The 115,343-nt window shown below is 43.4% G+C and carries 110 protein-coding genes and 1 tRNA gene (2 of these 111 only partly in view); 57 read left to right on the forward strand and 54 right to left on the reverse strand.

Features of this window, described 5'->3' with window-relative positions:
* The 4 genes from GJV22_RS03475 to GJV22_RS03490 form a co-directional block, all read right to left on the reverse strand.
* Positions 1-1,926 carry the 5' portion of a TonB-dependent receptor gene (locus GJV22_RS03475; protein WP_163708742.1) on the reverse strand. The gene continues 1,434 nt to the left of window position 1, outside the view, so the window shows 1,926 of its 3,360 coding nt (coding positions 1-1,926); it begins with the start codon at positions 1,924-1,926; the stop codon falls past the left edge of the window.
* A 208-nt stretch (positions 1,927-2,134) separates the two neighbouring features.
* Positions 2,135-3,223 (reverse strand): FecR family protein, encoded by a 1,089-nt coding sequence (locus GJV22_RS03480; RefSeq protein ID WP_163708745.1) that lies wholly within the window; start codon positions 3,221-3,223, stop codon positions 2,135-2,137.
* 93 nt (positions 3,224-3,316) lie between these two features.
* Complete coding sequence (locus GJV22_RS03485) at positions 3,317-3,904, reverse strand: RNA polymerase sigma factor (RefSeq protein WP_163708748.1); 588 nt, start codon at positions 3,902-3,904, stop codon at positions 3,317-3,319.
* A 131-nt stretch (positions 3,905-4,035) separates the two neighbouring features.
* A complete protein-coding gene (locus GJV22_RS03490; RefSeq protein ID WP_163708750.1) occupies positions 4,036-5,622 on the reverse strand; it encodes a family 43 glycosylhydrolase in 1,587 nt (528 codons plus the stop codon).
* A 329-nt stretch (positions 5,623-5,951) separates the two neighbouring features.
* Between GJV22_RS03490 and GJV22_RS03495 the strand changes: the two genes are divergently transcribed.
* Entirely contained in the window at positions 5,952-7,766 is a 1,815-nt protein-coding gene (locus GJV22_RS03495; protein WP_163708753.1) for a glycoside hydrolase family 2 protein, read from the forward strand.
* A 75-nt stretch (positions 7,767-7,841) separates the two neighbouring features.
* Here the strand turns inward: GJV22_RS03495 and GJV22_RS03500 are convergent, their stop codons facing one another.
* Positions 7,842-10,658, reverse strand: coding sequence for a M16 family metallopeptidase (locus GJV22_RS03500; protein ID WP_163708756.1), 2,817 nt, complete (start codon positions 10,656-10,658; stop codon positions 7,842-7,844).
* A 366-nt stretch (positions 10,659-11,024) separates the two neighbouring features.
* Here GJV22_RS03500 and speA point away from each other — a divergent pair, with 366 nt between their 5' ends.
* The 7 genes from speA (at position 11,025) to GJV22_RS03535 (ending at position 18,241) form a co-directional block, all read left to right on the forward strand.
* Positions 11,025-12,917, forward strand: a complete 1,893-nt coding sequence (speA, locus tag GJV22_RS03505; RefSeq protein WP_163708759.1) for a biosynthetic arginine decarboxylase — start codon at positions 11,025-11,027, stop codon at positions 12,915-12,917.
* A gap of 169 nt (positions 12,918-13,086) precedes the next feature.
* Positions 13,087-14,247 carry a T9SS type A sorting domain-containing protein gene (locus GJV22_RS03510; protein ID WP_163708762.1) on the forward strand — a complete coding sequence of 387 codons (1,161 nt, stop codon included), beginning with the start codon at positions 13,087-13,089 and terminating at the stop codon, positions 14,245-14,247.
* 95 nt (positions 14,248-14,342) lie between these two features.
* On the forward strand, positions 14,343-15,875 hold the full coding sequence (locus tag GJV22_RS03515) for a carbon-nitrogen hydrolase family protein (RefSeq protein ID WP_163708765.1): 1,533 nt from the start codon (positions 14,343-14,345) through the stop codon (positions 15,873-15,875).
* Positions 15,876-15,928: 53 nt separating this feature from the next.
* Positions 15,929-16,357 (forward strand): VOC family protein, encoded by a 429-nt coding sequence (locus GJV22_RS03520; protein ID WP_163708768.1) that lies wholly within the window; start codon positions 15,929-15,931, stop codon positions 16,355-16,357.
* Between the two features lie 68 nt (positions 16,358-16,425).
* Positions 16,426-16,983, forward strand: a complete 558-nt coding sequence (locus tag GJV22_RS03525) for a dihydrofolate reductase family protein (RefSeq protein ID WP_163708771.1) — start codon at positions 16,426-16,428, stop codon at positions 16,981-16,983.
* Positions 16,984-16,997: 14 nt separating this feature from the next.
* On the forward strand, positions 16,998-17,531 hold the full coding sequence (locus tag GJV22_RS03530) for a GNAT family N-acetyltransferase (protein ID WP_163708774.1): 534 nt from the start codon (positions 16,998-17,000) through the stop codon (positions 17,529-17,531).
* A 185-nt stretch (positions 17,532-17,716) separates the two neighbouring features.
* A complete protein-coding gene (locus tag GJV22_RS03535; protein ID WP_163708778.1) occupies positions 17,717-18,241 on the forward strand; it encodes a hypothetical protein in 525 nt (174 codons plus the stop codon).
* A gap of 93 nt (positions 18,242-18,334) precedes the next feature.
* On the opposite strand, the gene GJV22_RS03540 is transcribed toward GJV22_RS03535, so the two are convergent.
* The gene (locus GJV22_RS03540) at positions 18,335-19,033 is read right to left on the reverse strand and encodes a protein-L-isoaspartate(D-aspartate) O-methyltransferase (protein ID WP_163708781.1); all 699 of its coding nucleotides are present in this window, start codon (positions 19,031-19,033) and stop codon (positions 18,335-18,337) included.
* A 191-nt stretch (positions 19,034-19,224) separates the two neighbouring features.
* On the opposite strand from GJV22_RS03540, the gene GJV22_RS03545 reads away from it, so the two are divergent.
* Positions 19,225-19,671: a hypothetical protein gene (locus tag GJV22_RS03545; RefSeq protein WP_163708784.1), complete on the forward strand. Its 447-nt coding sequence runs from the start codon at positions 19,225-19,227 to the stop codon at positions 19,669-19,671.
* Between the two features lie 89 nt (positions 19,672-19,760).
* Here the strand turns inward: GJV22_RS03545 and argB are convergent, their stop codons facing one another.
* The 10 genes from argB to GJV22_RS03595 form a co-directional block, all read right to left on the reverse strand.
* Positions 19,761-20,537, reverse strand: coding sequence for an acetylglutamate kinase (gene argB, locus GJV22_RS03550; RefSeq protein ID WP_163708787.1), 777 nt, complete (start codon positions 20,535-20,537; stop codon positions 19,761-19,763).
* An 87-nt stretch (positions 20,538-20,624) separates the two neighbouring features.
* A complete protein-coding gene (locus tag GJV22_RS03555) occupies positions 20,625-21,575 on the reverse strand; it encodes an N-acetylornithine carbamoyltransferase (protein ID WP_163708789.1) in 951 nt (316 codons plus the stop codon).
* A 90-nt stretch (positions 21,576-21,665) separates the two neighbouring features.
* Positions 21,666-22,919, reverse strand: coding sequence for a glutamate-5-semialdehyde dehydrogenase (locus GJV22_RS03560; RefSeq protein WP_317168651.1), 1,254 nt, complete (start codon positions 22,917-22,919; stop codon positions 21,666-21,668).
* A gap of 240 nt (positions 22,920-23,159) precedes the next feature.
* Positions 23,160-24,251, reverse strand: a complete 1,092-nt coding sequence (proB, locus tag GJV22_RS03565) for a glutamate 5-kinase (RefSeq protein WP_163708792.1) — start codon at positions 24,249-24,251, stop codon at positions 23,160-23,162.
* Between the two features lie 12 nt (positions 24,252-24,263).
* The gene (gene proC / locus GJV22_RS03570) at positions 24,264-25,055 is read right to left on the reverse strand and encodes a pyrroline-5-carboxylate reductase (RefSeq protein ID WP_163708795.1); all 792 of its coding nucleotides are present in this window, start codon (positions 25,053-25,055) and stop codon (positions 24,264-24,266) included.
* Positions 25,056-25,066: 11 nt separating this feature from the next.
* A complete protein-coding gene (locus GJV22_RS03575) occupies positions 25,067-26,218 on the reverse strand; it encodes an aspartate aminotransferase family protein (RefSeq protein WP_163708797.1) in 1,152 nt (383 codons plus the stop codon).
* Between the two features lie 71 nt (positions 26,219-26,289).
* A complete protein-coding gene (gene argC / locus GJV22_RS03580) occupies positions 26,290-27,264 on the reverse strand; it encodes an N-acetyl-gamma-glutamyl-phosphate reductase (protein ID WP_163708799.1) in 975 nt (324 codons plus the stop codon).
* 9 nt (positions 27,265-27,273) lie between these two features.
* Positions 27,274-28,467 (reverse strand): argininosuccinate synthase, encoded by a 1,194-nt coding sequence (locus tag GJV22_RS03585; protein ID WP_163708802.1) that lies wholly within the window; start codon positions 28,465-28,467, stop codon positions 27,274-27,276.
* Between the two features lie 157 nt (positions 28,468-28,624).
* A complete protein-coding gene (locus tag GJV22_RS03590) occupies positions 28,625-29,338 on the reverse strand; it encodes a GNAT family N-acetyltransferase (protein ID WP_238480271.1) in 714 nt (237 codons plus the stop codon).
* Positions 29,339-29,342: 4 nt separating this feature from the next.
* On the reverse strand, positions 29,343-29,867 hold the full coding sequence (locus tag GJV22_RS03595; RefSeq protein ID WP_238480272.1) for an arginine repressor: 525 nt from the start codon (positions 29,865-29,867) through the stop codon (positions 29,343-29,345).
* A 212-nt stretch (positions 29,868-30,079) separates the two neighbouring features.
* On the opposite strand from GJV22_RS03595, the gene carA reads away from it, so the two are divergent.
* Together carA and carB are read left to right on the forward strand one after the other, a co-directional pair.
* Positions 30,080-31,165 (forward strand): glutamine-hydrolyzing carbamoyl-phosphate synthase small subunit, encoded by a 1,086-nt coding sequence (carA, locus tag GJV22_RS03600; protein ID WP_163708805.1) that lies wholly within the window; start codon positions 30,080-30,082, stop codon positions 31,163-31,165.
* Positions 31,166-31,213: 48 nt separating this feature from the next.
* Positions 31,214-34,453, forward strand: a complete 3,240-nt coding sequence (carB, locus tag GJV22_RS03605) for a carbamoyl-phosphate synthase (glutamine-hydrolyzing) large subunit (RefSeq protein WP_163708808.1) — start codon at positions 31,214-31,216, stop codon at positions 34,451-34,453.
* Between the two features lie 68 nt (positions 34,454-34,521).
* On the opposite strand, the gene aqpZ is transcribed toward carB, so the two are convergent.
* Complete coding sequence (gene aqpZ / locus GJV22_RS03610; RefSeq protein ID WP_163708811.1) at positions 34,522-35,208, reverse strand: aquaporin Z; 687 nt, start codon at positions 35,206-35,208, stop codon at positions 34,522-34,524.
* Between the two features lie 252 nt (positions 35,209-35,460).
* Here aqpZ and GJV22_RS03615 point away from each other — a divergent pair, with 252 nt between their 5' ends.
* The 7 genes from GJV22_RS03615 to GJV22_RS03645 all read left to right on the forward strand — a co-directional run bounded on the left by GJV22_RS03615 (position 35,461) and on the right by GJV22_RS03645 (position 43,892).
* Positions 35,461-36,030, forward strand: coding sequence for a DUF502 domain-containing protein (locus tag GJV22_RS03615; RefSeq protein ID WP_163708814.1), 570 nt, complete (start codon positions 35,461-35,463; stop codon positions 36,028-36,030).
* 160 nt (positions 36,031-36,190) lie between these two features.
* The gene (locus GJV22_RS03620; protein ID WP_163708817.1) at positions 36,191-37,117 is read left to right on the forward strand and encodes an ABC transporter ATP-binding protein; all 927 of its coding nucleotides are present in this window, start codon (positions 36,191-36,193) and stop codon (positions 37,115-37,117) included.
* Between the two features lie 3 nt (positions 37,118-37,120).
* The gene (locus GJV22_RS03625; RefSeq protein ID WP_163708820.1) at positions 37,121-38,467 is read left to right on the forward strand and encodes an ABC transporter permease; all 1,347 of its coding nucleotides are present in this window, start codon (positions 37,121-37,123) and stop codon (positions 38,465-38,467) included.
* Positions 38,468-38,699: 232 nt separating this feature from the next.
* Complete coding sequence (cysK, locus tag GJV22_RS03630) at positions 38,700-39,611, forward strand: cysteine synthase A (RefSeq protein ID WP_163708823.1); 912 nt, start codon at positions 38,700-38,702, stop codon at positions 39,609-39,611.
* 251 nt (positions 39,612-39,862) lie between these two features.
* Positions 39,863-40,777: a Ppx/GppA phosphatase family protein gene (locus GJV22_RS03635; RefSeq protein ID WP_163708826.1), complete on the forward strand. Its 915-nt coding sequence runs from the start codon at positions 39,863-39,865 to the stop codon at positions 40,775-40,777.
* Positions 40,778-40,809: 32 nt separating this feature from the next.
* Complete coding sequence (locus GJV22_RS03640; protein WP_163708829.1) at positions 40,810-41,973, forward strand: sigma-54-dependent transcriptional regulator; 1,164 nt, start codon at positions 40,810-40,812, stop codon at positions 41,971-41,973.
* A gap of 344 nt (positions 41,974-42,317) precedes the next feature.
* Positions 42,318-43,892, forward strand: coding sequence for an ArnT family glycosyltransferase (locus tag GJV22_RS03645; RefSeq protein ID WP_163708832.1), 1,575 nt, complete (start codon positions 42,318-42,320; stop codon positions 43,890-43,892).
* Positions 43,893-43,947: 55 nt separating this feature from the next.
* Here the strand turns inward: GJV22_RS03645 and GJV22_RS03650 are convergent, their stop codons facing one another.
* Entirely contained in the window at positions 43,948-45,768 is a 1,821-nt protein-coding gene (locus tag GJV22_RS03650; RefSeq protein ID WP_163708835.1) for a hypothetical protein, read from the reverse strand.
* 268 nt (positions 45,769-46,036) lie between these two features.
* Between GJV22_RS03650 and coaD the strand changes: the two genes are divergently transcribed.
* Both coaD and GJV22_RS03660 read left to right on the forward strand, forming a co-directional pair.
* Positions 46,037-46,519, forward strand: a complete 483-nt coding sequence (gene coaD / locus GJV22_RS03655) for a pantetheine-phosphate adenylyltransferase (protein WP_163708838.1) — start codon at positions 46,037-46,039, stop codon at positions 46,517-46,519.
* Positions 46,512-47,909, forward strand: a complete 1,398-nt coding sequence (locus GJV22_RS03660) for a TlpA family protein disulfide reductase (protein WP_163708840.1) — start codon at positions 46,512-46,514, stop codon at positions 47,907-47,909. The genes coaD and GJV22_RS03660 overlap by 8 nt, the downstream gene beginning before the upstream one ends.
* 8 nt (positions 47,910-47,917) lie before the next feature.
* On the opposite strand, the gene GJV22_RS03665 is transcribed toward GJV22_RS03660, so the two are convergent.
* Positions 47,918-48,544, reverse strand: coding sequence for an NUDIX hydrolase (locus GJV22_RS03665; protein WP_163708842.1), 627 nt, complete (start codon positions 48,542-48,544; stop codon positions 47,918-47,920).
* A gap of 32 nt (positions 48,545-48,576) precedes the next feature.
* On the opposite strand from GJV22_RS03665, the gene pyrE reads away from it, so the two are divergent.
* The 7 genes from pyrE (at position 48,577) to GJV22_RS03700 (ending at position 53,820) form a co-directional block, all read left to right on the forward strand.
* Positions 48,577-49,212, forward strand: a complete 636-nt coding sequence (gene pyrE, locus GJV22_RS03670) for an orotate phosphoribosyltransferase (RefSeq protein WP_163708844.1) — start codon at positions 48,577-48,579, stop codon at positions 49,210-49,212.
* 130 nt (positions 49,213-49,342) lie between these two features.
* On the forward strand, positions 49,343-49,792 hold the full coding sequence (locus tag GJV22_RS03675) for an SRPBCC family protein (protein ID WP_163708846.1): 450 nt from the start codon (positions 49,343-49,345) through the stop codon (positions 49,790-49,792).
* Between the two features lie 63 nt (positions 49,793-49,855).
* Positions 49,856-50,887, forward strand: coding sequence for a tRNA 2-selenouridine(34) synthase MnmH (gene mnmH, locus GJV22_RS03680; protein WP_163708848.1), 1,032 nt, complete (start codon positions 49,856-49,858; stop codon positions 50,885-50,887).
* Positions 50,880-51,911 (forward strand): selenide, water dikinase SelD, encoded by a 1,032-nt coding sequence (selD, locus tag GJV22_RS03685; protein ID WP_163708850.1) that lies wholly within the window; start codon positions 50,880-50,882, stop codon positions 51,909-51,911. The genes mnmH and selD overlap by 8 nt, the downstream gene beginning before the upstream one ends.
* Positions 51,912-52,042: 131 nt before the next feature.
* Entirely contained in the window at positions 52,043-52,753 is a 711-nt protein-coding gene (locus GJV22_RS03690; protein ID WP_163708851.1) for a hemerythrin domain-containing protein, read from the forward strand.
* Positions 52,753-53,355 carry a response regulator transcription factor gene (locus GJV22_RS03695; protein WP_163708855.1) on the forward strand — a complete coding sequence of 201 codons (603 nt, stop codon included), beginning with the start codon at positions 52,753-52,755 and terminating at the stop codon, positions 53,353-53,355. The genes GJV22_RS03690 and GJV22_RS03695 overlap by 1 nt, the downstream gene beginning before the upstream one ends.
* 96 nt (positions 53,356-53,451) lie before the next feature.
* Positions 53,452-53,820, forward strand: a complete 369-nt coding sequence (locus GJV22_RS03700; protein ID WP_163708858.1) for a DUF6686 family protein — start codon at positions 53,452-53,454, stop codon at positions 53,818-53,820.
* Between the two features lie 3 nt (positions 53,821-53,823).
* On the opposite strand, the gene GJV22_RS03705 is transcribed toward GJV22_RS03700, so the two are convergent.
* The 3 genes from GJV22_RS03705 to GJV22_RS03715 all read right to left on the reverse strand — a co-directional run bounded on the left by GJV22_RS03705 (position 53,824) and on the right by GJV22_RS03715 (position 57,551).
* Complete coding sequence (locus GJV22_RS03705; protein WP_163708860.1) at positions 53,824-55,227, reverse strand: S41 family peptidase; 1,404 nt, start codon at positions 55,225-55,227, stop codon at positions 53,824-53,826.
* A gap of 187 nt (positions 55,228-55,414) precedes the next feature.
* On the reverse strand, positions 55,415-56,767 hold the full coding sequence (locus tag GJV22_RS03710; RefSeq protein WP_163708864.1) for a GntP family permease: 1,353 nt from the start codon (positions 56,765-56,767) through the stop codon (positions 55,415-55,417).
* 31 nt (positions 56,768-56,798) lie between these two features.
* Positions 56,799-57,551, reverse strand: a complete 753-nt coding sequence (locus tag GJV22_RS03715) for a biotin--[acetyl-CoA-carboxylase] ligase (protein ID WP_163708865.1) — start codon at positions 57,549-57,551, stop codon at positions 56,799-56,801.
* A 121-nt stretch (positions 57,552-57,672) separates the two neighbouring features.
* Here GJV22_RS03715 and rsfS point away from each other — a divergent pair, with 121 nt between their 5' ends.
* The 7 genes from rsfS (at position 57,673) to GJV22_RS03750 (ending at position 63,327) form a co-directional block, all read left to right on the forward strand.
* Positions 57,673-58,053 carry a ribosome silencing factor gene (gene rsfS, locus GJV22_RS03720; RefSeq protein WP_163708868.1) on the forward strand — a complete coding sequence of 127 codons (381 nt, stop codon included), beginning with the start codon at positions 57,673-57,675 and terminating at the stop codon, positions 58,051-58,053.
* Positions 58,054-58,056: 3 nt separating this feature from the next.
* Positions 58,057-60,093, forward strand: coding sequence for an ATP-dependent zinc metalloprotease FtsH (ftsH, locus tag GJV22_RS03725; protein ID WP_163708870.1), 2,037 nt, complete (start codon positions 58,057-58,059; stop codon positions 60,091-60,093).
* A 12-nt stretch (positions 60,094-60,105) separates the two neighbouring features.
* Positions 60,106-60,738 carry a LutC/YkgG family protein gene (locus GJV22_RS03730; protein WP_163708873.1) on the forward strand — a complete coding sequence of 211 codons (633 nt, stop codon included), beginning with the start codon at positions 60,106-60,108 and terminating at the stop codon, positions 60,736-60,738.
* A 9-nt stretch (positions 60,739-60,747) separates the two neighbouring features.
* Positions 60,748-60,954, forward strand: a complete 207-nt coding sequence (locus tag GJV22_RS03735) for a putative signal transducing protein (protein WP_163708876.1) — start codon at positions 60,748-60,750, stop codon at positions 60,952-60,954.
* Positions 60,951-61,766, forward strand: a complete 816-nt coding sequence (locus GJV22_RS03740) for a phosphatidate cytidylyltransferase (protein WP_163708878.1) — start codon at positions 60,951-60,953, stop codon at positions 61,764-61,766. Before GJV22_RS03735 ends, GJV22_RS03740 begins: the two co-directional genes overlap by 4 nt.
* Before the next feature lie 158 nt (positions 61,767-61,924).
* Positions 61,925-62,581: a phosphatidylserine decarboxylase family protein gene (locus GJV22_RS03745; RefSeq protein WP_163708881.1), complete on the forward strand. Its 657-nt coding sequence runs from the start codon at positions 61,925-61,927 to the stop codon at positions 62,579-62,581.
* Positions 62,581-63,327: a CDP-alcohol phosphatidyltransferase family protein gene (locus GJV22_RS03750; RefSeq protein ID WP_163708883.1), complete on the forward strand. Its 747-nt coding sequence runs from the start codon at positions 62,581-62,583 to the stop codon at positions 63,325-63,327. Before GJV22_RS03745 ends, GJV22_RS03750 begins: the two co-directional genes overlap by 1 nt.
* Before the next feature lie 370 nt (positions 63,328-63,697).
* Here GJV22_RS03750 and GJV22_RS03755 read toward each other — a convergent pair whose 3' ends face one another.
* Complete coding sequence (locus GJV22_RS03755; protein ID WP_163708886.1) at positions 63,698-64,081, reverse strand: HU family DNA-binding protein; 384 nt, start codon at positions 64,079-64,081, stop codon at positions 63,698-63,700.
* Positions 64,082-64,754: 673 nt separating this feature from the next.
* Between GJV22_RS03755 and GJV22_RS03760 the strand changes: the two genes are divergently transcribed.
* Positions 64,755-65,351, forward strand: a complete 597-nt coding sequence (locus tag GJV22_RS03760) for a porin family protein (RefSeq protein WP_163708890.1) — start codon at positions 64,755-64,757, stop codon at positions 65,349-65,351.
* A 57-nt stretch (positions 65,352-65,408) separates the two neighbouring features.
* On the opposite strand, the gene GJV22_RS22295 is transcribed toward GJV22_RS03760, so the two are convergent.
* The 4 genes from GJV22_RS22295 to GJV22_RS03775 are packed head-to-tail and all read right to left on the reverse strand — an operon-like array spanning position 65,409 to position 68,489.
* A complete protein-coding gene (locus GJV22_RS22295; RefSeq protein ID WP_262888205.1) occupies positions 65,409-65,540 on the reverse strand; it encodes a hypothetical protein in 132 nt (43 codons plus the stop codon).
* Positions 65,541-65,552: 12 nt separating this feature from the next.
* Positions 65,553-66,683, reverse strand: a complete 1,131-nt coding sequence (gene cydB / locus GJV22_RS03765; protein WP_163708893.1) for a cytochrome d ubiquinol oxidase subunit II — start codon at positions 66,681-66,683, stop codon at positions 65,553-65,555.
* A complete protein-coding gene (locus tag GJV22_RS03770) occupies positions 66,683-68,260 on the reverse strand; it encodes a cytochrome ubiquinol oxidase subunit I (protein ID WP_163708896.1) in 1,578 nt (525 codons plus the stop codon). Before GJV22_RS03770 ends, cydB begins: the two co-directional genes overlap by 1 nt.
* Positions 68,261-68,267: 7 nt before the next feature.
* Positions 68,268-68,489, reverse strand: coding sequence for a DUF4492 domain-containing protein (locus GJV22_RS03775; RefSeq protein ID WP_163708898.1), 222 nt, complete (start codon positions 68,487-68,489; stop codon positions 68,268-68,270).
* A gap of 408 nt (positions 68,490-68,897) precedes the next feature.
* On the opposite strand from GJV22_RS03775, the gene GJV22_RS03780 reads away from it, so the two are divergent.
* The 16 genes from GJV22_RS03780 to GJV22_RS03855 all read left to right on the forward strand — a co-directional run bounded on the left by GJV22_RS03780 (position 68,898) and on the right by GJV22_RS03855 (position 83,656).
* The gene (locus GJV22_RS03780; protein WP_163708901.1) at positions 68,898-71,309 is read left to right on the forward strand and encodes a heavy metal translocating P-type ATPase; all 2,412 of its coding nucleotides are present in this window, start codon (positions 68,898-68,900) and stop codon (positions 71,307-71,309) included.
* Between the two features lie 139 nt (positions 71,310-71,448).
* Positions 71,449-71,649, forward strand: a complete 201-nt coding sequence (gene ccoS / locus GJV22_RS03785; RefSeq protein ID WP_163708904.1) for a cbb3-type cytochrome oxidase assembly protein CcoS — start codon at positions 71,449-71,451, stop codon at positions 71,647-71,649.
* A gap of 14 nt (positions 71,650-71,663) precedes the next feature.
* Positions 71,664-73,808 carry a cytochrome-c oxidase, cbb3-type subunit I gene (ccoN, locus tag GJV22_RS03790; protein ID WP_163708907.1) on the forward strand — a complete coding sequence of 715 codons (2,145 nt, stop codon included), beginning with the start codon at positions 71,664-71,666 and terminating at the stop codon, positions 73,806-73,808.
* A 3-nt stretch (positions 73,809-73,811) separates the two neighbouring features.
* Positions 73,812-74,006 carry a hypothetical protein gene (locus GJV22_RS03795; protein WP_163708910.1) on the forward strand — a complete coding sequence of 65 codons (195 nt, stop codon included), beginning with the start codon at positions 73,812-73,814 and terminating at the stop codon, positions 74,004-74,006.
* Positions 74,003-74,605: a cbb3-type cytochrome c oxidase N-terminal domain-containing protein gene (locus GJV22_RS03800; RefSeq protein ID WP_163708914.1), complete on the forward strand. Its 603-nt coding sequence runs from the start codon at positions 74,003-74,005 to the stop codon at positions 74,603-74,605. Before GJV22_RS03795 ends, GJV22_RS03800 begins: the two co-directional genes overlap by 4 nt.
* Before the next feature lie 83 nt (positions 74,606-74,688).
* Positions 74,689-76,101: a cytochrome c oxidase accessory protein CcoG gene (gene ccoG, locus GJV22_RS03805; RefSeq protein WP_163708917.1), complete on the forward strand. Its 1,413-nt coding sequence runs from the start codon at positions 74,689-74,691 to the stop codon at positions 76,099-76,101.
* A 15-nt stretch (positions 76,102-76,116) separates the two neighbouring features.
* Positions 76,117-76,566: a FixH family protein gene (locus GJV22_RS03810; RefSeq protein WP_163708918.1), complete on the forward strand. Its 450-nt coding sequence runs from the start codon at positions 76,117-76,119 to the stop codon at positions 76,564-76,566.
* On the forward strand, positions 76,563-77,288 hold the full coding sequence (locus GJV22_RS03815) for a sulfite exporter TauE/SafE family protein (RefSeq protein ID WP_163708921.1): 726 nt from the start codon (positions 76,563-76,565) through the stop codon (positions 77,286-77,288). The genes GJV22_RS03810 and GJV22_RS03815 overlap by 4 nt, the downstream gene beginning before the upstream one ends.
* A 210-nt stretch (positions 77,289-77,498) precedes the next feature.
* Entirely contained in the window at positions 77,499-78,308 is an 810-nt protein-coding gene (locus GJV22_RS03820) for an SCO family protein (protein ID WP_163708924.1), read from the forward strand.
* A gap of 15 nt (positions 78,309-78,323) precedes the next feature.
* A complete protein-coding gene (locus GJV22_RS03825) occupies positions 78,324-79,937 on the forward strand; it encodes a cytochrome c oxidase subunit I (RefSeq protein ID WP_163708926.1) in 1,614 nt (537 codons plus the stop codon).
* Positions 79,938-79,948: 11 nt separating this feature from the next.
* Positions 79,949-80,566: a cytochrome c oxidase subunit 3 family protein gene (locus GJV22_RS03830; RefSeq protein ID WP_163708928.1), complete on the forward strand. Its 618-nt coding sequence runs from the start codon at positions 79,949-79,951 to the stop codon at positions 80,564-80,566.
* 16 nt (positions 80,567-80,582) lie between these two features.
* Positions 80,583-80,867: a cytochrome C oxidase subunit IV family protein gene (locus GJV22_RS03835; protein WP_163708931.1), complete on the forward strand. Its 285-nt coding sequence runs from the start codon at positions 80,583-80,585 to the stop codon at positions 80,865-80,867.
* Positions 80,868-80,872: 5 nt separating this feature from the next.
* Positions 80,873-81,817 (forward strand): cytochrome c oxidase subunit II, encoded by a 945-nt coding sequence (gene coxB / locus GJV22_RS03840; RefSeq protein WP_163708934.1) that lies wholly within the window; start codon positions 80,873-80,875, stop codon positions 81,815-81,817.
* Entirely contained in the window at positions 81,814-82,692 is an 879-nt protein-coding gene (locus GJV22_RS03845) for a protoheme IX farnesyltransferase (RefSeq protein WP_163708938.1), read from the forward strand. The genes coxB and GJV22_RS03845 overlap by 4 nt, the downstream gene beginning before the upstream one ends.
* 67 nt (positions 82,693-82,759) lie before the next feature.
* Positions 82,760-83,239, forward strand: a complete 480-nt coding sequence (locus tag GJV22_RS03850; RefSeq protein ID WP_205461735.1) for a DUF302 domain-containing protein — start codon at positions 82,760-82,762, stop codon at positions 83,237-83,239.
* 93 nt (positions 83,240-83,332) lie between these two features.
* A complete protein-coding gene (locus GJV22_RS03855; protein WP_163708943.1) occupies positions 83,333-83,656 on the forward strand; it encodes a heavy-metal-associated domain-containing protein in 324 nt (107 codons plus the stop codon).
* Positions 83,657-83,985: 329 nt separating this feature from the next.
* Here the strand turns inward: GJV22_RS03855 and GJV22_RS03860 are convergent, their stop codons facing one another.
* The 9 genes from GJV22_RS03860 to GJV22_RS03900 all read right to left on the reverse strand — a co-directional run bounded on the left by GJV22_RS03860 (position 83,986) and on the right by GJV22_RS03900 (position 95,110).
* Positions 83,986-84,708: a DUF6261 family protein gene (locus GJV22_RS03860; RefSeq protein WP_163708945.1), complete on the reverse strand. Its 723-nt coding sequence runs from the start codon at positions 84,706-84,708 to the stop codon at positions 83,986-83,988.
* Positions 84,709-84,867: 159 nt separating this feature from the next.
* The gene (locus tag GJV22_RS03865) at positions 84,868-85,092 is read right to left on the reverse strand and encodes a hypothetical protein (protein ID WP_163708948.1); all 225 of its coding nucleotides are present in this window, start codon (positions 85,090-85,092) and stop codon (positions 84,868-84,870) included.
* A 732-nt stretch (positions 85,093-85,824) separates the two neighbouring features.
* Positions 85,825-86,988 carry a quinol:cytochrome C oxidoreductase gene (locus GJV22_RS03870; protein WP_163708951.1) on the reverse strand — a complete coding sequence of 388 codons (1,164 nt, stop codon included), beginning with the start codon at positions 86,986-86,988 and terminating at the stop codon, positions 85,825-85,827.
* 24 nt (positions 86,989-87,012) lie between these two features.
* Complete coding sequence (locus tag GJV22_RS03875) at positions 87,013-87,579, reverse strand: c-type cytochrome (protein WP_163708955.1); 567 nt, start codon at positions 87,577-87,579, stop codon at positions 87,013-87,015.
* Positions 87,580-87,657: 78 nt separating this feature from the next.
* Positions 87,658-88,149: a DUF3341 domain-containing protein gene (locus GJV22_RS03880; protein ID WP_163708958.1), complete on the reverse strand. Its 492-nt coding sequence runs from the start codon at positions 88,147-88,149 to the stop codon at positions 87,658-87,660.
* A gap of 3 nt (positions 88,150-88,152) precedes the next feature.
* Positions 88,153-89,526 (reverse strand): NrfD/PsrC family molybdoenzyme membrane anchor subunit, encoded by a 1,374-nt coding sequence (gene nrfD, locus GJV22_RS03885; RefSeq protein ID WP_163708961.1) that lies wholly within the window; start codon positions 89,524-89,526, stop codon positions 88,153-88,155.
* Positions 89,527-89,550: 24 nt separating this feature from the next.
* The gene (locus tag GJV22_RS03890; RefSeq protein WP_205461736.1) at positions 89,551-92,676 is read right to left on the reverse strand and encodes a TAT-variant-translocated molybdopterin oxidoreductase; all 3,126 of its coding nucleotides are present in this window, start codon (positions 92,674-92,676) and stop codon (positions 89,551-89,553) included.
* Positions 92,594-93,487, reverse strand: coding sequence for a cytochrome c3 family protein (locus tag GJV22_RS03895; protein ID WP_205461737.1), 894 nt, complete (start codon positions 93,485-93,487; stop codon positions 92,594-92,596). The genes GJV22_RS03890 and GJV22_RS03895 overlap by 83 nt, the downstream gene beginning before the upstream one ends.
* A gap of 513 nt (positions 93,488-94,000) precedes the next feature.
* Entirely contained in the window at positions 94,001-95,110 is a 1,110-nt protein-coding gene (locus tag GJV22_RS03900; RefSeq protein ID WP_163708965.1) for an AI-2E family transporter, read from the reverse strand.
* Between the two features lie 217 nt (positions 95,111-95,327).
* Here GJV22_RS03900 and GJV22_RS03905 point away from each other — a divergent pair, with 217 nt between their 5' ends.
* On the forward strand, positions 95,328-96,080 hold the full coding sequence (locus tag GJV22_RS03905) for a LytR/AlgR family response regulator transcription factor (RefSeq protein ID WP_163708968.1): 753 nt from the start codon (positions 95,328-95,330) through the stop codon (positions 96,078-96,080).
* A 3-nt stretch (positions 96,081-96,083) separates the two neighbouring features.
* Entirely contained in the window at positions 96,084-96,848 is a 765-nt protein-coding gene (locus GJV22_RS03910) for a LytR/AlgR family response regulator transcription factor (protein ID WP_163708971.1), read from the forward strand.
* 64 nt (positions 96,849-96,912) lie between these two features.
* Here GJV22_RS03910 and lon read toward each other — a convergent pair whose 3' ends face one another.
* The 8 genes from lon to GJV22_RS03950 form a co-directional block, all read right to left on the reverse strand.
* The gene (gene lon / locus GJV22_RS03915; RefSeq protein ID WP_205461738.1) at positions 96,913-99,342 is read right to left on the reverse strand and encodes an endopeptidase La; all 2,430 of its coding nucleotides are present in this window, start codon (positions 99,340-99,342) and stop codon (positions 96,913-96,915) included.
* Positions 99,343-99,448: 106 nt separating this feature from the next.
* On the reverse strand, positions 99,449-100,633 hold the full coding sequence (locus GJV22_RS03920; RefSeq protein WP_163708974.1) for a GlmU family protein: 1,185 nt from the start codon (positions 100,631-100,633) through the stop codon (positions 99,449-99,451).
* An 82-nt stretch (positions 100,634-100,715) separates the two neighbouring features.
* The gene (locus tag GJV22_RS03925) at positions 100,716-100,979 is read right to left on the reverse strand and encodes a type B 50S ribosomal protein L31 (protein WP_163708977.1); all 264 of its coding nucleotides are present in this window, start codon (positions 100,977-100,979) and stop codon (positions 100,716-100,718) included.
* Between the two features lie 75 nt (positions 100,980-101,054).
* Positions 101,055-102,242 (reverse strand): GNAT family N-acetyltransferase, encoded by a 1,188-nt coding sequence (locus GJV22_RS03930; RefSeq protein WP_163708981.1) that lies wholly within the window; start codon positions 102,240-102,242, stop codon positions 101,055-101,057.
* Positions 102,243-102,307: 65 nt separating this feature from the next.
* Positions 102,308-103,474, reverse strand: a complete 1,167-nt coding sequence (locus tag GJV22_RS03935; RefSeq protein WP_163708984.1) for a GNAT family N-acetyltransferase — start codon at positions 103,472-103,474, stop codon at positions 102,308-102,310.
* 104 nt (positions 103,475-103,578) lie between these two features.
* Positions 103,579-104,355: a Bax inhibitor-1/YccA family protein gene (locus GJV22_RS03940; protein WP_163708987.1), complete on the reverse strand. Its 777-nt coding sequence runs from the start codon at positions 104,353-104,355 to the stop codon at positions 103,579-103,581.
* A 114-nt stretch (positions 104,356-104,469) separates the two neighbouring features.
* Positions 104,470-105,171, reverse strand: a complete 702-nt coding sequence (locus GJV22_RS03945) for a DNA alkylation repair protein (RefSeq protein WP_163708989.1) — start codon at positions 105,169-105,171, stop codon at positions 104,470-104,472.
* 1 nt (position 105,172) lies between these two features.
* Positions 105,173-106,474 carry an oligosaccharide flippase family protein gene (locus tag GJV22_RS03950; protein WP_163708991.1) on the reverse strand — a complete coding sequence of 434 codons (1,302 nt, stop codon included), beginning with the start codon at positions 106,472-106,474 and terminating at the stop codon, positions 105,173-105,175.
* A gap of 105 nt (positions 106,475-106,579) precedes the next feature.
* On the opposite strand from GJV22_RS03950, the gene GJV22_RS03955 reads away from it, so the two are divergent.
* Both GJV22_RS03955 and GJV22_RS03960 read left to right on the forward strand, forming a co-directional pair.
* On the forward strand, positions 106,580-106,732 hold the full coding sequence (locus GJV22_RS03955) for a hypothetical protein (RefSeq protein ID WP_163708995.1): 153 nt from the start codon (positions 106,580-106,582) through the stop codon (positions 106,730-106,732).
* A gap of 265 nt (positions 106,733-106,997) precedes the next feature.
* Positions 106,998-108,152 carry a BamA/TamA family outer membrane protein gene (locus GJV22_RS03960; protein WP_163708998.1) on the forward strand — a complete coding sequence of 385 codons (1,155 nt, stop codon included), beginning with the start codon at positions 106,998-107,000 and terminating at the stop codon, positions 108,150-108,152.
* A 115-nt stretch (positions 108,153-108,267) separates the two neighbouring features.
* On the opposite strand, the gene GJV22_RS03965 is transcribed toward GJV22_RS03960, so the two are convergent.
* From GJV22_RS03965 to GJV22_RS22120, 3 genes are all read right to left on the reverse strand, one after another.
* Positions 108,268-109,290 carry a DUF481 domain-containing protein gene (locus GJV22_RS03965; protein WP_163709001.1) on the reverse strand — a complete coding sequence of 341 codons (1,023 nt, stop codon included), beginning with the start codon at positions 109,288-109,290 and terminating at the stop codon, positions 108,268-108,270.
* Positions 109,291-109,574: 284 nt separating this feature from the next.
* Positions 109,575-109,775, reverse strand: a complete 201-nt coding sequence (locus GJV22_RS22365; protein ID WP_205461739.1) for a DMT family protein — start codon at positions 109,773-109,775, stop codon at positions 109,575-109,577.
* A complete protein-coding gene (locus tag GJV22_RS22120; protein ID WP_205461740.1) occupies positions 109,720-109,938 on the reverse strand; it encodes a DMT family protein in 219 nt (72 codons plus the stop codon). The genes GJV22_RS22365 and GJV22_RS22120 overlap by 56 nt, the downstream gene beginning before the upstream one ends.
* Positions 109,939-110,127: 189 nt before the next feature.
* Here GJV22_RS22120 and GJV22_RS03975 point away from each other — a divergent pair.
* Positions 110,128-110,199 (forward strand) — tRNA-Glu (locus tag GJV22_RS03975).
* Positions 110,200-110,300: 101 nt separating this feature from the next.
* On the opposite strand, the gene GJV22_RS03980 is transcribed toward GJV22_RS03975, so the two are convergent.
* Positions 110,301-110,690 carry a transposase gene (locus tag GJV22_RS03980; RefSeq protein WP_163709003.1) on the reverse strand — a complete coding sequence of 130 codons (390 nt, stop codon included), beginning with the start codon at positions 110,688-110,690 and terminating at the stop codon, positions 110,301-110,303.
* A 125-nt stretch (positions 110,691-110,815) separates the two neighbouring features.
* On the opposite strand from GJV22_RS03980, the gene GJV22_RS03985 reads away from it, so the two are divergent.
* Positions 110,816-111,283 (forward strand): DUF6428 family protein, encoded by a 468-nt coding sequence (locus GJV22_RS03985; RefSeq protein ID WP_163709006.1) that lies wholly within the window; start codon positions 110,816-110,818, stop codon positions 111,281-111,283.
* A gap of 141 nt (positions 111,284-111,424) precedes the next feature.
* Here GJV22_RS03985 and GJV22_RS03990 read toward each other — a convergent pair whose 3' ends face one another.
* The 6 genes from GJV22_RS03990 to GJV22_RS04015 all read right to left on the reverse strand — a co-directional run.
* Complete coding sequence (locus GJV22_RS03990; protein ID WP_163709009.1) at positions 111,425-112,063, reverse strand: rhodanese-like domain-containing protein; 639 nt, start codon at positions 112,061-112,063, stop codon at positions 111,425-111,427.
* Positions 112,064-112,091: 28 nt separating this feature from the next.
* On the reverse strand, positions 112,092-112,703 hold the full coding sequence (locus tag GJV22_RS03995) for a rhodanese-like domain-containing protein (protein ID WP_163709014.1): 612 nt from the start codon (positions 112,701-112,703) through the stop codon (positions 112,092-112,094).
* A gap of 3 nt (positions 112,704-112,706) precedes the next feature.
* Positions 112,707-113,309: a YeeE/YedE thiosulfate transporter family protein gene (locus tag GJV22_RS04000; protein ID WP_163709016.1), complete on the reverse strand. Its 603-nt coding sequence runs from the start codon at positions 113,307-113,309 to the stop codon at positions 112,707-112,709.
* A 43-nt stretch (positions 113,310-113,352) separates the two neighbouring features.
* Positions 113,353-113,889: a YeeE/YedE thiosulfate transporter family protein gene (locus tag GJV22_RS04005; RefSeq protein WP_163709021.1), complete on the reverse strand. Its 537-nt coding sequence runs from the start codon at positions 113,887-113,889 to the stop codon at positions 113,353-113,355.
* Between the two features lie 105 nt (positions 113,890-113,994).
* Positions 113,995-114,936, reverse strand: coding sequence for an NrfD/PsrC family molybdoenzyme membrane anchor subunit (gene nrfD, locus GJV22_RS04010; RefSeq protein ID WP_163709024.1), 942 nt, complete (start codon positions 114,934-114,936; stop codon positions 113,995-113,997).
* 20 nt (positions 114,937-114,956) lie between these two features.
* Positions 114,957-115,343, reverse strand: partial view of a 4Fe-4S dicluster domain-containing protein gene (locus tag GJV22_RS04015; RefSeq protein WP_163709028.1) — the 3' portion only. 147 nt of this gene lie beyond the right edge of the window; the window shows 387 of its 534 coding nt (coding positions 148-534); its start codon lies beyond the right edge, outside the window; it ends in the stop codon at positions 114,957-114,959.

The raw sequence follows: 115,343 nt of genomic DNA on the forward strand, positions 1-115,343 counted from the left end.
ATCCATATCGGCAAACTGCAGCAACGGTAAGGCATTTGTTTTTGGAACCGAATGGACCCAAACATCCAAATCACGTCTTTCGATGCGTTCATTCACAAAAGTTGCAGCAACACTGTGGTCTCCGAATGTTCTGGCATAGTTTGCCTGAAGTTGAATGACATTTTCCAGCACCTTATGCGTACCGCGTTCCCGCCAGGGGTTTAAGTTGGCGAAAGTAACTTTGTACTCATCGGTTTCAGGATAGTAGGTATAGGCATCATAGGTATATTCGTGGCCATTCATCAAACGGTCGGCATAGTAGTATGAATACATTCCTTTCAGGCTTAATCCCTTAATCGGTGTTTCGTATTCACCGGTAAAATTCAACTGCATTACACGCCAGTCTTCAGTCCAATAACCGGAATTTTCCTTCGTCAGCAAGCCCCAGTTTTCTGCCATGTGCCCGATGTTGTTAATGTAATCGGGATTATCATTGGCAAAAGGACGTTCGGTGGGACGGTTACGAAACAAAGCAAAACGAGGAGCCCAATAGTCATCGCCCCCGGGGACACCTGGGTTATCGCGGGTTTCAATGCGGCCATTGATAGAAACACCTACTTTCAATCGATCGGTAATTTGTGCATCAACATTGGATTGAATATTTGTACGACCGAACGTAAACTCGCGCCCCAACATGGAATTCTGATCCAAGCGGGTAAATGACAGGTAATAATTAATTTTTTCAGATCCACCGGTTGTACTAACGTTAATTGAAGATTGTGGTGAATTTGGTTTGATGATAAAATCGTACCAATCGAAACTTTGGTAACCCGGTTCGGTTCCTTCTTTCCATTTAGCCAGCTCTTCTGGAGTAATATTTGTACTACCGCTCAGGTTCATTTCGGCATCAGCTTTACCAACCATCCACTCGTAGGCCCCCACCGTTTCCGGGAAACGGGTCCAGTTTTGCCAGCCCATGTAAGCATCAACACTAATGCGGTTCTTGGTACCAAGCTTTCCTCTTTTCGTTGTTACCACGACAACACCATTGGCAGCCCGAACACCGTAGATCGCTGCCGAGGCATCCTTCAATACTGTAATACTTTCAATATCGTTTGGTGAGATATTGTTAAACTGGCCGGCATCTTTTTGGATCCCGTCGATAACATACAGGGGATCACCCATGTTACGAATCTGAATATTTGCGCTGGCACCAGGGCGGCCGTCAGGCATACGGAACGTTACACCTGCAATCTTTCCGGCAAGCGCACTACTTACAGTTGTTGCATGCACGCGTTCCAAATCGTCAGACGAAATACCGGAAATGGCACCGGTTAATGACTCTTTCTTTTGAACCCCATAACCAATTGCGACAACTTCTTCCAGTCCAATGGAACTTTCAACCATCGAAATATTGAAGTCAGTTTGCCCCTCGATCGGTACCTCCATTGTTTCCATACCAACAAAGGAAAAAATCAAGACCGTTGCATTCGGTTTTAGTTTTAAATGGAAATATCCATCTGCATCGGTAACAGTCCCAATTGTAGTTCCCTTTACAACCACCGTCACACCGGGCAACACATCACCATCTTTATCTGTAACTTTCCCGGAGACAGCATCCACCTGTTGGCTATAACTCGGGTTGTCGTTTGTTGTGAGAACAATCAGGTTGTTGTCTAAAATTTTATATTGAATGTCGCTCCCTTCGAATAAATGCTCAAGAATAACCTCAACATTGTCATCTTTCACAGAAAAATCGACTCTTTTGTCAATATCAATTAAATCGTCATTAAAAAAGAACCGATAGTGACTTTGGTTTTCAATCATCGTAAATACTTCCCGAATACTTTTGCCCCGGTAGTCACCGTTGAACTTGGTATTCTGTGAGTAAACCGATGCATTTACCTGAAAAAGCAAAGTCAGAATAAATACGGCAGTTAGTTTCATCACAAGTAAAGTTTTTTTAAGCTTTCCCCTTGCCGGGAAAACAAATCCATTTAGATTTTTTTTCATACATTTGGTTTGTTAAATGATACACAATTAATGCTTGCATTAGTCGTCACACCATGCTGCATTGATTAAATTTAACTCGAACATTTATCGATTGAAGGGAGCGGATCGGCCAAATCTGTTCCCTTTTTCTTTTAGCATTTTCTTAGTTTCTCAGTCTTTCAAAATCTTTGTTAATTATTACTTTTTTACCATTTATCTCATAAGTTATCGGTGAGGACATTCTAATAACCTCCATAACCTGTTCTATGCTTTCATCTTCGAGCGTACCGGTAAACCGATAGCTTTCAATCTCCTTATTTTCAAGTTGAAATGTCACATTATACTTTCGTCCAAGCATCAACATCAAATCTTTGAAAACAACACTTTTAAAAACAAACCTATCATCTTTCCAGCTGGTATACAGCAGCGGATCATTGTTCGGACTAATGACCAATCGCGGCTGTCCGTTCTCCATTGCTGTCTTCCTGCTTTTATAAAAAGTGGCTTTAAATTTTGGGTTCAGATAGGTCTCTTTTGCGATATTTACTGTTCGGTGCTCCAACTCAACTTTCCCTTCAACCAATAGGGTTTCAATCGTTTCTTCGTCAGCATAAGCCTTCACGTTAAATTCGGTACCAACAGCCCGGACCTGAAAGCCAAAAGCATCCACGGTGAATGGTAATTCCTTATTCTTTGCGACCTCGAAATAACCTTCACCTTCCAACGACAAATCACGGTTTGACACATTAAATTGGGTTGAATATTTGAGCTTACTTCCGGCATTCAGCCACACAACTGAACTGTCGGGAAGAGTTACCCGAGAGATTGAGCCCAGTGGAGATACCACTTCACAATACGAAGGTTTTGCTTCAGGAACAGATCCCCGGGAACTAATGAAGTAGATCGCTGTGCCTCCAAGAACAAACGACACGACCACGGCAGCAGCCATCTGAATCCAATTTAAAGCTAACTGTCGTGTCTTACCTTTTTTAGCTGTCTCAGCCAATCTACGTTGCTTTTCTTCAATGCGTCGGTTCACTGTCTCGAACAGCTGTCCGCCGTCGAACGAGCCTGCAACCGGATAATCACCTTGCTCAAGCTCACCGATCATCTTGTCTCGAATAACAGAAGAAAGCTCTTCTCGTTCGAAAAAAGACTGCAAGTCATACAGTTCTTCCAGTGAGCAGCTCTGATTCCGGAACCGTTCAAGCAGGTCGTTAAATCTCCTTTCTATGTTCTTACTATTCTTCATTCGATCCTAATACAATCTAATTTGACTCACTACTCACACAATCTTTAACTTTTTTCAATCAAGCGACAATTGCATCCGATTGCTGTTATCGCATTATAGCAAATGTGCCAATAGCAACAGGGCGAAGAGATATTCTCCTTTCAGTTGTTCCTTTAGGAATTTTCCCGCCCGATAGATCTGATTTTCCACTGTCCGGATTGAAAGCCCCAGTTTTTCTGAAATCTCACTATTCGACAGCCCTTCTTGTCGGCTTAAGCTAAAAATGTTACGTTGTTGTTCCGGTAGTTTATTCATCAAACCCTCAATTCGTTCACCAAGCTCCTTATAATGGACTTGGGCTTCGGGACTCTCTGAAAAATCGTGATTGAAATTGTTGAGGTATTTTTCGTATTTCTGTCTAACAACCTGATGCTTGAGGTGATTCAACACTTTATTGACAGTCATGGTATACAGGAAACTTTTGAATGATTTTTCAAGATCTATTTCCGCTCGTTTTTCCCAGATTCGCAAAAACACATCCTGAACAATCTCCTCTGCCTCGCCCGTATTTTTGAGATATGAACAGGTAAAATGAAACAGGGTTTCGCTGTAGAAAACAAATATTTTCTGAAAAGCGACCATGTCGCCCCCCTTTAGGCGCAATACCATTTGTTGGTCAATATGTTCCGTTTTATTCGTCAAGTCAAGTCTATTCGTCAGTTTAGTTTAGCAAGTGTCAGTTTCAGCTCAAATTACGAAACTTTCAAACGCACAAAAAGAACGCTATTTTAGAAATAGATTCTTTTCCTGGTTCTCCTATTTTACGGTTCTTTTCATTCCAATTTCGCTAGTTCTTTATGATGTAATTCAACCTTGGAAATATTTACATATTCGCCTTGTTTTCCATGTGATGTCAAGCCCCAGCGAAAACCCATTCCCCAAGGAACATAGGACGAAGCATTAATTGAATCCGCAATCACATTCCAACGTTCGCCATCGTAAAATGAAAACCGCACCATGCAGCCATGATTAACTTCCATTTTCAAACTCACCAAGCTATTACCAGGAGGCGTTTGAACAGCATCATAGATGTTATTTTCGTCATCCAGCATTTTCCAAACCTGGATCATATTGTGATCAACCGAGATGCCGACTCCAGCTATGGGAGCTCCCATACCATTATTGGACGCTCCAATCAACGCGATCCCTCCTCCGGCATTCAAACCGGTGTCATCTATATCAACATCAGCAATTATTTCATAGTTATTGGATGTTGAAAACTGAACAAGCAAATTTCCAATGTCGTTATTTTGATTCGATGCCGCCAGCATCAGACCATTTTCGCTGGTTGAATAAGCCAAATTTTGGGTCGCACGCCATTGCCAAACCGGATTAAGTGCTTCTGAAAAATCGTCTGAGAAATCCAGTTCCTCAACCGGGCGATTAATCTGTGTATTATTTTTTAACAGAGGCCATCCATCTTCGGTCCAGTCAACTTTTGCAAGAATTCCTTCACGCCCCAGAAAATCTCCCCCATTAGTTCGAAATGCATGATATAAAAAATAGTAATCTCCCTCGACTTCGATTACTGTTCCGGTACCGGGACACTTCCAAAATTCATTATTTGTCAAAATCGGGTTTGCATCGTACTTCTCCCATGGCCCCATCAGCTTTTTTGAACGAGCGACCCCAATTTTATAGTCACAATTCATTTCGCAACAATTACCAGCAGAATAAAACATGTAAAAATAGTCGCCTTTACGAAACAAAGCGGGCCCATCCAAAGCTACACGTTCCCAATCGCAATCATTTCGAATCAGTTCTTTTCGGGGACCGACCATTCTTGTCCGGTTTTCCGAAATTGGCTGTGCAAAGAACACTGTAGGGAGATTCTCCCTAAAAGCTTCCCGCCAAATCAGAAACAAATTTCCATTTTCATCGCGCATCTCGAAACCATCAACAGAGCCCCTTTCAGACAAGTCCAACGGTCCTAAATCGTTAAACGGACCTTCAGGCGTGTCAGCACTGGCAACAGCCATTGTCAACATACCGGATTCCTTTTCACTACAGGTATAATAAACAAACAGCTTATCTTGATTTTCATCATACACTAACTCAGGAGCCCAAAAATTATTCTCGGCCCATTCAGGAGCACCGCTTGGAAAAACATAGGAAATCAGTTCCCAATTCAATAAATCGGCCGACTTATAAATTGGGAATAAGGGCGACCACTCATTACTTGTAGCAGAGGCGTAATAATAGTTCCCGATTTGCACAACGGTTGGATTGGGACGATCGCCCGGCAACACAGGATTCATTATCGACGACTCCTGAATTTCAGACTTGCTCAAATTGCAACTGGCAAGACTCAATAAAATCGTCATCAGAAACAGCATATGATATAGACTGCGCATCTTCATGGGGTAATTTTTGCTCTTTCTATCGTTGTTTTATCTGTTATCATTTCATCAAACGCAAAAGACATTTTGCAAGCTAAACATTCTTACCCAAAAGTTCTACATGCTTTATGGTAGGTGCTTGCTTACTATTCTGCCTGCAGCGCTGAAGACTCTCTTGTCCATAAATACACCATGACGATCCAAATTACTCACAAACCTGGCAACTTTTTTAAACTATCAGTTTTTACACCCAACCAAATGAGTAATCTGACAGCAAAAATTGTATTAAACAGGCAGGAGGAAATGACCTGTGCAATGATTCTAATTGGTAACAAAAAAACAGATTAAACATGAAAAGATCAGCATTTGCTTTGTTTCTAAGTTTGATTTCAACAAGTAGTTTTGCCCAATGGCAACCTGCCGGTGAAAAGATCAAAACGAAATGGGCTGACGAGATTGATGTAAACAATGTATTGCCGGAATACCCGCGTCCTTTGATTGAGCGAGAAGCCTGGAAGAACCTGAACGGGTTATGGGATTATGCCATTTTACCGGTCGGCGAATTCGAACCGACAGCATTTGACGGCCAGATACTTGTTCCGTTCGCCGTTGAATCGAGTCTTTCGGGGGTACAAAAACGAATTGATGAAAACCAGGAATTGTGGTACAAACGCAGTTTCACCATTCCTTCAAACTGGAAAGGGGAAAACATCATCATACATTTTGGTGCTGTTGATTGGAAAACCGAAGTGTTTGTGAATGATATCAAAATCGGTTCGCACCAAGGTGGATTCACGCCATTTTCATTTGACGTGACCGCCTACCTAAATAAATCCGGTGAGCAAAAGTTGGTTGTCAAAGTTTGGGATCCGTCGGACAAAGGATACCAGCCACGTGGCAAACAAACCAGTAACCCGGAAGGTATTTGGTACACCCCGGTAAGCGGTATTTGGCAAACTGTTTGGATGGAACCGGTTTCTCAAAAATACATCACAGCGATTCGCCCCACTGCCGACATCGATCATGGCAGATTAACACTGGAACTGGGAACTTCGGGAACTTCACAAGGCGATTATTATAAAGTTGACGTTTATGACGGTGGAAAAACAGTCGCTTCGACAAAGGCCGCTGCTGACGAAAAAGCAACGATAGCGCTTAAAGATGCCAAACTTTGGAGCCCTGATTCTCCCTTCCTCTACGACCTGAAAGTTGCACTAATCAGCAATGGTAAAATTGTCGATGAAGTAAGCAGCTATGTTGCTATGCGGGAAGTATCAACTAAGCGCGATGAAAACGGCATTGTCCGCCTTCAACTAAACAACCACGATTTATTCCAGTTCGGCCCGCTAGACCAGGGTTGGTGGCCCGATGGATTGTATACCGCACCAACTGATGAAGCGTTGAAATATGACATTGAGAAAACCAAAGCATGGGGATTTAACATGATCCGAAAACACGTAAAGGTTGAACCGGCACGTTGGTACACACACTGCGACCAACTGGGAATTTTGGTTTGGCAGGACATGCCAAGCGGAGACCGTTCTCCTCAATGGCAACCACGGAACTATTTCAACGGCAATGAACGAATAAGAAGTGCTGAATCGGAAGCGAATTACAGAGCTGAATGGAAAGGAATTATGGACTACTTATACGCCAATCCGTCGGTGGTTTGCTGGGTTCCGTTTAACGAAGCCTGGGGGCAATTCAAAACGAAAGAAATCGTTGAATGGACAAAAAACTATGACCCAAGTCGGTTGGTCAATCCGGCCAGCGGCGGGAACCACTATCAAGTTGGCGACATGCTGGATTTACACCACTATCCAGGGCCCAACCTGTTTCTATACGACGCCCAACGAGCGACTGTTTTAGGCGAGTATGGTGGAATCGGCCTGGCGCTGGATAATCATCTTTGGACACCGGATCGTAACTGGGGCTATGTACAATTTAAGACCTCTGATGAAGTAACCAACCAATACGTAGAATATGGGGAAAAACTTCTTAAGTTGATTAAATCCGGCTTCTCCGCTGCCGTGTATACACAAACAACCGATGTTGAAGTTGAGGTAAACGGATTGATGACTTACGACCGCAAAGTCATCAAAATTGACGAGAAACGGGTTGCTGAAATCAACCGAAAAATCTGTAAGTCTCTGGATAAAAAATAAAGTCGCAGTTTATCCTATAAACAAAGAAGGATTCAAATTAAATTGAATCCTTCTTTTTATGTTGTAACTCGATTTTTAGTTCGATGCCGTATCAGCAGGACTCATCAAAACCTCAACGGTTGTTGGGTTATTCAGAACTTGTTTCGCAAGCTTTGAAACTTTCTCGGGCGTAACACTTTCGACTAACGCTTTATAAGCTTCTCCGCTGTATATTTTATCTCCTGTTTGCAGATAGTCCATAATATCGCGAAGCCAGAAGCGGTTTGTCTTTGCCCCTTGCTCACGCAGACTCAGTAGCGAAGCTTTCACTTCGTTAAATTCTTTCATGTCAATCTTACCTTCCTTCAAAGCTTCTATTTCCTGGAAAACAACTTCCATGATTCTATCTGACTTTTCCGGGTTTGTATCGAAGCTAATCGTAACTCCGAAACGTTCTTCCGGCAATGTTGAATAACCGGCACTGGCACTAACACCGTAACTTCCACCTTCTTGTTCTCGCACAGTTACCAGGTAACGTTTCGATAACAGTTGACCAATATAGTACATGGTCAACTTGGTATCTTCCTGTTTCGCCAATTCACCCGAAAGCTTCAGATATACGCTTGTTTTTGGCGTGTTCATTGGGCGAATTACATTTCGCTCGGTTTTGCCTTCTTTGGGATTTAATTGGTGGTCTACATAAGATTCCTGTTTCCCGGTACTTGGGATATTACCAATGTATGTTTGAATGGCCGGCAACATGCTTTCATCTACATTTCCAACAAAAACGAATGTAAAATCTGATCCATTCGAGAAACGCTCCTTGAAAATCTCACCCGCACGATTCATATCCAAAGCGTCGATGTATGACTGATTCATCAACAAAGTACGTGGATTGTAGTTTGAAGAAACCAGAGCGATCGTATCGCGCATCGCTTTACTGTTATCTGCAGCTGCATTTTTAAGGTATGCTTCGTATTGATTAATGATGTTGTTGTAGGCATTCTCATCAACACGAGGCTGGGTAAAATACAAATAGATCAGTTGTGTTAAGGTCTCAAAATCGTTCTGGTTGGTTGATCCGCTAAATCCCTCACTAAGTGAACTGATTGATGGTTGAATGCTTATTATTTTGCCCGACAATCTCTTGCTCAGATCAGTCGCTTTGAAATCTCCCAAACCAGACGATTCAACCAGGTCAACTGCCAGATCAGCAGAGGCCAAATCGGCCTGATCAACCAACGATGATCCTCCCCAGCTATAAGCAGACAACAAAATTTCATCTTTCGCCAAATCAGTTGGGTAAAGAACAACACGTGCACCGTTATTCAACACATATCCGGTAGCTCCTTCCAAGCCTTCAACAGCGAACGTCTCACTCACAGGAGCAGGTTTCAAATCTGCAGCCACCAATGGTTTCCCTGCATCCTCCTCCGCGTAAGGATCCAATTCCATCGCGTTTACTTCCGCCATCACTTTTTCAAAATCAGCAATACCCGGATATACATTTTCTTCTGTTTCAGGTCCGGTTACGGTAATCATCCTGTTCTTCCCTGCCTGAATTTCTTTGATTGCTGCATTGACATCTTCCAAAGTAATCCCCTCTAAAAGTGACTTTTGCATTTCAACCTCTGCTTCAGGAGCCATAAACGGATCCGCAGTCAAAAAGTAGCTATATAATTGACTAGCCCAACTGTTGTTCTCCACCTTATCGATGTTGGCGAGAAAGTTCTCGTACTGGCTTACTGTGTTTTGCTTGGCCCGGTCAAGCTCCGATTTAGTAAAACCAAACCGGTAAGCACGTTGCCATTCGGTATAAACCTCACGGAACCCGTTCATTTCCTGTCCCGGTTTTGGTGCTAGGAATAGCACAAAATTGCGTTGCAAACGAGTTGCATCCGTGTAAAGCGATTGTGCGCCTAAAACATCGGTTTGGTTGTTTTGAATGTATTCATTCAAGCGATTATTCACCATTGAAAACACCAGCGAATTCACTCGTTGATCTCTCAGATATTTTTCATCCTTTACCAAAGGCTTGTCTGAAGTTTCGTAGTACATAATTCGCACGTACTTCTCTTCTTTGTCGGTTGCCAGACAAAAGTAGGTATCATCGTGATCAGGGATACGTTCATAATCGCGTTCTGCACGGTCTTTTTTCAATGGTATTTCAGCGAAAATTGCTTTTACTTTTTTCTCCATCTCCAAGGGGTCTATATCACCAACGATAACAACCGCCTGTAAGTCGGGACGATACCACTTATTATAATAATCACGCAATTCCTGATATTGGAAGTTGTTTACAATATCGATGTCGCCTATTGGCATCCGATCGGCATACTTAGACCCTTTAAACGTTGTTTGAGACGTTTGCTCATAAATGCGGGTTGATGCATTTCTGCGTGTACGCCACTCTTCGCGAATGACACCACGTTCTGCATCAATCTCGTCATCTTCCAATGATAGTGCTCCCGACCAGTCATGCAACACATACAAACATGAGTCAAGCAACCATGGCTCTTCATTTGTCGGAACGTTACTCAGGTTGTAAACGGTTTCGTCGAATGCGGTATAAGCATTGATATCAGCACCAAAACGAACACCGTACTTTTGAAGCATATCCAAAAATCCTTTACCGGCAAAATGGGCTGTACCGTTAAATGCCATATGTTCCAGAAAGTGTGCCAACCCTTTCTGACTATCGTTTTCGAGTATCGATCCTACGTTTTGTGGGAAATAAAAACTTACCCGATCTTTCGGGAATTCATTATGCATGATGTAGTAATGCATTTTATTGGGCAAAACGCCACTAACGACCTTTTCATTCAACGGAATGGTTGTGCTCATTTGAGCAGACACACCTAAAGTGAATGAAAGTAATAATAGAAAAAGAAAGGTAAAACGAGTCAAATTCATTTTAAATAATTTATTTTCAACATACTTTAATTACCAAGCTGCGAAACATATTTGTTTCCTACCAAAGATAGGTCTTTCCGGTAAGGCAATCGTTACACCGGAATATGTAAATAAATCTTAATTCTTTCTTGTTATTCGGTTTCGCACCTGTTTCTCCACTGTTTTTATGGTTTTCCGATCCGGCAGGAGATCACCCTGAGAATTTAAAATTCTGCCAATGTTTTTTTAAATTGAACAGAATTCGAAAACTAGGATGATTTTGCTTAATTTCAGTTCCTTAAAACCGCAATCCTTTTCTAAAAAAATTATCTTTGGCACGCACAAAAAAATAACACGATTGACAAATTTTATTGACTAGTTAAAAGAATGAGAAAATGGCGAATTGAGGATACCGAAGAACTCTACAACATTAATGGTTGGGGGATCAATTATTTTTCGATCAACGAAAATGGTAATGTGGTAGTAACACCTCAAAAAGATGGATCTCAGGTTGATTTGAAAGAATTGATCGATGAATTGCAATTGCGCGATGTAGCGCTGCCGGTCTTAATCCGTTTTCCGGATATTTTGAACAGTCGCATCGAGAAGATGACCAACTGTTTCAAAATTGCCGCCAAAGAATACGACTACCAGGCCAACAGCTACCTGATTTACCCGATCAAGGTCAACCAGATGCGCCCGGTTGTTGAAGAAATTGTCAGTCATGGCCAAAAATTTAATATTGGTCTTGAGGCTGGATCTAAACCTGAACTTCATGCTGTTATTGCAATCAATACCGACAGCGATTCCTTGATCATTTGTAATGGATACAAAGATGAAGACTATGTTGAGCTGGCTTTGTTGGCTCAAAAAATGGGACGCCGCATTTACATCGTAATTGAGAAGTTAAACGAACTTAAACTGATTGCTAAAATTGCCAAGCGCTTAAAAATAAAGCCGAATCTTGGCATCCGTATTAAGCTGGCAAGCAGCGGTAGCGGCAAGTGGGAAAGCTCAGGTGGAGACGGCAGTAAGTTCGGGCTAACTTCGAGCGAGATTCTGGAAGCGTTGGATTTCCTGGAAACCAACAACTTGAAAGATTGCCTAAAATTGGTTCATTTTCATATTGGCAGCCAAGTCAATAAAATTCGTCGCATTAAAATCGCCCTGCGAGAGGCTTCTCAGTTTTACGTACAATTGGCCAAACTCGGTTTTGCTGTTGAGTTTGTAGACATTGGTGGCGGCTTAGGCGTCGATTACGACGGAACGCGTTCTGCCAATCGTGAAAGCAGTGTTAATTACAGCATTCAGGAGTACGTGAACGATGCCATATCTTCCATCGTTGATGTTAGCAATAAAAACGGTATTCCGCACCCAAACATTATTACAGAATCAGGGCGTTCATTAACAGCGCACCATTCCGTTTTAATTTTTGAAGTACTGGAGTCTGCCTCATTGCCAAGTTGGGATGAAGACGCAGAATTAGCAGAAGGAGCCCATGAGTTGGTGAAGGAATTGCACGAATTATGGGACAACCTGAACCAACCCCGCATGTTGGAAGCCTGGCACGATGCCCAGCAAATCAGAGAAGAATCATTAGACCGCTTTAGCCTGGGATTACTGGATCTGAAAACCCGCGCCCAGATTGAGCGTCTTTTTTGGTCTGTTGCACGCGACATCAACAAAATGGTGAGCAAAATGCGCCATTATCCGGAAGAGCTGAGTTCATTATCGAAACTACTTTCTGATAAGTACTTCTGTAATTTCTCTTTATTCCAGTCGCTACCCGACAGTTGGGCCATCGATCAACTGTTCCCGATTATGCCGATTCACCGGTTGGATGAAAAACCAACTTGCTCGGCAACCTTGCAGGATATTACCTGCGACTCGGACGGTAAAATCGATAATTTCATCTCAACCCGAAACATATCGTACGCTTTGCCGGTGCATTCACTGAAAGCCAAAGAGCCCTATTACATTGGAGCTTTTCTGGTTGGAGCTTACCAAGAGATTTTGGGCGACTTGCACAACTTGTTTGGCGACACCAATGCCGTTCACGTTTCGGTGGATGAAAAAGGCTACAACATCGATCAGGTGATTGACGGCGAAACAGTAGCAGAAGTACTGGACTACGTTCAGTATAATCCGAAAAAGATGGTTCGCATGGTCGAAACCTGGGTGACAACTTCTGTAAAATCCGGCAAAATTTCGGCCGAAGAAGGAAAAGAATTCTTGTCGAACTACCGGTCAGGCCTGTACGGATACACTTACCTCGAATAAAAGATAAGCTTATATATTGCAAAAGGTCATTCAACTCGAATGGCCTTTTTGCGTTTCAGCGGACACCGCTTGTTGTTAAAATTTCGTCAATTTCAACTTTCGGCTAACCAAACTCCTTCACGCTTGTTGTAACTTTTGACTTTCGAATGCAAACAATTAAACAAGCAGAATGCGAAACGCAATACGAATTCCCCTTTTGTCTCTTTTTTTGATTGGTGCCGGTCAGGCTATGGGCACCGGACTAAAAACACTTTGTCGTTTACCGGAAAAGGTAGAAGAAACATCCGGAATTGAACTCACAGGTAAAAATGAAATATGGACCTTGAACGACAGTGGTGGTCAACCCGAGCTATACCTGTGCGATACCTTGGGAAACCTACTGCGAACCGTTAAAATCGGCGGAGCTGAAAATCATGACTGGGAAGATTTGACGCAGGATGACCAAGGCAATTTTTACATCGGAGATATGGGTAACAATAACAACGACCGCGATAACCTGCGAATTTACAAAATACCGAATCCCGGATCCACTTCGGCAGAAAGCATTGAAGCTGAAAAGATCAAATTCACCTATGAAGATCAAACGGAGTTTCCACCCGATGATGGCAACATGAATTTCGATTGTGAAGCGATTATTTGGTCCAACAACTATTTGTACCTGTTTTCGAAAAACCGGAGTTTCCCAATTAAAACCAGTGTCTACCGAATCCCGGATGAACCGGGCGAATATGTTGCTGAGAAAATCGGTTCATTCGACACCGGTGGAACGAGCACCGAAGAAACGATGATTTACAGCTACTGGATTACTGCTGCCGATATCAGTCCCAACGGCAAGCAACTGGCTTTGCTGTCGCACGACCGGGTTTGGGTGTTCTACAACTTCTCGGGCGACAACTTCTTCGGTGGCAATTACAAAGTTTACGAACTGGAAAATAGCACCCAAAAAGAATCCATTTGCTTCGTCGACAACGCCACCCTCTACCTGACAGATGAATATTGGAGCACCTTCGATATTGGCCGCAACCTTTACCAAATCACCATCAGCACCCCCTTCAGCACCAGCACAACTTCGGTGTCGGCACCTGCAAGGGCAAAATTCTCGCTTTCCCCTAATCCCTTTCAAAATAAACTGAAGGTCACCGGACGAAATTTAGCCGACTACCAGCTTCAACTATTCGACCAACAAGGCAAGTCGCATCAAACAATATCTCCGGAGGATCAAACCCTTGTTTTGAACACAAATCAGCTTCCCAACGGGTCGTACTTTCTTCAATTCACCAATCGGTCAACCGGCTATTGCTGGACCGAAAAATTATTGAAAGTCGAGTAAAAAATACAGCTCCATCTGAACAATCAGCACAGAAAATGTCTTTATTTGTCTGAGAACAAACGAATAAGAATTCATACTTAATTCGAAGATAAGTCATGGAAGACATTGAAAATATTGAGTTAACATTTTTGAGTTTAAATGATTACGAGGACCTGAAACAGGCGATGATTGCGGCCTATGCCCAGATGCCCAATTCGTACTGGGAGAAAGATCAAATTAAACGGCTGATCGACAAATTTCCGGAAGGACAGGTTGCCATCAAGGTCAATGGGCATTTTGCCGGCTGTGCGCTATCGATTATTGTCGACTACAGTAAATTCGAAAATGGTCACACCTACCGTCAAATTACCAACAACCATACCTTCAACACCCACACTCCGGACGGCGATATGCTATACGGAATCGACATTTTCATTCAACCTCAATTCAGGGGATTGCGTTTGGGACGCCGGTTGTACGACTACCGGAAAGAACTGTGCGAGCGGCTAAACCTGAAAGGCATTGCTTTTGGCGGCCGGATTCCAAACTACCATAAGTACGCCAACGAAATGACCCCGAAACAGTACATCGAGAAAGTTCGCATGAAGGAGATTCACGACCCGGTTCTCGACTTCCAAATGTCAAACGATTTTCACCCGGCCCGGATTCTGAAGAATTATTTGGTGGGTGACAAAGAATCGAACGAATATGCTGTACTGTTGGAGTGGGACAACATTTATTACGAAACACCCACCACCAAAGCCACAACAATCAAAAAAGTTGTGCGCCTGGGATTGGTGCAATGGCAAATGCGCCCTTATAAAGATATGGAAGAAGTGATGCAACAGGCGGAATATTTTATTGACGCTGTTTCGGGTTACCGATCCGACTTTGCGCTCTTCCCCGAATTTTTCAACGCCCCGTTGATGGCTGAAAACAACCACCTGTCGGAGCCGGAAGCGATCCGCGAGCTGGCGAAATACACCGAAACACTTGTCCAGCGATTCTCGGAACTGGCGATCTCTTACAACATCAACATTATTACCGGGAGTATGCCCGAGTTAGTCGATGGCACGTTGTTTAACGTGGGGTACTTGTGTAAACGCGACGGTGCGGTCGAACGATTTGAGAAACTGCATGTCACCCCTGATGAAGCTAAAGTTTGGGGATTACAGGGAGGCACACAGCTCAAAACCTTCGATACCGACTGCGGCAAAATAGGCATTCTGATTTGCTACGACGTGGAGTTTCCGGAATTAAGCCGACTGCTGGCGCTCGAAGGAATGGACATTCTGTTTGTACCTTATCTGACCGATACACAAAACGGTTATTCCCGGGTTCGGTTTTGTGCGCAAGCCCGAGCCATCGAAAACGAGTGTTATGTTGCCATTACCGGCAGTGTGGGTAACCTGCCCAAGGTACATAACATGGACATTCAGTATGGCCAGTCGATGGTGTTCACGCCTTGCGACTTCTCCTTTCCAGCTAACGGGATCAAGGCCGAATCGACACCAAACACCGAGATGATTCTGATTGCAGATGTGGATATTGATATGTTGCGCGAACTGAACCAGCTTGGAGCCGTGCGCAACCTGAGAGACCGCCGAACGGATATTTACGAGTTAAACATTAAACCAATGAAGAACTAAAATATTCTGTTCTATTTTGTATTTTGGATACTCAAATTCCAACTTACAACTTCATGCAACCTCAAATCGATCACATTCAAATCACCGTTAAAAACCTGAACGAGGCGGAACTGTTCTACGACCGGTTTCTCCCCCTGCTGGGCTTCGACCCGAACAGAAAAGTGAAAGCGCACATTGCCGAACACGACTTCGACGTTGTCGAATACACTCACCCGAAACTGGCTTTTGCCATAACTTCGCCCAGACTGGCTTTCGCTAACGACGACGTTAACCGCCGCAAACCGGGATCGTTGCACCACCTGGCTTTTAAAGCCGAATCGCGTGCTCAGGTTGATCAGCTTTACGGGGAACTAAAAAAAATGGAGGCAATGATCGTCACCCCGCCAAGGCTATATCCCGAATATAGTCCTGATTATTACGCTGTTTTCCTGAAAGATCCCGATGGAATTAAATTCGAATTGGTTTGTACGAAAGCAGAATAACGCAGGAATAGCCCATAAACGGCAAACTTCTGTAAATTTGCGCTGTTACAAACTGCAAAAATAACAGCATGCGAAAATTGACCGCCTTTGTGTTTACAACACTCAACGGCTATTATAAAGGAGCTAACGAGAACATCGACTGGCACAGCAACGGCCCGGAGGAAATTGAATTTGCTCAGCAAAAACTACAGGAGGGAAACACCCTTTTGTTTGGTCGGAAAACCTACGATATGATGAAGAATTTCTGGGTTAGCCCAATGGCCTACGAGTTGTTTCCGACGATTGCTTTGCGGATTAACCAGGCTGAAAAAATTGTCTGCAGCACAACGCTGCAATCGAGCGACTGGGCAAACACGACGATCCTGAACGGCGACATCGTTACGCAACTAAAAGCGCTGAAGGAAACCGAAGGCGAAGACATTACCCTGATGGGCAGCGGACAGCTGGTTAAGCAACTGGCCCAGGCCGACCTGATTGACGAATACGAACTGATGATCAACCCGACCATTGTTGGCAAAGGGGAAACACTGTTCGAAGGACTGGAAAAACAGCTCGACCTGCAAATGACGGACGCACGCCTGTTCCGCGAAAGCGGGGTTCTACTGCTCTATTATAAAAAAGCTTAAGTCGATAGCCCGGCATGAAGAAATACAAAAGCTTTGAAACGGAACGGCTGTTCATTCGACCGACAACCGAAGAAGATGCCACCTTGGTGCTGGCTTTACTCAACACACCAAACTGGCTGAAGCACATTGGCGACCGGCAGGTATATACCGTTGATGATGCCCGGAATTATATCAAAGAGCGAATGCTGCCCCAGCTGGAGCGGCTGGGCTTTGGAACTTACACGATGATCCGGAAATCGGACCAGGCCAAAATCGGAACCTGTGGCCTCTTCGACCGCGAAGGACTCAACGGTGTTGACATTGGCTATGCCCTGCTGCCCGAATACGAACGTCAGGGCTACGTCATCGAAGCAGCAGAACGGATCAAACAGGCTGCTTTCGACGATTTCTCCTTCACCGTATTGTATGCCATTACCACCCACCAAAATGTAGCTTCGCAACGCATACTCGAAAAACTGGGCATGCATTACGAGACCGTCGTCCGGCTTGAAGGCGACCCCGAAGAGCTGCGCCTGTACGAGCTGACGGCTGAAGAATTCTCGAAATAGGAAAGTCAGCTGCTCCTCCCCCTCGTTTGCAACGAGGGGTTAATTGCCTGTCGTTTGTAACGACATTTGGCGCATATTACACCGATTGAAGTCAAGCTGAGTTACAAACTCAAAACCACTAGCCCCTCGTTACAAACGAGGGGTAGAAGAAGTCACCCCGTAAACACGCAATAACGACTACTTATATGAAACCAGACAAACTTATTTTAGTGCTTTTATTGGCGATTACAGGCCCAAGCTTTTCTTGCTTCGCGCAAGACAATGCGGTAGCTGATATCTCCGACTATTTGACAAAAAGCAGGATCGACACCATTGAATCACCTTTTGATAAGCGACTGATGGATCTTACCGGCTACCTGGCCGCCAACAAATCGCTATTGAATGCCGGTATCCAAAAAGGAATCAATTATCGCAGTCTGATCTGGGATCAGGGCTATACCTTCACTACCAACGGAACGGAATACATTATCGTTCTTTTCAAAGTACGCCGGGATTCAGTCGGTCAGATGTTAGTTGCACACCGAACATCTGATGGGTTCTCTGCTGTTATCCGCGAGGGGCATCCCTACTATCAACCCGGTCCTAAAATCCCCAAAGGAAAAGTCATTTACAGAACACTGGATGGGATTTCGACGCTAATTGAAGAGTATGAACATGGCAAGCGGAAAGCCGTCCGGATCAACACTCAACACGATCCTGACTTTCATTAAAGCGAGTAGCCCAGTCCCGGTTACGCTTTGCATAAACGAAGGACTTAGCAAGTTCTCCTGTTTAAGCGCGACTTTTAACGAGCCGTTCTCTATTTACCGGATAAAAGGGACAAAGCGTACCGGAACGATATCGCGGGAAACAACCCGGTTCTCTTTTTTGACGACTAATCGCAAGTACTGGTAATCGAACCGCCCGCCAACCGGTATAATCATTCGCCCGCCAACCTTTAGCTGCTCCACCAACGGCGGTGGCACCGAATCGGCAGCTGCCGTAACCACAATGGCATCGTAAGGAGCATGCTCAGCCCAGCCATCATAGCCATTACCACTTTTCACATGTACCTTGTTGTACTGCATCTTTTCCAAGCGTTCGGCAGCTTGCTGAGCCAGTGCATCGACAAACTCAATGGTGTAAACCTCATCAACAATTTCGGCCAATACAGCTGCCTGGTAGCCCGATCCGGTTCCAATTTCGAGCACTTTAAACGAACTCTCGGGCCTGATTAGTTCGGTCATATAAGCCACAATGTAGGGCTGCGAAATGGTTTGCCCGTACCCAATAGGCAGCGGCCGGTCCCAATAGGCAACCCCCTCGTATCCTTCGGCAACAAACAAGTGGCGTGGTACAGTTCTCATCGCATCCAGTACTAACCGATTACTCACCCCGCGAGCTTCAATCTGCCGTTTCACCATCTGCTCGCGCTGTGATTCATACTGATCCCCTTGCCCTAAAATCCCCGGAACCAACAAGAGCATTCCCCACACAACCATATAATTTAAAACGGAAACCATCGCATTGATTTTTCTTAATCGTTTATCCTAATTCATTTACGTGAAAGCGATTCCGTCAGTTCTCGATTATCCGTTTTTCCCACTAAAAAGTCCGCCACATCAATCATGCCCCGGGCAACTGCGACAAACGGCCAAATGTTGTTGGTTGAAGCCGTAACTCTATCGGGACGCAAGCAGTAGAATGAAGCTGGATGATAAGCAAATTCGTCATACTGGCCGTTTTCGGAATTGCGATGGCTCATGTTGAAGGCGTGGTCGTGGTGTACCTGCGGAAGGCAATGGGCCTGCTGAAGCCGGACGTTGACACCCGTAAGATCCTGGAGGAGGTTCCCGAACGGCTAATCAAAATTGAGATGACCCGGGAAGCTGCAACCATTGTCATGCTGGTTGCCCTGGCCTTGCTAACCGGTCGGGGCTGGATTGAACAGCTGATGATTTTCCTCTGGACCTTCGCCTTTTGGGATCTGTTCTATTATGTGTCGTTGTACCTGACCATTCAATGGCCACCCAGCCTAAAAACCACCGATGTCTTGTTTCTTATTCCGCGCCCGTGGATCGCACCGGTCTGGTTTCCGGTGACCGTTTCGTTGGGCACAATCGTGGCAATCGCCGTGTTTTACCTTCTTCCCTTCCTTTAAGTATCGCGGCGAATCTGAAGAAGAGCAATTAAAAAAGCTCCGTCTCAAATGAGAACGGAGCCTTTCCAGATTGTATTAAAATTGCTTATTTATTCGGGTAATAAGGTTGTTCCACCGGACTGCAGACCGGGGATATTGGTGATTCGAATTTGTGACACCCCGCGTTTGATCGCGTCGAAGCTGTTGTCCAGCTTCGGAATCATTCCGGCATGAATGGCACCGCTTTCCTGCAGGGTTTTAAATTGCGAATGGTTCAGCGAGGCAATCACCGAGCTATCGTCTTCCGAGTCCTCGAGCACACCCGGTTTCTCGAAACAGAACACCAGCTCCACATCGAAATATTTTGCGAAAGCAACAGCTGCTTCGGCGGCAATGGTATCGGCATTCACATTCAACAGGCTGCCCTGCTTATCGTGCGACAGGGGCGCCAGCACCGGAATCACCTGCTTTTCGAGCAGCAGGTTCAGCTCCTCGACATGTACGCCAACAATATCGCCCACAAAACCGTAATCGATATCTTTTACCGGACGTTTCACCGCCTGCATATAATTCAGGTCAGCTCCGGTAATACCAATGGCATTCATTCCCAAAGCCTGTAACTGCGCGACAATATTTTTATTCACTAATCCGCCGTAAACCATGGTCACCACTTCCAGCATCGACTGGTCGGTAATGCGTCGGCCATCCACCATTTTGGTTTCAATACCCAGGCGCTCGGCCATCGAGGTTGCCGACCGGCCTCCTCCGTGAACCAAGGCTTTTAATCCTTGCAACTTCGAAAAACGGTCCAGCAAATCAGCTAAAGAATCTTTCTCTTCAACGACTTTACCGCCAACTTTTACGAGTGTAAGCTTTTGTTTGCTCATATCTTTTTATTGGAATGTCATTCGTTGTCACGAATAGTCACTGGGTCATTAATTGGATCAACGTACGACTATTCAATGACGATCTTCCTACTTCATCTGGTCCAACAACATTTTCAGAACGGTTTGGGCTGAGAAGAGACGATTTTCAGCTTCTGCCACCACAATCGAATTCGGACTGTCGATGACAGAGTCGCTCACGATCATGTTCCGGCGAACCGGCAAACAGTGCATGAACTTAGCATTGTCGGTCACCGCCATCTGACGATCCGAAACAGTCCAGCTACGATCCTGCGACAGGATTTTGCCGTAATCGTTATAAGCCGCCCAGTTTTTGGCGTAAATAAAATCGGCTCCTTCGAAAGCTTTCATCTGATCGTATTCCGGCTTCAGGTCGCCCATAAATTCAGGTGCCAATTCGTATCCTTCAGGGTGAGTCACCACTAATTCGTAATCGGTTTCGCGCATCCATTCCACAAAGGAATTTGGCACGGCCTGCGGCAAAGCACGCGGGTGCGGGGCCCAAGTCATCACCACTTTGGGACGTGGTTTTGTTTTGTGTTCTTCAATGGTCAGGTGGTCGGCAAACGACTGTAAGGGGTGGCGCGTTGCCGCCTCCATACTCACCACCGGCACACCGGCATAGTCGACGAATTGCTGAATAATTTTTTCTTCGTAATCATCTGCTTTATTCTCGAACTTGGCGAAAGAACGAACACCGATAATATCGCAATACTTGCCAATTACAGGAACCGCCTCGCGAATGTGCTCCGGCTTATCGCCGTCCATAACGACACCCAGTTCGGTCTCCAGTTTCCAGCCACCTTCGTTAATATCGAAAACAATCACATTCATACCCAAATTCAATCCGGCTTTTTGAGTACTCAAACGAGTCCGCAAACTGGAATTAAAAAAGACCAGCAAAAGGGTTTTATTTTTTCCCAAGGATTGATATTTGTAAGGATCCTGCTTCAATTCCAAAGCCAGCTTTAAGGCTTCATCCAGGTTGTCTAAATCGTGGACTGATGTGAAATGTTTCATAGTGAAAACTATTTGGGTGTGTTGATTTTTCTTTTTTTGATTATTCGCGCCCATCCCTACACAATAGAAGGACAAGGCGACTTGAAACGTTTAGGGGCGAATTTGTCCGTCGCCGTCAATCAACCATTTATAGCTGGTCAATTCTTCCAGAGCCATTGGCCCGCGGGCGTGCAGCTTTTGGGTTGAAATGCCAATCTCGGCTCCCAAACCAAACTGAGCACCGTCGGTAAAGGCGGTCGATACGTTGCAATAGACCGATGAAGCATCAACAAGCTTGCGGAACAAATCCCGCCGTTGCTCATCTTCCGTTACAATGCACTCGCTGTGTTTCGAGCTGAACGTTGCAATATGATCCAACGCCTCATCGAAAGATGAAACCGTCTTAATAGCCATTTTATAATCGAGAAACTCGGTTCCAAAACTTTCGTCTGTTGCCCATTCCAACAAGGTTGAAGGATAAGTTCCGTCCAGTGTGTTGTACGCCAGTTCGTCGGCGTAAACCACCACATTGCTTTTTGGAAGCTCACTGCAGATCTCTGGCAAATCGGCCAAACGACTTTCATGAATGACCAAACAGTCGAGTGAATTGCAAACACTGGGGCGGCGGGTTTTCGAGTTATACACGATCTCCTTTCCTTTTGTAGTATCACCAAACTCGTCGAAATAAGTATGGCAGATCCCCGCACCGGTTTCAATCACCGGGATGGTGGCGTTCTTCCGCACAAACTCGATCAATCCTTGCGAACCACGAGGAATGATCAGGTCTACAAAACCACGGGCGTTCAGTATTTGAGCTGTTGCTTCGCGGTCGGCCGGAAGCAAAGCCAAAGTATTTTTGTCGATGCCATGTTTCTCCAGCACCGAATGAATCACTTTTACAATAGCTGTGTTCGAGTCAATCGCATCGCTGCCACCTTTCAGGACACAGGCATTTCCCGACTTTAAACAAAGGGAAAACACATCGAATGTAACGTTGGGGCGCGCTTCGTAAATGATTCCGATTACACCAAAAGCGACAGACACTTTCCGGATGCGCATTCCATTGGGGCGCGTAGTTTCGCTCAACACCCGCCCAATCGGCGAAGGCAATCCAACAACATTACGGATATCGGAAGCGATTCCTTCAATACGTTCTGCTGTCAATCTCAAGCGATCGTATTTCGGGTCATCCGGTGACATCCGTGCCAAATCTTTTTCATTTTCAGCCAATACTGCGTCTGTATTCGCAACAGCAGCATCGGCAAGATCTGTTAAAATAGCATTGATCTGATCCATTGTCAGCAGGTTGAGACTTCTGCTGGCCTTTAATGTCAGTTCTAATTGTTGTTGTACCTCCATAGTCATTTTTGTAAAATTAAAAGTCCCCTTCCCTGGGGGAGGAAGGGGACAACTCAGAATATCATGAATTTGTTGAAGTCAACAAAAAGGGGTTATTAGAAAAGGGTATATTGAGTTATTCTGAGCTAAAAGTATCTTTGGATTTCGTTTTTAAAACTTTCCCTGCAAAATTAATCAATGAACGATAAATTGTAACATTTCAAGTCGATTTTATTTGAATAATTAACTTGAATTGACACAAAACTTTCAATCTTCAACCAAATACAAATAATCGTAGTGTACAATAGGCTTCTTATACTTGGTTCCGACCTCGGTTTCTGCTTTATCAGAGTCAAACTGAGCTTTACCCCACCCGACTAAATTATTTTGTTCGTCTACAATTTTTACAATATCACCTTTTTCAAAGGTTCCTTTAACCTGTTTCACACCAATTAATAAAAGGCTGGTGGCCATTTCAGAATAAAGGGCTTCGCGTGCTCCCTGGTTAATCACCAATTCACCTTTCGCGAAACTATCGGAATAAGCAATCCACTTTTTTACGTTTGAGGATTTGCGGTCTTCCGCTTTAAAGAGCGTATGTTTTACGTACTTGTCCGTTTTCAGAATATCTGTCAGAACATTATCTTTTAATCCGCTGGCGATGTGAACCGCAATACCTTCTTTGGCTACTTTACGGGCAATCGAACTTTTCGTTAGCATTCCGCCACGACCAAAACCGGATTTTTGCATCGAAACGTTCTTCATCCAGTCTTTTTCCTTCGACCCGATTTCTTCGATAATCTCGGAAGTGGGCAACGAAGGATCTCCATTATAAATTCCTTCCACATTGCTCAAAATGATCAACGCTTCGGAATTTTGCATGGAAGCCATCAACCCGGACAATTCATCGTTATCGGTGAACATCAGCTCCGAGACTGAAATTGTATCATTTTCATTCACAATCGGAACAACTTTGTTTTCCAAAAGTGTGGTGATACAGTTTTTCATATTCAGGTAATGATCCCGATCGACAAAATTGTCTTTGGTGGTCAAAACCTGGGCACAAACAATGCCGTGCTCTCTGAAAAAGTCAGCATAGCGGTTAATCAATTTAACTTGTCCAACCGCAGAACACAACTGTCGCGAAGAAACTGTATCCAGCTTCTTTTGCAATTTCAGTTCACTTCTTCCTGCTGCAACGGCACCTGATGACACCAAAATCACCTCAACACCCTTTTTATGCAGCCAGGCAATCTGATCTACCAAATGCGCGATTCGTGCGACATTCAATGTTCCGTCAGACTTTGTTAGAACGTTGCTACCGACTTTAACGGTAATTTTTTTATAGTGAAAGCTCATACCGTTTCTGGCTTAACCCATTTTGTTATAAGATGCGATCAATCCTTGAATGACTGATGAGCTAAAACCTTTGTGTTCCATTTCGTTGATACCGGTAATCGTTACACCACGTGGTGTTGTCACCTTATCGATTTCACGTTCCGGGTGGTTTCCGGTATCCATAATTAACTGCACAGCACCTTTCACTGTTTGCGCTGTGATGAACTGGGCCATTTCTGCCCCAAAACCCATTTCAATACCACCTTGCATGGCGGCACGCACATAGCGCAAGGCGAAAGCTGTTCCGCATGATGCCAGTACTGTTGCGGCTCCCATTAATTCTTCCGGGATAACCACGGTCTCACCTAACTGGTCGAATAACTCTTTCACCGTAGCCAGGCAATCCTTTGTATTTCCGTTACCGGCAATGCAGGTCATTGATTCCTGAATTGAAATCGCTGTATTCGGCATAACCCGAAGAATCTTTTTGTCCTCTCCGGCCATCTGTGCCAGATCGTTCAAATTTACGCCGGCCACAATTGAGACCAGTATTTTGTCTGAAGTTAGCACAGCCTTGATATTGCTGATAACACCTTCGATATGATAGGGCTTCACGGCAAAGATTACCAGGTTGGCATCTTTTACAGCTTCAGCATTATCTGCAGTAGCCTGAAAACCCTGTTCTTTCAGTTCAATCAGCTTACTCTCACGCGGATCGGAAATAGAAATAGAAGATGCCGGGAGATATCCTGATTTCAGAATCCCGTTAGCGATTGCACCACCCATATTTCCTGCGCCAATAATGGCAATTTTTCCGACTTTCATATTTTAATTATTTAATTCTGCTCTGCATTTGCGAACAGTTCGTTCAATACTTTTTCAAATTTCGAGATGAAATATTCCGCCTGTTCCATGGTCAAACTTAAAGGTGGCAGCAAGCGAATAATGTGAGCTCCCGAAACACCTGTGAATATTTTTTCGTCCTGCAACAATTTCTGACGAATCTCCTTGATCGGTTCTTCGAATTCCAAGCCAATCATCAATCCATGCCCACGCACTTCTTTAATTTGCTTGAAGTTTGCCAAGGTATCCATCAGGTATTGCCCAACTTTAGCGGTATTTTCAACCAGGCTTTCCTGTTCCATAATTTCAAGAACAGCAATACCTGCAGCGCAAGCTAAATAATTTCCGCCAAAAGTTGTTCCCAACATGCCATACCAGGGCTTCAATTCGGGTTGAATTAACAATCCTCCAATTGGAAAGCCATTGCCCATCCCTTTGGCTGTTGTTATCAGGTCGGGCTTCACATTGGTGTATTGAAAAGCGAAGAATTTGCCGCTACGTCCGTAACCCGACTGAATCTCATCCAGGATCAGCAACGCTCCGTACTTTTTACACTGGCGTTCCAGTTCTTCAAGGAAGGCCGGGTCAGGGACATGAATTCCCCCGATCCCTTGAATGCCCTCAACAATAACTGCTGCAACATCTTCAGCCTTTAACTGCAGCACGACTTGCTCCATATCGTTCAGCGGTAAAATAACCGCGTTACTTGTTTCGTTGATCGGTGCAACAATCTTCGGATTGTCGGTAATGGCAACTGCTGCCGATGTACGTCCATGAAATCCTTTATTGAAGCTGATCACTTTTTTACGTCCGGTTGCAAACGACGCGAGCTTCAATGCATTTTCATTGGCTTCGGCTCCCGAGTTACACAAAAACAACTGGTAATCTTCGAAACCGGAAACCTTCCCAAGCTTCTCTGCTAATTCCTGTTGCTGTGGAATGACAACTGAATTACTGTAAAATCCAATTTGATTCAGTTGATCCGTAATTTTTTGCACATAGTGCGGGTGACTGTGGCCCACCGAAATTACAGCATGTCCCCCGTATAAATCGAGGTATTTATTGCCTTCACTATCCCACATATAAGAGCCTTCAGCCTTTACGGGAGTGATATTAAACAGTGGATATACATCAAAAAGTTTCATCGTTCAATTTATTGCTTCATTATATCCATGAAAACATTACTATTCTATTTCCACGGGAAAGGTCAGAGACCCTAAAAAGAAACCGGCTTTAATTTCAACCCGGTTTTTTCATCCAATCCAAATTGCAGGTTCATGTTTTGCACGGCTTGTCCTGAGGCACCTTTCAGCAAATTATCGGTCACACTCAAAATCATCAGCTTGCTGCCATGTTTCTCCAAATGCAAAATGGCTTTATTGGTATTGACTACCTGCTTCACATCCGGGTTTTCTTTGGTTATAAAAACAAACGGATGTTCGGCATAATACGTTTCATACAAACTCACAGCGTCCTCAATTGTTCCGGCAAATTCGGTATAAGTTGAAGCAAAAATGCCCCGTGTGTGATTTCCCCGCACCGGAATAAAGTTGATGGCTTTATCAAATCCGGGTTGAAGCTGCTTCACACTTTGGGTAATCTCACCCAAATGTTGATGTTGAAATGCCTTGTAAACCGACACATTGCTGTTTCTCCAGCTAAAGTGCGAGGTTGATGAGGGCGCCTGCCCCGCTCCTGTCGATCCGGTAATTGCATGCACATGCAACTCATCGGTCAGCAGCCCGGCTGCAGCAAGGGGCAACATTGTCAATTGGATTCCCGTTGCAAAGCATCCGGGGTTGGCAATGTGCCCCGATTGTCGGATTGTTTCGCGGTTCAATTCCGGCAAGCCGTACACAAAGTCGTTTCCTTCTGCTTTTAAACGGTAATCGTGACTCAGGTCAATAATTTTCACTGTTGAAGGAATGTCATTCGCGGTGACAAACTCCTTCGATTTTCCGTGTCCCATGCACAGGAAGATCACATCACTCAGGCTAAAGTCGGGCTTAGCGACAAAAACCAAGTCTGTATCTCCCAGCAGGTCACGGTGTACTTCGTAAATCGGGTTCCCCGCGTTACTGCTACTCTGGATAAAAGCCAGCTCAGCTTGCGGGTGGTTCAACAAAATCCGGATTAATTCGCCTGCCGTATAACCGGCACCTCCAATAATTCCTACTCTTATCTGACTCATCTCTCCGGGTTAAAATTTCTTATTGACTGAATTATAAATCTTCAATGAGGTTCCTAATATTTTCGTAAATCCTTTTACATCATCCGAAGTCCAGGCTTTATTCATTTCGCCGTACTCGCCGAAGTCAGATTTCATCAAGTCATATTCTGAATCAATTCCTACCAGCACAAACTGATAAGGGCGTAATTTTACAATCACTTTCCCTGAAACTGAATTTTGTGTGTTTTCCAGGAACTTTTCGATGTCGCGCATAACCGGATCAAGGTATAGCGACTCGTGCAGGAACATACCGTACCAGTTTGCTAATTGCTCTTTCCAATACATCTGCCATTTGGTCAGGGTATGTTTTTCGAGCATTTGATGCGCTTTAATAATAATCATTGGCGCAGCAGCTTCAAAACCGACACGACCTTTGATACCAATAATCGTATCGCCAATGTGCATGTCGCGACCAATGGCATAAGGAGCAGCTATAGCTTCCAAATCGCGAATGGCTTCTACTGTATTGAAATAGCGTTTACCATCAACTCCTTTCAATTCCCCTTCAACAAAATCGAGTGTGATCTCGCGCTCTCCTTTTTCTGTTAATTGAGAAGGATAAGCTTCTTCCGGCAACGTTTTATCGGATGTCAGCGTTTCTTTTCCACCAATACTGGTTCCCCAAAGGCCTTTATTAATCGAGTAGGCCATTTTACTCCAGTCAGCTTCAACACCATGTTCTTTCAGGTAGTCAATTTCTTCCTGACGAGTCAACACCAAATCGCGGGTTGGAGTCAAAATTTTAATATCCGGTGCTAAAACTTCAAAAGTGAGGTCGAAACGAACCTGGTCGTTCCCAGCGCCGGTACTACCGTGAGCCACATATTTTGCACCGATTTTTTTTGCGTATTCAATAATGGCAATCGCTTGAAAAATTCGCTCCGAACTTACTGAAATAGGGTATGTATTATTGCGCAATACGTTTCCGAAAACCATGTACTTAATACTCTTTTCGTAGTACGTATCTGTAACATCAAGCGTGACATGTTTGGCTGAGCCCAATTCGTAGGCTTTCTTTTCAATTGTTTCCAGCTCTTCTTTACCAAAACCACCGGTATTGGCAATTGCTGTATAAACTTCCAAACCTTTCTCAACGGACAAGTATTTTGCACAAAACGAAGTATCTAACCCGCCACTGTATGCTAATACTACCTTTTCTTTCATTTTATTTTATTTTAAAAAAGTGATGACACAAATCCAGCATTTACTGAAAACTTACAACTTTACTAACCTTACAACCTGCCTGAACTGCTGTTTAACAATTAATCCTGAAAATTCCTATGATACTAAAAAAGTTCAGAACAGGTCTTTTATGAAAAAATTAATCCTGAAATGACTGCCGAACAGTGCCACCACTTATATCTTGTTTTACTCTTTTAAATACACTAAAGTTTGATTCTTTGCCTCCATTATTTGACTTCGGCTTTAATTTTCCGATCATCTCAATTAATGAGATTTTTTTCGGCTTTTCCTCCACTGCTTTTTTTGCTTTTTCCCAAGCCGGATCGAACAGCATTCCGGTGCATAAGCACTTCGAACGTCCGGTTCGTTGCAAAATATCATAATTCACGCAGCTTTGACAACCTTTCCAGAAACTTTCATCGTCGGTCAGCTCAGAGAACGTCACCGGACGATAGCCCAATTCGTGGTTAATTTTCATAACCGCCAAACCGGTTGTCAAACCGAATATTTTTGCATCAGGGTATTTTTTTCGCGATAGCTCAAAAGCCTTCTTCTTGATCTCTCGAGCTAAGCCTCCTCCCCTGTAGTCTTTCACTACGATCAAACCTGAATTTGCGACAAAACGATTATGTCCCCACGATTCAACGTAGCAAAAACCGGCAAATTTTTCGCCATCGAGCGCAATAATAGCTTTGCCCTCGCTTATTTTGGAGGTAATATATTCATCGGTACGACGGGCAATACCAGTGCCACGCTCTTTCGAGGCCGAGTCGATGGTGTCGTTTATGACGGTCACATACTTCAGATGCGATTCATCTGCAACAACAACTTTCATTTCTTCGAATGTCTTCATTTCTTTACTTGCCAATCTTTTCCTGTAACTTAGGCATAATTAATATCAAGCTATTTTTAAGATCCCTGGGACTAATGCCTTCCCGCATCACTAACAAAATCGTATCATCTCCGGCAATACTCCCTAAAATCTCATATGGCTCTGCATTGTCTAAAACGGCAGCTATGCTGCTGGCATACCCTGGCCGGGTTCTCATAACCGCCAGGTTACCGGAAAAATTCAAATCGCGAAATCCATCGGCCAAAAAATTCACTTCGTCGCCCGAATCCCTTGATTCAATATTTACACCTTCCGGCATAACATATATGTAACCTTGATCGCCCGAAGGCACTTTAGCTACTTTTAACGTTTTCATATCGCGAGACAAGGTGGCCTGCGTAAGGTGATATCCTTGTTCATGTAATTTCACCAACAATTCATCCTGACTATGAATTTCACTGGAAACAATAATCTGCTTAATGGCTAATTGTCGGCTAACGCGATTCTTCATTTTTGTATATATATGCAAACCTCCTGCAAATTTATTCATTTTTTATAAAAAACAAATTTTAATTCCGGAATTATTTCTATTTTTGTAGCGGATTTAAAAAACAGGTCGAAAACCTGAATCAAAGAAGTGAAAGAATAATTTCTGAAAAAGTGAACAGAATACATCAAATTAATAGAAAATAAGCACAATGCGTTTGAACTACTTCCGTAGACAGACGCATTTTTTTTAATCAATATAAGCGATCATAAGAAATGACAGAGGCAAAAAAAGTCAGTTTGGTTTTAGAAGACGGAACCCGTTTCGAGGGTAAATCTTTCGGATACGACAAGTCGATTGCTGGCGAGGTAGTTTTTTACACCGCCATGACAGGTTATCCGGAAAGTTTAACAGATCCTTCATATACGGGACAGATCTTGGTTTCGACCTTCCCTCTAATTGGGAATTATGGGGTACCTTCTGATCAAAAAAAGGATGAAATCCACAAATTTTACGAATCCGACAAAGTGCACATTAGCGGTTTGATTATCTCCGACTACTCGGCAGAATACAGCCACTGGAATGCGATTAAAAGTTTGGGCGACTGGTTGAAAGAATCGAAAGTACCTGGACTATATGGAATCGACACACGCGCACTAACAAAAATCCTGCGGGTGAAAGGATCCATGTTGGGTAAAATTGAATTCGAGGATGAGCCAATTGAATTGTATGACCCAAATGCTGAAAACCTGGTAGCTGTTGCCAGCACCGACAAAAAAGAAGTTTACGGGAATGGCGAGCACAAAGTAGTGCTGGTTGATTGTGGTGTAAAAAACAACATCATCCGCTGCTTGCTAAACCGAAATTCAACCGTTATTCGAGTTCCTTGGGACTACGACTTCACAACGGACGAATTCGATGGTGTATTCTTATCAAACGGACCCGGCGACCCCGCCATGTGCGATAAAACTGTTGCCAACATCGAAAAAGCTATCCAACTCGAAAAACCAATCATGGGAATTTGTTTGGGTAACCAATTGCTTGCCCGTGCTGCCGGAGCTGAAACGTATAAGTTAAAGTTCGGACACCGTAGCCATAACCAACCGGTTCTTCTTGCCGGAACTGATCGCTGTTTTATTACCTCTCAAAACCACGGCTATGCCGTTGCTCCGGAATCCCTGCCTGCTGACTGGGAACCGATGTTCATCAATGTAAACGACGAAACCAATGAGGGTATTCGTCACAAGACCAAGCCCTTCTTCTCTACACAATTCCACCCCGAAGCCTGCAGTGGCCCGGTTGATACGGAATATTTGTTTGACGAATTCATTGAAAACATTGTAAAATTCAAAAAAGGCTAACAAATCATTCCTGAACAAGGAAAAGAAAGGAGCAAAACACTAAAAATTATGGTACGTTTAAATAAAAGTATTAAAAAAGCAATTGTTCTGGGTTCGGGTGCACTGAAAATCGGTGAGGCCGGCGAGTTCGACTACTCCGGATCACAAGCCCTGAAAGCCTTAAAAGAAGAAGGCGTTGAAACGATTCTGATCAACCCGAATATTGCAACCATTCAAACATCGGAAGAGATTGCCGATAAAATCTACTTTCTTCCGGTAACAGCTCATTTTGTAGAGCAGGTTATCAAAAAAGAAAACCCTGACGGGATTCTGTTGGCTTTTGGTGGTCAAACAGCACTTAACTGTGGTGTTGACTTATTCAGACAAGGAATTCTGGAAAAATACAATATCCAGGTTGTTGGTACACCCGTGCAAAGTATCATCAACACAGAAGACCGCGAGATATTTGCGGGCATTTTAGGTGAGATTGATGTACTAACACCACGCAGTGTAGCTTGTACCAACATGGCTGAAGCCAAAGCTGCAGCTGAAAAACTTGGTTTCCCAATCATCGTTCGCGCCGCTTACACCCTTGGTGGACTCGGTAGTGGATTCTGCGCCAACGATGAAGAACTGGACAAACTGGTTTCAAGTGCCTTCTCGTACTCACCTCAGGTGTTGGTTGAAGAATCACTAAAAGGATGGAAAGAGGTTGAATACGAAGTTGTTCGCGACAAATACGACAACTGTATCACCGTTTGTAACATGGAAAACTTCGACCCACTGGGTATCCACACCGGCGAGTCGATTGTAGTTGCTCCTTCGCAAACACTTTCCAACTCCGAATATCACAAGCTGCGCCAAATTTCCATCAAGATCATCCGTCGTATCGGTATCGTTGGAGAATGTAACGTACAGTTCGCACTCGATCCACATTCGGAAGATTACCGGGTTATTGAGGTCAACGCACGTCTTTCTCGTTCTTCAGCTTTGGCATCAAAAGCAACCGGTTATCCATTGGCTTTCGTAGCTGCCAAATTAGGCTTGGGTTACGGTCTCCACGAGCTGAAAAACTCGGTGACCAAAGTAACGACAGCTTGTTTCGAGCCAGCTCTGGACTACGTTGTTTGTAAAATACCTCGTTGGGATTTGAATAAATTCAGCGGCGTATCGAAAAACCTCGGAAGTTCTATGAAATCGGTGGGTGAGATCATGTCAATCGGCCGAAGCTTCGAAGAAGCGATCCAAAAAGGGATCCGGATGGTTGGACTGGGGATGCACGGTTTTGTTGGAAACAAAGAGGAAATCACCATCGAACAAATCGATGAAGAACTTTCGAACCCAACCGACCGTCGTATTTTTGCCATTGCTGCAGCATTCGCCAAAGGATATTCCATTGAACAGATTCACGAAAAGACAAGAATCGACCACTGGTTCCTCCAGAAACTGCACAACATTCATGTATTGAAAGATGCACTGAGCGAAAAATCGAAACTGGAAAACGTGAGCGACGAATTGTTGCTTGATGTTAAAAAAGCCGGTTTCTCAGACTTCCAGATTGCTCGCTTGGTTATGGATTCAAGCAATAAAGAGATCCACGAAGCACTCATTGATGTTCGCAACTATCGTAAAGCAAAAAATATCGTCCCGGTTGTTAAGCAGATTGATACCCTTGCCGGTGAATATCCTGCTCAAACCAACTACCTCTACCTGACTTATAATGGTACTGAGAATGATGTTGAGTTTCCAAAAGATCAAAAATCAGTCATTGTTCTTGGCTCCGGTGCATACCGTATTGGTAGCTCGGTTGAATTTGACTGGTGTTCGGTGAATGCCATCAACACGATTCGCAAAGAAGGTTACCGCGCTGTCATGATCAATTATAACCCGGAAACAGTAAGTACCGACTACGATACCTGCGACCGACTGTACTTTGACGAGCTGACTTTCGAGCGTGTCATGGACATCTACGAAATGGAGAACCCCAAAGGGGTGATTGTTTCAGTGGGTGGACAGATACCGAACAACCTGGCCATGAAACTGCACAAGCAGGAAGTTAAAATCATGGGGACCTCGGCTATTAAAATTGACAATGCCGAAGACCGTAAAAAGTTCAGTGCATTACTTGACGAGATCGGCGTTGACCAACCACGCTGGAACGAATTAACCAGTTACGACGACATCTACAAATTTGTCGAGGTAGTCGGGTTCCCGGTATTGATTCGTCCTTCATACGTATTATCAGGTGCAGCGATGAATGTTGTGTCGAACCACGACCAACTGGATCACTTCCTGCAAATGGCTGCCGATGTTTCGAAAGAACATCCGGTTGTTGTTACCGAGTTCATCGAAATGGCCAAAGAGGTTGAAGTAGATGCTGTGGCCGATAAAGGTGAAATTGTTGCTTACGCAATTTCAGAACACGTTGAATTTGCCGGTGTTCACTCCGGTGATGCGACCATCGTATTCCCTCCGCAAAAATTGTATGTCGAAACCATTCGCCGAATTAAAAAGATCTCGCGTGAAATTGCGAAAGCACTGGAGATTTCCGGTCCTTTCAACATGCAGTTCCTGGCAAAAGACAACGATATTAAAGTAATTGAATGTAACTTAAGGGCTTCACGGAGCTTCCCTTTTGTGTCGAAAGTAATGAAGATCAACATGATTGAAATTGCGACACAAGTTATGCTCGGCGCTCCATATACCAAACCGGACAAATCATTGTTCGAACTGGATTATGTAGGCGTAAAAGCACCGCAGTTCTCATTCGCCCGTTTGCTGAATGCTGACCCGGTACTGGGAGTCGACATGTCTTCAACAGGTGAAGTAGCTTGTATTGGAGAGAATTTCTACGAAGCAATTCTGAAGTCAATGCTTTCTGTTGGTTACAAGTTCCCCGAGAAAAACATCCTGATCTCTTCCGGACAGGCTCGTTCAAAACTCGAATTATTGAACAGTGCGAAACTTCTTCAGGAACGCGGATTCAACATTTTCGCGACTGAAGGAACCCATCGTTTCCTTCGTGAAAACCAAGTAGAATCAACCATGCTGCACTGGCCCGACGAAGAAGACGAAAAGCCAAACACCATGGATTATCTGCGCGATAAGAAAATTGACCTGGTGGTTAATATCCCGAAAAATTACTCGAAACGTGAGCTTAGCAACGGATATAAAATCCGTCGTACTTCAATCGACTATAATATCCCGTTGATTACGAATGCCCGTGTCGCAAGTGCCTTCATTTATGCTGTATGCAAATACAAATTGGAAGACATTGTTATTAAACACTGGGACGAGTACAAAGCATAATTTCCAAAACAACAATAACGAAAAAATCCCGCTCAAAAGGCGGGATTTTTTCGTTTATTATCTACTCACTATTCTTTTACCGGCGCAAGGTATTTATAAACCAAGCCTGCTATAATTGCCCCGATAATCGGTGCCAGCCAAAACAACCATAGCTGCCCTATTGCCCAATCACCTACAAACAGTGCCTGACTTGTACTTCGTGCCGGATTAACAGAAGTATTTGTCACCGGAATTGAAATCAGGTGAATTAAAGTCAAAGACAAACCAATGGCAATACCTGCAAATCCGGCTGGCGCTTTCGGGTGAGTAGCCCCCAAAATGACAATCAAAAACATGAAAGTCATCACGACCTCGCAAACAAAGGCTGAAAGCATACTATATCCTCCAGGGGAATGTTCGCCGTATCCATTCGCTGCGAAGCCACCCAGCTCGAAGCCCGGCTTTCCGCTTGCAATGGCATACAAGACAGCAGCGGCAGCAATTCCGCCAAGCACCTGCGCAATAATGTATGGAATCAAGTCCTTCCCTTCAAAACGCCCACCGATCCAAAGACCAACAGACACCGCGGGATTCAAATGACACCCCGAAATATGACCAATGGCATAAACCATGGTTAAAACAGTCAACCCGAAAGCAAGGGCAACACCTGCAAAACCAATCCCTAATCCGGGAAAAGCTGCAGCTAAAACGGCGCTCCCGCAACCGCCCAAAACCAACCAAAAAGTTCCTAGAAACTCGGCTACAAGTTTTTTCATACGTTGATAATTTATTTAATGTGGATTAAATGAGTTGTATCATTCTGTGTATAATGAGGTTCAATTGATGGTATTCAAATTACGACATCTGTATGACATATAAAAGATCTTGTATCAATAACAGTAAATTAATTCAATACTAAATAAATCCGAAAAACAGCCTGAGAGGTTCGCTTATCGAAAGAAGAAAGAATTTTCTATCGGCAGAATTTGTAATTTGGCCCTTGATTTCAACCTCAAAAAAATTGCCCTATGAAGCGGATTATTACCTATTTTATGCAAGGAGTGGTTTTTGTTGCACCTTTAGCCATCACCGTTTATATTATCTTTTTAATCTTCGATTTCATTGATGGTCTGCTTCGCGACGTACTCGAATCGTGGTTAGGCCATATTGTCCCCGGACTTGGGCTGCTGGTTATCGTAGTACTACTCACCCTTCTTGGCTTATTGGGTGAATATGTGGTTTTCAACCCATTTAGACGAATTTGGGAACGGCTGCTAGGCCGTGCTCCGCTGTTAAAAGTAATTTACACCTCTTTGGTTGATCTCTTTTCCGCTTTTGTTGGCAAGGAAAAGAAATTCAATTCACCGGTTTTGGTATGTATTAACAAAGAAAACCAACTTTGGAAAATTGGGTTCCTCACCCAAAAGAACATGGATGAATTGGAACTGCCGGGAATGGTCGCTGTTTATTTTCCGCATTCCTATGCCTTCTCCGGCGAATTGTTTATGGTTGAAACGTCTGCTGTCAAAAAATTGGATATGCCTCCGGCCGAAGCCATGAAATTTGTTGTTTCCGGAGGAGTAACACGCGTCAACTAATCAACGACAAAAAACTGTCGATTATACGGCCATTCTTGCTTCATCCGATTTTTTCGATCATTTACCGATAAGTGTCGATAGAGCCGTCCATATTTCTTAAATTTGTTGCTAATCATAAGAAATTGTGTTTTTCGCAACAACTTAAACCAAAATCACAACTATGGAATTGTTTAACGCAACTGAAGTTGTAAAGGACTATGCCGGACATCGGGCGCTTGACCACGTGAGCATTTCGGTTGAAGAGCAATCCGTTTTCGGCTTGTTAGGCCCGAACGGAGCCGGCAAAACCACCCTCATCCGGATCATCAACCAAATTACGGCACCCGATTCAGGCGAAATATTCTTCATGGGACGTAAAGTCAAGTCAACCGACATTCAGTACATTGGATATTTACCAGAAGAACGCGGACTGTACAAAAAGATGAAAGTTGGCGAACAGGCTTTATACCTGGCTCAACTGAAAGGAATGTCAAAAAATGATGCCCTGAAGAATTTAAAAAAATGGTTTGAGAAATTTGAAATTCAACCTTGGTGGAACAAGAAAGTTGAAGAGCTTTCTAAAGGGATGGCACAAAAGGTACAATTTATCACCACCGTGATACACGAACCCAAGCTGCTTATTTTCGATGAGCCTTTCAGCGGATTCGATCCCATCAATGCCAAGTTGCTGAAAAACGAGATCCTCAACCTAAAAGAACAGGGGGCCACCATTATCTTTTCAACGCACAACATGGCATCCGTTGAAGAAATCTGTGATCATATCGCACTGATTCATAAGTCAAAAAAAATCCTTGATGGCAACATCTACGACATCAAAGAGAATTACAAACTCGGCATCTACGAAATAGAAACGCCCGAACTACATGCGGTCAACAGCCATTTCGCAGGCAATGGGTTTGAAGTCATGGAAGAGGAAATCCGAGGGAACCGCCAACGGGTTAAATTCCGGAAAAAGGACGGAGAAAGCAATCGCGATGTCTTACAAAAGCTAACAGCCCAAATAGAGATATCTGCTTTCAGGGAAGTCATTCCGAGCATGAACGACGTTTTCATTCAAGTTGTTGAACACGCAAACCTAACCAAATAAACCATGAACAAAGCACTTTTAATCCTCAAGCGAGAATACCTCACCCGTGTCCGCAAAAAGTCATTCATCATCATGACGCTTTTGGTTCCTTTTCTGTTCGGAGCTTTTACCATTTTACCGGCTTGGCTGGCCATGCAAGATGACCATGAAGAACGGACAATTGCGGTTTACGACGGGACCGGCATCTTTCTTGGTCGTCTCGAAAATACGGAATACACGAAGTTCCATTTTGTTCCTAAAGAAGAGTACCTCAAAATCCGGGAAGATCTTAAACAAAGCCCATTCTACGCTTTGCTGTTTATTCCGCCCAACATATTAAGTTCTAATCGGGCACAGATTTTTTCGGATAAACAAGTAACAATAGATATCAAATCATTAGTCGATGACAAGCTGGAGCAGATTCTGGAAAATGACAAGAAACAAAATGTGATTGCTGAATCAGGAATTCCGGATCTGGAAGAAAAGCTGGCTGCGACGAGAACAAACATCCAACTCGAAACAATTAAAATCGGTGAGCAAGGCGAATCAGTCAAGAGCTCTACCGAAATTGCAATGGCCGTTGGTTACGCTTGTGGCTTCATTATCTATATGTTTGTCTTTATATATGGCACGATGGTCATGCGCGGTGTCATGGAAGAAAAGACAAGCCGCATTGTTGAAGTTATTATCTCCTCGGTAAAACCGATGCAGCTCATGTTCGGCAAAATAGTTGGCATTGGGCTGGTCGGCCTCACACAATTGTTTTTTTGGTTGATCATAGGCGGAGCAATAATAACCGGGGTTCAAACTTTTGCCGGAGGAGACCCGGCACAAGCGATGGAACAAACCCAAAACCTAATGAACACCCAAGGGGTAGCTTCGGCTCCAGCTATTCAAGCGCAGCAACAAAATATGGCCCTCGAAATTATAGATATGATCGGCAACCTGAATCTGACGCTGATCCTTTCATCATTTATTTTTTATTTCCTGGCTGGGTTCTTAATGTATTCGTCTTTAATGGGCGCTATCGGATCAGCTGTCGATCATGATGAAGAAGCGCAGCAACTAATGCTGCCGGTAACCTTACCACTAATTTTCTCCATTATTATTCTCTTTCCTGTGGTCAAAAATCCGGAAGGTGCACTCGCCTTTTGGGCATCTATGATTCCACTAACATCGCCGGTAATCATGATGGTCCGTGTTCCATTCGGTGTTCCCACCTGGGAACTTCTATTATCTATGGCAACCCTAATTGCCTCAATAGCAGGAACAATATGGATTGCAGGCAAAATTTACCGCACCGGAATATTGATGTATGGCAAGAAAGTTAACCTTAAAGAAATTGTTAAATGGCTTCGATATCGAAATTAATTTCGTCAAAAGGTGACTAATCTCAGATTTTTTATTTATAATTGTTCCAGATAAGAAAACGACATGAATCAAAACTTCTTCTATATGTGCATGTGTTGTTGTATGAAAATGCAAAACGGGGAAGGTATGTGTCAACATCAGTAAGATTATATTTTCATAATATATTTTGAGCCTTCCCTTTCCGGAAGGCTTTTTTTTTGTAATTTTTTAAAACCCTATAAAATTAAAACACATGAAATTTAACAACATTCTTGAAACAATTGGCAACTCGCCACTTATTCGTTTGAATCATCTGTTCCCTGCAGATTACGAAGTTTACGTGAAACTGGAAAAAACCAATCCGGGCGGTAGTATCAAAGACCGCATTGCACTGGAAATGGTTGAAACAGCGGAACAACAAGGTATTCTGAAGCCCGACACCTTATTAGTCGAGCCAACTTCCGGAAACACTGGTATCGGATTAGCTCTGGTAGCTGCAGTGAAAGGCTACAAATTGATTTTGGTTATGCCTGAATCAATGTCAATTGAACGCCGCCGTATTTTAACGGCCTACGGAGCCGAACTGGTTCTTACGCCGAAAGAAAAAGGGATGAAGGGAGCTATTTCAAAGGCAGAAGAAATCGCAGCCGAGCACCCAAATTCATGGATACCTTCACAGTTTGACAATGAAGCAAACATTAACGCTCACCGCAAAAATACCGCTGAAGAAATTTTGGCTGACTTGCCGGAAGGTTTCGATTATCTGATTACCGGCGTTGGTACAGGCGGACACATTTCAGGTGTGAGCGAAGTGGTAAAAGCGAAATTCACGAATGTTAAAACATTTGCAGTTGAGCCGGAATTATCTCCTGTTATCAGCGGAGGAGCTCCCGGTCCTCATCCAATCCAGGGAATCGGTGCCGGATTTATTCCTAAAAACCTATTGACCGATCAATTGGACGGCACCATCCAGGTTTCAAAAGAAGAGGCATTTGAATACGCCAAACGTGCAGCCAAGGAAGAAGGCTTATTCGTAGGTATTTCATCCGGTGCATCTTTGGCTGCTGTTGCCAAGAAAATCCAGGAGCTTCCAAAAGGATCACGCATTGTAACTTTCAGTTACGATACCGGAGAACGCTACTTGTCAATTGACGGATTGTTTTAAACGACGAATAGTCATTCTTTCTATATTTCGAACAAATGGGAAATACGCCATGCAAGACCAGCTCAAAAGAGCTGGTCTTTTTGCTTGCTACACACGATAACAAACCCGAAAACACTCTTCACCTTACATTCTTCTAAGTCTTAATAAACTAAACAAATTAGTCAAACAGCCTCATTCATCACGACTAATTCCGAAACCAGATAAAATCAACCATTCCATTTTCTATCTTTACTTTTTTAATACAAAACAGGATGAAACTCGCAGTAATCGATTTAGGAACAAATACCTGTAATTTACTGATTGCCGAACTGGTAAAAAACGACTACCGTTTGCTATACCAAGGCAAAGTTGGCGTAAAATTGGGGAAAGGTGGCATCAACAAAAAACAGCTAACACCAGAGGCCTTTGAACGGGCCATCTCCTCCTTAAAGACTCATCAACAAACGATTGCCAGAATCGGTGCCGACAAGGTGATCACCATTGCGACTTCAGCTGTTCGGGATGCTGATAACAAGTACGAATTCGCCAAAGCCTTGCGGGATGCTACTGATCTGGAATTGACCATTATCTCAGGAGAAGAGGAAGCCCGGCTAATTTTCAACGGCGTTGTACTTGCTTTTGGTGATATTCCGAAAAACAGCCTGATCATGGATATTGGCGGAGGAAGCAATGAGTTTATTCAAACAAATGGGAATAGCTTTAACTGGAAAGATAGTTTTCCACTGGGAATGGCTCGGGTCGTTGAGCAATTTCCACTGTCAGATCCGATCAATCCCGAAGAAATTAAAGCTATCGAAAGTTGGTTTGATGTTGGCTTGAACAATCTTTGGAACCAACTAAACGGATCAGAAGTGAGTAATCTCATTGGTTGTTCAGGAGCCTTCGACACCCTGGCTGACCTCGTTGACAATACGGCTCCCGGAACAAAACAACGGATTACCCAGTCAATCAACAAGGATGATTTCGCCAGGATTTCCCAACAAATCATCCATTCAACCAAAGCTGAGAGAGAAAAGATGACGGCTATGGAACCTCTTCGGGTAGAAATGATTGTTCCGGCCTTTATTCTTATTCGGCTCGTTCTGGAGAAGTTAAAGATTTCTAAAATTACCCAAACTGACTTTGCCTTGCGCGAAGGGATTTTGCGCGAATGGATTAATGATTAATTTTGTTGATCAACACTGATAAAAACAAACACATGTCTAAAATACTTGTAGTCGACGATGAACGCAGCATACGGAATACGCTAAAAGATATTCTGGAGTATGAAAAATACCAAGTTGATTTAGCAGAAGACGGAATTAGTGGACTGGAACTGGTTCAAAAAAACGAGTACGACATTGTTTTGTGCGACATTAAGATGCCCGGTATGGATGGCATTGAGGTGCTTGAAAAAATTCAGGAAGCCGGTATTGATACACCTGTCGTTATGATTTCGGGGCATGGAAACATCGACACTGCTGTAGAATCGATTAAAAAAGGTGCATTCGATTTTATTGAAAAGCCACTGGATCTGAATCGCCTGTTAATCACAATTCGCAATGCCACCGACAAATCAAACCTGATTACTGAAACGAAGGTTCTGAAGAAGAAGGTCAGCAAGAAATATGAAATCGTTGGCGAATCGGAAACCATTCTCAAGATCACAAACATGGCTGATCGTGTGGCACCAACCGATGCGCGTGTTTTAATCACCGGATCGAACGGAACAGGCAAAGAATTGATCGCCCGTCGATTACATGAAAAAAGCAACCGATCATCACAACCATTCATCGAAGTAAACTGTGCTGCGATTCCTTCTGAACTCATTGAAAGCGAACTTTTTGGACATGAAAAAGGCGCCTTTACTTCAGCCTTAAAACAGCGCAAAGGGAAATTTGAGCAGGCCGATGGCGGAACCCTGTTTTTGGATGAAATCGGCGACATGAGCCTCTCAGCACAAGCCAAAGTACTGCGGGCCCTGCAGGAAAACATTATCACCCGTGTTGGTGGCGAAAAACCTATCAAAGTAGATGTGCGTGTTGTTGCAGCCACCAATAAAAACCTAAGCGACGAAATTGAAAAAGGTAACTTTCGGGAAGATTTATACCACCGCCTAAGTGTCATTCTCATTAAAGTTCCATCATTGAATGAGCGCCCTGATGACATCCCGCTGCTGGCGAATCACTTCATTTCGCAAATCTGTGGTGAATATGGCATGCCTCGGAAAAACATACAGCCCGAAGCAATAGCTAAGCTACAGGAAATGAAATGGACCGGAAATATTCGTGAGTTCCGTAATGTTATCGAACGACTGATTATACTTTGCGATAAAACAATTACCGGTGAGGATGTTGACGCCTTTGCAGCTCCGCTCAAATAACGATGATTCAAAATCCTTAGCGTCCAATCGCAGCCGAACTCAAAACATTTTTTAGATTTTTTTCTGCGAAAGAAAACATCTTTAGAATTCCGTTGTTTACTATGACATAAAAGTTTGAAGTTCTTTTACAAACGATATCTAGAAGATGAACCTCTGAGTACGGTAAGTTTATTTGTTGTTGTCATGGCGTATTTTTTAAACATCTAAATTCGGGTAGCGTGCCCGGAGTACTGGCCGTTATTCAGGGGTTTTCTTTTGTTTTGTCAACTTTTTGTTAGAACACTCACTATTTTTTCTTTGTTTCGTACTATCTTAATGGCGTTCTATTTTAACTTCTTACGTCCATGCTAAAAAGAACCCCATTCTTAACGATCCACATTCTCTTTTTTATCATTCTATTCTTTTTTATGGGTTTCCATAGGCTTTGGTTTAAAGAGCCACAGTCCATTCATGCCTGGCGACAGTCCGACAGCTACGCCATCACCCTAAACTATTACCTTGAAAATCATAATCTATGGAATCCTCATTTGTTTTACACATCAGAGAATGGCGACCGACAGGCGGTAAGCGAGTTTCCTATCATCTATTACATTGTTGGAAAAATATGGAAAATAACCGGCGAATCTCCCGGCATATTTCGACTTATTAACCTGCTGATATTTTGGATCGGGCTCTACCATCTGCTGTTGTTGATCAATCATTGGGTGAAAGATCGATTTTGGTCTTTCGCGGTACTTCTTTTTCTTTATTCGTCTCCCATCATTGGGTATTACGCCTTTAATTTCACCCCCGACGTACCAGCCTTGGGATTAGCAATGAGTGGTTTATATTTTCTAAACAAGTACCTACACAACGGTAAAATTACGACTTTAATTGCTGCCTGCCTTTTTTATACTTTGGCTTCCCTACTGCGCATAACCGCCCTATTATCTATATTGGCAGTAATCTTTACATTGGTAGCTTACTACCGTGCCCAACTTTTTGCCAGTAGAAGAAAGTTACTAGAACTAGGCTTGTCTCTTTTAGTCATAGCTGGAGTGTATTTTGCATGGAACCGTTATGCCAACTGGTACAACCAGCAACATATAAGTAGCATGTTCTTGCAGGAAATCCTCCCAATATGGAAGCTTAATTCAGAGCAGATCGAAAGAATCGTTGAATGGGCTTATCGCGATATTATTCCAGCTTATTTAAACCCAGCTGGACTGGTCTTTGTAATCTCCATCTTCATTTTTTTGCTAATCCGCTTTAATAAAGTACCTGTTTCACTCTTTCTATTTACTGTATTTTTCGGACTTGGGAGCATCGGCTTGATGCTACTGTTTTTTAAAATGCTAGACGTTCACGACTATTTTCTCACCTTCAGCCTCCTTATAATTCCTGCGATTCTAACCACCGCTTTGGTATACATCCGGCAACAAAATCCAGAATGGCTCAACTCTACTACAAACAAGATACTAACAGGTATTTTACTAGCCTTGCTTTTAAACAGCAGTATGATTATTTCGCGCTCACACTACAACCCACATCAATCCGCTGTCAGGAACAGCTTCCCACTCGAGAAATCGAAACGGGAATATTGGGATTACATATACTGGACCATGGAACTTCAGGATTTTCAATACAAAGGAATGTCTACCTACTTGCGAGAGCTACATATCGAGAATAACGACAAAATCATCTCTCTGGGAGACTACTCCCCCAACCGGACCCTTGTTTGGATGGAAACCCAGGGATTTACTTACGCGTATGGCGAGGACCGAAATCTCGAAGCCTTTATCGAGAAATGCATTCACGCAGGAGCCAGGCACCTCGTATACAACGAAAACGTTCAACCTGATTTGGAAAAACTGCAACCATACCTGGGTAAACAAATCGGGCAGTACAACAAGATCAGGGTGTATGAGATCACCCATTAAACAAACTTGCAACTCCGTGCAGCTGAAATAGTGCGAAACTACTTCCCTGATCCATCTAATTGCGTTCTGCCATGTAAACCGCGTCCAGATATATCATTGAGTCCAATGGTATTCCTTTATCTTTTGCTTTCTGTCTGACAGTGGAGAGCCATTCTGGAGTATTCTTAATTTCCTGGATATAATGGTCTATTTTGTTATCAAAGTTGGATTTTTTGGTGGAATATTTAATTTCAAATTGACTTTGAAGCGAATCTGCTTGATCCGGCCTTATCTGTGAATTTAAAGCGACAATATATGTACTTGTTGTAAGTTGTTTAAAAATTGTATCTAACGAAACTGGTATGCCAAGTCGGCTCGCTTCATCTTTTACCACATTAATCAAGCGCCCGGCATGTCGCGACGGAGTAGATAAAACGTGTATCTTTTTTCCTGAAATAAGTACAGTATCAAGTGAAGCAAAAGAAGAATGCCAGAATTTTACATCGTTACTACCATCAACGGAGGTGATCACATGCGGATAGACTTTGTGTAAAATGGCTTCATACTTTACTCTGTCAGCACAATAACTAAATCCATAAACAAGTGCATTTTCCACCTGTGGCCCACTTTCCCAGGTCGGCTCTACAAACCAATAATCCTCTTTCCCAATATGGCTTTCAACAAACTGAGCCGCCTGTTTTCTATAAGTGTTTGAAGCTGCTATAGCATTATAATCTGTTGATAAGAAAGGGGCTAACGATATAAACAGCAAAAGAATCAGCAATCCATATTTCATTACTGCCGTCACTTTCCGCAAACCCATCGAATTTTCGAATAGAAAAACAATCCCAAACAGAAATATTCCATAAGTACTGAAAAGTGGCACGAGGTAATAATTTTTATAATGTTTCGCAACTATTACAAGTTGGATCAAAATCAAGACCATATACCCCAAAACAAAAGGCAAGCCTTCCCTTTTGCCTTTTGGCTTCCAAAGGACAACGATCAAAGCAGCCAGAAGTAAAAGAACAATAAACAGAAGCTCCGGATTCGTAGTGAAGATTACTTTTAGATTATCTAAAATCTTCCCCATGTTGAGAATCCGCGAATCACCGGATCCATATAGCCCATCGTGACTTATGACCTCAAATACGAACCGTTTAAATGCCTGAAACTTACCTAAAATTGGTGAAATAAATAAGGCAAATGATAATAGCCCCGAAATCGCGTAGATGCCCCTACACTTCCAATTATTCAGCAAAAACAATACAAAAACTAAAAGTGGGAGGTAGTTTATTTTGGTTGCAAACCCAAGTCCCATTACCAGGCCGAGCCAAGCGGCCAACTTTAGCTGATTTGGCGTTTCAGTGAATAGAAATTTAAGTAACACGATAACGAACAAGAGCGTGACAATAGCTAAAAAGCGATCGGGATTACACCGATTAAAAAGGTCTAAAAGAACCTGCTGATAAAAAAGGCTCAATTGTAATATAAGAACGTTTGTTATTCGATGATTTTGAATGCCAATCTTCCCAATTATAAATACCAGCGATGCAGCGAGTAACGTTAATGATATTGAAATCGCTCCAAGGTAAAACTCCGGGCGGGTTAAAACATCAACGGCAATACTGTCTTTCCCTGCCAAAAGATGTACAATTCGAATAATTAGCCCATTGTAAACCTGAAACGGGGTACCGGGGTGATCGGTGTGCCCAATTTGTCCAAACTTTAAAAGTGCGCAATTTAGTCCGTTTATCAAGTAGGGATATTCAGGGTCAGATCCTTTTACATAAAAGGGTAGACTTGTAAGGTATGAATATACTCCCCAAAGAATTACCAGAAATGGAACAACATAGATCGTTTGATTCCGGTGAAAAACGGACATTTTTGACTTCATAAACTTTCTTTAATTAAATTACTGCGTGGCAAAGACACTCATTTTAACCAGAAGCTGACCATACTTAAAGCGATTAATTTGGCCACCCCGGCACTCCATCCTTGGACTCCGCTTAAGATGTCTGTTGTATTTAATATGTCGAAAATAGCAACATTAGTTCGAGGAAACAAGCCGGGCACAATCAATCAATTTCATCCAGAAAGTCCCGATTATTTCGCCTTTCCAAATTTTATCGTTTATATTTGACAGACTGATTCAAAATAAATTCATGGAGAGAGTTGCCATATTCCCAGGATCTTTTGATCCGTTTACTATTGGTCACGAAAGTGTTGTTCGTCGGGCCATCCCAATGTTTGATAAAATTATTATCATGATCGGATACAACTCCAATAAAAAATCATTTTTCCCCTTGGAGAAACGGTTGGGTTGGATTGACAAGGTATTCAGCGATGAACCTAAAGTCGAAGTCCGGAAGCATGAAGGCTTGACCGTTGATTTTGCCCGATTGGTTGGCGCAAATTATATTTTGCGCGGTTTGCGTACTTCGGCTGACTTTGAATACGAGCGTGCGATTGCTCAAATGAACAAAAAACTATACCCGCAGATTGAAACCATGTTCTTACTGACGATGCCAGAACATACGCCGATCAATTCATCAATCGTCAGAGATATTATTTTGCATGGTGGTGATGCCAGCATGTTTATTCCTACCGGATTGAACATGGACGAATTTACATTGAATAATGAATAAGCTTTTCACTTTTATTTTTCTCTTTTCGTTAGTTTTTGCAGCCCAGGCCCAAACACAAGCCGTGCAAATCAGCGGAAATGCTCCGGAATATGCCGGTCAGCAAATTGCGCTGATCTGTCCATCGAATCCGGTTATCTACAATAACGACCTGATAACCACAATCAAAATTTTACCCGATGGATCTTTCGATGCATCAGTTTTTATCAATCAAACGAGCTATTGCTATGCGTTAATTGGTCGTTGGAAAGCGGAAATATACTTAGAGCCCGGAGAAAACTACCAGCTAGTTCTCCCCCCCTACCAACCGTTAAGCGAAGTTGAAAAAAGGAATCCGTATTTTCAGCCCCAGTCAATTTCATTCGGCATAAAAGAATTGCCGGCGGATGACACCAACCGTTTGATTCAAAATTTCGAAGAAGCTTACAACCGGGAAGAAAACAACTACTTCAACCAGATTTTCAAAGACAAATCAAAACTTGCGGCAGATGCAATGATCAGCCAACTGGAGAGCGAGTTTCCTGAAAGCGGAAACAGCTATTTCGAAGCCTACAAATACTATAGGTTAGTGACGATCCGCTTTGCGCTGAACCAGGATAAAACAAGCGAATTCATCAAAACATATGTCGATCGGCAACCAATCCAGTCCAATCTGCCACCTTTCGAACAACTGTTTAATCAATTGCTCACCAACTTTTTCTATCACGAAAGCAACCTGATTGACGGCAGCCAATTTCGGACATTAGTGGGCACCGCAAACCTGAAAGGCATCGAGAAGTACCTCACCGAGAGAAATGGATGGAGCACAGATTTTAGCCATATGGCTATTCTGAAAGGAATTAATGATGCATTTTACAAGCAACAGTTTAATCCCCAAACCATACTCAATCTGCTAAGTAAAATAGAGCAAAGCAATTGGGGAACGGGAGAAAAGAAAATAGCAGCGGCACTAAAAGTTAAACTCCTCCACTTGATGGTTGGAACTGAAGCTCCTGAAGTCCACATGCAGGATCTCAACGGTACTTCAGCCAAATTAAGTTCTTTTAAAGACAAGTTTGTCTATCTTCATTTTACCACAGTAACCAATCCAATTTGCAGAAAACAGCTGGATGAGCTGAAAACCATTGCAGACCAATACAAGACAAAAGTTGAATTCATCAACTTACTCCCCAAAGCCGATTTAGCTAAAAAAAAGCTGATTTTACAACAAAACTGGCCAGGCAAATTTATGATTGTTGATGATGAAGTGCTGGAAAACTACCAGGTAAAATCATTCCCCACCTCGTATCTTCTGGACGAAAAAGGCATTCTGATTTCCTCTCCGGCTTTAAACCCGTTAGATGGATTATCACATACGCTATCGGATACGATGAAGCAAAAGCAATTGCAGTAATCTAGAAATCAGGCTAAATAATCATTTAGCAGGTCTCGCAAATTACCGTAAGTTGATTGAAAAACCTGGTCGAGTTGCGAAGGAGCAAACCAGCGAACTTCGGCAATGTCTTCTTCAGTCTGAGGAACAGGGATGTCACTCCCTGAATATGACATTTCGAACCAGGATGTTTCTTTCCACACCCAGTTGTCATCCTCGGGCAAGTAAGGAGACTGGTAAATGTGATAGGTTGAAGGAAGTTTTCGTTGAATCACCATGCTCCCGATTCCGCATTCTTCTTCCACTTCCCGAACTGCAGCACTTTCGGTTGATTCACCTTCTTCGATCTTACCTTTGGGTAAATCCCATACGCCCAAACGCTTAATAAATAAAATTTCGCCCTGAATATTTCGAACAATTCCTCCTGCAGCCGGAATTGGATTCATCTGCTGAATCACCTTATGAACCAAGTCTTTTTCAATCAAACATTTATAGATAGGTTCTTCAACATATTTCCGGCTTTTCAAGCTCACCAGAAAAGCCGAAAAATCACTAACTCGCTGTATTTCAATTGAATTCTCAATGTTACCTGAAAGTGAATTCTTAATTTTAGGTAACAAAAGGATCACCGACTCATTGAAAAAAACTTTGTACATTTGCGAGGAATTCAGATAAAACATTTAACATTATGCAAGACATCCACTTGGAAGTAACTAAAAAGCTGGTACAAATAAATACAATAAAAATCCAACCTACAAGTCCGTTCACCTGGGCATCAGGCTGGAAAGCTCCGATTTATTGCGACAACCGGAAATTGTTGTCCTACCCAGAAGCAAGAACATTTGTTTGCAAACAATTTTCAAAAATTGTGCGCGAGAAATACCCACAAGCTGAAGTCATTGCCGGGGTTGCAACTGGCGCGATTGCTATTGGTGCATTGGTAGCCGAAGAACTCGGACTTCCGTTCATCTATGTGCGTTCAAAACCAAAAGATCACGGTTTGGAAAACCTAATCGAAGGTGACTTGAAAGCTGGTCAAAAAGTTGTTGTTATTGAAGATTTGGTTTCAACAGGCGTAAGCAGTTTGAAAGCCGCTGAAGCGATTACATCGGCCGGTGGCGCTGACGTATTAGGCATGTTGGCTATTTTCACTTACAACTTTCCGGTGGCTAAAGAAGCTTTCGCTAAAGCCGGAATTGAATTAACAACTTTAAGTCGTTACCAAACATTGCTTGAAGTAGCTTTGGAATCAGGTGACATTGAAGAAAGCCAAATCGAATCGCTGAACAAATGGCGTGAAGATCCGGCAAACTGGGGTAAGTAATCCAGACTGACAAAATATATCGTACAGCAATCCCCGGCCCTGTCGGGGATTTTCTGTTTTTAAAGTTTCATCATCTTCAAGCTGAAATGAATGAACCACCTGGAATCATTCAAACAAAACAATCACGATTATGGCAGTTCAAAAATACGTTAGCGATATTAAAATCGTCGAACAAAACCAAGAAGTAGTTTACAACTACCTTTCTAATTTCGATAACCTTTCAACCTACGTAAACGAAGGGCTACTATCGAAAATAAATGAATCCGTCCCACAAATCAAAGTCACTGATTTTGAGTCGGACGCTGACTCATGCCGCTTCAATATTTCGGGTATGGGAAAAGCTGAAATACGAATCATCGAACGGGAGCCAGTCAGCACAATTAAAATCAACAGTTCCGGTGGCTTACCGATCGGAATTACGTTTTGGATTCAACTGTTGCCCGTCACTCCCTACCAGTCGAAAATGAAATTGACCCTACATGCCGAAATGAGCATGATGATCAAAATGATGGTCAATAAAAAATTAGAAGACGGAATTAATCAGTTGGCTGACATGCTGACCAATCTTCCTTACCGTTAACAGACAGTTCAACGTCTAATTCAAAACAAACACCAATAAAGGATCCCGAAGGAACGAAACGCAATGATTACCAAACTAAAAATCGATCAATACTATCGTCAGCATGCTGATCTACCGCTGATCGATGTACGTTCACCGGGAGAATTTCAAAAAGGCCATATCCCCGGAGCTTTCAACATCGCGCTTTTCGATGATGATGAACGAGCTCAGGTGGGAACCATGTACGTGCAGCAGTCGCGGGAGAAAGCAATTGAATTGGGGTACAAATTTGTCACCCCAAAGTTGCTCGACTTTATCACTAAGTCGGAACGAGTCTCCCCATCCAAAGAAGTTGTTGTACACTGCTGGCGCGGAGGCATGCGCAGTGCCGCTTTTGCGCAACACCTGGCCGATAACGGTTTTAAGAAAGTCTATTTAATTGAAGGAGGCTACAAAGCTTATCGAAAACTGGTGCTCAACACGTTCGAGATACCGTTTAAGCTGAATGTTCTTGGCGGCTACACCGGCAGTGGAAAAACACATATCCTGGAATCGGTCAAAGATTTAGGTCACCAGGTGATCGACCTTGAGGGAATAGCTTGTCACAAAGGTTCAGCCTTTGGAGGAATTGGTCTGCCGGACCAACCGACTGTTGAGCAGTTCGAAAACAATCTGTTCGAGGAATTCCGCCAGCTCGACTTTTCGAAACCAATTTGGATTGAAGATGAAAGCCATAACATTGGTCGGGTAAAAGTTCCGATCAACCTGTTCACGCAGATGCGCAATCAAACTTTATTCTTTCTCGACATCCCGGTTGAAAAACGTGCCGGCATGCTCGTTGAAGACTATGGGAAATGCGAAGCTGAACAACTGGCAACTTCCATTCAACGTATTCACAAACGGCTGGGTGGTCTGGCTGTCAAAAATGCCCTCCGGTATTTGGAAGAAGACAACTACTTTGAAGTTGCCAAAATAGCCTTATTCTATTACGACAAATCCTATCTAACCGGTATGAAGTCGCGCGAAAAATCGAAAGTCATCACCATTGAACTGGAAGATACCGATGCGGCAAAAAATGCCCAAACAATTTTAAATCAAATTGAAAGCTATGTCTGAAATAAGACTCACTCAATATAGCCATGGAGCTGGCTGCGGATGTAAAATATCTCCTCAGGTACTCAGCACCATTCTTCATAATACCATCAGCCCTGTTGTTGACGCACGTTTGCTCGTTGGTAACGAAAGCCGCGACGATGCCGCTGTTTATGACATGAATGACGGAACCGCCGTTATCAGCACCACCGACTTCTTCATGCCAATTGTTGACGATCCGTTTACTTTCGGCAAAATTGCAGCAACCAACGCTATTAGCGACGTGTATGCCATGGGTGGAAAGCCTTTGCTCGCCATTGCTATTTTGGGATGGCCGGTTGATAAACTCGCTCCTGAAATTGCCCAACAAGTTATGGATGGAGGACGGCAAGCTTGCAAAGAGGCCGGAATTATACTCGCCGGCGGACACAGTATCGATAGCCCCGAACCCATTTTCGGGTTGGCGGTAACCGGCCAGGTAGAACTGAAAAAACTGAAACGCAACGACACCGCGGAAAAAGATTGCTTGTTATACCTGACCAAACCGTTAGGAGTTGGTGTTTTCACAACCGCCCAAAAACAAGGAAAACTGAAAGCCGAGCACGCCAATCTCGCTCCTGATTCGATGACCCAACTTAACAACATTGGGCAAGCACTTGCCGAAATTGAAGGTATCAAAGCAATGACTGACGTTACCGGATTTGGACTGCTGGGGCACCTGACTGAGATGTGTGAAGGAAGCAACTTATCGGCGCAAATTGAATTGGACAAAATTCCGCGCTTCCCGGACGTTGATTATTACATCGATCAAAACTGTATTCCGGGCGGAACACACCGTAACTGGTCGAGCTATGGTTGCAACATTCAACTGAAAGAAGAAAAAGATAAATTGATTCTTTGTGACCCTCAAACCAGTGGTGGTCTTCTGTTGGCCGTTGATCCGGCAGCAAAGGCTGAAGTGGAAGAAATTTTGCAAAAACATCAGTTTCAAACCACACCTTTCGGCTTTCTAAAAAGTAAAGGGGACAAGTTGATTGAAGTTATTTAAACGCGACAATCCGAGCTGTCACCTCCATTTATTCATCGCTATTTTCGTGATCAATTTAGCAACAAAACTGTTGTTACAACAAATAGATTTCCAAACTTCCGGGAAATACGTTCAAAAACAGGAAAAGCATTATGAAGATATTCAAGAAAGAAGATAAAATGAGCTCACTGGTTTCAGCAAACTCCAACCTGCTACCGGTGATCAATCGTTTTGGAATCCAGTTGGGATTCAAAGAGAAGACCATCCAAGACATCTGCAAAGAAAAAGAAGTGAATCCTGATTTCTTCCTGGCGATTGTGAATACTTACACTGATGAAAATTATTTTCCGGAAGAAGAACTGCTTTCTTTCTCCCCTCTTTTATTAATTGATTATCTGAAAAATACACATAACTACTACATTGGTTACGCGCTGCCCAAAATTGAGCGTTTACTGGAAAATATCATGGCAAACTGCGGAGAAAATTATCCCAGCCTGAAGATGATTAGTTCGTTTTACCAAAAATACAAGACCGAATTGCTCTTGCACTTAAAGCACGAAGACGAAAAAGAATTCCCATACATTGTCGAACTATATAAAACCCGAAAACTAAGGCCCGGGCAAAAGTCAATTACGGAGTATGAAAATGAACACACCGATGTTGAAGAAAAACTAAGCGATCTTAAAAACCTGTTAATCAAATACGTTGAACCAGGATACAATCATAATGATATGAATGAATTCCTGCAAGCGCTGTTTCAGTTTGAAAAGGACTTGTATGATCATGCACGTATCGAAGATGCCATTTTGATTAAACAGGTGAGCATGTTGGAAAACGAATTAAAACCTAACGAAGTCCGATAATGGAAGAAAATGTCTTTATTATTCATCCTTCTGAAATTATCCGAAAAGGACTTGCCTGGATTTTACAGGAATATTTTAAGATGGAGATTACTCAGCTGAGTGCGATCAGCGATGTAAACTCGTTTGCCGCCATCAGCAATAATTTAATTATTACCATCATACAAAAAGGCGCCAGCTTGCCTGCAGAGACCGAAGAACGCCTCCGAAAAAACAATCAATTATTTGTCGTTAGCCTGAGTGCATCAACTGACAAAGAGGGTTTGGTTGAAGGATACGATTACGACTTAAACGTATTGGCTTCCAATCTTGAGATCCAAAAATTAATTCAGGTAATTCGGAAATCGGCCAGCAAATCCAAGCCAATTATGGCTGATAACGGCGATCTGACCCAGCGTGAGAAAGATGTGATTCGACAAATTGCACTGGGACTGTCCAATAAAGAAATGGCCGACAAACTGAACATCAGCATTCACACCGTCATTTCTCACCGAAAAAATATCACAGAAAAGCTGAATATCAAATCGATATCCGGGCTCACTGTTTATGCAATCATGAATAATTTACTGGATATTTCAGACATCAATCCTGAAGAATTGATTTAAACCAAATTTTGCTGCCAGTCCCAAATATCCCAACTATTCGGGATTGAATTTTCTGCGATTTAACGTCAACTTTGAACTGAATAAAAACATTCAGTTATGAAACGAGAGACTTTGAACGGCAAACTATTTATTTGCTCTAGCTGCCAGAAAATACATTTGGAATTTATAACCACGGGGCTTGATTTCAGAAACCAACAGTCGCTAAAAGAAATGCTGGTTTACTTGAACGGAGTTAAAGCAACAAGCGACGATTCATCGGATCAGAATATGCCATATCGCCGCAAAATAATGATCCCCTTTCAGGATACGAATCTAAAAATGCTTCTCACCCCATCAGAACTGGATGAATTAACACAACTGATCGCAGGATTTATTGCGCAACTAAACGGCGAGACCAGTGTCGAAAGGCAAAAAAATATCCCGATGAAGTTGTTCAACGGGATATCTTCTATTCAGTTAAATTGACAATTATTCTTTCGTTTCTGAAAAACTTCTAGCTGACGGGATAAATAAGTTTCGTTTTAACTCACGCTTTTGAGGGTTCAACTCACGACTGATTAAATTAAGTTTCGCCGATTTGGTTGAAGCTGTTGTCATGGTCGAACCGGTTATAAGGCTAATTGCCTGAGCGAGCATCGGATCAGCAGGATCGCCAAAAGGAAGGGCATCCAAAATATCATCTTCAATTTCATAGTCCGGAGTTAATCCATCGGTAAAATCAGTGTAGCCATTCACATTGGAGTATTTCATTACAACCGGCACCATGCACCATTCCTCATTATCGTCCGGGATGACGTACATCCCCGTATATTTTCCATAAGTATATTCCCCGATTTGCACAACATCCATATAGGGATCCAGTCCGGCTATTAACAACTCACTTGCCGAAGCCGTTCCCGATGTTGTCAGAAAGTAAACGGTGCTCAAATTCATGTTCGCCGAGTTATCAGTGAAACTGTAATATAGTTCGTCCGGATAATACCGCTCGTAGGAAGCCTGAACGTTGTCATTAAACTGCAAATTAATCAGCTTCTCGCGACTACTCACAACACTGCTCGGCGCAATGGCTGATGCAAGTTCGGTAGCTGCATCGATCTCACCTCCTGGATTATACCGTAGGTCGACAACCAGATCTGTAACTCCGGCAGCTTTAAAGTCGGTAAAAATTTCATTCATCGAATCCAAAAACTTATCCTGATCGCCGGCAACGAATTCAACATAAACTAAATATCCGATCTTCTTTCCATCGGCCTCCAAAACAGTGTGGTAGATTGATGGATCGGTTGAAACAACCCTGGAAGTCAAATCATACGATGTACCGGACAATCCAATCGAACTTCCGGTTAACTCTCCCAACTGGACCGAGTAACTGCTCCCCGAATACAAATCGTAGTAATTGTCAACCGTCATCGCGGTATTATCGATCTCCAAAATAATATCGCCGCGCTTCAACCCTGCCTCTTCAGCCGGAGAATTCGGATACACATAATCAACCACAATAAACACACTGGTTTCATCACTAAACAAATAAAACTTCGGATCGTAGCCCATCGTCACCGGCGTTCCGTCAAAGTCGGCTGCCAGCGAGGCATAATCATCGGTAATCCACGACCACTTGTCTTCAGTTGTGTATAACAAATCATCAAAATAAGTTGCGGGATCCTCCTCCTGAGTTTCGTCGATATCCGGAAGTTTGTCATTCCAGAGATAATAAGTTTCCATGTTCTCTTTAATCCACTGATTGGTGGCCAAAGTTTCAGCACTGATTTCATCACCTGTGTCATCAACAATTATTTCTTCATCTTTTTTACAGCTAAAAGCCATAAAAAGGACCAGGACAAACAGCATCGATCTGACTAAAATGTGTTTCATAGTTCTAAGTATTCTGTTTTCATAAAAGAAAGGAGGATACACGAAATCCCAAAGCGCTAGATTTGCTACTTGAATTTGCGGGAATATTCTTTTGTGTTCATGTCCTTTATTGTTTAACTTCCAGTAAAATTAGTTATTTAAACTCCAATTGAGACCACGATTACCCTAATTAATTTGGCGAAGAATTTTACAAAATCCAATTCAATATTAGTATAAATGCGAAGCCCACCGCCGATATGATTGTCTCCATGATTGTCCACGAACGAAGAGTGTCTTTTTCATCCAATCCTAAATATTTGCCAACAAGCCAAAAGCCGCTATCATTCACGTGCGACAAGATAGTTGAACCAGCTGCAATAGCGAGAACCATCAGCGCTTTTTCTGCTTGACCCAGCTGAAAAACAGTAATAATGGGCGCCATAATACCTGCTGCCGTAATCATTGAAACAGTAGATGAACCCTGAACAACTCGTACAACAACCGCCAATATATAAGCTAAAACCAACGGCGACATCGAAGATCCGGCAAGCTTTTCTGCCAGCAGCTGCCCCGTTCCGCTATCAATCAGGATTTGCTTAAACACTCCACCCGCTCCTGTTACCAAAATAATTAAACCCGCCGGAGCTAATGCTTTGTTGGAAAGCGTCGCCAGTTGATGTTTGCTGAACCCACGCCGAACGCCTAAAACATACAAGGCCAGCAGGGTTGAAATAATTAATGCGACAAACGGGTGCCCCAGCAAAAAGAGGACATCGTACAAACGTTCCGGCAACATTTCATTATGGTACAAAACTTCAGAGAACGCCTGGATCACCATCAAAAATAACGGCAGCCCGATAATCAGGATGATTGTCCGAAACGAAGGCAAATTCCGATCTGACTGACGGATTTCATTCGCATCGAAGAAATCGGGCACTTCAACATGAATTTTGGTACTGATGTATTTTCCAAACACAGGGCCAGCCACAATAGCAACAGGAATGCCAACAAAAAAGCCAAACAGGATAACCCATCCCAACTGAACATCCAGAATCTCGGCGACCGCAACCGGCCCCGGAGTTGGCGGAATAAAAGCATGAGTTACTGCCAATCCGGCAAGCAATGGAATGGCATAAAACAAAACTGAACGTTTTGTTTGCCTTGTCAATTCGTAGATGATGGGAATCAGAATAATCAAGCCAACGTCAAAGAAAACGGGAATAGCCACAATAAAACCGGTCATCACCAGCGCCCACGAAGCACGTTTCTCACCAAAATAATGCAGTAAATGCCGGGCAATAGACTCAGCTCCTCCTGAAGCTTCCAACATTTGACCGAAAATAGCGCCCAAACCAACTACTGTTGCAACAAAACCAAGCGTATTCCCCATACCGTTTTTCATGCTATCGAGAATCAGCTTAAAATCCATGCCTGTAAATACACCGACCAAAACACTCACGATCAACAAGGATAAAAAGGCGTGGATTTTCAACTTCAAAACAAGAAACAAAAGCAACAGCACTGCCAGAGCGATACCGAAAATCAGGTAAATTTCATTCATCTTAGTTTGGTTTGGGTTGAATGCTTGGTTCTTACTTCATGATATAACTGACCTCCTTGAAATGATATTCATTGATCTTTCCGCTTTCTTCCTCAATCCGCAACTGTCCTATCTCGTTCACTCCAATTATCCGTCCTCTATAAGTTTGCTGTTCATCCCGGTAATAGTGCCATTCATTTAACCGATAAAGGCTCGAAACAAACATCTGATTGAGTGTACCTACTTCCCCATCGATTAATTGACAATAAAATCGATCGATTTTTGACAGAACTAGTTCAAGGCTTTCCTTCAAATCGTATTCGTCACCGGTAACTTGTTTCAACGAAACGGGATTCGGTGCGTCTGAAACAAAATGATCCTGATTGATATTTAAACCAATGCCAACAACCGACGAACTGAAGCGTCCGTGCATAATCGCATTCTCAATCAAGATTCCGCAGACTTTCCGATCGCCGATATAAATATCATTTGGCCATTTAATGGAAACATGGGGACAAAAAGTATCCAAAAACTCCTTTAAACCGAGACAAATCGCTTTTGATAATAAAAACTGATCTTTTATTTCAAGAAAATCAGGGTGCAAAACAATCGAAAAAGTGAGATTTTTACCCGACTCACTTTCCCATATATTCGCTTGCTGTCCGCGTCCCTTTACTTGACTGACTGCCAAAAAGACAGTACCCTCTTCTACCTCACGTTCACGCAGTTGACTGCTGGCATAGTTATTGGTACTTCCGACCTGTTCGAGAAAAACAACGGTTTGACCGATAATCTGAGACTTCATTTTTTGAGTTTTTTAACAAAAAAGTATAAACTATTTTTTTAATTTTCAGGTTATTACCCAGAGCAGTTAAAAACATCAAAATAAACGAAAAAATTTATCTTTGTATTTCTAATAAAAATTTATGGCTAAAACGCAGACAGAGAAGGACAGTGAAAGTCTAATAAATGCCGTTATCGAAGGAATCGACCGAAAAAAGGGACTGGATATCGTCAAAATTGACTTAACAAAAATAAATCACTCCGAATGTAAATATTTCATCATTTGCCACGGTAATTCTACGACCCACGTAGATGCCATTGCCCAATCAGTTGAAGACACGGTTGAAGAGATGATCGGAGAAAAAACCTGGCACAAAGACGGTTATAAAAATTCAATCTGGATATTGTTGGATTATGCTGATATCATGGTGCATGTCTTCCAGCATGAGACCCGTAACTTCTACAATTTAGAAAATCTTTGGGCAGACGCAGTAATTGAGGAAATAAACTTAGAAAACAATTAACAAATGGCTGATAATAAATCAAATAAAAACAAACAACGTCCCAACCTGGGCAATTTCAAAAACGGAGCTAAACCTCCAAAATTCAATCCATACTGGATTTACGGGGTCGTGATTGTTTTATTTCTGGCAGTTCAATATTTCAGTTTCGGTGGTGGCCCCGTTAAAACCAACTGGAACGAAGTAAAGAACACGATGCTGAAGGATCAGGACATTGCCAAACTAGTGGTTATCAACGAGAACGAAGCACAGATATACCTAAAAGACAGCAGCTATGAAAAATATGCTGACAAGCTGAACAAAGGATTCAATGCCCCTGCCAAAACAGGACCTCACTTCTATTTCGAAACCGGTCCGTCTGAGGCATTTGCTAAAAACCTGGAAGAAGCACAATCTGACATTCCGGAAGCTAGCCGGATTGATCCGATCTACGAAACTGTTCACAACTATTTCAACGAAATACTAAGCTGGATCTTTCCTTTCCTATTAATTATAGGTATTTGGTGGTGGATTTTCCGCCGCATGAGTAAAGGAACAGGTGGCGGCGGAGGTGCCGGCAATATATTCAGTGTTGGCAAATCGCAGGCAAAAGTGTTCGATAAAGACTCGCGTGTGAATACCTCGTTTAAAGATGTGGCCGGACTATCGGAGGCGAAACAGGAAGTTGAAGAAATTGTCGAGTTCCTGAAGAACCCGTCGAAATACACCAAACTTGGTGGTAAAATCCCGAAAGGCGCCCTATTAGTTGGCCCTCCTGGAACCGGTAAAACCCTGCTTGCCAAAGCTGTTGCCGGTGAAGCCAATGTACCGTTCTTCTCCATGTCGGGTTCCGACTTTGTGGAAATGTTCGTCGGTGTTGGTGCATCACGTGTTCGCGACTTGTTTAAGCAAGCCAAGGAAAAATCACCATGTATTGTGTTTATCGATGAGATTGATGCCATTGGACGTGCCCGTGGTAAAAACCCAAACATGGGATCGAATGATGAACGTGAAAATACCTTGAACCAGCTGTTGACCGAAATGGATGGTTTCGATACAAACTCGGGAGTGATTATTTTGGCTGCAACAAACCGCGCCGATATTCTGGACCGTGCCTTAATGCGTGCCGGACGTTTCGACCGTCAGATCCATGTTGAACTGCCCGACCTGAACGAGCGTCGCGACATCTTTAAAGTACACCTGCGTCCACTGAAATTGGATGAAGAAGTTCAGGCGAACTACCTGGCCAAACAAACCCCTGGATTCTCAGGTGCTGATATTGCCAATGTTTGTAACGAAGCCGCATTGATTGCTGCCCGAAACAACCACGATAAGGTAAACAAACAAGACTTTCTGGATGCAGTCGACCGGATTATCGGAGGACTGGAAAAGAAAAATAAAATTATCTCGAAAGAAGAGAAAAAACGCATTGCCTACCATGAAGCCGGACATGCCACGATTAGCTGGCTCCTGGAACATGCACACCCCTTGGTTAAGGTGACAATTGTACCTCGCGGAAAAGCTTTGGGCGCCGCCTGGTATCTGCCGGAAGAACGTTCCATTACCACCAAGGAGCAATTATTGGACGAAATGTGTTCAACCTTAGGTGGCCGTGCTGCCGAGCAATTAGCCTTTGGTAATATTTCATCAGGAGCGCAAAACGACCTGGAAAAAATAACCAAAACAGCTTACGCCATGATCAGCATCTATGGTATGAGTGACAAAGTTGGTAATTTCAGTTATTATGACTCAACCGGCCAAAGCGATTTCGGGTTCACCAAACCCTATAGCGAGAAAACCGCTGAGCTCATTGATGCGGAAGCAAAAGCAATGATCGACGAACAGTACAAACGAGCAATCAAAGTGTTGGCCGAAGCAAAAGAAGGACATCACCAGTTGGCTGAAAAGCTGCTGGAAAAAGAGGTTATCTTTGGTGAAGATCTCGAAGAAATCTTTGGAAAACGTCCATGGCAGAAAGATGAGCTCCCAGGCAACGGAAACACATCAGACACCAAAGCGTTGACCGACAAAGAAGATGATGTACAAGTAGAAAAACAATCTTAACCAATCGATAGCATGTCGTCCAGGGAAAATATTCTAAACCGACTGAAACAAGGCCGCCATAGTCGTCCCGAAGAATTCATTCCGGAACCAGACTTTGAATCTCCGATATATCATGAACCGAAGGGCAGCTTAGCCGATTGGTTTCAGGAAAATCTGGAATTAGTTGCGGGAAAAGTTTTCCGTCCGAAAAACCTGGACGAAGCCATTCAACTTATCGCCGGTTTTAAAGCCGAAGAAAAATGGGAGCATTTGTTTTGTGCAGATCCCATTCTTCAGAAAGCGCTAACCGGTCAGGTTGAGTTTGAGCAAAAAAGCGACGACTTCCTGAATTTGCAAGTTGGGATTACCCCTTGCGAATTTTTGGTTGCTCACCTCGGTTCGGTTATGATTAGCTCTGGTGGTGAGTCCGGGCGTCGCGTTCATGTGTTCCCGGAAACTCATATTGTCATTGCTCATCAACGTCAGCTTGTCAAGTTTTTAGATGATGCTATGGAAGCCATTCAGGCCAAATACCATGGCAACCTGCCAAGCTCGATTACAAATATTACCGGCCCAAGCCGGACCGCAGACATTGAGAAAACATTGGTCATGGGTATGCATGGTCCCAAGAAACTCATTGTTCTGCTCTGTGATGAACCATTTTAAATCTCCGCTATGGAAAAGGATTTTGTGTTGGTTTTTAGTACGTCCGAAAATTTCAAGGCTGAAATAGCCAAAGAAATACTGACGGACAATGACATCAACTGTGTTGTTCTAAATCAACTGAATTCCGTTATTCCTTCAATCGGTGAAATTGAAATCTTTGTGCACAAAAATGATCTGGAGCTTGCTCTGGACATCCTCAAAAAGTTGAAAAATTGAAAAACCTGCTCGTCCGGTCAATCACCGGAATTCTCTTTGTTGCTGTCATGCTCGCCTGTTTGTATTTTGGCGAATATTCTTTTGGTATTTTGTTCCTGGCGATCTTGCTGGGCATGCTCTACGAATTCTTCAATATTACCGGCTCGTTGAAATTTCAACCGCACCGGTTTATTGCTTCACTAACCGGAGGGCTCATGTTCATCCTGAGTTTTCTGATCGCTTCAGAACGGATCAATCCCTTGTGGTTTTTCAGTATTTTCCCTTTTATTCTGATCACTTTTGTAAACGAGCTGTTTGCCAATAAAAAACATTCCCTACAGAACATCGCAATCAGTCTTACGGCACTGATTTACGCTGCAGTTCCGATTAGTCTGAGCAATTACCTGGTTTTTTCCAAATTCCACGGAAACTATTCCCCCAAACTATTCCTGGCCCTCTTGGTTCTGATTTGGGTGTACGATTCAGCCGCCTATCTTTTCGGCGTTAGCTTCGGGAAACGTCGTTTATTCGAGCGTATTTCGCCCAAAAAATCATGGGAAGGAGCAATCGGCGGGACCATCACGGCAGTTGCCGTTTCCGCTCTTCTCTCCCGTTACATAACAGAAATTGACTTGGTTCACTGGCTGGTACTGGGATTCTTAATTGTAGTGGCTGCAACTTTAGGCGATTTAACCGAATCGATGATCAAACGGCAATTTGGGGTGAAAGACAGCGGAACTATTTTCCCGGGGCATGGCGGTATTCTCGACCGTTTCGACTCGCTTCTGTTTGCGATCCCTGTGTTTGTATGCTACCTTGAAGTCTTCATTTAACTTCTTTTGAATGGTTTTCGAGTAAAGCAATGCAAATTTCTTTATTTTTGCAGCGCTTATTACGGAAAAGCTTGTTGGAATGCGAAATTGAAACATTCGGTCAACGGCGCGTAAAAGCATTTTTGACTAGTGATATTAATTAAGACATTCTTTTATACATGAAATTTCATCCGGCGGGACACAAAATCATTCGTAACACGATCGTCCTTTTAATCGCGTTTAACCTGATTGCCTGGCTCTTTATCAGTCATTCATTCTTTAGTAGTTTAATCAGCCTGGCCTCCTTTGTGGTATTGGTCCTTGTATTACAATTCTTTCGCTACCCTCAGCGAAAAGTGCAAACCAACCCCAAACACGTTATTTCACCGGCTGATGGTAAAGTTTGTGTCATTGAGGAAACCGAAGAAAAGCTCTACCTGAAACGTAAATGTCTGAAGGTTTCCATTTTTATGTCGCCCTTAAACGTACACATCAACTGGGTACCCGTTCCCGGGAAAGTTACTTTTTCGATGCATAAAGAAGGTGAGTTTTATGCTGCCTTTAAAGATAAATCGGCTGATGAAAATGAGCGTTTCTGTACTGCTTTTCAATTAGCCGACGGACGCGAAATTATGGCCAACCAAGTTGCCGGAGCTATGGCCCGCCGCATTCTGAACTTCCTGAAAGCAGGACAAACAGTTACCCAGGACATGGAAATGGGCTTCATCCGTTTTGGTTCACGGGTCGATTTGTACCTGCCACTGGACACCAAACTGACTGTAAAACTGGGTGACAAAGTAACCGGATCACAAACAATTATTGGAGAATTAAGCTGATGAGAACGATCAAAGAATTCTTTTTCTGGGTTCCAAATTTCATTACATCATTGAACCTGGCAGCCGGTTGTTTGGCTGTCTTTTTAGGTATTCAAGGCTATATTGGCATAGCGGCATTACTGATCGCTGCAGCGTCAGTTTTCGACTTTATGGACGGCATGGCAGCGCGCTTGCTGAACTCCTACTCGGAGGTTGGCAAACAAATGGATTCGCTGGCCGACCTGGTTTCCTTTGGTGTAGCTCCCGGAGCGATTTTGGTGACCATGCTCCAACTGGCGATGTTCAACGAAGTAAGACCTTTATTGGAGATTGATGCAAGCTGGATGGAATGGATTTTCCTGTTATCAGCCCTTTTGGTTCCGATTGCCGGAGCATTTCGCCTGGCCAAGTTCAACCTGGATACCCGACAAACCGAAAATTTTCTCGGTCTGCCAATCCCGGCAAACGCGTTGTTTTACGCATCACTGGCAGTTGTTGTGGCCTGGGGAAGCAAACCAGCCATTGAATATGTCATCCTGAATCGGTTCAACCTGTTGACCTGCATCGCCATTATTTCGGCGTTGATGATCTCGGAAGTACCGATGTTTTCGCTGAAGTTTAAAAGCCTGAAGTGGAAAGGCAACGAGATTCGTTTGTCATTCCTTGTTTTATGCATTGTGCTTTTTGCAGCCCTCAACATCTATGGTTTACCGCTCATCATGCTGAGCTACATCGCCATTTCGCTGGTACAAAAAGTGATGGCTTAAGGGCTACCCGCAAATACGTCTTTACAAACAAATTTCAATTGATATCGAACGGCCCCGAACAGGGGTCGTTTTTGTTTTCGATGGGCTTGCTTTATCAAATCCGGCGGAGTCGCATATTATTACCGGGAATTCCTATAGCCATACGATGCATGGAGCAGTCTCCACGGGTCAATCAAAAAAAAATGAAGGTCATGCAGGTCGATCCATAACCGGTTCGTTTCATTCAGCCCGAACGATAATTATGGTTCAATTGTCAGTGGTTAAAAGTGTCAAATTTTAAGGGGACATTCGCCACGAACAAAAACCACGTGTGGTTTTGGGTAAAACTACGTGTGGTTTTGTGAAAAAGCACACGTGGTTTTCTGAAGAGCTAGTTTTTATTGAATTCTGCGTTTTTCATCGCATCCAAAATCCGTTTTCCGGGACGATAATTTACACTCACTTTCTTAATGGTGTAAAGGTCGACATCGTCCAGCCTTTCCTCCGCATTACTGCTAATGGAGGGATACAGACTACCGAGCTTTTCAAACCTGACAATCCGGCTTTGGGACAACTTGTCCTGGATTACGTTTTCCAATGCGATGATAACGCCACGGATATCCGCTTCCGAGAGAGCACTGAACCGTTCAATTTCCTTGACCAGTTCATCAACAGTTACTTCTTTTCCATACACAATTTGTGCATAAAACTTCTTTTCGCCTCCACCGAGAATACCGGGTTGGCCTTTTTCTACAACTTTATAATCTATTGACATAGCGATAATTTTTAAACATTTCCAAATGCAATAAACAAGGCTAAGTCCCCTTAAAATTCCGATCACATTTCAAGAGCATAAGTTGATCAAATACCGGCAGTCGAAAAGTCTTACATCACATTCGTAATCAGCCTGGCTCTCTGTCAAATTGAAGTTGGTCCCCGTGGAACGTACAATTTCAACCCGCTTAAAACAAGCCACAAAGTAATTCAATCGTATAGCCATAAACAATGCTACTAAACATCACATAATTTTTCAACAAACATTGACTTTAAGTTCCCAATGACAGGGATTTCGTTCGTGAAGCCATCTTGCTACTTTTGCCGCAGATCGGATCAATTCAACTTCATCCAAAGACACAAAATAACACTGACTGTTAGCAACTTAAGACAAACGGGGATGAATGTCAACAACGAAACAGCCCGCTAACGGAGTCGCTCAACCACAGAAGAACAAGTCGTCTGACTTTACGTAAACAGCCATACGCATTTCTAATAATGCCGACAGAAAACGAGGATGAAAACCCAAAGTCAAACCAGACCCTCAAGTCGGGCCAAAGCGGGCCGGCCCCCCACCGTTACTATGCGGTTTTCCTTGAACCGAATCACCCTGAATCATGCAAGGCGAGTCTGCCGAAAATCGAAAGAGTAAGCCTAACACAACTGTCTCGAACATGAAAAAAGTTATTTTGGTGCTGGCCGTTGTTTTAATCTGCGCCACTGCTGACGGACAACGCATCGGGCTTAAAGCCGGTGTTAACTTTGCCAATGCAAACTTCGAAGTCATGGACCTGAATGTTTCGCTCAGCTCGCGAACCGGTGTCCTTTTTGGCGTTGTCAGTGAATTTCAACTGTATGACTTTCTGTACCTGCAACCTGCACTGCTCTTCGCTCAAAAAGGATACGATGCTGAATTTGAGGGCATGAGCGGATTCGATCACTTCAATTACCTCGATTTACCGATTAACTTCCTTGTCAAGGCTGACTTACAAGGTCCGAAATTGCTCCTGTACACCGGCCCAACGATCAGTTACGGGCTGAATGGTAAAACAGAATTCGAGAACGATCGTGAAGATATTCAATTTGGAAGCGGTGACGACAAGTATGACCGTTTCGCTTTGGGATGGAATGTCGGCGGCGGACTTGAGTTCTTAAATCTCCAGCTAACCGGTGAATACACTTTTGGCCTTTCCGATATCACGCACCTTGGCGACGTGAGTTTAAAGCACAAAGCTTTCTCCATCTCACTAGCTTATTTCTTTGGCAATTAGCACTGCCGCCTAAAACAAAGAGAGGCTACCCTCAACCCGGATAGCCTCTCTTGTGATTTATTCTTCGTATTTCTTTTTAACGTGTTCAAACTTGTCGTTGTATTTCTTCACGACGTACTGGACCAGGAAAAGCGAAACTGCAATCAGCACCGGCCAGGTTAAAAACAGGAATATCGATTTCCAATACATGGGCAATTGTTTTTAATATGAATGTGAATCTTCGCCAATCTCGTCGGCATCAATTTTCTTGTTGTTCATGGCTTTCCAAACCCAAACGATGTAGGCTAAGACGAACGGCACGAACAGCGAAACATAGCTCATCGCAGTCAAGGTGAAATGGCTGGAGGAAGCATTTTGGATGGTCAGCGACGACTGCAGATCGAAGCTTGACGGGTAGAAGGCTGTGTTGTTGAAACCGGCAACCAGGAACAACATCCAAACGACCAGTACCGTTCCGCCGCCGGCAAACCAAATACCGCCCTGGCTGGCTTTAAACAAGCTCGAAGCAATTCCCCAAAGTACTCCAACCACACCAACAAGCAAAATCAGTGTTACCACAGGCATTGCCAACAGGTTGTGCAGGTATTTGTAGCTTTCCATGCTTACTGTTCCGGTTGCCGCATCGACTGCAAAACCATCCTGAAACAGCAAGGCTATCAGGAAATAAAGGAAGAACACCAGGAACGGAACGGCGTTGTAAAGCACTTGTTTTTTACTGCGTTCGTAGACGTTGGCATCGTCAACCGAATTGATGAAGTACAAGGCACCAAGCACACGGGCCAAAAAGAAAACAGCCAATCCCAGCGCTACATTGTGAAAGGTCAGCACTGCTTCCAAACCGCGGAATGGCGTTTCCCATTGCACATTGTTCATGTCGTTCAGACTAAACATGGCGCCATTGAAAAAGGTACCAACAGCCGTTCCGACCAAAATGGTTCCGAAAGCACCATTCAGAATCAGGAAGATTTCGTAAGTACGGGCTCCCAACAGGTTGGCCGGCTTCTTCCGGTATTCGTACGACACGGCCTGAATGACAAAGAAAAACAGGATCGCCATCCAAACCCAGTAGGCACCACCAAACGATGTGGCGTAAAACAACGGGAACGATGCGAAAAATGCACCACCAAAAGTCACCAGCGTGGTGAAGGTGAACTCCCATTTCCGCCCCAAGGTGTTCACCAGAAGCGAACGTTCAGTATCGGTTTTACCGATCGAATAGATCAATGTCTGACCGCCCTGCACGAAGGTCAGGAACACAAACAAAGCACCCAGCAGGGAAACAATCACCCACCAGTATTGCTGTAACGCTAAATGTGATAAACTTTCAAACATTAGTTGTGTCCTCCTTCTTCCTTAATTTTCGGCCCTATTTTAATTTGGCGCATCATAATTTTCAGCTCAGCAATCAATAAGATGGTGAAGATTCCGGCAAACAGCCAGAAGGTTACCTGCACTGCGCTGGTACTGATTTTAGTTACTGCAGCCAAGGTTGGCAGCAGGTCTTGTACAACCCAGGGCTGGCGTCCAACCTCTGCCACGATCCATCCACATTGTTGTGCAATGTAAGCCAGCGGGATTGTCCAAACAGCCAGCCACAGAAACTTGCGGTGTTTCTCCAGCTTCCCTCTAATGACAAATAAGAAAGAAAGGAAGAAGAACAGAATAAAATACATCCCCAGAAACACCATGATGTGGAAACTGTAGAATGACAGTGGCACACTTGGGATCAACACATTCGGATCGGTAATGTAGCCGTAGCCAAAATATTTAAAGTAGTTTTCCTGAAAGTCTTTGGTTTGAAACTCTGCCTTGATCGACTCCGCCAACTGATCATTCCCGCCCTTCTTGGCTTCTTTGAACTCTTTCAGCTTTAAAATAGCCGCCTTGCCACGTTCAATTTTTTCGTTGGCCGACATATAGCCATATTGCTCATTCCCGTTGATCAAGTCATTGATTCCGGGAACAAAAGCATTCCAGTCCATATAAGCCATGTACGACAGGATGTTTGGGATCTCCAGCTTCATATTGAAGTCCATCAGGTTCTCGTTGGTGTGGTCCGTGTCAGTGGTCGACATGACACCCAAGGCAATCAATCCGGCACCTTCACTACCATTATACAACCCTTCAAAAGCCGCGAATTTCATCGGCTGGTTTTGAGCAATGTTACGGGCCGAACTGTCGCCGGTAAAAATAACGTAGATCGAAGCCAGGAAACCAAAGACGGCAGCAACGGCAATACTTTTCCGGGCAAAAACAATCTCGCGTTTCTTCAGGATAAACCAAGCTGAAATACCAATCACAAAAATGGCAGCTAGCACAAAGCCCGACGATGTGGTGTGTAAAAACTTATCGACAGCCATCGGCGAAAACAACACATCCCAGAAACTAACCATCTCGTTGCGGGCAGTCTCCGGATTAAACTGCATCCCGACAGGATTCTGCATCCAGGCATTGGCTACTAAAATCCACAAGGCAGAGAGGTTTGCCCCAATGGCCGTTAACCAAGTGGCTGTAAGGTGGACTTTCTTACTCACTTTGTTCCATCCAAAAAACATAATGGCGACAAAGGTCGATTCCATAAAAAAAGCGAGAATACCTTCGATGGCCAGCGGAGCCCCGAAAATATCGCCGACAAACCAGGAATAATTGGACCAGTTGGTCCCGAACTCAAACTCAAGAATGATACCCGTGGCAACCCCGATAGCGAAGTTAATTCCAAACAGCGTCATCCAAAACTTAGTGATTTTCTTCCACTGCGGATCACCGGTCTTCACATAGATCGTTTCCATTATCGCGATAATGAAAGTTATCCCCAGTGTCAGTGGCACGAAAATCCAGTGGTACATGGCCGTAAGAGCAAATTGGGCTCTGGACCAGTTAACTAAAGATACGTCGATTGCTTCTAACATGCGATTTTTATTTGGTATTGGTTAAATTGTCCAGAACATGTTCACTCCGTTGTTCATCCGTTTCAAAGTTGGTTTTTAAGAAATTAGGGAAGAAAAACATTTTCAACACAAAAAACATAATAAACAGCTTGAGTATAATAACAACCCAAACTTGCTTGCCCCAACTGTTCATATTTTTAAACCCATCGGCATAAAAATGCCATATCCTCATCATTAAATTTGGCTTCATCCGTTATCCTGTTTAAACTATAAAATTATCGGTTATTCCCGAAACTCCACGATCATTACCCGTCACATTCACCGGAAGTGTTATGAAACAATAGGCTATTTTTTATTTCAATAAAGAATGAAACAACAAATCAATTACTTTGTTGAGCTCTTTTGATAACAGAGTTTTTCATCCTTTTTTCGTTTTCAAACTAACATTCTGAGAGCAAAAACCTTAAGTAAATCAGGCTACTCAGAAGAAAATTTAAAAAAAATTCAATAAATTAATTTTAATCTTTTGTTCTTTTAATATTGTTAGAAAAAGTAGCAATTTGTCAGATTTTAATGCCTGAACTTTCCGATTATTTTTACAACATTTGAAAAGAAATAGCTGTTAAACTTTTGTAATTCGAATCCCGGGACCTTTTCCATGACCGATCAAAACAAGCCATCCAATAAAACTTGCATCCATTGCGGCGACGATTGCGGCAAACACCCCATCATTTGGGAAGACAAAGCGTTTTGTTGCAATGGTTGTCAGACAGTTTACCAGCTTCTGCACAGCAACCAACTGGGGCAATATTATGAGATTGAGAAAGTACCGGGGATAAAAATCGATTTACCGGAACCGGAAGCTTCTGAAAAATTCGATTTTTTGGACCTGCCGGAGATCAAAGAAAAGTTACTCGACTTTTCAGATGGAGGAATCTCCAAAGTCCGTTTTTTCATTCCCGGAATCCATTGTGCTTCCTGTATCTGGCTACTGGAAAATCTACATTCTCTGCACCGGGCTGTCATCCAATCCTCCGTCAACTTCCCAAAGAAAGAAGTCAGTATCACCTTTAAGGATGCCCAAATAAGTTTGCGCCAACTCGTCGAGATGCTCGCATCCATTCACTATGTTCCCGAAATCAATCCCAAAGATCAGTCGGAAACGAAAGCGTCCAAAACGACCAGAACACTTTTACTGAAAGTTGGCATTGCCGGATTCAGTTTCCTGAATGCCATGATTTATCACTTTCCGCAATACTTGCCCGGCGCCAACGAACTAGAGAGTGGTTTCCGGCAGCTGTTTGGCTGGCTGAGTTTCGGCCTGAGTATTCCGGTTTTGTTCTATTGCGCCAGCGACTATTTTCTATCGGCCTGGAAAAGTTTGAAGCAGAAAATCATCAGTATCGATTTGCCGATCGCGCTGGGATTGATCACCCTCTTCACCCAAAGTACCATCGACATTGTGAGCCATACCGGAATTGGTTATTTCGATTCACTGACCGGACTGGTCTTTTTCCTGCTCATTGGGAAATGGTACCAGGGAATCACTTACGAAGCGCTGACTTTTGAGCGTAATTACAAATCGTATTTCCCGGTTGCTGTGACCAAACTAGGCGAAACGGGCAAAGAAACCATTCCGATTGAACAGCTCAAAGCAGGCGATCGCATTTTGGTGCGCAACCAGGAACTTATTCCCGCCGATGCAACCATTGTTTCCGGACAGGCAAACATCGACTACAGTTTCGTAACCGGAGAATCGATTCCGGTATCCAAACAAACCGGCGATTTTGTCTTTGCTGGTGGCCGACAGGCGGGCAGCGCCATTGAGCTGCTTGTCCAAAAAGAAGTGGAACAAAGCTACCTGACACAGCTGTGGAACCAAAATCCGGAGAAAGCGGATGACGAACCCAAATTGTCAGGCATCATCAACAAAGTCAGCCAATATTTTACCATCATCATTATCAGCATTGCCCTGGCGGCAGCCATTTACTGGCAGTTCACCAACAGCTCGAAAGCAATTTTCGCTTTCACATCGGTCCTCATCATTGCTTGTCCCTGCGCCTTGGCACTGACCATCCCCTTCACATTCGGAAGCACCATGCGGCAATTTGGCCGCAAAGGCTTCTATTTGAAAAATGCCGACGTGATCGAAAAGCTTTACCGAACAACGACGGTCGTTTTCGATAAAACCGGCACGATCACCCACGCGCAATCCTCGCGTGTTCAGTTTGAAGGCAAGCTGCTCAAACCGGAACAAATCGCCATGATCCGCTCACTTTGCAAACACTCAAGCCACCCGCTCAGCAAAACCTTATTCAGCCAATTGGAGGAAGGGGATCTCTTTGAAGTGACTGATTTTACTGAGCTTCCTTCATTGGGAATCAGCGGAACGGTAAACGGGATAAAAATCAACATGGGCTCTCGCTTCTTTGTGACCGGTCAAAAAGACGGACAGAAAGAGTTAAAAACTCAAGTGTGGGTATTTATTGAGACTAAGGTTTTAGGCCACTTTCAGTTTGAAAACAACTATCGCGAGGGCTTAAAAGAAACCATTGATGAGTTGGAGCAGCATTACGATCTTCACCTGATCAGCGGCGACAACGAATCGGAACGGGCAAACCTGCTTCCGCTTTTTAAAGATCATGCCCGGTTGAACTTTAACCAGTCGCCAACAGACAAACTTGCCTACATTAAAAACCTGCAGGCAAACGGTAAAAGTACACTGATGATCGGGGACGGGCTGAACGATGCCGGAGCGCTAATGGAAAGTAAAGTAGGCCTGGTGATTGCCGACAATATTTACAACTTCACACCTGCCTGCGATGCCATCTTGCAAGCCGGTAAGTTTGGGCAGCTGGACCGCTTCCTCAGATTCACCCGAACCAGCATGACCATTGTCAAACTGAGCTTCGCCATCTCCTTTCTATACAATATCGTGGGAATTTCCTTTGCCGTATCCGGGAACCTATCGCCTATTATCGCCGCCATCCTGATGCCTTTAAGCTCCGTGACCGTCGTAGCCTTCGCTACTTTTTCGGTCCGGCTTTCAGCAGCAAAATCTATGCTGTAAAATAGACCAATAAGTTTTTTATGATTTTTTGGCTATCTTGACAACAATGAACAAATTAGCTTGTTAATAGTCTTTAAGTGTTTGGGATACCTGTTTCAGATGCGAGCCCAAAGTCAATAACTAACCAACAAACCGGATTATGTCAGTACTATTCGTTTTAGTCATTATCGGAATTCTTGTTGCAGCCGTTTTTTTGATTGCCTTTATCTGGGCTGTCCGCTCCGGACAATTTGATGACACCTATACGCCTTCCATCCGAATTTTATTTGATGACCATATTTCGTCCGACACCACGGATGAACCCCAAGAAAAATTAAAGTCGAAACCAAAATCTACCTGAAAAACGATTGACTTATGGAATTAGAGAAGTTTATGTATGACAACAAAATTACCCGCAATTTTGCTGTGGCAACTGTTGTATGGGGAGTTGTAGGATTGTTGATGGGCCTGATAGTTGCCCTGCAGATATTCATCCCGGCGATGAACTTCAACCTGGAGTTTACTACGTTTGGCCGCACCCGGCCATTGCACACCAACGCCGCTATTTTTGCCTTTGTCGGTAACGCTATTTTTACTGCTGTATATTATTCGATGCAGCGCTTGCTGAAAACCCGCATGTTTAGCGACCTGCTCGGGAAGATCCACTTTTGGGGCTGGCAACTGATTATCGTTGCGGCTGCGGTCACCTTGCTGGCAGGTTACACGTCGGGGAAAGAATATGCCGAGCTTGAATGGCCGATTGACCTGGCAATTACGGTGGTTTGGGTAATCTTTGGGATTAACATGTTTGGCACCCTGCTCATTCGGAGAACAAGTCACATTTATGTGGCCATTTGGTTTTACATTGCGACTTGGGTAACAGTTGCTGTTTTACACATCGTCAACTCCATCGAGATTCCATATAGTTTGCTGAAATCGTACCCGGTTTATGCCGGCGTTCAGGATGCATTGGTTCAATGGTGGTATGGGCACAATGCTGTGGCGTTCTTCCTTACCACACCTTTCCTTGGACTGATGTACTATTTTGTACCCAAAGCCGCCAACCGTCCGATTTACTCTTATAAACTTTCGATCGTTCACTTCTGGTCACTCATCTTCATCTATATTTGGGCTGGTCCCCACCACTTGTTATACACCTCACTGCCCAACTGGCTGCAAGCACTGGGAACAACGTTCTCGATCATGCTGATCGCTCCTAGTTGGGGAGGGATGATCAATGGTTTGCTGACACTGAGAGGCGCTTGGGACAAAGTTCGTCGCGACCCGATTCTGAAAATGTTTGTCGTCGGTCTTACCGCTTATGGCATGTCAACTTTCGAGGGCCCCATGCTATCACTAAAAACCGTCAATGCGATCAGCCACTACACCGACTGGACTATTGGACACGTTCATATTGGAGCGTTGGGATGGAACGGGCTGATGACTTTTGGCATGCTATATTGGCTGATTCCTCGCCTGTACAATACAAAACTTTGGTCGACAAAACTGGCAAACGCCCATTTCTGGCTGGCAACCTTAGCGATCATTTTTTATGCTGTGCCGCTGTACATTGGCGGAATCACACAAGCCTTGATGTGGAAGCAATTCACACCCGACGGGTTCTTGTTATATCCCAACTTCCTGGAAACAGTCACGCAGTTGATTCCGATGTATGCCATTCGTGCCTTTGGCGGCTCCTTATATGTTACCGGGATGTTGCTGGCCGTGGTGAATATTGTTAAAACAGCCCAGGCAGGAACATTCCTGAAAGAAGAAGCGGCAGAAGCACCGGCATTGAAAACTCAGGAAATGCCGAAACAAGACAACGAAAGCTGGCACGGATTCCTGGAACGCAAACCAATTCGCTTCCTTATTTTTGCCACAATTGCAATCTTAATCGGTGGTCTTTTTGAGATTGTTCCAACCTACCTTGTTAAATCCAATGTCCCGACCATATCAAGTGTAAAACCTTATACCCCGCTTGAATTGCAGGGACGCGACATCTATATTAAAGAAGGATGCTACAACTGTCACTCGCAAATGATTCGTCCTTTCCGGTCTGAAGTTGAACGCTATGGTGAATATTCCAAAGCCGGAGAGTTTGTCTACGACCATCCTTTCCAGTTCGGGTCGAAGCGAACAGGGCCGGACCTGGCCCGGGAAGGCGTAAAAACAGGTAAAATCTACAAACCAAACGCCTGGCACTACAACCACTTCATTGATCCGCAAAAGATGAATGAAGCTTCCATTATGCCACCTTACCCCTGGTTAGCCGAAAAAGACATTGACCTGTCTTCAACACCAGCCAAAATTAGGGTCATGAAAAAATTAGGCGTTCCCTATCCCGACAATTACGAACATCAAGCAAATGATGACCTGAAAGCACAAGCTGAAGAGATTGCTCAAAACCTGCGTGAAGCTGGAATTGAGACTGAAAGCACGAAAGAAATCATTGCGCTGATTGCTTATATACAACGTCTGGGGACAGACATCACAACTCCTGAAACCTCAAACGAATAGGCCATGTGGAAAGAACAACTAAGCAGTATTGAAAATGTCGAGTATTATGCCATCATTGGCTTTTTCATCTTTTTTGTTTTCTTCATCCTGATCACTATTCATACGATGAAGCTAGACAAAAAGAAGACCCAAATCTATGGCAACCTGCCACTCGACGAAGACAAAAAACAAGTTGAACAGCAAAATTTCACCTTATGACCCAAGATAAAAAACAACAGGAATACGATGATCTAACTAAGATCAAATACATCGGAGGACATGATTATGACGGCATCCGCGAACTGGATAACCGACTGCCACCGTGGTTGAAGTATCTTTTTTATGTGACCATTGTTTTTGCCGTATCTTACCTGATGCTGGTTTTTGTTTTTGAAGACGACAGCGTCATTCAGGAGAAAGAATACCAAAACGAAATGGCTGCTTTGCATCAGGCAGAGGAGCAGGAAGCAGAGGCTGCTCCGGTTGAAGTAAAAGAACGTACTCAGGAAGAAATACTCGCTGCCGGAAAGGTAACTTTTGGAAAAATCTGCTCCGTTTGTCACGGAAAATTTGGAGAAGGTTTAGTTGGTCCCAACATGACCGATGAATATTGGATTCACGGAGGCAGCTTTGAAGACATGAAGACAGTGGTCCTGAACGGGGTGATTGAAAAGGGTATGATTTCGTACAAAAACCAATTATCGAATACGCAGATTGACGATGTTTTAACCTACATTCATAGTTTACAGGGAACAAACCCTCCGAACCAAAAAGAACCACAAGGTGAGAAATATGTTCCTGAGGCAAATGCCGAATGACTTTCTCGAGTGGTGGTGTTGGAAACATCAGGTTCCAACATCAACGACAGCATAAAACAACCAACTAAAAACCAACGACAGGAATGGAATTAAACCAAAAACCAGACAACTACCAGGACTTGACTTTCCGTGATCGCATGGCTACGGTCGATCAGGAAGGAAAAAGGGTTTGGGTTTTTCCAAAGATGCCCCAAGGCAAATTCACGAATTATCGCCGCATTGTGGCTTATTCGCTGCTCCTGTTTTTTTACCTGGCCCCTCATCTCCGGGTAAATGGTGATCCGCTTATTTTTTTGAACTTCATGGATCGCCGTTTTGTGCTGTTTGGGGAAGTCTTCTACCCACAGGACTTTCACTTACTGGTGCTGTCATTCATAACCCTATTGGTTTTCATCATCCTGTTTACAGTGGTATACGGACGCATTTTCTGTGGATGGACGTGTCCTCAAACAGTTTTCATGGAGTTTGTATACCGGCCGATTGAATACATGATTGATGGCGACCGCAGCAAACAGCGGAATTTAGCCAAACAGCCAATGGGGCCGGTTAAGCTATTCAAACGCATTCTGAAACACAGTATTTTCCTGCTAATTTCGTACATCACGTCCTTAACTTTTTTGTCGTACATTATTGGCTGGCCTGCAGTCAGGCAATTGATGGCTGGCTGGCCATTTAGCAATTTCGGCGGCTTCATGGGAATTATGGCATTCACCGGAATCCACTATTTTGTTTTTGCCTGGTTTCGCGAGCAGGTTTGCTCCATTGTTTGCCCTTACGGACGGCTGCAGGGAGTAATGCTCGACCAGAACTCCATTGTTGTTGCCTACGACTATTTGCGCGGCGAACCCCGCGGACGCGGAAAAAATGAGGATAAAGGCGATTGTATCGACTGCAAACGCTGTGTCGATGTTTGCCCAACCGGAATTGATATTCGAAATGGCACCCAGCTGGAATGCATCAATTGCACCGCTTGTATTGATGCCTGTGCTTCGGTGATGTATGCCGTCAATAAACCCAAAGGCCTGATTCGCTATGCTTCGGAAAGATCAATCTCAGAAGGTAAAAAGAAAGTGATGAATGCCCGTGCACTTGCCTACTCAGCCGTTTTGGTCATTTTATTGGGCATTGCCGGTTTCGCGTTTATGAACCGCGACGAGGTTGAAACGACAATTGTCCGAACACAAGGCACCCTTTTTCAATCGTATGGCGAAGATGCGTTGAGTAATTTGTACGATTTACAAATGATCAACAAGTCAAACAATCCGGTCGTTATGGATTTGAAATTGATAGAACCGGAGGGGGAGATAAAAATACCGGGAGACTCGTTGATTCTAAATAAAGGTGAGATAATTAAACGAAATGTGTTGATTATTCTGCCCAAAAATGAACTCAAAAGCTCAAACACTCATGTCATCATAGGCGTTTACCGCGAAGGAACAGAAGTAGAACAAATAAGCTCCAGTTTCGTGGGGCCCAATGCGCTCGATGTAAAATAGTAAATTGATCGAATCATGAAAATCAGATTTAATTGGGGAACGGGAATAGTGCTGGCAATGTTTGTCATGATTTGCGGTATGCTATACTTGGTTTACATGGCAACCAGCCAGGATTATTTCCTGGTGGAAAAAGATTATTATCAAAGAGGAATTAATTATCAGGATCAAATTGACCGGATCAACAACGGCAACTCGCTTCGGGAAAAGCCTCAAATAGTTCTTTCGGACGAAATGTTGACCATTCAGTTCCCTGCTTGGTTCGCAAACAAAACCATCGAAGGTGAAGTATTGATCTATAGCCCCGTAAGTGACAGGCTGGACAAAAGCACAAAGCTCCGGCTAGATGAAACATTGACACAACGCATTTCACTGGACAGCACAAAGCCTGGCAGATACACAGTGAAGCTGGATTGGACAGCCGATAACACCGACTACTACCGGGAACTACAAATCACAATAAAATGAGCATTGACCTGATCACACCGCTAACTATTGGCCTCGTCGGCAGCTTCCACTGCATTGGCATGTGTGGCCCCATTGCCGTGGCCTTGCCGCTGAAAGAGCATAAGCTGCCGGCAAAGCTGGGAGGCGGAATTCTGTACAATCTCGGACGAACGGTCACTTATGCTGTCATGGGCGTCCTCTTCGGACTTTTAGGACAGGGAATCCACATGGCTGGTTTTCAGCAATGGACTTCAATCATACTGGGGATCGCCCTTATCGTTAGTGTGTTATTTCCCTATTTTTTCAAACAAAAACTGAATGTCACCAATTTGGTTAGTGGTTACGCCGGACGATTGATCAACAACCTGAGAAGACTTTTTTCCAACAAGTCCTACTCGTCTCTATTGGCTATTGGTCTGCTAAACGGATTACTTCCCTGTGGACTCGTCTACGTAGCCATAGCCGGAGCCATCAATACAAACAGCGTGATCCATGGTGCTTTGTTTATGGCCCTGTTTGGATTGGGAACTATCCCGATGATGTTGATTGTATCCTTAACCGGCCATGCAATCAGCCAGGGAATACGGGCAAAAATGCGGAAAATAGTTCCCTATTTCATCGTTCTTTTAGGTGTTCTTTTCATCTTACGAGGCATGTCACTTGGCATCCCCTATGTTAGCCCAAAAGCTGAAAAACTGGAACTACATTCAGCCCAAAACCAGGAGGAAAGTTGTTGCCATTAGACTATAATTTGAAATCGATTTAATGAATATAAACCAATAAATTAAGGACAATACACACGAGCAAATGTTAACTCGGAAAACAGAAACCAGCTAATTTGAAAAAAAAGTCATTTTTATCCCCTTTGGGTTAAACATTCACTTAACTTTTTGGTTTTTTATCTTGAAAATTGCTATAGATAGATTTAAACTGGAGCAAAATCAAAACCCTATATGATTGGAGTAAAAAAGCTAAACATTAAACTAATTACCGGATTCCTCTTTTTTGTATCGGTCATACCTTCCTTCGGACAAAATGTGACTTTCGACGGTCAACCATCCACAGACCCGGAAATTGGAGTTGTTGAACATCTGGACGAATTTCTCCCCAAAGATATTTACATCACCGGGATCGATTCACAAACAGTTGTTTTAACTGACTTAATTGACAAACCAACCATCATCAACTATGTGTATTTCCGTTGCCCGGGAATTTGCAGCCCACTCATGGAAGGGCTCGCCGAGGTAATGGATAAATCGGATTTAGTTCCCGGAGTTGACTACCAGGTACTGACGATCAGCTTTGATCCGACTGAGACGTTGGATTTAGCACTCCGCAAAAAGACAAACTACCTGAATCTGGTCACAAAAAAAGAACAAATCTCTAACGGTTGGAAATTCTTCGTATCCGACAGTGCCAGCATTGCCAAAGGAACGAATGCCGTCGGTTTCAAATATAAACGTCAGGGAAATGACTTCCTACATGCCGCATCGGTCATGGTTATTAGCCCGAACGGAAAAATTACCCGTTACCTGAATGGCTTGTATTTTTTACCGTTCGAATTTAAAATGGCCATTATCGAAGCTAACAAAGGACAGTCAGCTCCAACGATTAATAAGATCCTTCAATTTTGCTACTCTTACGATCCCGTAGGTCAAACCTATGTGCTCAATGTTACGAAAGTAGCCGGAACGCTGATTCTGTTCATCGCCCTGATCCTATTCCTATTCTTGATTTTTAAACCTAAGACGAAAAAGAAATAACAAACAACCTAATCTATGCAAGCAAGTTCTCAAATACCCCATGACGTAAGTTACCTGGATTATAAAGGTAAATACAAAGGGTTACTGGCGTGGATTTTATCCACCGACCACAAACGAATTGCCCTGCTTTACATGTTTTCCATAATGACCATGTTTTTTGTCGGTGTCTGTCTTGGACTAGCGATGAAACTGGAGTTAATTGCTCCGGGAAAAACCATTATGGGAGCCCAGGACTACAACGCCGTTTTCACGGTTCACGGGGTAATTATGATTTTCATGATTGTGATCCCCGGCTTACCCGCCGTTTTTGGGAATTTCTTACTCCCCCTTATGATTGGGGCGAAAGACGTTGCCTTTCCTAAATTGAATTTATTCTCCTGGTATCTATATATTGCCGGAGCTATTCTGGTTATTTCGTCCGTTCTTTTCGGTGACGGGTCACCGGATACGGGATGGACTTTTTATGCACCCTACAGCTTCAGGACAGGCACCAATATGTTGCCTGCAATCTTTGGAGCTTTTGTATTGGGTTTCTCCTCCATTTTGACAGGTTTGAATTTTATTGTAACCATCCATCGGTTACGCGCTCCGGGAATGACGTGGACTAAAATGCCACTGTTTCCATGGACACTTTACGGAACAGCATGGATTCAACTACTGGCAACTCCGGTCGTTGGAATCACGCTGGTTCTGGTTTCACTGGAGCGAATTTTTGGCATTGGAGTTTTCGATCCGGCTTTGGGTGGAGACCCCATACTCTACCAGCACTTATTCTGGATCTACTCTCACCCGGCCGTATACATCATGATTCTACCGGCGATGGGAGCGATTTCAGAAGTGATACCAACCTTTTCGCAAAAACATGTTTTCGGGTATAAAGCAATTGTTGCTTCAACCTTAGCGATTGCCTTTGTCGGTTATTTTGTTTGGGGACACCACATGTTCACATCCGGAATGAGCGGCACTGCACAATATACTTTTTCAATTTTGACCTTCCTGGTGGCTATCCCAAGTGCGATCAAGGTTTTCAATTGGATCTCGACCATGTATAAGGGCTCCATTGCTTTGGAAACGCCCTTCTTCTGGGCAATGTCATTCATTTTTGTATTTATGATCGGTGGTCTCTCCGGGCTCGTTTTGGGTGCCCTGGCAACCGATGTTTATGTACATGACACCGCCTTTGTAGTCGCGCACTTCCATTTCATCGTATTTGGCGGCGTTGGGTTTTCCTTCTTTGCTGCCATTCACTATTGGTTTCCCAAGATGTTTGGCCGCATGTACGATAAAACCTGGGCCAATGTCGGCTGGATCGTATTTTTCATTGGGTTCCTCGCGCTGTATACTCCCATGTTCTACCTGGGAATGCAGGGAATGCCACGTCGTTACTACGACTACCTGGAGCAGTTTCATTCGGCCAATATTTTGTCGACACTCGGATCCTGGGTGATGACCTTTGGATTAGCCATTATCGTAATTAACCTTTTCCGCTCAGCAAAGAGCGGAGCAATTGCACCTGAAAACCCCTGGAACGGAAAAACCCTGGAATGGACTGTTCCATCACCCCCTCCTGTTGAAAATTTTGATGATATCCCCGTTTACGGAGAAAAAGACGGACCTTACGAATACTAAAACCTAAACCTATGTCACAAGCAATTCACCATGATGAGCACTATGATGCAGAAGGGTCTAAAATAGGGATGTGGCTCTTTATTTTTACGGAACTGCTGTTGTTTGGCGGTCTCTTTGTCATCTACTCAGTGTACCGTTTTATGAATCAGGACGCCTTTCACCTGGCAGCCGAAGAGCTCAACACAACTGTAGGAAGTATCAACACCATAATTCTGTTGGTCAGTAGTATGACGATTGCCATGTCGACCTCGGCCTTGCAAAAAGGACAAAAAGGAACAACCATCGTCCTGCTTGAGATAACCCTCATGCTGGGACTAATTTTCCTGGTTAATAAATATTTTGAATGGGGCGTAAAGTTTGAACACGGTATCTTCCCGGGATCGCAACACATGCTGGACACACTCAGCCAGGGTGAAATATTATTCTTCGGCTTATATTTTGTTATGACCGGCTTGCATGCTCTCCATATTATTGCAGGTATGGCTTTGATCGGTGTTACACTGGCTAAAGTTTCGAAAGGAACGGTTCATCCTGAGCGGTCTGCCTTACTTGAGAATGCCGGCTTATATTGGCACCTTGTCGACTTAATCTGGATTTTCCTGTTCCCATTATTCTACCTCATTCATTAATTTTAAATGTGGAAGTATGCAAAACGAAAAACATCATATAGTCCCATACAGCACGTATATAATCATTTTGGCTGCACTCGTGTTGTTTACCTTTCTGTCAATTGAAGTTACGGGCATTGAGTTAGGTGGTTTAACGGTGGCAGCAGCATTAATTTTTGCTTCCCTGAAGTCGTACCTGGTGCTTACTTATTTCATGCACCTGAAGTTTGATAAACCTTACATTCGAATCATGGTCGGATTTGTAATCCTGGTTTTTCTGGCTGTTATCATCATTACTTTTATTGACTACTTTTTCAGATAAGTACTATGTATATACTAGCATCAACACAAGCTTCTAACTTTGTCTCCGGTGTCGACCGGGCATTCCTGATTATCCTGGGTATTTGCTTCTTTTTCCTCATCGGGCTTACCCTGACAATGGTCTATTTCATATACCGTTATAATCGGAAAAAGAATCCGATAGCGACACAGATCACAGGAAGTAATACCCTGGAAGTAGTCTGGACAGTTATTCCGACCATCCTGGTGCTCATCATGTTCTACTATGGATGGGCCGGTTGGAAACCGATGAAAACAGCCCCTGACGATGCCTTCGAAATCGACGTTATTGCACGCATGTGGAATTTTACCTTTGAATATGACAACGGCAGAAAAACAGACACCCTGTTTGTTCCGTTAAACAAACCGGTAAAACTAAATCTGAATTCGATGGATGTTATTCACTCTCTTTATATCCCTGCTTACAGGGTAAAAGAAGACGTGGTCCCCGGAAAAGAAAAATTCATGTGGTTTATTCCGGAGAAGGAAGGCACGTTCGAATTGTTTTGTACCGAATATTGCGGCTTACAACACTCCTACATGTACAATTGGGTGAAAGCTGTTCCGCAGGATGAATTTGACAAATGGTATACCGACACCACAGCCAAAGTTGCATCAGCAACGGTCGATTCACCGACTGCTGCCGGTAAACGAATCATGACTAACATCGGTTGTTTTGCTTGTCATACAGTCGATGGGAATAAACTTGTTGGGCCAACCTTTAAAGGTTTATACGGGCACGAAGTAACGGTTAAGGCCGGCGGCGAAACCAAAACGGTTGTGGCCGACGACGAGTATATCAAAAATTCTATCTTAGATCCTAATTCGGAAATTGTTGACGGCTATAACAAAGGCTTGATGCAGTCGTACCAAGGTCAGCTCAGCGACACCGAAATCTCTCAAATTATCGAGTATCTTAAATCATTGAAGTGAGTAAAAATAGTTTACGTTCTCTTATTAAAATCATTCTGGAACTGGGCAAAGCGCGTATCTCTTTGCCCGTTGCTTTATCTGCCTTAACCGGTTATGTTTTACATTCAGGCACCGTTGGTGCACCGGGCTGGTATCTTACAATTGGCGTTTTTCTGGTCTCCTGCAGCTCCGGCGCAATCAACCATTGGCAGGAGTACGATACCGATGCCCTGATGCCCCGGACCAAAGACCGCCCCATCCCTTCCGGGGCTATTACACCTGTATTTGCCATTGGCGTTGCCGCAGCGTATTTCATTGCCGGCAGCATCATCCTGTTGCTTCATTTCCCGTACGTGGCATGGATTGCGGCAGGCATTACTTTACTCTCGTATAACGGCATCTATACCCCCTTAAAAAAGGTGACAGCCTTCGCGGTCGTTCCCGGCTCGCTGGTTGGAGCACTTCCGCCGTATATTGGCTGGCTGGCTCATGGCGGTTCAATTACCGATCCGACAATCTTTCTTGTAGCCACCTTCTTCTTTATCGGGCAGATTCCACATTTCTGGCTGCTGCTGCTCATGTTTGGGAAAGAATACAGCCTTGCCGGCTATCCCAGCCTGCACAGTATTTTCAGCGAAAACCAGATCAAACGGCTCAGTTATACCTGGATTCTGGCAACCATCGCTTCGGCTTTGCTCATTGCCCTGAAAGTATTTATTGGCCGCACAACCCTGTTTATCCTGATGTTCTACATCTTCTACCTGCTGTTTTCGACCACCATCGAACTGTTTGCCAAGAAAGACCTTCGGGTTCGCCCCACCTTCTTTAAGCTGAATTTCCTGTACCTGTTTATGATGATTGCACTCATCGTCGACAGCCTCTTTCATCGCCCATGAACCTAATATAAAATAGCTTGTTCTTTCAATTGAGATATCCCTATTATTACATATATTGTCTGGGAAAATGAAAAAAGCAAGCCATATGTTTCTCGCAGGAATTATTACAGGAGTTTTAATCAGCCTGGCGCTGGTTTTCCTACTGGCACCAAAACTGATGTTTTCTGTCAGTGAAAGCAAATACGATTTTGCCACAACCAAAGCACTCATTGAAAAAGCGACTCCGGAAAACCAATGGAGTATGCCGCACCAGTACGATCTTCAGGCAACCATGAAAAAACATGGTTTTGATGTTGATCCGGTTACCGTCTTTTCGATATGCAAACCCGACATCGCCGTCAAAATACTGGGCAACGATGTCAACCGGCACATCTCGGCCATGATGCCATGCCGGGTAGCGATTTATGAAAAAGAAGACGGCAAAACCTATATTGCCCGGATGAATGCCGGCTTACTGGCAAAGCTGTTAGGAAACGAAGTAAATGCGGTTATGGGTGAAGCCGAAACCGGAAGTGAAATAATACTGGAATCGGTTCTGAAGAAGTAACGGTCAGTGGTCAGTCACAGTCACAGTCGCAGTCACAGGCGCAGTGATCAGTTTTCAGAATAAAAAGCAAAACACAATTAAAAAATAAAACAGATGAAACTAACCACCATCTTATTCGCCCTTAGCATCGCTTTATTTACGGCCTGCTCCAACAGCGCGAAACAGCCAGCCGATGCAAACACCGCAACCGTAAGCGCTGAACCGGTTGAAATTGTTTATCATGTTGAAGGAATGACCTGCGATCACTGTGAAGAGAGCATTCAAAAAGGAGTCGGCGAACTTCCGGGAATTAGTTTGGTAGAAGCCAATCACGAAGATTCGACCACCAAAGTGATTTACGATCCCTCAAAAACCGACGAAAAAGCCATTGCCGAAGCCATCGGGAAACGGGGCTATACGGTGGCCGGGAAAAACTAACCGCCGTTTTTGCGGGCCGACATAGAAGCAACAGCAAAACCCGTTACCGGAAGAGATTGCTTCGTCGTACCTCCTCGCCATGACGAAAGTCTCGCGTGAAGGAAAGAAGCCAATGGGCGCCCCAGCCGCCCATTGGCTTCTCTTTTTATAAAGCCGCACCGTCATTGCCATCCGGCAACAGCCGGAGAAGCAACCTCCTTCCCCAATCATCGCGCTAAGTGGGAAGATGCCAGGCGAAAACGAAGAAAGCCGGAACAAGTCCGGCTTCCTGGTTATAGCGATTGAAAGTACATCCCTGGCCAATAATAACAGGGCTATCCGATCACCCTTTATGCCTCGTCATTGTCATTTATAGTATTACCTCGTTTTTTAACAGTTTCATTTGTTGCTTCAATTATTTGATTGACGGTTGCTGCATATTCACCGTAGGTCGCTTCGTCGGCAACGAGCATCCCATTCAGGAAGGTTACCAGCTTGTTATTCAACAACGGAATCAACGCGCGTTTAATCGCCGTTGCACTTTGCAATTGACCTTCCTGCGCCTGCTCCTGCTGAAACGCCAGCTTGGCAGCATCAAAAGTATCCTGCGAAGCCTGCAAAGCGTCAATCAAATCGCTGCAACCAACAATAGCTGCGATTGAAACCTGGAGGTCGGCTTTGCCCAAATCCTCCAGTAACGAGTTCAGGTACGACGTTTCTGTATCATAATTCTCATCGGTAACCGAGAGACCATAGTATTCCAAAACACTGAACACCTGGAGAGCTGCAGCTTTAACCACTGCGTCGGGATTGAAGGTAGCACCATACAACAAATGGTATAAGGCATGATGATCGGCATCGCGTTGTTCATCTTTAACTTCCAGGTCCGATTCAGCTTTTTGGCGTTTAATGGCTGACGTTAGTTCCTGGTTTTTCGGGTCTATTTCACCAAAAATGGCAGCTAAAGCAACATTTGTTGCCAGCGTTCCTTCATGGTAAGCTTTGCTAATTCGGCCGGTCGTAGCATTGGCCTCCGAATTACGGCACTTGTTCGATAATTTTAAAACTCTCATGTTATTCTTTATTTATGAGGCAAAGATGCGGGGTGATTCTGATTGTCCTGCAGGATAGTAGAGGTGCTTTCACGAATCGTTAATCAAGTTATGACAAATAACCCGCTTAAGAAGAATCATTGCTTTATGTTTGTCAGCATATAATAGTGCACATTTGATTTAAACCGGTGTATTCTGAATCGATGGAAACGACCTGTTCTTTTGGCGGGGTCGTTTCCATGCGTGCTTGCCTCGACCGACCGTCCGCGAAGCAATTTCCATCCGTGTTTGCCTCGCCCGACCGTCCGCGAAGGCGTTTCCATCGGTGTTTGCCTCGCCCGGCCATCCGCGAAGGCGTTTCCATCGGTGCTTGGCTCCACCGGCCATCCGCGAGCCAATTTCCATGCGTGCTTGCCTCCACCGGCCGTCCGCGAAGCAATTTCCGTGCGTGCTTTCCTCACCAACCAGCAAAGCACTTGTCCGTTGAAAAGAAAAATAGGCTATGTAAAATAATTGAACGGGATGTTGTAAATTGAGCGGTGAAAACGCCAGTATCGCAAGCCTGCCTAATAGCGGGATCTATTTACCTGGTAGGTATCTACCGACGTTGGCGGTCATTCCCCCTATCAAGAAACCTCGATTAATTTCTTTTGCTAACATATAGTTAACACCACTCTACCCTGAATATTGTAAATTGTAAAACAAACAACAGAGCCGACAGAAAACAGCGCATATTTTCTTCAGCCTGCTGCTCTCAACCGGATCGTTGACCTAAGCAGGCGAGTCAAAAAGCCCAAAACATAAATGGGAAAACCGTTGACTGCGAACCGTTAGAACCGCCCTCGGACTATCAGTCGCTTTAGAGAACGGCCGTTACGTATTGCGAACATGAACAAACAAACGTGGCGCATTCCGGCTATCGGAAATACCGAACAGCTGCCAAAACTTAGTGATTAGCATCAAGGGGTACCAAACATTGTCGATGAGTTTCGAGCATATAAAAAGACTCTCAATCATATGGTACCCTGCTAATCCACCTGCAATAAGAAGGCTCAGATACCAGGTAGCTTTCCTACATCAAAAAAAAGAAGGGCCACCTGACAGCCAAGTGACCCTTCTTTTTTAAACTATAATCGACTAAAAATGATGATGCACACTTTCTTCCAGGTAAGGGTGATTTTTCGGTATCAGGCTGGCCTTTGCCAAATAGGTAATCAGGACCAAAATAAACAAACCGGCATAACCTAACCAACTCCCGATTTCAATCAGACCAAATTTGGCTTCATGAAGTGTTGCCGGCCAGATCTCGTAATACAGTTCAACATATTGGCCAATCATCAACAGGATGATCACCGGCACCATGACCAGCTTACTGCGTGAATTACTTCGTGGCATCAGAAACAGGAACGGAATGAACCAATTCAGAATAATACTGGCAAAAAAGAGGATCTCAAACGGGCCGTGCCAGCGATGCACGTAATACGAAGTTTCTTCGGGAATATTACCGTACCAAATCAGCATAAACTGCGCAAAGGTGAAATATCCCCACACAATTGCCAACATGAAGATATAGCGGGTAAAATCGTGCAGGTGCGAACGATTCAACACTTTCAAGTACCCAAACCGATGTAGAAGAATCACGACTAAGGTGATCACAGCCGCACCATGGTGGAAGGCCGATATGAACATCTTGGCGGCAAAAATGGTACTGAACCAGTGCACTTGCAAGGACATCAGCATATCGATTGAAAACGCCGAAAAAGTAACCGCCACAATAAAAATAAATATTTTAGACAGGAGCTCTGATTTATGAAAATGAGCCATTCCGCCTTCTGCATCTTCTTTCAGCGATACTTTGCGGAGCCACTTAGTCATCAAGATCCACAAGCCAAAGAATATAATGATCCGCACGGCAAAGAACGGCAGGTTCAAATAGACCGACTTGTGCTGGATAAGACGATCTGAAGCAACTTCTTCGGGATGCGACCATTCATACAAGGAATGAACGCCAAAAACCAACAGGATAAAGAAAACCGCTGCGAAAGGCAGGTATGCAGATATCGCCTCAGGGATTCGTTTAAAGGCTGCAGACCATCCGGCCTGAGAAATGTATTGAATACTGAGAAAGAAAGACGCTCCCACAGCAATAGAAACGAAGTAGAAATTATTTAACAGGTAATTCGACCATGCTCTCCCCGGATCAGTTAAAAACCCGATGGCAAAGGTAACAATCCCAATGGCAATCAATCCGTAGGAAATCAATTTCAATTTCTTCGGTACGACAAATTTTTCGTCTATCATGATTTTATTTTTTACCTGTTCAGACTAATTCTTTTGCAACTCATTGCGGATGTACAAAACCGCTTTCCAACGATCATCCGGACTCAACATCGAACCATGCTCGGCCATAATCCCCCACCCGACTGTGATCACATGATACAGTTCTCCGTCGGGAATCGTACGGACCTTTTCGGACAGCAAATTCCCCGGAGGATAGGGAAACTTTTTCGACGTAAACAAGCGCCCCTGGCCATCTCCTTTATCACCATGACAACTGGCGCAATAAATTGTGTAAACTTCTTTTCCGCGTTCCATATTGGCCGTTGTTGCCTCCAATGGATTTTCAAAAGTTAATCCGGCCTGCACCCGGTCGGCATCTGTTTTTTCAAACGGGTACTGCATGAATCCACGAGGCACAGTACCGGAAATAGTGGGCTGCATGCTCTTACCATCTTTAAAATTCGGGTTTGATGTATAACTCTCATAAGCGGGTGATTTCACCATATCATCAAAATATTGCCATCCCGGGTTATTCCGGTTGTGATCGCAGGAACTTAAGCCTGCAACGAGAATGATGGCAACCAATAATTTAATTCCGTTTTTCAGGTCCATATGATGCTTTTTTGAGCAAATTCATAAATTGTGGTCAGAGACCATATGTCATTTCGTTTCTGGTACAACTGCCGACAGCTATTTAATAATTTCAGAAGCGCCACTGTCTTTCAATATCTGTTCGATTTCGCCAGCCTCGAATCCGGCTTCTCCCGATTTCAAGACCATTACAAACTTATCGTCAGTAGCTCCCGGATGAACAATTTTTGCCGCCTTACCCGGGAAAATCTGTGCCCTGGCCGAAAAAGTAAACAACGTCGTAATGGTTACAATTAATATGGTCGCTACGATCGTCACCACGATAAATGAGGGGAACGTATTGAAAGGCTTTCCGCCAAAGTTCAGGGGCCAGCTAATTACGGCGGCATAATACATCCCTCCCAGAACTGTCAAAGCACCAAACAAACCATAGAAAAAGGCTGCATGAGTAATCCGCGTTTTCTTGCCCATCCCTTCCAATATTTCGTGAATAGGATATGGTGTATAAACCTCGTCGACTTTTACACCTTTGGCTTTCACTTTTTCAAAAGCTTTCACCAAATCAAATTCATTGTCAAATACGCCTACCATAGCTTAATGATGTTCTTTAGGTTCAATTTCTTCATTAAATTTTGAAATACTCTTCACTTCAGAAACAGCAATCATTGGGATATAACGGAAGAACAGGAGTACGCCAACCGAGAACATTCCCAAGGTTCCGACAAAGAATCCGATTTCAATAATAGAAGGAGAATACGTTGCCCAGTTAGCAGGCAAGTAATTTTTGGTCAGCGATGTGATAACAATGTTGAAACGCTCGTACCACATACCAATATTTATAAATATCGAAATTATAAAAACAATCCATAACCTGCTTCGAACAGCTTTAAACCAGAACAATTGAGGGATCAAAGCATTACACGTAAACATCGCCCAAAACTGGAAGGCATAATCGCCAGTTATCCGGTTCTGGAAGAAGGTAAACATTTCGTATTGTGAACCGGAATACCAGGCCATGAAAATCTCAGTCAAATAAGCGGTACCCATGATTAATGAAATGAAAATCAAGATTCGGCAAACCGCATCAACGTGTGAGTCTGTAATAAAATCAGTCATATTGTACAGCTTCCTCATCAGTGTTACCAAGGTTAATACCATAGCAAAACCTGAAAAGATTGCACCAACCACAAAGTAAGGAGGGAAGATCGTGGTATGCCATCCCGGCTCAACAGATACAGCGAAATCGGTAGATACAATAGAGTGTACCGATACAACCAACACTGCTGCAATACCCCCCAGTACAAAACTTAAAGCTTCGAAACGTAACCATTCTCTGGACGAACCGGTCCATCCAAAAGCGAAAAATCCATAGACCGCTTTTTTGATTTTAGATTTGGTCGTATCCCTGATCGTTGCAAAATCCGGAACCATACCAAAATACCAGAAACTAGCCGAAATTAACAGGTAAGCTGAAATCGCTACGAAGTCCCAGAACAGCGGAGAATTAAAATTCACCCACAAAGGGCCACGTGTATTGGGATAGGGGAAAATGAAGAAAAATAACCAGGGACGCCCCATGTGCAATAAAGGGAACAAACCGGCACAACCTACCGCAACAACGGTCATTGCTTCAGCAGCTCGGTTAATAGCAGTCCGCCATTTTTGTCTCAATATCAACAGAAAGATGGAGAATGCCGTACCGGCGTGGCCGATCCCAATCCACCAAACAAAGTTGATGATTGCCCAGCCCCAACCGACTGTATTATTCACCCCCCAGGTACCGATACCGGTAGAGATGGTGACATATTTACAATAGATTCCCCAACCAAACATGGCCATACTAATCGTCATGGCGATATACCACCAACGCGGTGTTTTGGCATCAATTGGGGCCAGAATATCCTGCGAAATTTTCGACAGTGACTTATCCCCCTGAATGAGCTTTCCTCTGATCGACGTTTTATACATACACTCTGGTTTATTTCGGATTTATTAGGCTTTATTTCTCACTTTAGTCAAATATCCAACTGATGGCAAGGTGTGTAATTCCTCCAAAAGGTGGTAGTTACGCTTGTCCTTAAACAACTTACTGATCTTACTTTCCGGATTTTTAAGATCACCGAAAACAATGGCATTACCCGGACAAGATTGCTGGCAAGCTGTTTTGATTTCACCGTCTTCAATCATACGTCCACCCAACTTGGCTTCCTGCTTTTTCTCCTGAATGCGTTGTACACACATGGAGCATTTTTCAACGACCCCACGCGAACGAACCGTTACATCGGGATTCAGGACCATACGACCTAAATCGTTGTTCGCATTATAATCGAATTTATCGTTGTTTACATACTGGAACCAATTGAAACGACGTACACGATAAGGACAGTTGTTAATACAGTATTTTGTTCCGACACAACGGTTGTAAGCCATTTGATTCAATCCTTCAGCACTGTGTGGCGTTGCAGCAACCGGACAAACATTCTCACAAGGAGCATTGTCGCAATGCTGGCACATGACTGGCTGATGGGAAACCGTTGGATTTGCGGGGTCACCAGAATAATAGCGGTCGACGCGAATCCAGTGCATGATGCGGCGATTACGAACCTGCTCCTTGCCGATCACCTGAACATTGTTCTCGGCCTGACATGAAATGGCGCAGTTTCCGCAACCGGTACACGAATTCAAGTCTATTGCCATCCCCCAATGGTGTCCTTTGAATTCAATTTCTTTATAAAGTGTTGCATGATGTTTTTCATGTTCCTCATGCAATTCATTTCCGGCATCAGGTTTTAATAAATATTCGTCCAGATTCGATTCGCGAACAATTGGCCGTCCCTCCATACTGTGATGAGTCTGGGATAATGCCAGCGGAAAAGTTGCCTCCGCGACAACTTCAACAGTAGCGTTGTCTATCCGATACTTGCGCGATCCGTTTTCCTCACTAACATAGGCGTACATATTTTTACCAACTTCGTCACCAACTTTCCCGGCATATACACGGCCATAGCCAAGGGCAACAGCAATTGTATCTTTGGCTTGTCCCGGTTGTATGAAGACCGGTAATTCCAATCCGTTTACCGTGATCACACTTTCATTTACCAGTCCTTTTTCTTCAGCGTACGCAACCGGAACCGAAGCGTAATTATCCCAGCTTATCTTTGCAATCGGATCGGGAAGTTCCTGCAACCAGGGGTTGTTGGCATATTTACCATTCCCCAAGGCTATGCTCTCATATAAAACAACTTCAGTTCCGGACTGTGACTCAGGAAGCTTGGTTACTGCCACGCTTAATCCTTCGTCACTGTAGGAAATGTCTGCACTCGAAGGAGTTTCGAAAACGCCTTTTTGCAAGGTATAATTCCAGAATAAACGAAAATCGTTATAGTCGGATTGTTTTGAATAATAATCGCTTTCCCATACTGATTTGATGAAATCGCCGTAAGTCATCGCTGTGCCTGACCAAGTCAACAGGCTTTCCTGTACACTGCGCGAGTCAAACAGAGGAGCGATTGTAGGCTGTGCTAAACTGTACAAACCCATTTTCGGCTCCAGGTCGTTCCAGGATTCTAAATAATTAGGTTCCGGCAAAATGTATTGACAGGCACGGGCCGTTTCATCCTTGCGTTCGGCAAATGAAACCGATAACTTCAACTTGCGGATGGCAGCTTCCAACTCTTGCCCATTTGCCTGATCGTATACAGGATTCACTCCCCAAACCAACAGACCATCCAGTTTCCCGGCTAAAATATCTGCATTTAATTGGGTCATTTCACGATCCAGCCCCTGCCTGGTCAGCAATGCAGAATCCCACAAGACAGTCTGTCCGTAATTCCCTAATAATTTATTGATTGCGTTAACAAGTAGCTGCACATTTTCGTCGTTGCTCCCTGAAATAACGATCGACTTTCCTTTTGCCGACAACAGTTCATCGGCCAACGAGCTAACATCAACAGCGCTTTCGGCCCCGGAGAACTGCTCCGCCCCTGTTTTCGCAGCAATTGCATTGTACAATGCCAGAATAATACCGGCTTCCTCGGATGGTTTCACAGGGAAACGTACATCGGCGTTTGAACCGGTTAACGACAGGTGCGATTCAATTTGATAATGACGCAACATGTCTCTCTGTCCGTCATCCAACTTCCGGGCTGCCGTATATTGTTTGGTGTATTCAACCGGAGACAACCAGGTTCCCAGAAAATCGGCTGCAAAACTAACAACCACTTTGGCTTTATCGAAGCGATAATCGGGAATGGCGCGTTGCCCAAAATTTCTCATATTGGCAGCTAACATACCGGAAGAAGAATTCGCATCATATTGAATCCACTCACTCCCGGGATAACTCTCCATAAATTGTTGAATTAATTTCCTTGTTGAAGGCGAGATGACTGTCTGAGTCAACAAAACGGTACGTCCACCCGCTTCTGAAATCTCTTTCAAAGCTTTGGGAATTTCAATATCAGCATCTCCCCAGGTAATCTTTTTGCTCAAATTCTCAGGGCCTTTATAACGAGCACCATCATACAAATTGAGGATGGAAGCCTGAACCCGGGCACTGGTTCCTGATTGTGAAATCGGGCTTAGCTCGTTCCCTTCAATCTTAATCGGACGGCCATCGCGTACCTTAATGACAACACTGCAGTAATCACCCGCATCGTAATAACTTGATGCGTAATAATTGGCTTTACCGGGAGTAATATCCTCGGGCTTAACCAAATAAGGAATTGCCTTTTCCACAGGTCGTTTACAGCTTGCCACAATTGAGGCTGCAGCCAAACTAAAACCCAGTGTTCTCAGAAAATCGCGCCGCGAATTTCCGCCATTGCCGCCTTCTGATTTATAAAGCAGGCTCTTTTGCTTCGCTTCTTCCCGGGCTTCCTGAATTCTCAATGCCTTCGGGTCTTGCAGTTCTTCAAGACTTCTCCAGTAGGTTTTCATCAAAAAGGTATTTAGTTTCGTGTATTCAGTTAAGGTCACCGACCTCAGATTATATTTTTGGCTTTGCTTTTCGGGCAAAACCAAGCTTAGCTGCTCTATTTCAATAATGACATCGCATGCAGTCATTGGCTCCAATATCTTCGGCTTTAACCGATGCCAAGTCTCCGATTTCCATTTCCTCATGCATTTTTGCAAAGGATTCGTAGTAACCATTCTCTTTAAACTTCACATCTGTTTCGCGGTGGCAATTCACACACCATCCCATCGAAAGATCCGCATTTTGCCTCATGAGGTTCATTTCTTCAACCGGCCCGTGACATTTTTGACAATCGAGTTTAGCGACTCCAACGTGAATCGCGTGACTAAAGAAAACATGGTCGGGAAGATTGTGCAGACGGACCCACTCAACGGGTTCCTTATTTTCGACAGCATTGACAATTTTTGCAATCTCAAATTTCCCTGAGTTTGTTCCTTCACGAATTAGAACGTGACAGTTCATACACAAATTCATCGCTGGAATTCCCGCCGATTTGCTGCTCTCCGCTGTGTGGTGACAATATTTACAATCGATGCCGTTTTCTCCGGCATGAACTTTATGCGAAAATTTAATTGGTTGATCGGGTGCATATCCCTGTGAACGCCCCAGCTTGATTGCTTCTTCACTGATCACTTTCCCCTGATAGCCCAAGGATCCCAATAAAACGATTACCGGAATAATACGATATTTAATTCTTCTGAAAAATATTAGTTCCAATAACGCCCAAGTGATCAACATTCCGAAAAACAAAAAGATAAGCAGATTATTAATGCTTGGTTTAATCGGCTTCGGACCAACCATAGCCATATTGTCCAGGTAAGCTTTAACTGTTTTCAAGTCTTCCTCTCCAATATTAATCCCCGCATGAACCACTGTAAGCTTATTCCCTACCGGCTCCTCAATTGACGCTTTAAAGGACTCGAAATCGCGATCGGCATATTTGATCGCAATAGCCATAGCTGAAGGATTCCAGTTTAGGGTGTCGGTTGCTACTAAATTATGGCACGATACACAAGATTGTCCCTTGAAATTGAAAGGCAATAACCCTTTAAAAAATCGCTCTCCTCTTTTGATATCATCGTGCGAATGACCGTCAATTAACCCATGTTGCTCTTCAGCAAACACAAAGGTGGAACTTAAAATAAAAATTAATGTAATTAAGGAAGCTAAAGATAGGAACCTACACATAGGTCTAGCAGGGGACGTTAGTTTCATGCTTTAAGCTTTAGTTTTATTCTTTTTATCTAGGGTTTTTCAACTCAAAACTTTAACAAACTTCTGGTTTGAAGGTTCTAAGCATAAAATAAAAAAACACTCGAAATACGTTGACCGATTTTAGCGGTTCAATATATATTTTATAGCAGACGACTTAATCACCTGCTTTTAAATCATTTAGATTTAAATATAAGAAAACAAAACATCTAATAAAACTATACACATAAAATAATCATAGAAATAATCAATGACAAACTAAAGACTTTGTGTAATTTTCTGCACCAGTTTCATATTATCAAAAAATTCTTTGGCAACTACACGCAGTATTGTATAAACCGGAATTGCCAGAATCATTCCCAAAATTCCGGCGAACCCACCGGCTGCCATAATCACCAAAAAAATCTCCAATGGATGAGCTTTGACACTGTTTGAATAAATAAGTGGCTGAAATAAAATATTATCAATGACCTGTACTGCTGCAAATACGATCACCATTAATCCCAATAATGGCAAAGTATGCGACGAAAAGTCAGCATGAACATTAACGGCTATTCCAATCAACAGACCAACGGCAGCTCCCATCCAGGGACCGAGATAAGGAATAATATTAAACAGGCCGCAAAATACGCCAATAACAACGGCATGCCGGAATCCGAGACCGACAATTGTCAATCCAATTGTTACCATAAAACCGACCAGTAAAACTTCGGCAAGCAAGCCGATAAAATACCTTCTTAATAACAAATGAATGGAATGCATAATGCGATCCGTCCTTTCTTCATATCCGCTGGGCACTAAAACCATCACACCATCACGAAACATGTTTTCTTCTTTTAAAAAGAAAAAAGTAATAAACGAAACAGCAAAAAATGCCAGCAACAACTCCCCCAATGCCCCTGCAATGATTCCTACAAAGTTTGAAACCTGTTCCATCCCTAAATGCTCTTTAACTGATCGCTGAAAAAGGTCAGCAAAAAGAGTCTGAGCGGAGTCCACCGACTCATTCCCGATTGTCTTCATAAAACGAACTAAGGGTTCATCGATAACAGCAAATACCGCGTCCGGATTAATTGTAGACAACTCAGCAAACTCACTGGCCAAAAGCGGTATTAAGAAACGGAAAGTACCAAAAACAAGAAGCCAGATAATAATCAAAGTAATAAATGCACTAATGGTTTGATTAAATTTGATTTTACCAATTCGTATATTCGTAATCATTCGCACCAACGGTCGCCCCATGAGTGAAAGAATCACCGAAATAATTATATATGTTACAAGAGAGCTGAAATACCACATCAAAAACAGAAGGACCAAAGCACCTGCTGCGAATAACCAATAACGTGATTTACCTATTAACTGGATCATATTGAAGGATTTTAAACCAAATTAGAACTTCCATAAAAATCAATCAGCATGAATGCTAAAAGCACCAAAGCCAATTTTATAAAATATACATATAAAAACCATAGGAAAATAGCCAAACAGCGAAAGGACAAAACTTTTATTCTTTTCTACTGTATGTTTAACAAATTATTGATTTCAATCCACATTTTTTGATAAATTTGCTATAGGGACAAAAAGAATGAAGAAAAACAATCTCAAAGTATTATTAGTCGACGATGAACAGGATGCAAGAGACATCTTGAGGTACTACTTGAATGACATACCCGACATCGGTCCGATTGAAGAGGCTTCAAATGCAGAAGAAGCTCTCTTTAAATACATTGACTTTAATCCTGACTTGGTTTTCCTGGACATTATGATGCCGGGACGAAACGGAGATGAGCTAATTGAATTGTTGAAAAAAAAGGATCCCAATTGCCACATCATTATCGTAAGTGCGCACAAAGAGTCGGCTATCATGGCCATTCAAAATAACATATACGATTTCATTTTGAAGCCCATTGATTTTGGCATTCTGATCGAAAAGGTTGAAAAGTATCAGTTCATGATGCAAAGCAGCATTGAAGAGAAGTTCAAGAAAGTGCTGAGCATGGTCGACCAGGGAACCAAACTCAAAATATCATCCACCAACAGTCACATACTGATAGACCCTGCAGATATATTATATTGTGAAGCAGATGGTTCGTACTCTTATTTGGTTATGGATAACGGAACAAAAGAACTTGCAAACACTTACCTGGGTAAACTTGAGAAAATATTGGCTGAACAACGCTTTTTCCGCGTCAGCCGGTCTATTTTGATCAACCTTGAGAAGCTTTCGCATGTTAATAAAGCAGAAAACACCTGCACTTTAATCGGCACAGACTTTGACGTAGAAATCAGCGGATCCAAAAAGCAGATTAAGATCTTGTGTGAAATGGATTTAGATTAAGAAATGATCGACAGACAGATTACAGCAGTTATAATTGACGACAACGAGGATGCGATTTCTTTGCTTGAAATTTACCTTCAGGCATTTAAAGAGATTGATGTGGTTGATAGTACAACCGATCCGAAACGTGGCGTAAAAATCATCAAGAAGGTACTACCCGACATCGTCTTTCTGGATATCGACATGCCCGAAATGAACGGCTTGGAAGTTGGTCAGATCATTTTAGACAGCGAACTAAAAACCGAAGTTGTGTTCACAACAGCACACAGCCAATATGCTTTTAATGCGCTAAATATTAAGCCGCTTGATTATCTGGTAAAACCATTTGGGCCCGCAGATCTGATTTCTGTCATCAACCGATTTAAAACCAAGCTCAAGAACGAAGAATTTGAAAGGCGCATGGATTTTTTCATGCGCACAAACCGAGTTATTCCCAAAATTAAACTGGGCACCCGAACCGGAATCATCCTCATCAACCCGGATGACGTCATGCTTATTCGCTCAGATGGCAACTACAGCCGTCTTTATTTGAAAGATGGGAAAGAAGAGCAAATTACTCAAAACATTGTAAAAGTTGCGGAAGCACTGGACTCCCCAAACATCCTGAAAGCCAACAGATCTGCTTTCATCAACCTGCAATACCTGAAACGCATTGAGAAAAAGAAACGAATTTGCTACCTGAAACACAAAGAGATTTCGTTGGAAGAATCAATCAACCGTCCAAGTTTGATTTATTTTGAGAAGCTGAATTGCTTCCCGATTACCTAAAAAAATACCGGTTTCAATGTTTCCACTGACAACCGGTACTCTATATTTTCGCTCTAAATAGCTATTATTTCTTCAAAAGTACATACTCCAGCACTTCGCTGATCGTACTCACAAACCGGAACTTTAAACCTTTCAGGTAAACATCTTTTATTTCTTCCAGGTTTTTACGGTTATCTTCAGACATAATGATCTCCTTGATTCCAGCACGCTTAGCTGCCAGAATCTTTTCCTTTATACCTCCAACCGGCAACACTTTTCCGCGCAGGGTGATTTCACCTGTCATTGCCATGTTTTTCCGGACTTTTCGCTTCGTCATTGTCGATGCCAGCGATGTCACCATCGTAATCCCGGCTGAAGGACCATCTTTCGGAATAGCACCTTCCGGAACATGGATATGCCAGTTACTATTGTCGAAAACATTGTTATCAATGTCCAACTCATCAGTATGAGACTTCAAATACTCCAAAGCCAGCATGGCTGACTCTTTCATCACCTCGCCCAGGTTTCCGGTCAATGTCAATGCGCCTTTACCCTTACTCTGACTCGATTCAACATAAAGGATCTCACCTCCCATGGCCGTCCAGGCTAAGCCGGTAACTACTCCCGGAAATTCATTTCCCTGGTAGGTTTCACGCGAATATTCGAAAACGCCCAAATATTCCCGGATATCAGCCTCTGTTAATTCAACATTGTACGAATCTTCAAAAGCGATTTTACGGGCTACACGACGGATAACCTTAGCTATTTTTTTATTCAATTCCCGAACACCGGATTCACGCGTATACTTATCAACGATCAATTCCACAATATTGCTTGGAAAAATAAGCTGACCTTCCGTTAATCCGTGATTTTCCAATTGTTTCGGGATTAAGTGACGGTTGGCGATTTCGATCTTTTCTTCCAGAATATAGCCATTTACATCGATCAGTTCCAGACGATCGCGCAGTGGCGGCGAAATGGGACCCAATGTATTGGCCGTAGCAATGAACATCACTTTTGACAAATCATACTCCAGCTCAATATAATTATCGTGGAATTCCATATTTTGTTCAGGGTCCAAAACCTCCAACAAAGCAGACGCTGGGTCTCCGTGGAAATCACTCGAAACCTTGTCTATCTCATCCAAAATAAAAAGCGGATTGGAAGATTTCGCCTTCTTAATATTCTGCAAAATCCGACCAGGCATCGCGCCAATATAGGTCTTGCGGTGTCCTCGAATTTCAGATTCATCATGCAAACCGCCCAAACTCATTCGAATATATTTTCGACCAAGTGCCTTAGCAATAGATCTCCCCAATGAGGTTTTACCAACTCCCGGAGGGCCGTACAAACACAGAATGGGGGCTTTCATATCTTTTTTCAATTTCAGAACAGCGAGGTGTTCCAAAATACGTTCTTTTACTTTCTCGAGACCGTAATGCTCTTCATCCAAAATCTGTTCTGCATGCCGCAGGTCGAAGTTGTCTTCGGTATATTCATTCCACGGTAAATCCAATAGCGTCTGACAGTAGGTAAACTGAACAGAATACTCACCGGCGGCAGGATTTAAACGCGCAAGTTTTGTTACTTCTTTCTCGAAAAAAGCACCGACTTCTTCCGACCATTTCTTGTCTTTCGCAGCTTCACGAAGATCGGCAATCTCTTGCTCAATGGGATTTCCACCCAACTCATTCTGAATGGTTTTTATCTGCTGATTTAGTAGATATTCCCGTTGTTGCTGATCGAGTTCCAACTTCACTTTGGACTGAATATCCTTCTTCAGCTCCAACATCTGAACCTCCTTCACCAAATAAGAAATCGCTTGAATACCACGTTCGCGCAAATCGGCTACTTCAAGCAAACTTTGTTTCTCATCGACTTTTAAATCCGTGTTCGAGCAAATGAAGTTGATCAGGAAAGTAGAGTTCTCGATATTCTTGACCGCAAAACTGGCTTCAGGCGGCACATTTGATGAGTATTGTGCAATCTTAATCGACAAATCTTTCAAAGAGCCAACAATGGCACTAAACTCAGCAGTATCCGCCTCTGTTGTGACTTCCTCCAAGAGATTTACACGAGCCTTGAAGTAAGGAAACTCTTCCAAATACTCCACCGCTTCGAACCGACGTTTTCCCTGAATGATAACCGATGTAGAACCATCCGGCATTTCAAGAATCTTCAAGATCTGAGCAACTGTTCCTATTTTATATAAATCCTTCTCTTCCGGATCATCAACAGCCCCATCGATTTGTGTGACGGTTCCCAATAACTTATCGGAGCGAAACACTTCCTGGATCAGCTTTAACGATTTTTGACGACCAACTGTAATCGGAATTACCACACCCGGGAATAAAACTGTATTCCGAAGCGGCAATATTGGCAGTATATCCGGAGCCTGGAAGTTTTTCAATTCCTGCTCATCTCCATCCGCAATGATCGGGATCATCTCGCTATCATCTTCTGAAATACCGCTAAATATCATAGTCTTTACTACTTGTTCTTTTTTATTTCCCATTATTCTAGTTTGAAAGGCAAACCTGACAATCTGACGTCGTCACCTGCCGATTACACCAAGCATCTAAATTGGCAATCACCATGCCAAATCCCAGATTCATTCGATCTTAAAACTTTCGGGAGACCGCCGATTTATCAAAAATTGCTGTCAACAAGCGTTGGTCAGCGTCCGTCAACACAGTGGAGCGACGAGCCATGACCTGCGCTGCTGTTCCAAAAACCGTTTTCAATTGATGAACTTTATAGCCATGAACGCCACCATCCGAAAACGAAGGAACAAACTGACGCGGAAAACCTGCACCATGAATATTACAACCGACTCCAACAACTGTTCCGGTATTAAACATGGTATTAATTCCGGCTTTAGAGTGGTCACCCATAATTAATCCACAAAACTGCAGACCGGTTCGGACAAATTTACCTTCCGGATAACTCCACACTTTAACCTTATCGTAGGTATTCTTAAGATTCGAAACATTGGTACCAGCCCCTAAGTTACACCATTCTCCCAATACTGAGTGTCCTAAAAAGCCATCATGTCCTTTATTGCTGTATCCAATCAAAATAGAATGGCTAATTTCTCCACCGACCCTGCAATAAGGGCCGATACTAACCGGTCCGTATATTTTAGAGCCCAAATTAACGACCGAATGTTCGCCCAGGGCCAATGGTCCTCGAATCAGGGCACCTTCCATAATTTCAGCACCTTTCCCGACATAAACAGGACCAGCACTGGCATTAATCGTGGCGAACTCAACACGTGCACCTTCCTCTACAAAAATATTTTCAGGAGCAATCACGTTATTCGAACCACTCAAGGGGGCTGACTGGCGCCCGGCGGTCACCAATTCAAAATCGAGCTGAAACTGATTACCACTCGCCTCATTCAAATCCCATGCGTATCGAATGTTATCCAGATGACCGTCAAAATTGTCCCACTTGATTGTCTCCGACAAAGCCGGATAAGATTTTACCTGAGCCGCTGGAACCCGAAGTGCAACAGGAATTCCCTGCCATTTAATCCCCTCGAAACTCTTCAGCTCTTTCACTTGCTTCGCCAATTCATCATTCGGGCAAATATGTGCCGAAATCAAGAGATTATCCTCCGCCAGTGTCAATGGAAACTTTTCTTTCAAATACAATTCTGTTTTGAACGAATAATTTCCGCTCAAACGAAGTTTCCATTTCTCAAAAATAGTCAAGATACCGGTACGTAAAGAAGCTACCGGACGGGTATAACAAAGTGGAAGTAAGCAGTTGCGCTGATCTGTTTCAAATAGGATTATATTCATTTCAGAAAGTTTAACTATCAAAATTAAGATAAAAAAAAAGCTTCGCGAAAGCGAAGCTCTAATTTATCGTAGTATACGTCAATTATTTCTTACGTGAATCCATGTGTTTCTGGTAACGGTTCATGAATTTGTCCACACGACCTGCCGTGTCAACTAATTTCATTTTACCAGTGTAAAATGGATGAGAGCTGCTTGAAATCTCCAGTTTAACAACCGGATATTCAACGCCTTCAACTACTTCGGTTTCCTTTGTCTGAATGGTAGACTTAGTCAAAAACACAGTACCGTCTGACATATCTTTGAATGCCACCGTACGATAATTATCTGGATGTATTTCTTTTTTCATCTCTGATCTCTTTTACTACATTATTACAATCGGGGTGCAAATATACATACACCTATTAAAATCCCAAAGCTTTTTTTATTTTTTTTCACCAACTTTTTCAGCATTAATGATTGGTGCCCGTTCAAATGGCTTATTTCGGTCGAATAAATAGCGCATAGTGTAATGCGTTTTCGTGTGTTTACCACCAACCGATTCATACAAAGACACAACCTTCGGATTAAAATCGCCAGCCCAACTGAGCTCCATTTCCTTGTACCAATTTTTGCGATACATAACCGGACGCAGGTGCCAAAACATCGCTGCGTCGACTCCGGAACGCTGGAATTTCGGCACAATTCCAATAATTAAGCTACGCGTACGCGTCATCGTTTTGCGCTTTTTTAGCCACATGAACTTCAAAATACCCCATAAATTCAGCTTACCTTTCATTTTTATCAGAATCTGATTCAAATCGGGTACCATTACAAACAAAGCGATCGGCTCGTCTTCGTGATACGCGAACCAAATAAATTCGGGCTCTAAAATGGGCTTTGCCGACTTCAAAAAGTCCCGCAAATCATCTTTATCCAATGGCTTAAAATGCTCGTGAAAACGCCAGGCATTATCATAAACAGTAGCAAAATCGTCAATAAATTGGTCTTTCTTGTCCCACGAGAAATGTTCGAACCTAAATTGAGGCTTTTTAGCAACCCACTCCGCAACTTTCCAGAAACGGTCCGGCAACTCGGGCAAAGTAGTATCCAAGTGATAGCTAAACTGCTGGAAATACATTTTAAATCCGTACTCTTCGAATAACTTCTGGTAGTACTTCGGGTTGTAGGGCATACCGAATCCTTGTGGCATAAAACCATCAACCAACAGCCCCCAATTCATATAGTTCTCGCCAAAATTAACAGGCCCATCCATAGCCTCCATATTTCTTTCTTTCAGCCAATCGCGAGCAGCATTGAACAATTTATTGGCCGCTTTTTGGTCATCAACACACTCAAAAAAGCCACATCCTCCAGTTGGCTGCTCAAAGGTATTCGACTTATCGTAGTTAATGAAAGCACCAATGCGTCCAAGCAATTTCCCGTCCCCACTGGTAAGCACCCAACGAATCGCTTCTCCGTTTTTAAAAGACGGATTCTTTTCCGGGCTGAATGTATCTTCAATCATCCCTTCGATTGGTGGCGCCCAGTTCGGATCGCCTTTATAAACTATGTGCGGAACCTTGTGAAATAGTTTCCGGCTTGGAGCATTGTCGACAATTTTTAGTTGCATGTTGAATTTAAAAAATATGAATTTGCCAAATTAATCTAAAAAAATAACTCTCACCATGAGAATTGCTAGTCCTCTATAATCGGTGCCCGTTTGAATTCTTTGTTCCGATCGAACAAGTATCGTAAAGTCTTGTGAGTCTTTTCGTGCTCTCCCCCTACCGCCTTGAAAATTGCAATCATCTTTGGATTGAAGTCTCCAACCCAACTCATTTCCATATCAGTATACCATGGTTTCTTCACCAATACCTGACGAAGCTGATAAAAGATTGCCGACTCAATCCCGCTTTTCTGAAACTTCGGGATAACGCCCATCACCAAAACCCGGCACCCCGTGATTACCTTCCTGCGACGCAACCAAAGCATTTTCATCAGATTATATAAATTGACCTTTCCACTTCGGATTCGTTTAAACAATTGGTTTAAATCAGGCACCATCATGAAAAACGCAATCGGCTTGCCGTCGTGATATACGAACCATATAAAATCCTCTTCCAGCATCATTTTCGATTCTTCCAACATCTTGTTGATGTCTTCCGGATCAATGCGTTTATAGTTATCGTGTTTCACCCAAGCCTGTTCATAAATAGCTATGAAATCGGCAATAAATTTCTCTTTTTGGGCAAAACGAAACTGGGCATAGGTGTAGCCAGGTTTCTTAGCCATCCAGGCTGCAATCTTCCAAAAACGCTCCGGCAAATCGGGGCTGGTAATATTTAAATGATAGCTATATTGCTCGTAATAGGTTTGAAAGCCATAGGCATTGAATAACTTGGCGTAATACGGCAAGTTATACTGCATGCCAAAGGTTTGCTGCATAAAACCATCAACCAATACTCCCCAATTAAAGAAGTTCTCCCCAATATTAATTGGGCCGTCAACGGCCTCCATGTTTTTCGACTTTAACCAGCTGATAGCTGTATCAAAGAGCAAATTCGCTGCGTCCTGATCATCAATACATTCAAAAAAACCAATCCCTCCGGTCGGCTGCTCGAAGCTATAAGCATATGTGTCGGTTACAAATGCTGAAATCCGCCCGACAACATGCCCATCTTTTTCCACGAGCCAACGCTGTGCATCGCCATGTTTCAGGCTGTTATTCTTACCCGGGTTGAACGTATTTTCGACCATGATCCGAAGTGGAGGAACCCAATTCGGATCATTTTTGTATATCGTGTAGGGCAGCTCGTGAAACGCGTTCACCGATTTCTTATCGTCTACCTGAATTATTTGCATGGGAATAAGCTTGTATAAATCCGTTCGAAAATAATACATCCCGCCCGAAAATAAAAACAGGGACACATGGCCCCTGTTTCAAATATCTTATTTCACGTTCTATTTTAGTTGCGTCGCGATGCCAACTTGGCCAGTAAACGAAGGATTTCCATGTACAACCAAATAAGGGTGACCATTAATCCAAAAGCGCCGTACCATTCCATAATCTTAGGTGCACCGCCATTCGACCCGCGCTCAATAAAGTCGAAATCCAGAATCAGGTTTAACGCGGCAATAACAACCACCACTAAGCTAAAACCAATACTCATGTTACTGTTGCCGTAAAGGAAGCCCAGATTGGCACCAAACATTCCGGCAATAAAACTGATAAAATAAACCAAGGCAATACCGCCGGTTGCTGCCAAAATCCCCATCTTGAACTTCCCGCTAGCCCGAAGTTTTCCGGAACGGAAAAGCATCAGCATCACAAAAAACACACCCAGCGTTAAAGCAACGGCACGCATGACCAAGCCAGGATACATGCTTTCAAAGAACGCCGAAATACCGCCTAAAAACAGGCCTTCAAAAACGGCATACAATGGAGCTGTTACATTGGAACTCTGCGGACGGAACACGGTAACCAAAGCAGTAATAAAACCGCCAATACCGCCACCGATCATCCAAATTGAAACGGCCGAAAAAGCCGCTTCGGGTGTTGAATAATCATAAGCCCCAAAGAATTTACGCCAAGTAAAAATAGCTGCAAAAGTAACGATCAATAACATCAGACCGGTTTTATTCATCGTTCCGTTAATAGTCATTACACCAGAATCAGAACGACTATCCATACGATTAAAGACTGACTGCCCGAAAACCGGATTGGATGACTTTGTTAAATTCATAGTTTATAAATTTTAATTTCGACGAAATATGTAATAAAAATAATGCCAAACCTAAAAGCATTCAAAAAGCTGCCGAAATAGCAGCCTGCAATCCAGGGCACCTAAAATAAACATCTAAATATTCATGTTCCCTTCGTCCATATCGGCAATATCTTCCAGTAAAAGCGTTGCTAAATTTTTAGGATGCTCTTCTTCCATTTCCTGAACCAACTCCAGAAAATTCACGCAGGCATTTTTAAGCTCATCATTTCGATTGGCCATTAAAATGATCGATCGGTAAAAGATTTGAGCTAATTTCTGATCCTTCGCCAGCGGAAACAAAACAGGGAAGAATGTCTCGAACATCTCATTAATGGCTTTTTTATCAACCATTGCCAAACGGCCAACTAACTGCAAGCCAGCATACCGAACCAGGTGTTTTTTGCCGCAGCAGTACTCCATGGCCTTTACAAAAGCATACTTCGAGTGAACATGCAGGTTTGCAACCAGCTGCTCAACAATCTCCGAGGTCTCGGTGCTTTTGGTCCAGTAATCCATTTGCTCCTCAGTCATTTCATCCGGCACTTCCAGCAGCGTTGCCAAGATCATGGTTTCGCGCCACCCTTTGTTCCAAAGTTTCAGCGCCAGCAAATGATTTTTCCCGTAGTTCCTGGCCAACTCACGCAGGTGAATGACTGAAGCTCCCCAATTCACTTTGTAGTTTAAGCCCATCTTTTTCATTTGGGCAACAGTTTCACCGTTTTTCAAAAAACGGATCTTGACCAATAATTCCTGAAATATTTTTTCCGTTACCGGATCGTCCAATAAGATATCCATACTAATATATTACAAACTCAACGAGGTAAAATAAAAACAACAAAAGTAATGAATAGATCAGGTGGCGGGAAATATTCTGATATTTTATTACCGGGATGTTAAGCCGAGATTCAACCATCATCAGCAAGAAGACCTTCTCAAACAAGTAGGCCACAACCGTTGCAAAAGCAACACCTTCAATTCCCCCAAACTGCACAAACCAAAAACTAAGTGTCACATTCAGCACTAACTCACCAACAGAAGCCCAGGCAATGAGTGATGTTTGTTTCAACCCGATTAAAATAGTCTGCGGGAACAATAACCGGCTGGTGACAAGCAACAGGTAAATATTGAAAACACCGGCGCTCTCTCCAAAATTCGAATTGAAAAGTAGTGGAAAAAGCATGTGACTGCTCACTAAAAGCAGGCCGGACAATGGGAACAGGTACCTCGCCAAACGAGTCGATTCCTTTTTCATTTTTTCGAGCACCTCCTCAAACCGGCTTGTTCCGCTGAAGTCGGGCAACAAGGCATTACTGAAAGCATTAGCCATTAATAAAACGATCGGAAACTCGCGGGCGCCGAACCGAAAAATGGCAAACACCGATTCGTCGTAGTAAGAACGAACGATAAAACCGTCGACATACTGCGCAGAGCCACTCACCAAAGCTGATAGAATAAGTGGCAAAGACACGCCGATATGTTCCCGCTGATACGCCTTCGAAAACTGAAAACGCACATAGCGAATCAAAATAAACCACAAAACCAAGTATCGAAAAACCGCAGAAACGACCAAGCCTATTAAACAGCCACTAATTCCCCACCCCATTAAAGCGGGAACAAGCACAAGAATGGTCATTAAAACATAGCTAACAGCCCCGTAAATGACTATTCGAGCCGACTTCTTCTTCAGCAGAAAATAATACTCTGTCAAACTGGCCGGGACACTGCAAAACAAGTATGCTGCCAGCATCCACCGAACAGGGAAAGCTCCTTCGCCTGCATCTTCGGGGAACCACATACCTGCCAGCATAAAAATGAGCAACGAGCTAACCGCCGTCAATGCACTAATTAATACAAAGGCATTGAAAAAGCGAACATCGTCACCATCATCCTCCCGGTATAAAGGTAAAAAGCCCCGAATGAGGCCATTCAACCAAAAGAAACTCACGCTGCCTGCCAGGAACATAAACTGTTCATAGGCACCAATCGCTTCCATGCCCAACGTGCTCTTAGCCATAAAAACCCCAATCAGGATCATGGTGACATAACGCATCAACTGAAAAGCTTGAAGCGAATAAACAGTCGTCAATTTAAGTTTCATGATTCAAAACTATACTATCGGGTTCATCCGGCCAACTGGTTTCTGCCCGCGGTATTTGTATTTAACTTTAAAAGTGAAGAATTTTGACCATCCAAACAAGAAAGCATGAAAACAAAAAATCGCTCCAGCCTTGCAGCCGCTTCTATTGAATTTCTCCGCGAGTGGAACGATCAAAACCTGTCCGATGTTCACGTCTTCGACAACCCGCAGATAGCTACTCGTCTAAAAAATCGTCGGGTGAAGAGTTTAACTTCCTGAAAAACATCGAACAGAAGCAAACTCTGGTAGAAATAAAAAAATGATCCTGTTTTACGTTGAAAAGTTCAAGCTCACAGCAGCGACAATCCGAGAGTTGTCATCCTCTTCGACTAAAAAAGAGAGACATTGTCTGTCGGGATTCGCAAGAAAAGTAAGGAAATAATTTATCGGAAAAGAATGAACTGATTCAATGATCTGTCCTTATCATATGCATGAAAGCTGAGGATTGTCGTATATTTGAAACTAACCCTTAGCGCAAGTCATCTTGAACAGAAAAACGACAATCGCCCTCCTTCTCCTGATGCTACTTTCTTTTTCCGGAAGTTTCGCACAAGGGAAGTTCAATAGTTTCCTTGAAAAAAGGGGAGAACACAAACAGCAGGCGTTTGCTGAAGGACGCCCTTGGTTATCACCAATTATTGCTCCGGCTTACACGGCCGATGCCGGTTTTTTGGTGTCAGGGGGAATGCTCTATTCATTCAGACTAAACAAAAGTGATAGCATCTCGCAACGATCTTCTTTACCGGCAACAATTTTCTACAGTTCAAAAGGTAATTTTGGTATTCGGGCATTCTTGAAAACCTTTTGGCTGGAGGACAAACTAAGGGTAAATACAGAACTAACCATTCGGGACAAAGACAACAATTATTACGGAAAAGGCTTCAACCAAATCGATCAAACCCACCAATCAGATACAACAACCCTCTACCACGAAACTACTTACAAAGTCGATTTTGAACTGACTTACAAAATAAGGCCTTCTGTATTTGTTGGCCTGCGCTTGAGTCCCGGCTACGCAAACACCAAAAACTTTGCACCCCCGGTCGAAAATGACCCCTATAAATCGCAATTCGATGATAGCTACTTTTTAAATGGACTCGGTGCGCAAATCACCTACGACAGCCGCGATCTCGTTGTGAATGCCTGGCGTGGCGTCTTTTTTAACCTGGCAGCCTCTTTTTACGACAATCTTTGGGGAAGTAAATATGACTTTCAGGAGTTTGAATTCGACTCGCGATATTACAAAACCCTGAACCGTCCGGGCAATGTTTTGGCATTTCGCTTCTTCACCCGCGCAACCTATGGTGACGTGCCTATTACCGAATTATCAGATTTCTCGGGAGGTAAAAACCTGCGTGGCTACCTGATGGGACATTACCGCGATAAAACCACCGCTTTCCTATTGAGCGAGTGGCGCTATTCCTTCAAAAAAAGCGACAATACCTTAAGCAAGAGTGGCATGGTTTTGTGGCTGGGAACAGGCAGTATTGCCAACGATGTTGCACATCTAACCCGCTGGGTGCCCAACGGAGGTGTCGGTTATCGTATTGAGCTACAACCCCGAATGAATGTGTGTGTCGACTTTGGAATTGGACGCGACTCCCAAGGCGTTTACTTCAATTTTAATGAAGCATTTTAAGATCCTGCAAAAAACCGAATCCGGGAAATCGGTAACGATTGTTGCTGAAGACTTGCCGCCTTTTAAGCTCTTAACAATCTGGATTCTCCGGATTCGTCCCTGCTGTGAGACGTTGCTAATCCCACTCCCAACCAATGCTTGTTTGAAACACATAGTCGCCTTTATCAACATTTTCGATCTGAGGCTTTGAGTCGAAATTATGGACAAAACTGGCCTTTATGTAGAAATCAAGCGGCAAATCCCATTTGGCGGAGACCTCACTATTAATTCGCCAACGCCCCGAATTTGAAAAGCTTGGATAAGCTGTCGACTTCAACCGAAACGATAAATCACCGGTATCATAGGCATCAAATTCAAAGCCCATTAATCCTTCGAAACTATTCTTTGAAGTATTGTCGGGTGCTGCGTATTGTTCGTGTGCATTGGCCAAACCCAAACCGCCCTGCAGATACAGGCCGTTTTCACGAATAAAATAATAACCGACCCCAAGTTTGGAAGTCGTACGCAAATCAAGGTTCTGCTCGCTACTCGATAAAAACTCCATCCCGGCAAAAGCATACGCATGACCATAAATATCGCGGTTAAAATCAACGTTTGCTTCGAGCCGTTTGGTGGTTCCAACTTCGTCCTGCGAGGTCGATACATTATTAACACCGCCGCCCAGATTCCAATTCGTCTCCGTATACTTGACCCGCCCGGTCATCGACAACTGAGATAAGTTATTGGCTTTCGTGTAAGAATAACCGGCATCAATCGAAATATAAATTTTATCCTTAAACTTATCGTTGGTGGTATTAATTTTAACAATCTCACTTAAATCGACCTTCACCTCCAGACCGCCACTCGTAATTTTCACTTTATCATCGGCTTCATCGTATTTCAAATAACCGGTATATTTTCGCCCTTCGGTCAGAAATACAACAACCGCCCTACCCGACTCCAGTCCTTTCACCTCTTTCCAGTCGACCTTAAACTCGGAATCTGCATAATCCGTGTCAAACGAAAGAACGTTCTTTGACAGTGATTTAATTTCACCGATAATGACATCACCCGTTGCCGAGATCAACGTGTCTTGCTGCGCCGATGCAAACAAGGCTGAAAAGCCCAAAAAAGCTGAAAGAATAATTTTTTTAACCATTGCCATTTCTTTTTAATAGTCTTATAAATGTGGTTCGCTTGAGCCGGTATAAAGAGCTTGCCGTTATTCCCGAAACTCAATATTATAGAAAAAAAGTATTTAGTTCTCGCAGAAACCGATTAACGAACGATATCATTTTCAATCGCCTCAACCGCCATCGAAGGGTTTGTTCCACAAATTACAACCTTTAAACTTTATAGTCAATAGGAAAAAGTATGATTAACAAATAAATAGGATTAGAAAACGGAGGTTTTACTATAATCAACTATTGGAGAAACAATCCCTCATTTCTTAAAAATGAAATAAACAGCCAAAACGAGGGAGACAAATCCAAAGACATGATTCCAACGAAAGCTCTCGTTGCGAAACAATAACAACGTGAAAACAGAGAAAATTACCAGACGACTTACTTCCTGCAGCACTATTCGTTCAATCAAAGAAAACGGTCCACTGTGCTCTTTGAAGCCAATTCGATAAGCCGGCACCTGGAAAAATGCAAGAACAACGCAATCCCCCAATAAGCAAAATAGCAATCAGCCCCAATTGGCTGAACCATTTCATTTCAGCAAACTTCAGGTGACCGTACCAGGCAACGGTCATAAAGGTATTCGACAGCACCAGCAACCCAACAGTAAGCAACACTTTCATCTTGAAATAATTTGGACACAAAACTATCGAATTACCGAATTCAAACGACCAGCTCAAACAACTAAATTTTCACAACCTAAGAAGCGAACCAGCACCATAAAAAAAGTCGAAGAATTTTTCGCGCCCAAAGTCTGAAAAACCAAAAAAGTATTTATTTTTGCCACCCCAAACTAAGGGAACCAAAATGCCGGCCCGTTCGTCTAGCGGTTAGGACGCCAGGTTTTCATCCTGGTAGCAGGGGTTCGATTCCCCTACGGGCTACATCACAAAAGAAGAATCAGAAACGGTTCTTCTTTTTTTTGTAACTCCCCTGCTCATATTCCTTTTACCGGATCACTTTAAAAACTTGAGGGATTTTAAATTCAGGCATTAATTTTAGCTACTCTGTACTGAAAGAATGTCGTGTCATTCACTCCTCTCAATGATGCTCTGAAAGCTTTCAACTTTGCATTGAAGGATTCTGCAGAAGCATTGGTGCTTCGATGATCGAAGAAGTTCAGAATTTCGAATGCATGCACGAGTATACTTGCGGCAATGGTGTTGAATGACTTGAATTCAGATTCATCAACTTCCCGGTACCAATGGGCAAGTTTGGTGAAAGCGACTCCTTTCTCTTTTGTCTTTGAGAAGGTTAAGCGAAGCTTATGAACCAGGTTGTATGCCTTTTTAAAGTCGGGGTACTGTGCTAACAGGATTGTTGCTCTTTCCTTTTGTGTTGGTGTCCACTGGTCAGCTGACTTAAACCACTGCATTTCAAGATGAATTACCTTTCTAAAAAAGGCTATAGCTTTTTAATAACTGCTACGGGAGATTTTACCCCCGCAAAACAATTTAACGTGGAAGATGTTAATCGTGATATTGCATGAAAAAAATGAGTATGAAATTATCACAAATAAAATCAGCATTAAAACAGCTGGAAACCATTGCTTTTCAATTACCAAACGGAGAATTAGTTCCAACCCACTTTCACGTAACGGAAGTAGGAAAAGTCACCAAACACTTTATCGATTGTGGCGGAACAGTTCGCAATGAAGAAGTCGTGAATTTTCAACTTTGGAATGCTACTGATTACGACCACAGGCTTCATCCGGAAAAGCTGTTGCACATCATCAACCTTTCTGAAAAAACATTGAATATCGGCGATTTGGAAATAGAAGTCGAATACCAGGGGCAAACAATTGAGAAATTCGGATTAGACTTTGATGGAACAAATTTCCTGCTGACATCCAAACAAACCGACTGCCTGGCTAAAGACAAATGTGGCATTCCGGTAACGGAACCTCAAGTAGGTTTTACCTATGCCCCAATCAGCTCGTGCTGCACTCCGGGCAGTGGTTGTTGCTAAGGCAGGGCACAGAAAACACATCTGTTCCATCATGGATAAAATGAACAAAAAAAGCAGGTTGTCCGAAATATTCAGACAACCCGCGATACTATTTGGTCTTTTTCCCCTGATCGACAATAGGCCTCCCCAACCCATTTCCGACTAACAACCTCCGGCTACCGCAGCCGTTTTTTTACGGCGGGTAACTTCAACAGTCTTCTTTTGACTCACTTTATTTATTGCAGCACCATTCGTTGGAGCAGCCATTTCAGCGTAATTATAACGAGCAATTTCTTGCATCAAAGTTGAATCATTTTGAGTGGCTAACAAATCATCTTTGTGTTGTTTATAATACTGATAGCCGCCAACCAGCGCCTTTACATTGTCGAAACCAACCTGGCGAAATAACATCACTGGCCCGTTGGCTTGCAATTGATCATCTCCATACAACACAACTGTCGTATTCTTATTTTTCAATTCTTCGAGACGGGCAATACTTTCTTCCCGTGCTAAATTTTGTGCCGACAGATTCTCCGCTCCGGGAATATGCCCCTGGCCAAAAACAAAGTTATCACGGATATCAAACAGCACGACATCAGCATTTTCTTTTTCAATAAAACCAACCAGTTGCCAGAGATAGAAGCAACTATCGTCCGACTTGGTTTCGGCCACACTTGTTTTCATATCCATTTCATAAGTCAGCAACGGTTCGCGCATTGTTACAAAACCAACGATCATTATGGCCACAAACACCGTTAGTACGATGAGCGTTCGCCAAGGATTTAATTCGTGTATATGCATAATTTCTTTTGTTTCAGATTAGTCTTAATTAGCAGCCTCCGGCAACAGCACTCGTCTTTTTGCGCCGTTGTACTTCAACTTTCACTTTCGAACCTTCGGCTACTTCTGCCTTTGCGCCTGTAAAATACTGCTGCGCTCCTTTTCGAAAAGCATAGGTTTCGTAAGCGGTATTAGGTGATCCCTCCGATGGCTCCTGCGGGTTGATGATGGTTTCCATCCAGCAATTCAGTCCTCCCCGCATGACGTAAGTGCCTTTAAACCCAAGGCGTTTCGTGAGCACCCAAGCCTGATCAGCAGCAATATCATCGTTCGACACGAAAACCACCTTTGTTCCGGGAATGCCGAAGTACCCCAAACTGGATGAATTTATCAGGCTATCGAGCGGAATGTTGACCGAACGTGGCAGCGCAAACTGCTCAAACTCATCAGCAGACCGCACATCGACCAACTCCAGCGATGGATCCCCGTGGATGATCATCTTTGCGATCTGATCGGTAGTCACATAGCGGGTTGGCTGAACCATTTCGAGCAGCAACTGCTGTGGTTCAATTTGCTTCAATTTCGGTTCGTTATTAACCAATAATGTGCCGATAGCCAAGACCAGCATCAGAATGGTGAGGTAGATATAGTTTCTGTCCATGTGTTAGAATTTATATTCGGTCATGTTTTTGCGAACACGCTTTTCAACAAACATCGTTCCCCAGAAAGCAGCCAAAGCCACCACGGTGAAGCCCATTGCCACCCACGATGCAGGAATGCCGGTTGCGTCAGTAATAGTTACATTGCCAAGATCTCCGCTCGTGTAAAAATCGCCGAACAACGGAAATGCTTCGGAGAATATAAAGATTCCGAAGTAAAGACCAATGGTAAAAACGATACCATCAATTTTACCGATAGCCACCGCTGTGAAGCTTGTGCCGGGACAAAAGCCCCCCATAATAAAACCGACACCCATAACAACTCCTCCAATAATCATGGGAGTCAGATAAGTGGGCAGAATGAATATTTTAGATAGATCGAGCCAGCCGAAATAGTCGAAATACAGCAGGCCTACCATCGCGACAATCAGCGCCGTGAAAAATACGCGCAGCACCACGAAATTGTAGCCATAGAAAACACCAACAATGTTTCGGGCTGAAGAAAAACCGGATGCTTCGAGAATAAAGCCAAAAGCCATCCCCAAAATAATGGCAATCACAAAGTCCCAGCCACTACTGATTATACCGTTTGGAATTAATGGGCACATATTGAATATCTTTTAATGTTTTTATTCTGATAGAAATTTAAAATCAAATCCATAGTTTTCGGAAAAAGTAAGCCACTGCATAACCTGTTCCGAAAATAGCAAACATGACCACCACTCCCCCAAGGGCAAAAGTCGCTGTACCACTAAGCGCGGCGCCACTGGTACATCCGCGGCCAAACTGGCTACCGATTCCGAACAACATACCACCAATCAATGCGAAGATCAGGCGGGTTCTGCTGGTAATCCTCGGGCTATGGTCGGTACGGAACTTCTTTACCCGTCCGAAAACAACGCCGGATAGCAAACCACCCAAGAAAATCCCGATCGTTTCGAACACCAACCAGGTATACATCGGTGAATGGTCATCGCTAATAAACTTGCCCATATAGGCGTTCGACTTCACCTGCTCGGGCGAAAACACATGAGCGGTAGCCACCACTGTACTCTTGATTGCACCGCTGGCGCCAAGTCCACGACCTGTAATTAAGACGGTGATCAGCACGAGCAGCCCCAGCAATACACCTCCTAAGTAAGGATTGATGTATTTGGGTTCTTTATTTGTTGCTAGTTCTTTATTCATTTTGAGCTATTTTCTAGTTAACTACACTTCAATATTGATGATCGTTTTGCATGCATCCGACTGTTTGGCAAATGCCAGAGGAACACAAACAAAAGGCCGGTGACCTTAGTATAGATACCGGGTTATTTGGCCAGCCTCAACCATGATGAAACGGAACATTAAACCGCCAAACAAAATCATCGTCGGTGGCAACCATTTCGGCACATGATATCCCCACAACTCCAAGGTTTCCAATGCAGCCGGAAATATCAATCCAAGTATGACCACAAACACCCAAAAGCTTACGGTAAACGAACCACCCAAAAACAAATTGGCTGCCTCAATCGCTGTTTCCGATCCGGCCAAAAAGCCCATAAACAGGTGAACGATCAGGAACAATTCGATAATAATGAACACGAGATCAATCCGACTCAGTGTCTTTCGTTCTTTCGGATCTTTACTAATCAGAATGGTCGTTGCCAATCCGGTTGAGAAACCAGAAACCAAAAACAGAGGTCCCAAAATGGACGTGTTCCACAACGGCCGGGCATTGAACGCTGACAGCAAAATTCCGGTGTAAACCCCAAGAATGATGGCATAGATCATCATCACCCAAGCCAGTCCAACGCGGTTTTTAATAATCCAGGCTTCCATGCGGTTCACGATCGGAAATTTCCAATCCCACCAAGGGAATATTTCTTTCATATAACTGGCGACCCAAATCAACGAAACCGGAGTGATTATCATCAAGGTCCATGCTCCCCACGACATCGGAGAGTCCAACCGAACAGTTGTGTAAAGTTGCCAGAAAAATAACTTGTGCTTCAAATCCCAGAATAATGCTCCAAGACCTAAAACAAGGACTATAGGCGCAATAATAGGAGCCCATTTTACGGTTGCCTGCATTTTACGGCCTCTTCCCCGAACCGTGTAAAACCCGGCAAAAAACAGGATGCCGGCAGCCAGTCCGCCCAGGAAAAGGTAAATCGGAATTTGCCAGTGCCAAATATTTAAATACGGATCAATGTTGGGAATATCGCGTCCGCTAACAAATAATTCTTCATTCATCTCGCTATAGTTTTTGCTGGTTAGGTTAGAAAATACAATTGTGGTTTAGTACCTGCTTCTGGTGCGAGTACTTTCCATTTACGGTCTTTCAAGGCCAATGAAACATCGCTGTTCGGATCATCCAAATCGCCAAAATGCAGGCAACGCGTCGGACAAACGTCCACGCAAGCAGGATTTTGTCCTTTTTGTACCCGGTGAATACAGAACGTACATTTATCAACATAGCCTTCGGGATGCGGATAACGCGCATCATACGGACACGACTCAATACATGCACCACAGCCGATACACTTAGTGTGCGTAACCAATACAATACCTCCTTCGGCCTTGTGACTGGCACCTGTTGGGCAACAACGCACACAAGGTGAGTTATCGCAGTGGTTACAGCGTTCCGACCGGAACTCTAG

The organism is Mangrovibacterium lignilyticum (genome assembly GCF_010882175.1).
Taxonomy (GTDB): domain Bacteria; phylum Bacteroidota; class Bacteroidia; order Bacteroidales; family Prolixibacteraceae; genus Mangrovibacterium; species Mangrovibacterium lignilyticum.

What these genes read in the sequence shown, in the direction of transcription:
- GJV22_RS03480 (WP_163708745.1), bottom strand. Translation starts at nt 3,223, where the DNA reads ATGAAGAATAGTAAGAACATAGAAAGGAGATTTAACGACCTGCTTGAA.
- GJV22_RS03490 (WP_163708750.1), bottom strand. Translation starts at nt 5,622, where the DNA reads ATGAAGATGCGCAGTCTATATCATATGCTGTTTCTGATGACGATTTTA.
- GJV22_RS03495 (WP_163708753.1), top strand. Translation starts at nt 5,952, where the DNA reads ATGAAAAGATCAGCATTTGCTTTGTTTCTAAGTTTGATTTCAACAAGT.
- GJV22_RS03500 (WP_163708756.1), bottom strand. Translation starts at nt 10,658, where the DNA reads ATGAATTTGACTCGTTTTACCTTTCTTTTTCTATTATTACTTTCATTC.
- speA (WP_163708759.1), top strand. Translation starts at nt 11,025, where the DNA reads ATGAGAAAATGGCGAATTGAGGATACCGAAGAACTCTACAACATTAAT.
- GJV22_RS03510 (WP_163708762.1), top strand. Translation starts at nt 13,087, where the DNA reads ATGCGAAACGCAATACGAATTCCCCTTTTGTCTCTTTTTTTGATTGGT.
- GJV22_RS03515 (WP_163708765.1), top strand. Translation starts at nt 14,343, where the DNA reads ATGGAAGACATTGAAAATATTGAGTTAACATTTTTGAGTTTAAATGAT.
- GJV22_RS03520 (WP_163708768.1), top strand. Translation starts at nt 15,929, where the DNA reads ATGCAACCTCAAATCGATCACATTCAAATCACCGTTAAAAACCTGAAC.
- GJV22_RS03525 (WP_163708771.1), top strand. Translation starts at nt 16,426, where the DNA reads ATGCGAAAATTGACCGCCTTTGTGTTTACAACACTCAACGGCTATTAT.
- GJV22_RS03530 (WP_163708774.1), top strand. Translation starts at nt 16,998, where the DNA reads ATGAAGAAATACAAAAGCTTTGAAACGGAACGGCTGTTCATTCGACCG.
- GJV22_RS03535 (WP_163708778.1), top strand. Translation starts at nt 17,717, where the DNA reads ATGAAACCAGACAAACTTATTTTAGTGCTTTTATTGGCGATTACAGGC.
- GJV22_RS03540 (WP_163708781.1), bottom strand. Translation starts at nt 19,033, where the DNA reads ATGGTTTCCGTTTTAAATTATATGGTTGTGTGGGGAATGCTCTTGTTG.
- GJV22_RS03545 (WP_163708784.1), top strand. Translation starts at nt 19,225, where the DNA reads ATGATAAGCAAATTCGTCATACTGGCCGTTTTCGGAATTGCGATGGCT.
- argB (WP_163708787.1), bottom strand. Translation starts at nt 20,537, where the DNA reads ATGAGCAAACAAAAGCTTACACTCGTAAAAGTTGGCGGTAAAGTCGTT.
- GJV22_RS03555 (WP_163708789.1), bottom strand. Translation starts at nt 21,575, where the DNA reads ATGAAACATTTCACATCAGTCCACGATTTAGACAACCTGGATGAAGCC.
- GJV22_RS03560 (WP_317168651.1), bottom strand. Translation starts at nt 22,919, where the DNA reads ATGACTATGGAGGTACAACAACAATTAGAACTGACATTAAAGGCCAGC.
- proB (WP_163708792.1), bottom strand. Translation starts at nt 24,251, where the DNA reads ATGAGCTTTCACTATAAAAAAATTACCGTTAAAGTCGGTAGCAACGTT.
- proC (WP_163708795.1), bottom strand. Translation starts at nt 25,055, where the DNA reads ATGAAAGTCGGAAAAATTGCCATTATTGGCGCAGGAAATATGGGTGGT.
- GJV22_RS03575 (WP_163708797.1), bottom strand. Translation starts at nt 26,218, where the DNA reads ATGAAACTTTTTGATGTATATCCACTGTTTAATATCACTCCCGTAAAG.
- argC (WP_163708799.1), bottom strand. Translation starts at nt 27,264, where the DNA reads ATGAGTCAGATAAGAGTAGGAATTATTGGAGGTGCCGGTTATACGGCA.
- GJV22_RS03585 (WP_163708802.1), bottom strand. Translation starts at nt 28,467, where the DNA reads ATGAAAGAAAAGGTAGTATTAGCATACAGTGGCGGGTTAGATACTTCG.
- GJV22_RS03590 (WP_238480271.1), bottom strand. Translation starts at nt 29,338, where the DNA reads ATGAAGACATTCGAAGAAATGAAAGTTGTTGTTGCAGATGAATCGCAT.
- GJV22_RS03595 (WP_238480272.1), bottom strand. Translation starts at nt 29,867, where the DNA reads ATGAATAAATTTGCAGGAGGTTTGCATATATATACAAAAATGAAGAAT.
- carA (WP_163708805.1), top strand. Translation starts at nt 30,080, where the DNA reads ATGACAGAGGCAAAAAAAGTCAGTTTGGTTTTAGAAGACGGAACCCGT.
- carB (WP_163708808.1), top strand. Translation starts at nt 31,214, where the DNA reads ATGGTACGTTTAAATAAAAGTATTAAAAAAGCAATTGTTCTGGGTTCG.
- aqpZ (WP_163708811.1), bottom strand. Translation starts at nt 35,208, where the DNA reads ATGAAAAAACTTGTAGCCGAGTTTCTAGGAACTTTTTGGTTGGTTTTG.
- GJV22_RS03615 (WP_163708814.1), top strand. Translation starts at nt 35,461, where the DNA reads ATGAAGCGGATTATTACCTATTTTATGCAAGGAGTGGTTTTTGTTGCA.
- GJV22_RS03620 (WP_163708817.1), top strand. Translation starts at nt 36,191, where the DNA reads ATGGAATTGTTTAACGCAACTGAAGTTGTAAAGGACTATGCCGGACAT.
- GJV22_RS03625 (WP_163708820.1), top strand. Translation starts at nt 37,121, where the DNA reads ATGAACAAAGCACTTTTAATCCTCAAGCGAGAATACCTCACCCGTGTC.
- cysK (WP_163708823.1), top strand. Translation starts at nt 38,700, where the DNA reads ATGAAATTTAACAACATTCTTGAAACAATTGGCAACTCGCCACTTATT.
- GJV22_RS03635 (WP_163708826.1), top strand. Translation starts at nt 39,863, where the DNA reads ATGAAACTCGCAGTAATCGATTTAGGAACAAATACCTGTAATTTACTG.
- GJV22_RS03640 (WP_163708829.1), top strand. Translation starts at nt 40,810, where the DNA reads ATGTCTAAAATACTTGTAGTCGACGATGAACGCAGCATACGGAATACG.
- GJV22_RS03645 (WP_163708832.1), top strand. Translation starts at nt 42,318, where the DNA reads ATGCTAAAAAGAACCCCATTCTTAACGATCCACATTCTCTTTTTTATC.
- GJV22_RS03650 (WP_163708835.1), bottom strand. Translation starts at nt 45,768, where the DNA reads ATGAAGTCAAAAATGTCCGTTTTTCACCGGAATCAAACGATCTATGTT.
- coaD (WP_163708838.1), top strand. Translation starts at nt 46,037, where the DNA reads ATGGAGAGAGTTGCCATATTCCCAGGATCTTTTGATCCGTTTACTATT.
- GJV22_RS03660 (WP_163708840.1), top strand. Translation starts at nt 46,512, where the DNA reads ATGAATAAGCTTTTCACTTTTATTTTTCTCTTTTCGTTAGTTTTTGCA.
- GJV22_RS03665 (WP_163708842.1), bottom strand. Translation starts at nt 48,544, where the DNA reads ATGTACAAAGTTTTTTTCAATGAGTCGGTGATCCTTTTGTTACCTAAA.
- pyrE (WP_163708844.1), top strand. Translation starts at nt 48,577, where the DNA reads ATGCAAGACATCCACTTGGAAGTAACTAAAAAGCTGGTACAAATAAAT.
- GJV22_RS03675 (WP_163708846.1), top strand. Translation starts at nt 49,343, where the DNA reads ATGGCAGTTCAAAAATACGTTAGCGATATTAAAATCGTCGAACAAAAC.
- mnmH (WP_163708848.1), top strand. Translation starts at nt 49,856, where the DNA reads ATGATTACCAAACTAAAAATCGATCAATACTATCGTCAGCATGCTGAT.
- selD (WP_163708850.1), top strand. Translation starts at nt 50,880, where the DNA reads ATGTCTGAAATAAGACTCACTCAATATAGCCATGGAGCTGGCTGCGGA.
- GJV22_RS03690 (WP_163708851.1), top strand. Translation starts at nt 52,043, where the DNA reads ATGAAGATATTCAAGAAAGAAGATAAAATGAGCTCACTGGTTTCAGCA.
- GJV22_RS03695 (WP_163708855.1), top strand. Translation starts at nt 52,753, where the DNA reads ATGGAAGAAAATGTCTTTATTATTCATCCTTCTGAAATTATCCGAAAA.
- GJV22_RS03700 (WP_163708858.1), top strand. Translation starts at nt 53,452, where the DNA reads ATGAAACGAGAGACTTTGAACGGCAAACTATTTATTTGCTCTAGCTGC.
- GJV22_RS03705 (WP_163708860.1), bottom strand. Translation starts at nt 55,227, where the DNA reads ATGAAACACATTTTAGTCAGATCGATGCTGTTTGTCCTGGTCCTTTTT.
- GJV22_RS03710 (WP_163708864.1), bottom strand. Translation starts at nt 56,767, where the DNA reads ATGAATGAAATTTACCTGATTTTCGGTATCGCTCTGGCAGTGCTGTTG.
- GJV22_RS03715 (WP_163708865.1), bottom strand. Translation starts at nt 57,551, where the DNA reads ATGAAGTCTCAGATTATCGGTCAAACCGTTGTTTTTCTCGAACAGGTC.
- rsfS (WP_163708868.1), top strand. Translation starts at nt 57,673, where the DNA reads ATGGCTAAAACGCAGACAGAGAAGGACAGTGAAAGTCTAATAAATGCC.
- ftsH (WP_163708870.1), top strand. Translation starts at nt 58,057, where the DNA reads ATGGCTGATAATAAATCAAATAAAAACAAACAACGTCCCAACCTGGGC.
- GJV22_RS03730 (WP_163708873.1), top strand. Translation starts at nt 60,106, where the DNA reads ATGTCGTCCAGGGAAAATATTCTAAACCGACTGAAACAAGGCCGCCAT.
- GJV22_RS03735 (WP_163708876.1), top strand. Translation starts at nt 60,748, where the DNA reads ATGGAAAAGGATTTTGTGTTGGTTTTTAGTACGTCCGAAAATTTCAAG.
- GJV22_RS03745 (WP_163708881.1), top strand. Translation starts at nt 61,925, where the DNA reads ATGAAATTTCATCCGGCGGGACACAAAATCATTCGTAACACGATCGTC.
- GJV22_RS03750 (WP_163708883.1), top strand. Translation starts at nt 62,581, where the DNA reads ATGAGAACGATCAAAGAATTCTTTTTCTGGGTTCCAAATTTCATTACA.
- GJV22_RS03755 (WP_163708886.1), bottom strand. Translation starts at nt 64,081, where the DNA reads ATGTCAATAGATTATAAAGTTGTAGAAAAAGGCCAACCCGGTATTCTC.
- GJV22_RS03760 (WP_163708890.1), top strand. Translation starts at nt 64,755, where the DNA reads ATGAAAAAAGTTATTTTGGTGCTGGCCGTTGTTTTAATCTGCGCCACT.
- GJV22_RS22295 (WP_262888205.1), bottom strand. Translation starts at nt 65,540, where the DNA reads ATGTATTGGAAATCGATATTCCTGTTTTTAACCTGGCCGGTGCTGATT.
- cydB (WP_163708893.1), bottom strand. Translation starts at nt 66,683, where the DNA reads ATGTTTGAAAGTTTATCACATTTAGCGTTACAGCAATACTGGTGGGTG.
- GJV22_RS03770 (WP_163708896.1), bottom strand. Translation starts at nt 68,260, where the DNA reads ATGTTAGAAGCAATCGACGTATCTTTAGTTAACTGGTCCAGAGCCCAA.
- GJV22_RS03775 (WP_163708898.1), bottom strand. Translation starts at nt 68,489, where the DNA reads ATGAAGCCAAATTTAATGATGAGGATATGGCATTTTTATGCCGATGGG.
- GJV22_RS03780 (WP_163708901.1), top strand. Translation starts at nt 68,898, where the DNA reads ATGACCGATCAAAACAAGCCATCCAATAAAACTTGCATCCATTGCGGC.
- ccoS (WP_163708904.1), top strand. Translation starts at nt 71,449, where the DNA reads ATGTCAGTACTATTCGTTTTAGTCATTATCGGAATTCTTGTTGCAGCC.
- ccoN (WP_163708907.1), top strand. Translation starts at nt 71,664, where the DNA reads ATGGAATTAGAGAAGTTTATGTATGACAACAAAATTACCCGCAATTTT.
- GJV22_RS03795 (WP_163708910.1), top strand. Translation starts at nt 73,812, where the DNA reads ATGTGGAAAGAACAACTAAGCAGTATTGAAAATGTCGAGTATTATGCC.
- GJV22_RS03800 (WP_163708914.1), top strand. Translation starts at nt 74,003, where the DNA reads ATGACCCAAGATAAAAAACAACAGGAATACGATGATCTAACTAAGATC.
- ccoG (WP_163708917.1), top strand. Translation starts at nt 74,689, where the DNA reads ATGGAATTAAACCAAAAACCAGACAACTACCAGGACTTGACTTTCCGT.
- GJV22_RS03810 (WP_163708918.1), top strand. Translation starts at nt 76,117, where the DNA reads ATGAAAATCAGATTTAATTGGGGAACGGGAATAGTGCTGGCAATGTTT.
- GJV22_RS03815 (WP_163708921.1), top strand. Translation starts at nt 76,563, where the DNA reads ATGAGCATTGACCTGATCACACCGCTAACTATTGGCCTCGTCGGCAGC.
- GJV22_RS03820 (WP_163708924.1), top strand. Translation starts at nt 77,499, where the DNA reads ATGATTGGAGTAAAAAAGCTAAACATTAAACTAATTACCGGATTCCTC.
- GJV22_RS03825 (WP_163708926.1), top strand. Translation starts at nt 78,324, where the DNA reads ATGCAAGCAAGTTCTCAAATACCCCATGACGTAAGTTACCTGGATTAT.
- GJV22_RS03830 (WP_163708928.1), top strand. Translation starts at nt 79,949, where the DNA reads ATGTCACAAGCAATTCACCATGATGAGCACTATGATGCAGAAGGGTCT.
- GJV22_RS03835 (WP_163708931.1), top strand. Translation starts at nt 80,583, where the DNA reads ATGCAAAACGAAAAACATCATATAGTCCCATACAGCACGTATATAATC.
- coxB (WP_163708934.1), top strand. Translation starts at nt 80,873, where the DNA reads ATGTATATACTAGCATCAACACAAGCTTCTAACTTTGTCTCCGGTGTC.
- GJV22_RS03850 (WP_205461735.1), top strand. Translation starts at nt 82,760, where the DNA reads ATGAAAAAAGCAAGCCATATGTTTCTCGCAGGAATTATTACAGGAGTT.
- GJV22_RS03855 (WP_163708943.1), top strand. Translation starts at nt 83,333, where the DNA reads ATGAAACTAACCACCATCTTATTCGCCCTTAGCATCGCTTTATTTACG.
- GJV22_RS03860 (WP_163708945.1), bottom strand. Translation starts at nt 84,708, where the DNA reads ATGAGAGTTTTAAAATTATCGAACAAGTGCCGTAATTCGGAGGCCAAT.
- GJV22_RS03865 (WP_163708948.1), bottom strand. Translation starts at nt 85,092, where the DNA reads ATGGAAATTGGCTCGCGGATGGCCGGTGGAGCCAAGCACCGATGGAAA.
- GJV22_RS03870 (WP_163708951.1), bottom strand. Translation starts at nt 86,988, where the DNA reads ATGATAGACGAAAAATTTGTCGTACCGAAGAAATTGAAATTGATTTCC.
- GJV22_RS03875 (WP_163708955.1), bottom strand. Translation starts at nt 87,579, where the DNA reads ATGGACCTGAAAAACGGAATTAAATTATTGGTTGCCATCATTCTCGTT.
- GJV22_RS03880 (WP_163708958.1), bottom strand. Translation starts at nt 88,149, where the DNA reads ATGGTAGGCGTATTTGACAATGAATTTGATTTGGTGAAAGCTTTTGAA.
- nrfD (WP_163708961.1), bottom strand. Translation starts at nt 89,526, where the DNA reads ATGTATAAAACGTCGATCAGAGGAAAGCTCATTCAGGGGGATAAGTCA.
- GJV22_RS03890 (WP_205461736.1), bottom strand. Translation starts at nt 92,676, where the DNA reads ATGAGGAAATGGAAATCGGAGACTTGGCATCGGTTAAAGCCGAAGATA.
- GJV22_RS03895 (WP_205461737.1), bottom strand. Translation starts at nt 93,487, where the DNA reads ATGGCTATTGCGATCAAATATGCCGATCGCGATTTCGAGTCCTTTAAA.
- GJV22_RS03900 (WP_163708965.1), bottom strand. Translation starts at nt 95,110, where the DNA reads ATGATCCAGTTAATAGGTAAATCACGTTATTGGTTATTCGCAGCAGGT.
- GJV22_RS03905 (WP_163708968.1), top strand. Translation starts at nt 95,328, where the DNA reads ATGAAGAAAAACAATCTCAAAGTATTATTAGTCGACGATGAACAGGAT.
- GJV22_RS03910 (WP_163708971.1), top strand. Translation starts at nt 96,084, where the DNA reads ATGATCGACAGACAGATTACAGCAGTTATAATTGACGACAACGAGGAT.
- lon (WP_205461738.1), bottom strand. Translation starts at nt 99,342, where the DNA reads ATGGGAAATAAAAAAGAACAAGTAGTAAAGACTATGATATTTAGCGGT.
- GJV22_RS03920 (WP_163708974.1), bottom strand. Translation starts at nt 100,633, where the DNA reads ATGAATATAATCCTATTTGAAACAGATCAGCGCAACTGCTTACTTCCA.
- GJV22_RS03925 (WP_163708977.1), bottom strand. Translation starts at nt 100,979, where the DNA reads ATGAAAAAAGAAATACATCCAGATAATTATCGTACGGTGGCATTCAAA.
- GJV22_RS03930 (WP_163708981.1), bottom strand. Translation starts at nt 102,242, where the DNA reads ATGCAACTAAAAATTGTCGACAATGCTCCAAGCCGGAAACTATTTCAC.
- GJV22_RS03935 (WP_163708984.1), bottom strand. Translation starts at nt 103,474, where the DNA reads ATGCAAATAATTCAGGTAGACGATAAGAAATCGGTGAACGCGTTTCAC.
- GJV22_RS03940 (WP_163708987.1), bottom strand. Translation starts at nt 104,355, where the DNA reads ATGAATTTAACAAAGTCATCCAATCCGGTTTTCGGGCAGTCAGTCTTT.
- GJV22_RS03945 (WP_163708989.1), bottom strand. Translation starts at nt 105,171, where the DNA reads ATGGATATCTTATTGGACGATCCGGTAACGGAAAAAATATTTCAGGAA.
- GJV22_RS03950 (WP_163708991.1), bottom strand. Translation starts at nt 106,474, where the DNA reads ATGAAACTTAAATTGACGACTGTTTATTCGCTTCAAGCTTTTCAGTTG.
- GJV22_RS03955 (WP_163708995.1), top strand. Translation starts at nt 106,580, where the DNA reads ATGAAAACAAAAAATCGCTCCAGCCTTGCAGCCGCTTCTATTGAATTT.
- GJV22_RS03965 (WP_163709001.1), bottom strand. Translation starts at nt 109,290, where the DNA reads ATGGTTAAAAAAATTATTCTTTCAGCTTTTTTGGGCTTTTCAGCCTTG.
- GJV22_RS22120 (WP_205461740.1), bottom strand. Translation starts at nt 109,938, where the DNA reads ATGAAAGTGTTGCTTACTGTTGGGTTGCTGGTGCTGTCGAATACCTTT.
- GJV22_RS03980 (WP_163709003.1), bottom strand. Translation starts at nt 110,690, where the DNA reads ATGCAGTGGTTTAAGTCAGCTGACCAGTGGACACCAACACAAAAGGAA.
- GJV22_RS03985 (WP_163709006.1), top strand. Translation starts at nt 110,816, where the DNA reads ATGAAATTATCACAAATAAAATCAGCATTAAAACAGCTGGAAACCATT.
- GJV22_RS03990 (WP_163709009.1), bottom strand. Translation starts at nt 112,063, where the DNA reads ATGCATATACACGAATTAAATCCTTGGCGAACGCTCATCGTACTAACG.
- GJV22_RS03995 (WP_163709014.1), bottom strand. Translation starts at nt 112,703, where the DNA reads ATGGACAGAAACTATATCTACCTCACCATTCTGATGCTGGTCTTGGCT.
- GJV22_RS04000 (WP_163709016.1), bottom strand. Translation starts at nt 113,309, where the DNA reads ATGTGCCCATTAATTCCAAACGGTATAATCAGTAGTGGCTGGGACTTT.
- GJV22_RS04005 (WP_163709021.1), bottom strand. Translation starts at nt 113,889, where the DNA reads ATGAATAAAGAACTAGCAACAAATAAAGAACCCAAATACATCAATCCT.
- nrfD (WP_163709024.1), bottom strand. Translation starts at nt 114,936, where the DNA reads ATGAATGAAGAATTATTTGTTAGCGGACGCGATATTCCCAACATTGAT.